Raw genomic sequence first — 113,377 nt, 5'->3', positions numbered from 1 at the left:
TGGGCGCCGCGGGCTGCCCGCTGCTGCTGATGGTCGTCTCCCCGGCGATCTGCGGCACGGTCATCGCCCGCTTCGGCACCGAGGAGCAGAAGCGGCACTGGCTGCCCGGCCTCGCCGACGGCTCCCTGACCATGGCGTTCGGCATCACCGAGCCGGACGCCGGATCCAACAGCCACCGGATCACCACCACCGCCCGCCGCGACCCCGACTCCGGCGACTGGATCCTCAACGGGCGCAAGGTGTTCGTCTCCGGCGTCGACATCACGGACGCGACCCTCATCGTCGGCCGCACCGAGGACGCCCGCACCGGCAAGCTCAAGCCGTGCCTGTTCATCGTCCCGCGCGACACCGAGGGCTATGGGCGCCGCCAGATCGACATGGAACTCAGCGCGGTGGAGAAGCAGTTCGAGCTGACCCTGGACGACGTCCGGCTGCCGGCCGACGCGCTTGTCGGCGACGAGGACGCGGGTCTGCTCCAGCTGTTCGCCGGGCTCAACCCCGAACGCATCATGACGGCCGCCTTCGGTATCGGCATGGGCCGTTTCGCGCTGGCCCGCGCCATCGAGTACGCCCGCGACCGTACGGTGTGGAAGACGCCCATCGGAGCCCACCAGGCCATCGCCCACCCCCTCGCGCAGGCGCACATCGACCTCGAGATGGCCCGCCTGATGATGCAGAAGGCGGCGTACCTGTACGACGCCGGGGACGACGTCGGCGCCGGTGAAGCGGCCAACATGGCCAAGTACGCGGCGGGGGAGGCCTGCGTGAAGGCCGTCGACCAGTCCGTGCACACCCTCGGCGGCAACGGCCTCACACGGGAATTCGGCCTCGCCTCGTTGATAACCGCGGCGCGCGTGTCTCGTATTGCCCCGGTGAGCCGGGAGATGATTCTCAACTACGTCTCCCACCAGACCCTGGGTCTGCCCAAGTCGTACTGACCGGCAGCCGACCGGCACCGTGTCGCGAGGAGGAACCGTGTTCCGCAGCGAGTACGCAGACGTCCCGGCCGTAGAACTCCCCATCCACGAGGCGGTGCTGGGCCGGGCCGCCGAGTTCGGGGACGCCCCCGCGCTGATCGACGGCACCGACGGCACCACCCTCAGCTACGAACAGCTCGACCGCTTCCACCGGCGGGTCGCCGCCGGACTGGCCGAGGCGGGCGTGCGCAAGGGCGACGTGCTCGCCCTGCACAGCCCGAACACGGTCGCCTTCCCCACGGCGTTCTACGCGGCCACCCGCGCGGGTGCCTCCGTCACCACGGTGCACCCGCTCGCCACCCCCGAGGAGTTCGCCAAGCAGCTCGAGGACAGCGCGGCCCGGTGGATCGTCACCGTGTCCCCGCTGCTGGAGTCGGCGCGCCGGGCCGCCGAACTCGCGGGCGGGGTGCAGGAGATCTTCGTGTGCGACAGCGCGCCCGGACACCGGTCGCTGATCGACATGCTGGGTTCCACCGCCCCCGAGCCGCAGGTCGCCGTCGACCCGGCGGAGGACGTCGCGGCCCTGCCGTACTCCTCCGGCACCACCGGCATCCCCAAGGGCGTGATGCTCACCCACCGGCAGATCGCCACCAACCTCGCCCAGCTGGAACCGGCGATCCCGGCCGGGCCCGGCGACCGCATCCTCGCCGTGCTGCCCTTCTTCCACATCTACGGCCTCACCGCGCTGATGAACGCGCCCCTGCGGGTCGGCGCCACGGTCGTCGTGCTGCCCCGCTTCGACCTGGAGACGTTCCTCGCCGCCATCCAGAACCACCGCATCACCGGCCTCTACGTGGCCCCGCCCATCGTGCTGGCCCTCGCCAAGCACCCCCTGGTCGCCGAGTACGACCTGTCGTCGCTGGAGCACATCGTCAGCGCCGCCGCGCCCCTGGACGCGGGGCTCGCCGCGGCCTGCTCCCAGCGGCTCGGCCTGCCGCCGGTCGGCCAGGCGTACGGCATGACCGAGCTGTCGCCCGGCACCCATGTCGTCCCGCTGGGCGCCATGGCCGACGCGCCGCCCGGGACCGTCGGCAAGCTCATCGCCGGCACCGAGATGCGCATCGTCTCCCTCGACGACCCGGACAAGGACCTCGGCGTCGGCGAGTCCGGCGAGATCCTGATCCGCGGGCCCCAGGTCATGAAGGGCTATCTGGGCCGGCCCGACGCCACCGCCGCGATGATCGACGCCGACGGCTGGCTGCACACCGGCGACGTCGGCCATGTCGATTCCGACGGCTGGCTGTTCGTGGTCGACCGGGTCAAGGAGCTCATCAAGTACAAGGGCTTCCAGGTGGCACCCGCCGAACTGGAGGCGCTGCTGCTCACCCACCCCGGAATCGCCGACGCGGCCGTGATCGGCCACTACAACGACGAGGGCAACGAGGTCCCGCACGCCTTCGTGGTCCGCCAGCCGTCCGCGCCGGAGCTGACCGAGGGCGACGTCATGATGTACGTCGCCGAACGCGTCGCCCCCTACAAGCGGGTCCGCCGGGTCACCTTCATCGACGGCGTCCCGCGGGCCGCCGCCGGCAAGATCCTGCGCCGCGAGCTGCGGACGCCGAAGGAGAGCGCATGACGATGGTCGGCCGCGCCCACGCGCGCGGTGTGCACACCCTGAGCCTCGACTCCCCGGACACCCGCAACGCGCTGTCGGCGGCCCTCGTGGGCGGGCTGGCGGACGCGCTGGAGGAGTGCGGCAAGGACCCCGACGTGCGCGCGGTCGTGCTCACCCACACCGGGAACACCTTCTGCGCGGGCGCCGACCTGCGGGACCCGCCGGACCCGGACGCGCTGGTGGCGCTGCTGCGGGCGATCGTCGCCCTGCCGAAACCCGTCGTCGCCCGCGTCACCGGCCATGTCCGCGCGGGCGGCCTCGGGCTCCTCGCGGCCTGCGACATCGCGGCCGCCGCCCGCACCGCCACCTTCGCGTTCACGGAGGTTCGCATCGGGGTGGCCCCGGCGGTGATCTCGCTGCCGGTGCTGCCCCGCGCGGACCCCCGCGCCGTGGCCCGCTACTACCTCACCGGGGAGCGGTTCACCGCCCCCGAGGCGGCCCGGATCGGCCTGCTCACGGACGAGGGCGACGACGTGGACGCCGTACTGGAACCCGTCCTGGACGGCCTGCGCAGGGCCGCCCCCCAGGCCCTCGCCGAGACGAAAGCGCTGCTCGCGGCTAAGGTGCTGGAAACCTTCGACCGGGAAGCGGCCGGACTGACCGCGCTCTCGGCCCGGCTGTTCGCCTCCTCCGACGCCCGTGAGGGGATGACGGCCTTCCTCGAAAGACGGGATCCGGAATGGGTGGTGTGAGCACGGCCGGCGACCGGGTGGACCGCGTGCCCAAGCAGGACCGCAGCCGCGTCACCCGGCAGCGGCTGCTGGAGGCCGCCGTGGCCTGCCTCGCCGAACACGGCTGGGCGGGCTCCACGGTCTCCGTCGTGGCCGAACGGGCCGGCGTCTCCCGGGGCGCCGCCCAGCACCACTTCCCGACCCGCGAGGACCTGTTCACGGCGGCCGTCGAGTACGTCGCCGAGGAGCGCTCCCTCGCCCTGCGCGCCCTCTTCCCCGAGGGCGGCGCCGACCGTCACGCGGTGGTGGCCGCCCTGGTCGACCTCTACACCGGTCCGCTGTTCCGCGCCGCTCTGCATCTGTGGGTGGCCGCGTCCGACGAGGACCAGCTGCGGCCCCGGGTGACCGAGCTGGAGGCCCGCGTCGGCCGGGAGACCCATCGCATCGCGGTGGACCTGCTGGACGCCGACGAGTCGCGGCCCGGCGTCCGGGAGACCGTGCAGGGCCTGCTCGACATGGCCCGCGGCCTGGGCCTGGCCAATCTGCTCACCGACGACACCGGACGGCGGGCCCGGGTGGTGGCGCAGTGGGCCCGGCTGCTGGACGAGGCCCTGGGCTGAGCGGCGCCGCGCCTCAGTCGTCCCCGTCCTCGTCGTCGTCCTGGGCGGCGGCCGGGCTGGGGACGCCCGCCGGGTCCGAGGCGCCCGTGGTCGGCGGCGCCTCCGACGTCGTCCCGGAGCCGCCGGTGTCGTCCGGCGCGAACCACATCATGCCGAGCAGCATCGCGGCCACGAACAGCAGCGCGCCCGCGGCCGTCGCGGCGATCCGCCGGGGGCCGAACGCGGACGGGGGCGCGGAACGGCCCCGGGACCCCGACCCGGAGCGCGAGCGCGGGCGGGCGGCGGCCCGGTTGGTCCGGGGACGCGGCTCGGGGGCCGCCTGAGCCGAGGGCAGCATGTACGTCGTCGGGCCGCTCGTGCCCCCGTGCCGGGCCGCCGGGGCGGGCGCCGCGGGCGCGGGGCGGCGGGCGGACGGCGCGGCCGGTTCCGGCAGCGGTTCGGGGCGGCCCTGCCAGGCGCCCGCGGCGAACCAGTCGGCGGCCTGCTGGGCGCCCGGCCGGTGCTCGGGGTCCTTGGCGAGCAGGCCCAGCAGATAGTTCTCGAAGGCGGGCGGGAGCCCGGAGACGCCCAGCTCGCGCGGCGGGACCGGCGCGGCGTCCAGGTGCTGGTGCAGGATGGCGACGGCCGTGTCGGCGTTGAACGGCGGGCGCCCGGTGAGCATCTGGTAGAGCACACAGCCCAGCGCGTAGACGTCCGAGGCGGGCCCCGCTGGCTTGCCCAGCGCCCGCTCCGGGGCGAGGTAGAGGCTGGTGCCGACGATCTGACCGGTGGCGGTGAGCGCCGCGCCCGGGTCGTCGAGGAAGCGGGCGATGCCGAAGTCGCCGATCTTGAGGGTGCCGTCGGCGTCCAGCAGCAGATTCCCGGGCTTGATGTCCCGGTGGACGACGCCCTGCCGGTGCGCCGCGGCGAGCCCGGCGGCGGCCTGCGCGGCCATCCGGGCCACGCGGTCGGCGGGCTGGGCGCCGGACTGGGTGAGCACCCGGGCCAGGCTGTCGCCCTCGACCAGCTCCATCACCAGGTAGAGCTGGTTGTCGTGCTCGCCGAAGTCGCGGACGCCCACGACGTTCGGATGGTCGATCCGCGACGCGGTCCGGGCCTCCAGGCGGAACCGGGAGGCGGCGGTCGGGTCGGAGTCCTGGGGCAGCAGCAGCTTGACGGCCACCTGCCGGTCCAGCGTCTGGTCGTAGGCCCGCCAGACCTCCCCCATGCCACCGCGCCCGATCGACTCGATCAGCCGGTAGCGGCCCGCTATCAGCACCTGTTCCCATCCTCATGCCGGGGGACGTGTGGGTCGCCGCGGCCACAACTCACCCCGAAGGCAAGGGGGATGACTGGGGGTGCCGCAGCCGCCCCAGCATACTGGCGCAGTGGATCACCGGCGCCGCGCGCGCCGTCCGCGCGACGGGGCCGGCGGGGGCGGTGCCGTCCCCCCGCCGGCTCCCGGGGCGGTCAGTGCGCGATGTCGGCATAGCCCTCGACCTGGCGCGGGTCGCGCGGGCCCGGGCCCACATAGCGCGCGGAGGGGCGGACGAGACGGCCGGTGCGCTTCTGCTCCAGGATGTGCGCGGACCAGCCCGCCGTACGGGCGCAGGAGAACATGGACGTGAACATGTGCGCCGGGACCTCGGCGAAGTCCAGCACGATGGCCGCCCAGAACTCGACGTTGGTCGCCAGCACCCGGTCCGGACGGCGGCTGTGCAGCTCCGCCAGGGCCGCCTTCTCCAAAGCCTCGGCGACCTCGAAGCGGGGCGCGCCCAGGTCCCGTGCGGTACGGCGCAGCACCCGCGCGCGGGGGTCCTCGGCACGGTAGACACGGTGCCCGAAGCCCATCAGGCGCTCACCCCGGTCCAGGGTCTGCCGCACATAGGCGTCGGCGTCACCGGTGCGCTCGATCTCCTCGATCATGTGCAGCACCCGGGAGGGCGCCCCGCCGTGCAGCGGACCGGACATGGCGCCCACGGCACCGGAGAGCGCCGCGGCCACGTCGGCGCCGGTGGAGGCGATGACACGGGCGGTGAAGGTCGAGGCGTTCATGCCGTGCTCGGCGGCGGACGTCCAGTAGGCGTCGACGGCGGCCACGTGCTTGGGGTCGGGTTCGCCGCGCCAGCGGATCATGAACCGCTCCACGACGGACTGCGCCTTGTCGATCTCGCGCTGCGGCACCATGGGCAGGCCCTGGCCGCGCGCGGACTGGGCGACGTAGGACAGCGCCATGACGGCGGCCCGGGCGAGGTCGTCGCGGGCCTGCTGCTCGTCGATGTCCAGGAGCGGTTTCAGGCCCCACACGGGCGCCAGCATGGCGAGCGCGGACTGGACGTCGACACGGATGTCCCCGGAGTGCACGGGGATCGGGAACGGCTCGGCGGGCGGCAGCCCGGGACGGAAGGCGCCGTCGACGAGCAGCCCCCAGACGTTGCCGAACGAGACGTGACCGACCAGGTCCTCGATGTCGACGCCGCGATATCTGAGCGCGCCGCCCTCCTTGTCGGGTTCGGCGATCTCCGTCTCGAACGCGACGACTCCTTCGAGCCCGGGTACGAAGTCGGACATCAGGCGGCTCCTCGTGATGGATGCGACGGATGGTGTTGTGGGTGGGACGACACTCGTGCGGCCGGTGAAGAAGGGGATCGCGCCCCCGGCGGATCCACGGTCACGGACCCGTCGCCCGGATCGTCCGGGTGCGGCGGGCCTCGTCGGACTCGCGGTCCGGGGCGTATCCCTGTGATGCCCCGTGCGCCGGGCGGTCATCCGGCCCGGACCACATCCGAACGATATCCCCGAGTGTCACTCTTGGGGAGGTCTCGCGGCACTCAGTGCCAGGGAGCGGGTGCCGCGAGAGCGGGTCCGGGCGCCGTCGGTGCCGGGAAGCCGGTCCGGGGCACCGTCCCCGGGGGCGCGTCCCTCATACGGCAAGATGACCGCGTGACCGACCCAGACGCCTCCCTCGATCCCGCGGCGCCCGAACTCGACCCGGCCGCGATGCGCAAGCACTACCGGGCCGAGGGCCTCGCCGAGCACGATCTGGCCGCGAGTCCGGTGGAACAGTTCGCGCGCTGGTTCCGGCAGGCCGCCGCACAGGCCCACCTCTTCGAACCGAACGCCATGATCGTGTCCACGGCCGACGGCGAGGGCCGCCCCAGCTCGCGCACCGTGCTGCTGAAGCAGTTCGACGAGCGGGGCTTCGTCTTCTACACCAACTACGACTCGCGCAAGGCCCGCGACCTCGCCGAGAACCCGTACGTCTCGCTGCTGTTCCCCTGGCATCCGATGGCCCGCCAGGTCATCGTGCAGGGCATCGCGCGGCGCACCGGCCGCGACGAGACGGCCGCCTACTTCCGGACCCGGCCGCACGGCTCCCAGCTCGGTGCCTGGGCCAGTGCCCAGTCGTCCGTGATCGCCTCCCGCGCGGAGTTCGACGCGTCGTACGCGGAGCTGGCCGCCCGCTATCCCGAGGGCGGGGAACAGGTGCCGGTGCCGCCGCACTGGGGCGGCTTCCGGATCGCGCCGAGCTCGGTCGAGTTCTGGCAGGGCCGGGAGAACCGGCTGCACGACCGGCTGCGGTACGTGGCGGAGCCGGACGGCGGCTGGCGGGTGGAGCGGCTCAGTCCGTGAGCGCCGGCGGGCGGCCCCGGACACGCAGCGACCCGCGAGCTCTGGTCCCTCCGCCGTGGCGGGGGAGCCGGCCGGACGTACCGGCGAGCTCGCGGGTCGGGTGACTGCGTGGAATTGGCCGGCTGCGTGTCTCACTCACACGCTGGTCCGGCACCGCACGTGGTGGGTGACGGGCCGCTAGCCCGCAGCCACCTCTTCCGTCCGGTATGCATACATCTGCCGAACCACCTCCTTTCCGAAGTACAGCCCACCCTAGGAACCGCTTCGGCGTCGCTCAACCCCTTTTTTCCCGCACGTTTTCCTTGGACGCCGCGACCGCCCCTCACCTAGCGTTCCGCCCATGACGGAGCGAGGCGGGGCAGGGAGGGCGATCCTCGGCGGGGAGCCGCGGATCGTGCCGGTGGACGGCGAGACGGCGCTGGAGGAGTGGAGGCACGTCCACAACGTGATCGTGCCGCCCGCCGCCCTGAGTCTCGACGAGGTGCGCGAGCGCGCCGGGCGCAACCGCCTGTGCAACGCGTACGTCGGCGACGTCCTCGTCGGCTGCTCGACCGTGCGTCCGCCGCGGAGCGAGGACGGCGTCGCGACGGTCATCGCGCGCGTGCTCCCCGGACACCGGGGCCACGGATACGGCACGGCGCTCTACGCGGACGGGCTCGCCCACGCGCGGGCGCTCGGCGCCCGGGCCGTCGAGACCTGTGTGCTGGCGGTCAACGAGGACGGGCTGCGGTTCGCGTACGCGCGCGGGTTCGCCGAGACCGACCGCTACGTCCTGGACGGAGCCGCCGACGTATGGGTCGACCTGCGGCTGGAGCGACCCGACGGGGCAGGATGAGACCGGTACAACGATTCCTTCAATCTTGCGGGAACCTGGTGTGTGCTGAGTCACGTTCCAGTTAGATGAGGGTGAGTGAGCGAACCGGCGCGCCGTACCGACGTGCGCGGCTTGGCAGGGGGTCCAGGTGAGTGCTTCCCGGCGTAGTGGGACCACCGACGAGCTGGGACCGGACGAACCCGAGCGGGACGGTCCGGACGAGTCGTCGGCCGGTGCCGAGGGTTCGGCGGGCGGGTCCGATCTGCTGGCCGCCCTGCTGGACGGGATGGACGCCGCCCTGTGCGCCTTCGACGCGGACGGCGTCCTCACGCACTGGAACCGCGAGGCGGAGCGCATCCTCGGCTGGACCGCCGCCGAGGCCGTCGGCCGGCACGGCTTCGCGGGGTGGGCGGTGCGGCCGGCGGACGCCGAGGAGGTCGAGGCGCGGCTGATGTCCGCCATGCGGGCCCCCGGCCGCCAGGTGCACGAGTTCGCGCTGCTGACCAAGGACGGCGGCCGGGTCCTGGTGCGCACCCAGTCGGCCGCCGTGCGCGGCCCGGACGGCGAGCCCGCCGGGGTGTACTGCGCCTTCAGCGAGGTGCACACACAGATCGACCTGGAGCGCTCCATCGCGCTGAGCGAGGCGCTCTTCGAGGACGCGTCGTGGGGTGTGGTGCTCGTCGACGCCGACCTGCGGCCCGCCGTGGTGAACGCGCACGCGGCCCGGGCGCTCGGCATCGGCCGGACCTCCGTGCTCGGCCGGCCGCTCGGCGATGTGCTCGCCCAGGGCGTGGAGGAGCTGGAGAGCGCCCTCACCCATGTGCTGGCGGAGGGCGCGCCGCCCGCCCCGGCCGAGATCTGGGTGAGCGTACGGACCCCGGAGGGCGACCGGCGCCGCTGCTGGCGGTGCGGGTTCGTCCGGCTCGCCTCGCCGCTCGCGGAGGAGCCGGTGCCGCTCGGCGTCGGCTGGTTCTTCCAGGACGTCACCCCGGCCAAGCAGACCGAGCAGGAGGCGGCGCTGCTGCGGTTCCGCACCAACCAGCTGCACCGCGCGGCGCGGGCCGCGGCCGAGTGCGAGGACCCGGCCGAGGCGGCCACCGTCCATCTGGACTTCGCGCTCGCCGGCTTCGCCGACCACGCCCTGATCGACCGGGTCGCGGGAGGCGCCGTACGGGACGCGGAGGCCGCGGACCCGGTTCGCCTCGTCCGGGTCGCGGTCACGCCGTCGGGCGCCCCGGGCCCCTCCCGGCTGGGCGGCGAGGCCGGCCTGCCCGTGCGCTACGGCGAGGGCCACCCGGCGCTCCAGTGCGTGGCACGCGCCGGTTCGGTCCGGGCGGCGGCCGGTGACGTGCCGCCCGAGCGGGCGCGCGCCTGGGCCGTGAGCCGGCAGTGGCCCGCGGACGCGGTGTACGCCCTGTGCGCGGTGCTGCGCAGCCGGGGCCGCACCCTCGGCGTCGTGACGTTCCTGCGCGGCGCCGGCCGGACCGCGTTCGAGCGCGGCGACGCCCTGTACGCGGAGGACGTGGCGGTGCGCATCGCCTCCGCGCTGGACCTGGCGGAGGCGACGGACACCCCGTGACCCGTCAGTGCCGGTAGAAGATCCGGTCGCCGTACTCCTCGAAGATCCGGCGGTTCCACTCGTGGCCGCCGTCCACGTTGCCCGAGCGCAGCAGCGGGACCTCGACGCCCCGGGCCGCCAGCGAGGCCGCCGCGGTCGCCATGACGGCCTGCATCAGCGCCGAGGTGACGACCGTGGACGCCGGGGCGAAGGGCGCCGGGATGGTGTCGAGGGTGAGCTCCGCGTCACCGATCGCGATCTTCGAGTCGATGACGACGTCGCAGTGGTCCTTCAGGAAGGTGCCGGAGCTGTGCCGGGACGTCGTCTGTTCGGCGTACGCCACCGACGTGAGGCCGATGACCTTGACCCCGAGGGAGCGGGCGTGCCGGGCCATCTCCACCGGGAGCGCGTTGCGGCCGGACAGCGAGACGACGACGAGGGCGTCGCCCGCGCGCAGCGGCGAGCTGTCCAGGACGGCGGTCGCGAGCCCGTCGACGCGCTCCAGGGCGGAGCCCAGCGTGGCGGGCACGACGTCCACGCCCACGGCGCCCGGCACCGCGAGCAGGTTCATCAGCGCCAGGCCGCCCGCGCGGTAGACGACGTCCTGGGCGGCCAGGGAGGAGTGCCCGGCGCCGAACGCGAAGAGCCGCCCCCCGCCGGCGACCGTGTCCGCGAGCAGGGTGCCGGCCGCCTCTACGGCGTCCGCCTCCTCGGCGCGGGCCCGCTGGAGCAGGCCGATCGCGGCGTCGAAGAACTGCTCGGCCGGCGTGCTGTCGCTCATGCGGGGCCCTCCGGGGTGCCGGGTGAGGTGTCGGGGTGTGTCGCGGATCACCGTGCGGTCTGGACCACTGCGGTGTCAATACGGGGTGCCGGGCGGGCGGCCCGGTCCGCGGCGGGCCCGGCGCGTACCGGGTTCGGGCGGCGCGGCACGGTTGTCGGTGCCATCCGGCAGAATTGAGTCAGGGCCAGCGCACGCGCCGCGGAGCTGTCTCGCTTCCGGCTGATCTCATCGCAGAGCTAATCGAGGGGCACGTATGTCCGGACTGATCGACACCACGGAGATGTATCTCCGCACCATCCTCGAGCTGGAGGAGGAAGGTGTGGTCCCCATGCGCGCCCGGATCGCCGAGCGGCTGGACCAGAGCGGGCCGACCGTGAGCCAGACCGTGGCGCGGATGGAGCGGGACGGCCTGGTGTCCGTCGCGACCGACCGCCACCTGGAGCTCACCGACGAGGGGCGTCGGCTGGCCACCCGCGTCATGCGCAAGCACCGCCTGGCCGAGTGTCTGCTCGTCGACGTGATCGGTCTGGAGTGGGAGCAGGTGCACGCCGAGGCCTGCCGCTGGGAGCACGTGATGAGCGAGGCGGTGGAGCGGCGCGTCCTCGAGCTGCTGCGCCACCCGACCGAGTCGCCGTACGGCAACCCCATCCCGGGCCTGGAGGAGCTGGGCGAGAAGGACGGCGCGGACCCCTTCCTCGACGAGGGCATGGTCTCGCTGGCCGACCTGGACCCCGGGGCCGACGGCAAGACGGTGGTCGTGCGCCGGATCGGCGAGCCGATCCAGACCGACGCGCAGCTGATGTACACGCTGCGCCGGGCCGGCGTGCAGCCCGGCTCGGTGGTCAGCGTGACCGAGTCGGCGGGCGGTGTCCTGGTCGGCAGCAGCGGCGAGGCGGCCGAGCTGGACTCCGACGTCGCCTCCCACGTCTTCGTGGCCAAGCGCTAGACCCACGCTCCCGGTTCTCGCCGTTCGGCAAGATCCAGTGCTCCGAATCGCAGCGCGGGGCCCGCGCGCGTGCGAGGCTGTCGCCTGAGGCATCCGACCTGAGAGCTCTCGGCCGTGACCCGGCGCCGCCGCGCGTCCGGCCGGGGAAGGGGCGGGAGGAGATGTGCCGTCGCCGTGGAGAGGGCCCCGGCGCCGTGTGGCGCCGGGGCCTGTCCTCCCCTGCTGACCCGGAGCCCCGAGCTCCCAGGGTCATCCCCTCGGACCGTTTTCCCCGAGCGGTCCGCCTCCCGATGAAGGTCTCCCCCCGGCGAACGCGATCAATCGTGACAAGGGGTCACCCGAAGGTGGGGTGTTGTCCGTGAGAACCGCATTTTCGAATACAGGTTCGATAGTCTGCGGTGACAGGTCGGGCGGACCGTGCGCTGCAGAGATGTGCGCATAAGATCACGTCGGACACACACGACAGACACATCGCCTCCGAGCAGCCGTCGCCGCGGGGGACGCGGGGCGCCGGCGCGGTGCTCGGACGAGTGATGGCGGATACGGCAGGCACAGCAGACGGAGCAGGCGGACGCGGAGCACAGGACCGGCCGGGGCGAGCGGTCCGCGTGGAGCTAGGGGGGTGCCAGGACCAATGGCGCGGCGCATCGACGTGACCGGGACGGACGGCGTCCGTCTCGCGGCCTGGGAGTTCGGCGACCCACCCAAGTCCGACCCCCGACCCGGCCACGAGGACACCCCCGGCGTCCTGTTACTGCACGGCCTGATGGGCCGCGCCTCCCACTGGGCCTCCACCGCCCGCTGGCTCTCCGAGCGGCACCGCGCGATCGCCCTCGACCAGCGGGGCCACGGCCGCAGCGACAAACCCACCGGGGCCGCCTTCACGCGCGAGGCGTACGTCGACGACGCCGAGGCCGCCCTCGAACAGCTCGGCCTCACCCGGGCCGTCCTCATCGGCCACGCCATGGGCGCGCTGACCGCCTGGCAGCTCGCCGCCCGCCGCCCCGACCTGGTGAGCGGCGTCGTCATCTGCGACATGCGGGCCTCCGCGCTCGGCGCGGCCTCGCAGCGCGAGTGGGCGCAGTGGTTCAGCGCCTGGCCCGTCCCCTTCGCCACGCTCGCCGACGTCCGCAAGTGGTTCGGCGAGGACGACCCGTGGGTCGAGCGCCCCAACCCGGCCCGCGGCGAGTTCTACGCCGAGGTCATGCACGAGTGCGAGGACGGCTGGCGCCCGGTCTTCGACCCCGAGCAGATGCTGCGCACCCGCGAGACCTGGGTACACGACGCGCACTGGGAGGAGTTGGCGCAGGTCAGGTGCCCGGCGCTGGTCGTACGCGGACTCGACGGCGAGCTGGGGCGGGCCGAAGCCCAGGAGATGGTGCGCGTCCTGCCCCGCGGGCAGTACGCGGAGGTCGCCGACGCCGGGCATCTGGTCCACTACGACCAGCCGGAGGGCTGGCGCACGGCCGTCGAGCCGTTCCTGGACGCGGTGTGGGCCTGAGCGCGGCTCAGCCCTTGCTCACCGCGGCCAGGATCTCCGGAAGCCGCGCCGCCGTCCGGGGCGCCGCGAGCCGCAGGCCCAGCAGGGTGATCGCCGCCCCGTAGGCGGCCCCGGCGGGCAGCAGCAGCCAGGTCCAGTCCGCGCCGCCCTCGCTCAGCCGCAGCCAGATCACCGCGGCGATCACCGGGGCGCACAGCAGGGCCGCCGCGACCATGCCGCCGAAGATGGAGATCCATGCCAGGCCCGCCTGACCGGGGGCGACATTCTTGTGGCCCTCCTGCGGGATCGAGTACGGGAAGCGGGCCGACGACCAGGCGCCCGTCGCCAGCATCGCGCCGAGCAGCGCGAAGGACAGCCCCAGCACCTCCGGCAGCCGGTGCCAGTCCCCGATCAGGGCCGTCGTCACCACCGTGACCAGCGTGGCGTACGGCAGGGTGATCAGCAGCAGGGCCAGCGCCCGGCCGCGCAGTTCCACATAGGCGTCCCGCGGCGAGGAGATCGTCATCGCGACCATCCAGAACGCGGACGTGTCCTGCCCGAACTGGTTGTACATCTGGATGCCGAGCATCCCGGCCGCGAAGCAGGCGAAGTAGATCGACCCGCTGCCCTGCACGGCGTTGAACACCGGCACGATCAGGCCGATCGCCAGCGACGTCACCCAGGCCGCCTTGGTCTTCGGGTCCCGCCAGACATAGCGCAGGCTGCGCTCCATGACGGTGCCGGTGCGGCCCGCGGGCAGCAGACGCGCCGGGCCGCGCCCGCCCTTGTCCCGGACGGCGCTGTCACCGGCCGCCTGGAGCGTCGACCCGTCCGGCGCCGTCATCAGCCGGGTCAGATGACGCGCCCACACCACGATCAGTGCGGCCAACGCGAGCGCGGCCAGCCCCAGTTGCAGCGCGGCCGCCCCGTACGAACCCTCGCTCACGGACCGCACGGCACCGATCGCGGATCCCGGCGGCACCCAGCGCAGCACGTCCGCCAGTGGGTCGAGCCGCCCGAGCCCCGCCGAACCGAGGCGCTGCGCCGCGAAGTTGACGAACTGCGCCCCGATCGCGACGACCAGCCCGCTCAGCACGGCCAGATCGCGGCCCTTGCGGCTGGTCAGCAGCCGGATGTTGGCGGCGGCGACCGCGCGCGCCAGCGCCACGCACACCAGCAGGGCCAGCACCACCGCGACGACACCGACGGCATACGCCGCCGCGCCCCGCGCCACCGCGATCATCGACCCGGTGAGCAGGCACAGCGTGAACAGCGGCCCGATGCCCACCAGGGAGGCCACCAGCAGGGCCCGCACCAGGGGCCGGGGCCGCAGTGGCAGCATCACCAGCCGTGTCGGGTCGAGGGTCTCGTCGCCGCCGGGGAAGAACAGCGGCATCACCGCCCAGCCCAGCGCGAGCACGGCGACCAGCAGCACGACCAGGGCGTCCGCGTGCGCGGTGCCCCGCAGCAGGATCAGGCCGAGGAGCTGGAGCGCGGCGAAGAGCAGGGCCACGACCGCCGAGGCGATCCAGGCGGCCCGCCGGCCCCCGGACTGGCGCAGCCCGTTGCGCAGCAGCGACAGCTTCAGCCGGACGAAGACCCCGGTCACATCGGTGCTCATCGGGCCCCGCCGCCCAGCCAGTCGAGGTCGGACCCGGCGTCCCGGCCGTGTGCGCCGACCAGTTCGAGGAACGCCTGCTGCAGCGAGGGCGCCTCGCCGCGCACCTCGGCGAGCGGACCGTGGGCGCGGATCCGCCCGGCCGCCATGACGGCGACCCAGTCGCACAGCGACTCGACGAGCTCCATCACATGGGAGGAGAAGACGACCGTCGCGCCGGAGGCGGTGAACCGTTCCAGCACCCCGCGGATCGTCTGGGCGGACACCGGGTCGACACCCTCGAACGGCTCGTCCAGGAACAGCACTTCGGGGTTGTGCAGCAGGGCCGCGGCGAGCCCGATCTTCTTGCGCATACCCGTCGAGTAGTCGACGACCAGCTTGTGCTGGGCCCCCGCGAGGTCGAGGACGTCGAGCAGCTGCGTGGCCCGCTTGTCGACCTCGGCGCCGGGGAGCCCGCGCAGCCGTCCCGTGTAGCCGAGCAACTCCCGTCCGGACAGCCGCTCGAACAGCCGCAGCCCCTCGGGCAGGACACCGATGCGCGCCTTGACCTCCGCCGGGTCCCGCCACACGTCCTGCCCGACGACCTCCACCGACCCCTGGTCGGGCCGCAGCAGCCCGGTCACCATGGACAGCGTGGTGGTCTTGCCGGCGCCGTTGGGGCCGACGAGCCCGATGAACTTCCCTGCGGGCAGTTCCAGATCGATCCCGGCCACGGCCACCTGCTGACCGAACCGCTTCCAGAGCCCCTGTACGCGTACGGCTGCTGACGTCATGCCCGAAACCCTACGGGCCGGGTGGTGCCCCTGGGGCCAGGGTCTTTCGTCTGGATCAGGCCGGATCAGGGAGCGGGGTGCGGTGCCGTGCATCGCAAGGCGGAGGAGGGCGCCATGGCAACCGACGACAACGCGGCGAGGTGCGGTCCCAGACCCCGCGAGCCCGGCGTGATCCAGACGAGAGGCCCTAGCGGTCGCGGCCGCACGCGTACGCGAGCGGCGAGATCAGCTCCTCGGCGTCGGGCAGCCAGCGGTTCGCCGGGGTGGGCCGGCACGCCCACTGCACGGCGCCCCGGGACCCGAACCGGGTGGGCGGCGCCGCGACCCAGGCGCCCTCGCCGAGCGCGACCAGATCCAGCGAGCCCACCGACCAGCCGAGCCGGCGCACCAGGTCCGGCAGCTTCACGGCGGCACCCGGCAGCACGAAGAAGTGCATCCGGCGGTCCGGCGTCAGCGTCACCGGGCCCAGCGTCAGCTCCATGCGCTCCATCCGGGCCAGCGCCAGGAACCCGGCGGTCTCCGGGACGGACAGCGCGTCGAAGGTCCGCCCCGTCGGCAGCAGGATCGACGCGGTCGGCTGCTTCTGCCACATCCGGCGGGCGACCGTGGCGCTGCCCGTCGCCTGCGTCGCCCAGTCCGGGCGCGCGGGGTGCGCGCCGGGCGCCGGGCACGCCGCGTCACCGCAGGAGCAGTACGGCACGCCGTCGACGGCCTCCAGCCAGGTCCCCGGAAACACGTCCCAGTGACGCTCCTCGGCGTAACGGACGGCGGTCTCCAGCAGCGAGTCCCCGCGCTGCTTCGGAATCTGTGCGGCTTCGGTGGCCGGGATCGTCTCTTCCACGCTCAGCACAACTCCCGCACCCACCGGGGGTTACGGCCCTCGCGCGCGCCGGGGAGGAGCACCCCGCCCGCTGCCGGGGCGCATGGGTGCACAGGTGGGGGCGCGCGCGAGGATCCCCGTCCGGCGCGGGGTAGCCCCCTGGGGGGCCGGCTCAGGCCGTAACCCCGGCAATCCTCACAAGCCTCGCATTTTCGGTACGCGGACGGGGCATTGATCTTCACGGCCGGGAACCACCGGGGGCGCAGCCAGTGCCCCGGGGCGGGACCCCGGCGGTGACAGGGACGTCAACTCGGTGCGCGGGCAGGCACCGCAGTCACAGGGGGTACGCCAATGGCCGCAAGGCCTCTCGTCGCGCGGCAGCCGAACGAACGGCTCCAGGCGCTCATCCAGGAAGCGGGGTGCTCGAACGCCGGGCTGGCCCGCCGGGTCAACATGTGCGGCGCCGAGCACGGTCTCGACCTGCGCTACGACAAGACGTCCGTGGCCCGCTGGCTGCGCGGGCAGCAGCCGCGGGGCCGGGCGCCCGCCATCATCGCCGAGGCGCTCGGCCGCAAGCTGGGCCGCACCGTCACCATCGACGAGATCGGCATGGCCAACGGCAAGAACCTCGCCTCCGGCGTGGGGCTGCAGTTCTCGCCGACCGTGCTCGGGGCCATCGAGCAGGTGTGTGAGCTGTGGCGCAGCGACGTCGGCCGGCGGGACTTCCTGTCCGGCTCGTCCGTCGCCGCGTCCGCCCTGGTCGAGCCCAGCCGCGACTGGCTGATCTCGGCGCCCGACGCGCAGGTCGCGCGCTCGGCCGGGCCGCGGGTGGGCCCGTCCGACGTGGCGGCCGTACGCGCGATGACCCAGGCCCTGGTGGACCTCGACCACCAGTACGGCAGCGGGCATGTGCGCCCGGTCGTCGTGCACTACCTCAACAGCGTCGTCTCCGGGCTGCTCGCCGGGTCGTACCGGGAGGCCGTCGGACGTGAACTGTTCGCCGCCGTCGCGCGGTTGACCGAGCTCGCCGGCTACATGGCCGTGGACACCGGTCAGCCGGGCCTCGCCCAGCGCTACTACATCCAGGCGCTGCGCCTCGCGCAGGCGGCCGGGGACCGCGGATACGGCGGGTATGTGCTGGCCGCCTCGATGAGCCATCTCGCCGCCCAGCTCGGGAACCCCCGGGAGATCGCCCAGTTGGCGCGGGCGGCGCAGGAGGGCGCACGGGGGCGCGTGACCCCGCGGGCCGAGGCGATGTTCCACGCGGCCGAGGCGCGCGGGCACGCGCTGATGGGCGACGCGCGCTCGGCCCAGCTGTCGTCCGGGCGGGCCGTGGCCGCGCTGGAGGCGGCGGATCCGGCGTCCGGCGACGATCCGGCGTGGATCGGGCACTTCGACGAGGCGTATCTCGCCGACGAGTTGGCGCACTGCCACCGCGACCTCGGGCAGGCGGAGGCGGCGGCGCGGCGGGCGCAGGAGTCGCTGGCGGGGCTGCCGGAGACGAAGGCACGCCGCCGGGCGATCGGCTATGTGCTTCTCGCCACAGCTCAGGTCCAGCAGCGGGAGATCGAACAGGCCTGCCACACGGGCCTGAAGGCTGTGGAGCTTCTGGAGACCCTGCGCTCCAACCGGGGCGCCGAGTATCTGGAGGACTTCCAGCAGCGGCTGGAGCCGTACCGGGACGAGCCCGTGGTCAGGGACTTCGGGGAGCGGATCGATCTTCAGGCGGCCGCCTGACGGGACGGGCGGCCGGTCGTGAAGGCGAGGTGAAAGGAAGGGGGACGCGAAGCGCGGGTGGCGAAAGGGGACTTGCCGGACGGATGAGGGGCCGGGACTGTAACGGCGGTCACAGGGGCGCCGGTCACGCACCGGGCTGCGTGGCACCGGCGTCGGCGGAGCCGGTAGCGTGAGCCGACGATTCACAAGGTCCCCCATTAGTAGGAGTCCCGGTGACGCAGAGTGGACAGGGCGAGGAGCCCTCGGCGCGGCCCGCGCGCGAAGGCATCGTGCTGCCCTCCGACGGTGGTGAGCCGCTGCTGCCGGGGATGACGGGCGACCCCGTCGGCCGGCCGGCGACCCCGCCGACCGCGCCCCCGCCCTCGGCGCCGCCCGGCGGCCAGTCCTGGGGCACCCCGTGGGGACCGGAGCAGCAGCATCATCAGGCCCCGCCCGCCGCGCAGGGCCAGCCGTGGGGCGCGCCGCAGGACCAGTCCTGGGGCGGCCAGGACCAGCAGCAGTACCAGGCCCCGCAGCAGCAGTCGTACGGACAGCAGCAGTACGTGCAGGACCCGAGCCAGGGCCAGGGGGCCTACGGCGGTCCCGGCGGGAGCGCGCCCATGCCGCCCGCGGGCGGCGGCTACGGCGCCCCGATGCCCCCGGCCGACGAGGGCGCCACCCAGTACATACCCCCGGTCGCGGCGAACCCGGACGAGCAGGCCACCCGCTTCATACCGCCCGTCCCGGCCGACGAGGGCGCGACCCAGGTCATCCCGCCGGTCGGCCCGGGCGCCCTGCCGCCCGAGACGCACGGGGAGAGCACCCAGGTGCTGGGCCGGGCCCGGCAGGGCGCCGGTCCGATGCCCGCGGCCTCCGGCGCCGACCCCACCCAGTTCCTGCCGCCCGTGCCGGGCGGCCCCGGCGAGCGTCAGCCCCACTCGGACTTCGACAACCTCTTCCGCAGCGAAAGCGCCGGGCACGCCCCGGCCACGCAGCATCTGCCCCCGTATCAGCAGCAGCCGCAGGGTTCGCATGAGGGCGGTTACCCGCCGCCCGGCCGGCCCGGACCGCACGACGACGACGGTGGCCGGGGCGGCCGCGGGCGCTCGCGCGTCCCGCTGATCGCCGCCGTGGGCGTCGGGATCGTCGCCCTCGGCATCGGCGCGGGCGCGCTGCTCGCCGGCGGGGGCGACGACGACAAGACCGAGGCGAACCAGCCCGTCTCGGCGACGGCCCCCGCGAACGAGGAGTCCGCCTCGCCGTCCGCCGACCCGGCGGAGGAGCAGGCGATCGCCCTGGACAAGCTGCTCGCCGACAGCGGCAACAGCCGCACCGCGGTGATCAAGGCCGTGGCCTCCGTGAAGTCCTGCGGGAACCTCCAGCAGGCCGCGCAGGACCTGAGGGACGCCGCCGGGCAGCGCAACCGCCTGGTCGCCGACCTCGCCAAGCTGAAGGTGGACCGGCTCCCGGAGCACGCCCGGCTGACGGCCGCCCTGAACAGGGCGTGGCAGGCGTCGGCGTCCGCCGACAACCACTACGCGGCCTGGGCGGACCAGGTGGCCGGAAACAAGAAGAAGCTGTGCAAGAAGGGCCAGGCCCGGGTCACCGACGAGACCCAGGCCGGCAACCGCGACAGCGGGACGGCGAGCCAGCAGAAGAAGACGGCCGCCGACCTGTGGAACGCGATCGCCCGCGAGTACGGCCTGACCCAGCGCCAGCCGGTGCAGCTCTGAGGAACGTGACGCTCGGTCACGGATAGGTCACGGTGGGGTGAAGAACGGGGGCCGGTGAGGCCGCCGGGATGGGGAACGTACGATCGATGACCGTGCAAGGTTCGGATAGCTCTTCCCGTCGCGGCCGTCGCTCCTCCACCATGGGCGGCATGCCACTCAACGACATGCCGTGGTGGCGCTGGCGCAGCAATGTGCGCTCCGCGCTGCACATGCTCTCCGATCCGGTGTTCCAGCGGGACGTCTGGCTGGCCGGCGTGGACGGCTACGGCGACGTCACCGACGCCGTGTACCGCCTCGTCGAGGACACCTGGCTGGACAACTGGTCCGCCGAGAAGTACGTCGGCACGATCTTCCGGGACTCCCAGGAGGCGGCCCTCGTCGACACCGCCGTGCTGCGCGTGCTGCGGATCATGCATCAGGTCGGCCCGGACGCCCCGGTCTCCGCGTACGTCGACCACCCGGGCTGGCCGGAGGCGGTGCGGGCGGCGCGGGACGCGCACGTACGGCTGGCGACGGCCGACGGCGAGGACCCGGACGCGCCGCCGCGCACCCTCGAGGTGCTGCGCATCATGACCCGGTCCGCGTAGCGGGACGACCGCCCGCGCGGCACCCGTCGTATGGGACCCTGTGCTGCATGAACGAGCAGTCCACCGGAGTCGCGGTCCCCGCCGACCAGTACGTCCTCACTCTGTCGTGCCCCGACAAAAAGGGCATCGTGCACGCCGTGTCGAGCTATCTCTTCATGACCGGCTGCAACATCGAGGACAGCCAGCAGTTCGGTGACCACGACACGGGACTGTTCTTCATGCGCGTCCACTTCTCGGCGGACGCCCCCGTCACGGTGGAGAAGCTGCGCGCGAGCTTCGCGGCGATCGGCGACTCCTTCCACATGGACTGGCAGATCCACCGGGCCGGGGACAAGATGCGGGTCCTGCTCATGGTCAGCCGGTTCGGGCACTGCCTGAACGACCTGCTCTTCCGCGCCTCGATCGGCGCGCTGCCGGTGGAGATCACCGCCGTGGTGTCCAACCACACCGACTTCGCCGAACTGGTGGGGTCGTACAACGTCCCCTTCCACCACATCCCGGTGACCAAGGACACCAAGGCCGAGGCCGAGGCGCGGTTGCTGGAGGTCGTGCGCGAGGAGGACGTGGAGCTGGTCGTGCTGGCCCGCTACATGCAGGTCCTCTCGGACGACCTGTGCAAGGAGCTGAGCGGGCGGATCATCAACATCCACCACTCCTTCCTGCCGAGCTTCAAGGGCGCCAAGCCCTACCACCAGGCGCACGCCCGCGGCGTGAAGCTCATCGGGGCCACCGCGCACTACGTCACCGCCGACCTCGACGAGGGCCCGATCATCGAGCAGGAGGTCGAGCGGGTCGGGCACGACGTCACGCCGGACCAGCTCGTCGCGATCGGGCGCGACGTGGAGTGCCAGGCGCTGGCGCGGGCCGTGAAGTGGCACGCCGAGCGCCGGATCCTCCTCAACGGCCGCCGTACGGTCGTCTTCGCCTGACGGCCCGGGGGAGCCCGCGCCCTACATCCGGCTCAGGCTCGCCGCCGCGAACAGCACGTCCCTGATCGCCTCACGGTCGCCGACCTGCCCGGCCGCCGCCTCCGCTGGCGGCACATGGCCGGCCGCGAGCCGGCAGAACTCGGCGCCGTCCAGGGCGACATGGGCCACCTCGTGCTCTGCGGAGCCCACCGCGGCCGGGGAGTCGAGCGGGATCAGCCACTCGCCGCCGCCCGACCCCTCGATCTCCAGGCGCAGGCTCCGGCCGGGCTCGCCCGCAGTCACCAGCCGCCGACGGCCCGGAGGCGGCGGGGCGGCCAGACCGGCCTGGCGCCGGGCCGACAGCACGCTCGGCAGCATCCGCGCCGCCAGGTCGACCATATGGTGCAGATCGCTGCCGGACGGCGGCTCGTACGGGTAGTCCACCGCCTCGGCGATGTCCTCGGCGTGCACCCAGCACTCGAACGCCCGGTCCAGCATGGCGTCCCGCAGCGGCAGCTCGAAGTCGCCGTACGGGACGGACAGCGCGCCGGTGCCGCCGCCCGTGAAGGAGACCGTGCGGACGAGGTCGTGGGTCTGCTCCCGCCAGGGTGCCCGCACGGCGCGGGTCGGCGGGAAGTGCGAGGCCCGCCAGTACGCCTCGGTCCGCGCGGACGGCGTGGGGCGGTGGGCGGACACCTCGCCCAGCGGATCGGGCAGGCCGAGCGCGACCGCCACCATCCCGTCGACGGTCAGCAGATGCGCGATCACCCCGGCGACGGTCGTCCGGCGGCTCGTCGGCTCGTCCTTGCGGAACCACCGCAGCCGTACGGGCGCGTGCCACTCGGCGTCCCCGAAGTCCTGCAGCAGCGCGTCCAGCCGGGCGGTCTCGGCGTCGTAGGGCGCGGCCCACTCGGGCACCGGGATGCGCGGCGGGCGCCGCTCCAGGCAGCCCTGCAGGACCCGGGCGCGCAGCGACGGGTCGAGGTCGAGGCTCTCGGCGGGGTGCAGCAGGCCGACGGCCTCCCGCAGCCGCAGCGCCTCGTCGGCGCAGCCGCCGCAGTCCCCGAGGTGCTCCTCCACGGCGGCCGTCTCCTCCGGCGAGCAGGCGGCCAGCGCCCAGGCGCCGAGCAGCGACTTCAGCACCCGGTGCTCCAGGACCGGCACGGGCGCGTCCGGCAGGTCGGGCAGCGGGCGCCCGGTGTCCTCGACGGAGGTCCGGGGGACCGGTATGCGGGGCGGCCGTCCGGGGCCGGGCTCGGGGGTGGGGTGCTGGTCGTCGCCGTCGCCGCTGTTCATGCCGTCGGCTCCGCGGGTGCTGTCCGCGGGGCCGTTCTCCTCCTTGTGCCGATCGTGCCGGTCGTGGTCGTGCAGGCCGTGCCGGTCGTGGTCGCCGGGCTCGTACGGTTCGGCCCCGGTCATGCGGCACCCCCGTACTCCGGTGGTGCCCCGGGCCCGGCCCCGGCGTCGTGGGCCGTGGACAGCAGCTGCAGGCCAAGACGCAGCCGGCGGCGGGCCTCCTCCTCGGTGACCCCGAGGTCGGCGGCGGTCTGCCGGTAGTCGCGCCGCTGGAAGTAGGCCAGCTCCAGCGCGGCCCGCAGCGGGGCGGGCATGGACTGGACGATGTAGTCGGCGCGGGCGGCGACCGAGGCGTGGCGCACCTTGCGCTCCAGCTCCTCGGTGGAGCCCTGCCCGGCGCGCACCAGCGCGGCGGTCTCGGTGGCGCGCAGCCTCTGCACGGCCAGCCGGTGGGCCAGGGCCGCGACCCAGGAGCGCAGCGGACCCTGCCGGGGGTCGTAGGCGTCGGGGTGCTCCCAGACGTGGACGAAGACCTCGCGGGTGACGCGGTCGGCGGCGCGTTCGTCGCCCAGCACGGTGTGCGCGAGTCCGTGCACGAGCGAGGCGAACCTGTCGTAGAGCTCGCCGAGGGCGGCCGCCTCGCCGCGTGCGAGCCGCTGCTGCATCTTGCGGTCCCAGCGGGGCGGTGCGTCCTTCTTCGCCATACGGCCCCCCTCCGGAGCCTGTGAACAGGCTCTCACCGGTCCGTCCCTGTCCAGCGTGCGTCCGCCGTCTCCACGAATGTAGTCGGCACGTCCGGCGGCACACGCCCCTTTGTGGCAATGTGCGCCCCTTGCAGCGTCATGGCTGGTGACACACCTCGCATCCGTGGTAGTGGGCTCCGCTCGCGGTCGGTTACCCGCTTCGTGCGACCAGACACGATCGAACAGGATCGAATGCGATGGAAACAAGCCTTATCTGATCGGTGACCGTTTTCTGCAGGGAGTTTCAGGGAACAGCCGCTGGGGCAGCCGCGCTGCAAGGAAGCGTAGGAATGGCTTCCGTTTCGACGGCCGAGGGGCGTGGTGGTGACCTTGAAAGTGACCGGTGACGAGCGGGGCGACTGGTCCGTCCTCGAGGTGTCGGGCGAACTGGACCTGGTGACCTCGCCGGTGCTGCGCCAGCACGTCCACGACGTGGTGGCCGAGGGGCGCCACAGCCTCGTGCTGGACCTGTCCGACGTGCTGTTCTGCGACTCCTCCGGGGTCGGTGTGCTGATCGCGGCCCGCCGCCTCATCCGGTCCTGCCAGGGCAGTCTGCGGCTGATACTCCCCGCCCAGGGCGCGGTGGACGGCTCGCACGTCAACCGGGTGCTCGGGGCGCTGGGCGTGCGTCGGCTGTTCGAGGTCTATCCCGACGTGGCGGCGGCGGTCGCGGACGACGCCCGTCCCCTGTCGGCCTGAACGCGCCCCGCCCTCCCGGCGGGTCGGCCACATCCTCGTACCGGAAATTCCCCGGTTCCGATACAACCGCCGCTTCGAGGCGCCCCGGCGGCCCGCGGCGTCGTACGCTCCGTGCGACAAGCACCCCACGTGACGTTAGGCGGCCCGAAACGACATGGTCAGCAGCGAGTACGAGCGCAGGATCGCGGCCCGGTTCGCCACCTTCGACCAGGACGGCAACGGGTACATCGACCGGGAGGACTTCAGCGCGGCGGCCAAGGCGCTGCTCGCCGAGTTCGGCACCCCGGCGCGGTCCGACAAGGGCCAGGCCCTCTACATCGGCGCCGAGGCCTTCTGGCAGGGCATGGCCGGGATCGCCGACCGCGACGGCGACCAGCGCATCACCCGTGAGGAGTTCGTCACCGGCGCGGTCAAGCGGCTGCGCGACAACCCCGACCGGTTCGCCGACATCGCCCGGCCCTTCCTGCACGCGGCCCTCGCCGTGGCCGACACCGACGACGACGGCACGGTCACCGTCGACGACACCGCGCGCGTGCTCGGCCGCCTCGGCGTCCCCGCGGACACGGCCCGCACGGCGGCCGCCGCCCTCGACGCCGACGGGGACGGCACGGTCACCGAGGACGACGTCGTCACCGCCTTCGCCCGCTACTTCACCGTCCCGGAGTGAGCGTCCGGCCCTGACCCGGATGTGTCCGAGAACCGCTCCCGCAGCCGGTACTTGAGGACCTTGCGCAGGGTCTCGTTGCGGGGCAGGGCGTCCACCACCTCCAGCCGCTCCGGCAGCTTGTGGGGGGACAGTCCTTCCCCGCGCAGATACGACGTCAGTGCCTCGAGGGTCAGCTCCCGGGCGCCGGGCGGCTGTTCGACGACCGCGCAGACCCGTTCCCCGCGCTCGGCGTCCGGCAGCCCGATCACGACCACGTCCCCGACATGCGGGTGCCGGTGCAGCAGATCCTCGATCTCCTTCGCCGAGATGTTCTCGCCCTTGCGGATGATCACGTCCTTCAGACGGCCGGTGAGCACCAGGTGCCCGCTGCCGGTGAGGTGCCCGAGGTCGCCGGTGCGCAGGAAGCCCTCGGCGTCGAAGGCCGCCGCGGTCTGCTCCGGGTCGAGATAGCCCCGGCACACGGCCTCCCCGCGCAGCCGTATCTCGCCGTCGACGATCCGCACCTCCATCTCCCGGGGCGGCCGCCCCTCGGTCGTCGCCAGGTTCTCCGGGGTGTCGTCCGGCGTGCCCATCGTGATCATCGGCACCTCGGTCATGCCGTACCCGTGGGTGAGCCGCACCCCCATCTCCCGGACCACCGCGTGGTACAGCTCGGGCGGCTTCGGCGCCCCGCCGCCCGCGAGCAGCCGCAGGCTGGGGACGACCCGGGTACCGGGCGGCTGCCGGCGCTGCTCGGCCAGGAACATCGAGTAGAACGCGGTGGAGCCGCCGGCGATCGTCACCCCGTGCCGGCGGTAGCCGTCCAGCGCCTCCGGCAGCGCGAACTGCTCGAACAGCACGGCCGGGAACCCGTACAGCAGCACCATCACCAGATAGTCGGGGCCGCCGATGTGCGCGTAGGGGAAGGCGATCGAGCCGACGTCGGACGCCGTGGGCCGCAGCGCGTGCCCGAGGCAGGAGCCGCCCGCGATCAGCGAACGGTCGGTGTGCAGCACGCCCTTGGGGTCCGACGTCGTCCCCGAGGTCCAGTAGATCCAGCGCACCGAGGTGCCCTCGGCGGGCGGCGGCGGCAGGACGGCCGGATCGCCCTCGGGCAGGACGTCGTACGCCGTGAGGACGCCCTTCGCGCCGAGGCGGCGGGCCATCGCGGTGTGGTCGAAGCCCCGCCGGACGCCCGGCACCGCGAAGAACTCCGCCCGGGACTCGCGCAGCGCGAAGCCGACCTCGCGGTCCCGGTAGAAGGGGATGACCGGCGACTGCACGGCGCCGAGCCGGGCCAGCGCGAAGGACAGCACGACCGTCTCGATCCGGGTGGGCAGCTGCCAGGCGACGACCGTGCCGGGCCGCACCCCCAGGCCGTACAGCCCCGCCGCCACCCGCTCGGCGCGGTCGCGCAGCGCGCCGAAGTCCAGCGCGCGGTCGTCCTGGAGCAGGGCCGGGCGGTGCGGTGTGAGGCGGGCGCGGGCGGCGAGCAGGTCCCACAGGGTCCGGGCGGAAGCCAGGGTGTGCGCGGTGTCGTCCATGACGGCCCCCTGTCGTCGAGCGGACCATCTGTTGACTGACGGTCCGTCAGATCGTGCGGAGAGCGTAGGGCCGGACGCCTTGCCGGTCCAGGGGTGCGGGCCTAGCCTTCCCGTGCGCAGTATCTGACGGCTCATCAGATGGAGGCCGTATGGACCTCACCCACACGCCGGAGGAGGAGGACTTCCGCGCCCGGCTGCGCGCGTGGCTGGCCGAGGTGCTCCCCACCCTGCCGCCTCCGCCGTCCCCGGACGACTGGCCCGGCCGGCGCGCCTACGACCTCGGCTGGCAGCGCCGGCTCCACGACGCCGGGTACGGCGACGTCCACTGGGGCGCCTCCCCGACCGTACGGCTGATCTTCCTGGAGGAGACCGAGCGGGCCGGAGCGCCCTATGTGGGCGCCTCCTTCGTCGGGCTGCTGCACGCCGGGCCGACCATCGCCGCCGAGGGCACCGACGAGCAGCGGGAGCGCTGGCTGCCCCCGATCCTGCGCGGCGACGAGGTCTGGTGCCAGGGCTTCAGCGAACCCGGCGCCGGCAGCGACCTCGCGGCCCTGCGCACCCGCGCGCACCGGGACGGCGACCACTACGTGGTGAACGGCTCCAAGATCTGGACGTCCCACGCCGAAGTGGCCGACTGGTGCGAGCTGCTGGTGCGCACCGACCCCGGCGCCCCGCGCCACCGCGGGATCAGCTGGCTGGCGATGCGCATGGACGCGCCCGGCGTCACCATACGGCCGCTGCGGACCCTGGCCGGCTCGACCGAGTTCGCCGAGGTGTTCCTGGACGACGTGCGCGTCCCCGTCGCCCACCGGGTCGGCGCGGAGAACGACGGCTGGCGGGTGACCATGGTGACCCTGTCCTTCGAACGCGGCACGGCCTTCGTGGGCGAGGTCGTGGCCTGCCACCGGGTGCTGCGCGAGCTGGCCGCCGAGGCACGGCGCAACGGCCGCTGGGACGACCCCGCGCTGCGCCGCGCCCTGGGCGGGCTGCACGCGGAGTTCCGCGCGCTGTGGCGGCTGACGCAGTGGAACGTGGGCGAGGCCGAACACGGCGGCGGGGTGCCCGGCGTCACCGGCTCGGTCCTCAAGCTGGCCTACTCGCACGCCCGTCAGCGGCTCTACGACACCGCCGCCGACGTACTGGGTGCGCAGGCGCTGGACCTGGACCGGCCGTGGGTGCTCGACCGGCTCTCCTCGCTGTCGTACACCATCGCCGCCGGCACCTCGCAGATCCAGCGGAACATCGTGGCCGAGCGGATCCTCGGACTGCCGAAGGGGCGGTGAACGGTGCGACTCCAACTCGACAAGGGTCAGCAGGCGTTGCGGGACGGTGTGCGGGAGCTGCTGGCGCGCCGGTTCGGGCCCGAGGCGCTGCGGGACGCCGTGGAGCGGCCCGGCCGGCTGGACCGGGAGCTGTGGCGGGAGCTGGGTGCCGCAGGCTTCTTCGCGTTGCGCCTGCCCGAGAGCGAGGGCGGTGTGGGGCTCGGACTGCCCGAGGCGGTACCGGTCTTCGAGGAGGCGGGCCGGGCGCTGCTGCCGGGCCCGCTCGTGGCGACGCATCTGGCGGCCGGGCGGGTGCCGGGCGCCGCCGAGGGGGACACCGTCGTGGCCGCGGCCCTGGGCGGGCTGCTGGAGTGGGCGGAGGCGGCGGACGTGGTGCAGGGTGACACCGCAGGGGCCGTACCGCTGCGCTCGGTCGATCCGCTCACCCCGCTGCACCGGCTGCCCGGAGCCGCCCCCGTGGACCCCGTCGCCGTCCTGCTCACCGCGGCCGAACAACTGGGCGGTGCGGAGCGTACGTGCGAGCTGGCCGTGCAACACGCCCGGACCCGTGAGCAGTTCGGACGGCCCGTCGGAGCCTTCCAGGCGGTGCAGCACCTCTGCGCCGACATGCTCGTACGGACCCGGACGGCGCGGGCCGCCGTGCACGCGGCGGCCGTCACCGGCGATCCGGTGGACGTCCACGCGGCCCGGCTGCTCGCCGACGAGGCCGCCGCCCGGAACGCCCGCGACTGCCTCCAGGTGCACGGCGGCATGGGATTCACCTGGGAGTTCGAGGTCCATCTGCATCTGAAGCGGGCCTGGGTCCGCACCCGTCGTGCGGGGCCCACTACGGAAAGTGAGGAATTGTTGGCGGCCGCATTACTGAAAGGGGAGACCTGAAACGCCGTGGTCTGCGCGGTCGTGGAAAGCGCTCACAAAGATGTCGCGGATTGTGGCATGCCGGAATCACGGAGCGTTGATATCGCCTTGTGTCCGGAGTGTGACTCGTCACGGGGCGGAGTCGGGCGTTCGCTCCGGTACCTTGTGTGGGATGCGAGTGGTTCCGAGTACGAGCCATGCCGGAGCCGCCTTCGAGGCGGCTTCGTATCCGGCGGTGCTCGCCGCTGCTCGCCCGGCGTACGGGCCGTTCGCCCCCGCCTGTTCGACTCTCCACGGCAAGCGTCGCACAGTATGCAGCAGGGGTAATCCTTCGCGCTGGAATATGCCCGAAGCGCTTGTTGGGGTGACTGTACGTCAACCATGCTGTCAGTCAAGGGATTCACGTTCCGTGACCCTGGCTTTGGCCATTGTTCTGGCCATGAAAAAAATGGCTAGGATCGTGGCCCTCGTGAGGCGCGGGTTCAAGTGTCCGCCGGTTCGGATGGTGTGAGCGGTGCAGGTGCTTCAAGTGCAGTTGGAGATCCGGCCCGATCCCGCTGAGGTGGGGCGAGCCAGGCGCTGGGCGCGCTCACGGCTCGCCGGTTCGGGGATAGGGGTCGACGAGCCGCTCGCGGAGACGCTGATCCTGCTCGTCTCCGAACTCGTCACCAACGCCGTGGTGCACACCGGCTGTCCGGCCGTGCTGCGGCTCTCCCTGCCCGAGGCGCCCCAGGAGTCCGCCACCGTACGGCTCGAGGTGGCCGACCGCAGCGGCAGGGCCCCCGTGCCCCGCTGTGCCGACGGCGACGCGACGGGCGGGCGCGGACTCGCCCTCGTCGACGGCCTCGCGGACCGCTGGGGCTGGGCCTCCGAGGGTGCCGGCAAGCGGATCTGGTGCGAACTCGACCGGGACGGTGAGCCCGGCGCCGCCGTCACCGCCTGCGGCGGCGTCTCCGCCTACGAGGGGTTCGCGTACGAGGCGGTGTGACGGGCGCGCGCCGCGGTCCCGGCCCTGGCATACGGGGCACGGATGCAGAAGGCGAGTCCCTGTCCCGATCCATGGCCCCCGATGCGCCCGGTCATGCTCCTATGCGCGGTGCCAACAAATGGGACGTAAGTAACAAATCACCAACAGGGTGTTGACGAGTCGTGTCCGTTTGATCACGCTTGTGGTCAGCGATTCGCCGCGAGGGGACGGCGAGGGCTTCGGTGACGGAGGCCCTTGCCGAGTGTGGGTCGTGTTTCGGCGTCGGTTCTCCAGGGCCAGGAGGGGCAGGTACGCCGGAGCCGGATGGCGGCGCGCGCCGTGCTCGGGGCGGTCGGGGCCTCCCCGCCCGGGTGGAGCCGGGGGATGGGGAGGCCGCGCCGCCAGCCTGGCTCACGCGCGCGTCGGGCGTCGTCGCTCAGGCAACGTCACCGCGCACGTCACAGGACCGCCACCGGGGCCACCGGGCTTCCGGTGCCGCCCACGAAGGGCTCGGGTGTCGCGGCCAGCAGAAACGTGTAGCGGCTCTCTTCTCCACAGGCTGTGGACAACTTTTCGAGGTTCCAGTTCTGGCCCTGCGGCATCCCCATCTCCACCAGGTCGAGCGCGTGCACGGGCAGCCACAGGTCCGCGTGCTCCGGCGGAAAGATCTCGAAGGTGAGGGTGTCGTTGGCGACCGCCGCCACATCGCGCGCGTGGAACCACTCCGGGGTGCGGATCGACAGGCCGGGCGAGGGATGCCCGTAGCCGTGCCGGTCGCCCGCCAGGCACAGCTGCATGTGTCCCGTCCGGACCAGCACGATGTCACCGGCGCGCACCCGGGTGCCCGCCAGTTCCTCGGCCGCCTCCAGGTCCTCCGGGGTGACCGCGCGCCCGCCGTCGAGCCGCGCCACCCCGAGGGCCCGGGCCACGTCGAGGAGCACCCCGCGCGAGACGATGTGCCGCGCCTTGTCGATGCCGCCATGGTGGGCGCCGCCATGTGCCGTGACGCTGTCGGCGGGACGGCCGTTGTAGAGCCGGCCGGAGTGCGACACATGGGCGAGCGCGTCCCAGTGGGTGGCGGCCTGCAGGCCCATGACCACCGCGTCGTCACTGCACGCGACGGTCCCCGGGCCGAAGATCTCCTGGTTGATCTGCACCATGGTGTGCAGCGGATTGACCCGGCCCGGGATCATCCCGGTCTGCACACCGTCCTGTTCGAGCGGCAGCGCGAGCGGGACGCGGCGGCCGGAGCGGACGCACGCCGCCGCCGCGCGGACCACGTCGTCGGTGATCAGGTTCAGCGTGCCGAGCTCGTCCTCCGCCCCCCAGCGGCCCCAGTTGTTGACGCGCTGGGCGATCTCGTGGAACGCGTCCGGCAGCGACATGGGTCCTCCCCGGGTCTTGTCCCCGCACAACTGACGGGCCGTAGAATCAGAAATCTAACGGACCGTCAGAAACGGCGGGAAGGGGTCACGGCATGGGGAACTTCTTGGCAGGCAAGGTGGTCGCCGTGACGGGGGCCGGGCGCGGCATCGGACGCGCGGTGGCGCTGGCCGCCGCCGCCGAGGGCGCCCGCGTCGTCGTCAACGACCACGGGGTGTCCGTGGACGGCGCCTCGCCGGCCGGCGAGGTCGCCGAGGCCGTCGTCAAGGAGATCGAGGCGGCCGGCGGCGAGGCCGTCGCCGTCGCTGACGACATCTCCACGATGGCGGGCGGCCGGCGGGTCGTGGACACGGCCCTGTCCGCCTTCGGACGGCTCGACGGGGCGGTGTGCGTCGCCGGGATCCTGCGGGAGCGGATGCTGTTCAACATGACCGAGGACGAGTGGGACCCGGTCCTCGCCACCCATCTCAAGGGGACGTTCACCGTGTTCCGCGCCGCGTCGGCCGTGATGCGCGCCCAGCGGTCGGGCACCCTGATCGGCTTCACCAGCGCCAACCACCAGGGGTCGGTGTCACAGGCCAACTACAGCGCGGCCAAGGGCGGTGTCATCTCGCTCGTGCGCAGCGCCGCGCTCGGTCTGCACAAGTACGGCGTGACCGCGAACGCCGTGGCGCCCGTCGCCCGGACCCGGATGTCCGCGGGCGTGCCCGTGGAGCTGGCCGACCTCGGTGAACCGGAGGACGTGGCGGCGTTCGTCGTCTACCTGCTGTCCGACGCGGCCCGCGAGCAAGGCGTCACCGGGCAGGTGTACACCGTCGCCGGTCCACGGATCGCGGTGTGGGCGCAGCCCGCCGAACTGCGCTCCGTGCACGCCGAGGGGCCATGGACGCCCGAGCGGATCGCCCGGGTGCTGCCGGGGACCGTGGGGGTCGACCCCATGCCGATGCTCGCGCGGGTGGCGGCCGCCGAGGAGGCCGCACGGCGCGGCGACCGCCCCAACGCCCGCTGACCACCTGGTTCGAGACGAGGAGGCACCGTGGACTTCGCGTTCGGCGAGGAGGACGAGGCGTTCCGGACGGAGGCGCGGTCGTGGCTGGCCGGGCACGCCGGGGGCGGACGGGAACGGCGGGCCTGGGAGCGGGTCCTCGGCAAGGCCGGGTGGATCGGGCTCGGCTGGGGCGAGGGCGGGTACGGCAACCGCACGGCCACCCTGACCCAGCAGGTCGTATGGGCCGAGGAGTACGCGCGCTCCGGCGCCCCGCCCCGCTCCGGGCACATCGGTGAGAAGCTGCTCGCCCCGACGCTGCTCGCGCACGGCAGCGCGGAGCAGAAGGCCCGGTTCCTGACGCCGATCGCCTCCGGCGAGGAGCTGTGGTGCCAGGGGTACAGCGAGCCCGAGGCGGGCTCCGACCTCGCCGGGGTCCGCACCCGCGCCGAACGCGCCCCGGACGGGTCGTACCGCATCACCGGGCAGAAGATCTGGACGTCCCTCGCGCACGAGGCCGACTGGTGCTTCGTGCTGGCCCGCACCGACCCCGACTCCCGCCGCCACCACGGCCTCGGGTTTCTGCTCGTGCCCATGGACCAGCCGGGGCGGGTCGAGGTCCGGCCGATCCGGCAGCTCACCGGGACCAGCGACTTCAACGAGGTCTTCTTCGACGGCGCCCACGCGCGCGCCGAGCATCTCGTCGGCGGTGAGGGCGCGGGCTGGACGGTCGCCATGAGCCTGCTCGGCTTCGAGCGGGGCGTGTCCACGCTCGCCCAGCAGATCGGGTTCGCCGCCGAGCTGGCGCGGGTCGTGCGGGAGGCCGTGGACCGCGGTGCGGTGGCCGACCCCGTCGTACGCGACCGGCTCGTACGGCAATGGGCGGAGCTGCGGGTCATGCGCTGGCACGCCCTGCGGACTCTGGGCGGCACCGGGGACGCGGGGGCGCCCAGCGTGGCCAAGCTGCTGTGGGGCGGCTGGCATCAGCGGCTCGGTGAACTGGCCGTGCGGATACGGGGCGCGGCGGGCGGTGCCGGACCGGAGGACTGGACGCCCTCGGCGCCGTACGCGCTCGACGAGACGCAGCGGATGTTCCTGTTCTCACGGGCCGACACCATCTACGGGGGGTCGGACCAGGTGCAGCGCACCATCATCGCCGAGCGGGTGCTCGGTCTGCCCAGGGAGCCCAAGGGGGGCGTCTGATGCGCGGAGTGCTGTTCGACGGAGAGCGGGCCGAGGTCGTCCACGACCTGGAGGTCCGGGACCCGGGGCCCGGTGAGGTGCTGGTCGCCGTCGCGGCGGCCGGACTGTGCCACAGCGATCTGTCCGTGGTGGACGGGACCATACCGTTCCCCGTTCCGGTGGTGCTCGGCCACGAAGGCGCGGGCGTGGTCGAGGCCGTCGGTGTGGGGGTCACCCATGTCGTGCCAGGGGACCATGTGGCGCTGTCCACGCTCGCGAACTGCGGGACGTGCGCCGAGTGCGACCGGGGACGGCCCACCATGTGCCGGCGGGCCATGGGGCGGCCGTCGCGGCCGTTCCGGCGGGGCGGCCGGCCCGTGTTCCAGTTCGCCGCCAACTCGGCCTTCGCCGAACGGACCGTGGTGAAGGCCGTCCAGGCGGTGCCCGTCCCGAAGGACATCCCGCTGCCGAGCGCCGCGCTGATCGGCTGCGGGGTCCTGACCGGGGTCGGGGCGGTGCTGAACCGGGCCCGGGTCGACCGCGGCGACCGGGTCGTCGTGATCGGTACCGGAGGCGTCGGGCTCAACGTCGTGCAGGGAGCCCGGATCGCGGGCGCGCTGTGGATCGTGGCCGTCGACGCGAACCCGGGGAAGGAGGAGACGGCCCGGCGGTTCGGTGCCACGGACTTCGTGACCTCGGTGGACGAGGTGCGGGAGCTGCTGCCGGACGGGGCCGACCACGTCTTCGAGTGCGTGGGCCGCGTCGAGCTGATCCGGGCCGCCGTCGACCTGCTCGGCCGCCATGGGCAGGCCGTCCTCCTCGGGGTGCCGCCGGCCACCGCCGAGGCGTCCTTCCTCGTCTCCTCGATGTACCTGGACAAGTCCATCCTCGGCTGCCGGTACGGCTCGTCGCGGCCCCAGCGGGACATCGCGCTGTACGCCGAGCTGTACCGCGAGGGCCGGCTGCTGCTGGACGAGCTGGTGACGGCGGCCCATCCGGTGGAGGAGTTCGCGCGGGCGGCGGCCGACGCGGAGGCGGGCAAGGTCGCGCGGGCCGTGCTGACGTTCTGAAGTGCCGTAGGGAGACGGGTGGTTCGCGCCGGTCCTGATGCGCCCGGCGGAGTTTTCCACAGGCCTGGAAAACGGCTGCCGGGATGTCGGTGCCGGGACATACCGTCGACTGCATGACCTATCGAGACGTCGCCTCCAGGCAGGTCCTGGTCTGGGCCGGGACCGCCGTGGCCGCCCGGATGCCGGTCGCCATGACCCCGCTGGCGCTGGTGTTCCTGGTCCGCGAGCGGCCCGGCGGCTACAGCCTGGGCGCGACGCTCGCGGCGGCCTATGTGCTCGGCGAGATCGTCGCCGCCCCGATCCTGGGGACACGCCTCGATCCGGCGCGCGGCCGGCGCCAGCTGACCGCCGGACTCGCGGGCGGCACCCTCGGGTTCACGGGCCTCGGCGTCCTCGCCGGGTCGCACGCCCTGGTGCTCGGCGCGTTCGCGTTCCTGGCCGGGGCCGCCCCGTCCGCGGCCGCCGGAGGGCAGCGCGCCCTGCTGACCTTCCTGGTGCCGGAACGGGCCGTGGCGCAGGCGCTGTCCACGGAGTCGATGCTGATGTCGGGCGTGTGGGCCGTCTCGCCGGTCGCGGTCGCCGGGCTGGCGCTCGCGGTGGACCCCCGGGTGCCGCTGCTCCTCGCGGCCGTCCTCATGGCGCTGTCCATGGCCGGGCACCGGCTGCTGCCCGCGGGCTGGGCGAAGGACGGCCAGGGCGGCCGGGCCAACCGGGTGGGGACCCGCGTCCTGCTGGGCGCCTGGCCGGTGTACGTCACGGGCGCCGCCAGCATCACCCTGCTCGGCCTGGTCGAACTCACCCTGCCCGCCCTGCTGGAGCAGCGCGGGATAGGCGTCGGCTGGTCGGGTCCGCTGCTGGCGGGCATGGCGGTGGCGGCGGGCGCCGGGGCGTTCGTGTACGGACTGCGGTCCTGGCCGGGCCGGTTGCGCTCACGCAGCGTCGTGCTGATGTGCGGCATGTCGGTGTTCGTGGCGCTGCTCGCGCTGGTACCGGACGGGCCCGGCATGGCGGTCGCCCTCGTCCTCGCGGGCGTCCTCCAGTCCGGCGCGCTCATCACCCGCAATCTGTCGCTGCGGGACGCGTTGCCGCCCGGCGCGCTGGCCGCCGGATACTCCGTGCTGTACGCGGCGGCGGGCGCCGGGTACGCGGCGACGGGGTCCCTGGCGGGCGCCCTGCTCCAGGTGGTGGCGCCCTCCACGGCCATGCTGGCCGGGGTCGGGCTGACGCTGCTGCTGACCGCGCTGGGCTGGTGGGGGGAGGCCCGGCGGGAGCGGTCACCGGCTCCCGGCGGTCTCCAGGCAGGCCCCGCCGCCCGCGCGGAAGGTGCGCCGATAGCTGGTGGGGGTGACCCCGAGCGCAGCCTGTAGGTGCTGCCGCATGGACTGGGCGGTGCCGAAGCCGGAGCGCGCGGCCACCTGGTCGACCGACAGATCGGTGGACTCCAGCAGATGCCGGGCGCGTTCGACCCGCTGCCGGGTCAGCCACTGGCCGGGGCTGACGCCGGCCTCCTCCCGGAAGCGCCGGGTGAAGGTGCGCACCGACATGGACTCCTGGTCGGCCATGTCGCGCAGCTGGATCGGCTCGTGGAGGTGCGCGAGGGCCCAGGCGCGGGCCGCCGTCGTGGACGACTGCTGCGGGTCGGGGACCGGACGCTCGATGTACTGGGCCTGCCCGCCGTCGCGGTGCGGCGGTACGACCATGTGGCGGGCCACGTCGTTGGCGACGGCCGTGCCGTGGTCGCGGCGGACCATGTGCAGACACAGGTCGATCCCGGCGGCGACCCCGGCCGACGTCAGCACGTCGCCGTCGTCGACGAAGAGCACGTCGGCGTCGACGTCGATCGTCGGGAACAGCTCCTGGAAGCGCCGGGCGTCGGCCCAGTGCGTGGTCGCCGGGCGGCTGTCCAGGAGTCCTGCGGCGGCCAGGACGTAGACACCGGTGCAGATGGAGGCGAACCGGGTGCCGGGGCGCACGAGGGCGAACGCGGCGGCCAGTTCGGCCGTCAGGACGCCCCGCTCGAAGACCGGCCCGAGCTCGTACGACGCCGGGACGATCACCGTGTCGGCGGTGGCCAGGGCCTCCGGGCCGTGCTCGACCTGGATGGCGAAGTCGGCGTCGGTCAGCACGGGGCCGGGCGGCCGGACGGAACAGGTGACGACCTCGTACAGCGGCCGGCCGCGCTCGTCCCGGGGGCGGCCGAAGACGCGGTGCGCGATGCCCAGCTCGAAGGGGATCGCCCCGTCGAGGGCGAGCACGGCCACCCGGTGGGGCTTCGGGGGGTCCGTCGGGGGCTGGAGGCTCGGCTCGGAGGGCATGGCCCGATCCTAACGAACGCTGTCCTCCGGGCCAATGGAATCGAGGGCGCGCAGGCCCGAAGCTCATGAGCGTGACGCAGACGACCCCCGCCCTCGACGACTCCGCCGCCGACGGCGCCGCACCGACACCGCGCCGGCCGCGGATCCACCGCGCCTGGTTCGTCGCCGCCGTGGCCTTCGTGACGATCCTCGGCGCGGCCGCCTTCCGCTCCCTGCCGGGCCTCCTCATCGACCCGCTCAACGACGACTTCGGCTGGTCGCGGGGCACGATCGGGGCGGCCGTCTCCATCAACCTCGCGCTCTACGGCCTGACCGCCCCGTTCGCCGCCGCGCTGATGGACCGGTTCGGCATCCGGCGGGTCGTCGCGGTGGCCCTGGTGCTGATCGCGGCGGGCTCGGGGCTGACGTACTGGATGACGGCGGCCTGGCAACTGCTGCTGTGCTGGGGGCTGCTGGTCGGCCTCGGCACCGGTTCGATGGCGCTGGCGTTCGCGGCCACGGTCACCAACCGCTGGTTCACCGAGCGCCGGGGCCTGGTCACCGGCATCCTCACCGCCGCCTCCGCCTCCGGCCAGCTGATCTTCCTGCCGCTGCTGTCCTGGATGGTCGAGGAGCACACCTGGAGGCCGGCCGTCGTCACCGTCGCCCTCACGGCGCTCGCGGTCGTCCCCTTCGTCTGGCTGCTGCTGCGCGACCACCCGGCGGACGTGGGCCTCGCGCCCTACGGCGCCACGGAGTTCGTGCCCAAGCCGCCGCCCGCGCAGGGCGCCGCCCGCCGGGCCGTGACCGTCCTCCTCTCGGCGGCCCGCACGGGTCCCTTCTGGCTGCTGGCCGGCACGTTCGCGATCTGCGGCGCCTCCACCAACGGCCTCATCCAGACCCACTTCGTGCCCGCCGCCCACGACCACGGCATGCCGATCACGGCCGCCGCCTCGCTGCTCGCGGTCATCGGCGTCTTCGACGTCGTCGGCACGATCTTCTCCGGCTGGCTCACCGACCGCTTCGAACCGCGCCGCCTGCTCGCGGTCTACTACGCCCTGCGCGGTGTCTCGCTGCTGTTCCTGCCGATGCTGCTCGCGCCGAGCGTCCACCCGCCGATGCTGTTCTTCATCGTCTTCTACGGCCTCGACTGGGTCGCCACCGTCCCGCCCACCGTCGCCCTGTGCCGGGAGCAGTACGGCGAGGACAGCGCGATCGTCTTCGGCTGGGTGCTCGCCTCGCACCAGGTCGGCGCGGCGCTGGTGGCGTTCCTCGGCGGGGTGGCGCGGGACGTGTTCGGCTCCTACGACATGGTCTGGTACGCGTCCGGCGCCCTGTGCGCGGTGGCGGCGCTGATGGCTCTGGTGATCCGGCGGCGCCCGCAGACCGCCGTCCCGGCCCTCTGACGCGCGGTCACCGCAGCCGGCCCCGGTGGAAGAGCAGCGGCGGCTCGTCCCCCTCGCTCGTGCCCAGGTCGTCCACCCGGCCGACGACGATGAGGTGGTCGCCGCCCGGGTGCACCGCGTGGACCGTGCAGTCGATCCAGGCCAGCGTGCCCGCGAGGCGCGGGGAGCCGGAGACGGGGGCCGGGTCGTAGCGCACCCCGGCGAACTTGTCGGCGCCGCTCACCGCGAAGGCCCGGCACAGCTCGCCCTGCCCGGCGCTGAGCACGTTCACGCAGAAGACGCCCGCGCGGGCGATGCGCGGCCAGGTCGTGGACGTACGGCCGACCATGAAGGCGACCAGTGGGGGGTCGAGGGAGAGGGACGCGAAGGACTGGCAGGCGAACCCGGCGGGGCGGTGCGGGGCCTCGGCGTCCGCCGGGGCCGTCACGATCACCACGCCGGTCGCGAAGCTGCCGAGCACCCGCCGGAACACGTCCTGCGGGATCGGGGCCCGCTCGTCCGCGCCGACACAGCGCAGCGCGGGGCGGGGCGGAGCCGGGGCGGGCGGCGCCCCGGCCGGGCGGAGGTGACGGACGGCGGCGGCCGCCATCCCAGCGTGTCCCATCACATCCGCCATTAGAACTGACGGTCCGTCAGATAGGAAGACCCGCGAGGTGGGGAGATGTCAGCGCCCCCGGAACTCCGGGTTCCTGCGCTCCACGAAGGCCGCCAGGCCCTCCGCCGCGTCCTCGGTCGTGAGATTGATCTCCTGCGCGGCCGACTCCGCCGCGAAGGCGCCGGCGCGGTCGCTGTCCCAGGAGGCGTTGACGAGCTGCTTGGTGAGGGCCAGCGCGCGGGTCGGGCCCGCCGCCACACGCACCGCCCAGCCGACGGCCGCCTCCTGCAGCTCCGCGTCCGGGACGACCCGGTTGACCAGGCCCAGCCGCTCGGCGTCCGCCGCGCCCAGGGCGTCGCCGAGGAACATCAGCTCCTTGGCGCGGTGCGGGCCGACGAGCCGGGGCAGCAGATAGGCGCCGCCGCCGTCCGGGACGAGTCCGCGCCGCACGAAGACCTCGATGAACCGCGCCGACTCGGCGGCCAGGACGAGATCGCAGGCGAGCGCCAGATGGGCGCCGAGCCCGGCCGCGGTGCCGTTCACCGCCGCGATCACCGGCTTCTCGCAGTCCAGGACGGCCGCGATGAGCCGCTGGGCGCCGAGCCGGAGCGTGCGGGCGACGTCGCCGGTCCGCCGCTCCCCGCCCGCCGCCCCGCCCCGCAGGTCCGCCCCGGCGCAGAACGCGCGCCCGGTGCCGGTGAGGACGACGGCCCGTGTCTCCGGGTCCGCGGAGGCGGCGTCGAGCAGGGCGACGAGCCGGTCGCGCATGGCGGGCGTGAGCGCGTTCAGCGCCTCGGGGCGGTCCAGGGTGATCCGGCAGACCCCGTCCTCGCGGGAGTGCCGTACGCACAGGTCGGACGTCCCCATGTCAGCGGCACACCACGAGCGCGTCCAACGCGACCGCGCCCTGCCCGCGAGGCAGCACCATCAGCGGGTTGACGTCCAGCTCCGCGAGCTCGTCGCCGAGCTCCAGCGCCATCCGCTGCACCCGCAGCACGACCTCCACCAGCGCGTCGAGGTCGGCCGGGGGCCGCCCCCGGACCCCGTCGAGCAGCGCCCGCCCGCGCAGTTCGGCGCACATCTCACGGACCTGCTCCTCCCCGAAGGGCGGCACCCGGACGGCCGTGTCGCGGAGCACCTCCACCAGCACCCCGCCCAGCCCGACCGTCACCGTCGGCCCGAACAGCGGATCGTGCGAGGCGCCCACCACCATCTCCAGGCCCCGCTCCACCATCTGGCAGACCAGGACGCCGTCCAGCGCGATGTCCTCGTAGCGGGCGATGTCGGTCAGCTCGCGGTAGGCGTCCCGGACCTGGCTGGCCGAGGTCAGCCCGATTTTGACGAGGCCCAGCTCGGTCTTGTGGGCGATCCGGGCGCCGGACGCCTTCATCACCACCGGGTAGCCCACCAGTCCCGCCGCGCGCACGGCCGCCGCCGCGCTCGTCACCAGCTGTTCGCGCGGGACCCGGATGCCGTACGCCCGCAGCAGCTGCTTCGCCGCGTGCTCGCTCAGCTGCTGCCCCGGGCGCAGCAGGGCCCGCGCCTTGCGGCTGGACGGCGAGGGGGTGCGGGGCGCCTCGTCGAAGGGGGAGCGGTAGCCGTCGACGAACCGGTGGTGGTCGAGGTAGGCGCGGACGGCGGAGACGCAGTTGGCGACCGTGCGGAAGGTGACCACGCGCGAGGAGCCCAGCAGGACCTCGCGGTAGGCGTGTTCGGTGCCGACCGGTGACCCCCACACCACGCAGACCAGTTTGTCCGTGCGCTCGGCGGCGTCCACCAGGTCCTGGGCGAGCTTGTCGCTCAGCGGCGGGAACGGCCCGGTGACCGGGCAGATGAGCACGCCCACCGAGGGGTCGTCGAGGATCGCCCGGAGGATCCGGGGCCCGCGCTCGTCGCCGACCGGGTGCCCGCCGTTGTCGACGGGGTTGGCGACGCTCAGGTACTCCGGTATCCACTGGTGCAGTTCGGCCTGCTTGGCCTCCGACAGGACCGGCAGTCGCAGCCCCGCCCCGGCCGCGAGGTCGGCCACATGGGCGCCCGTGCCACCGGAGATCGAGTAGACGACGACGCCGTCGGCGCGGGGCGGGCGGGCCCGGGCCAAAAGGGTGGCGGTGTCCTGGAGTTCGTCCAGACCGTCGACCCGGATCACCCCGTACTGCCGCAGGGCCGCGTCCACGACGGCGTCCGCGCCGGTCAGCTTGCCGGTGTGGGAGGCGGCCGTACGGGCACCGGCCTCGGTGCGGCCGACCTTGACCGCGACCACGGGCACCTTGCGGCGGGCGCAGCGGTCGGCGGCGAGCAGGAAGGCGCGGCCGTCCTTGATGCCCTCGACATAGGCGGCGATGACCCCGACCTCGGGCCGTTCGGCGAAGTAGGAGAGGAAGTCGGCCGTCTCCAGGTCGGCCTCGTTGCCGGTGGGCGCCCAGTGCGACAGGCGTACGCCCAGCTCCTGGAGGGCGAACACGGGGCGGCCCTGGTGCCCGGACTGGGTGATGAGCGCGATCGCGGGCCCCTCCAGGTCGTCCCGGAACCGCTCGAAGGCGTTCAGGTTGGTGTTGGGGCCGAGCAGCCGCAGCCCGGAGCGCTCGACGGCGGCGGTGAGCCGGGCCTGCGCGGCCGCGCCCTCCGCGCCGGTCTCCGCGAACCCGGAGGCGAAGACGACGGCGAACTTCACCTTGGCCTGCGCCAGTTCCTCGATCACCGGCAGCGGGTCGGCGACCAGCAGGACGGCGAGGTCGACCTGTTCGGGCAGGTCGGCGACGGTCGGGGAGCAGGGCAGGCCGAACACGGACGGGCGGGCCGGGTGCACGGGATGGAGCCGGGCGCCGACCCGCTCGGCCCAGTCGACCAGCCGCCGGGTGATCCCGGTGTTCGGCCGCCCCTCGGCGTCGGAGGCGCCGATCACGGCGAGGGACTCCGGCCGGAAGAGGCGGTCCAGGTCGGGGACCTCGCAGTACAGGGGGCGGCCGCTGACGTCGAGGTCGTCGGGTTCGGCGGGCCGGCCGTGGACGGCGGGCGCGGGCTGTTCGCCGCAGGCGACGACCCGGGCCCGGCGGGAGTCGGTGGTGAGGGTGCCGTGGGTTGATCCAAGCATCGGTCCGCCCGTCCCTGGATGACAGCGATTAACTGACGCTGTGTCAGATTAAAGGAACTGACACGGCGTCAGGAACCGTCGTGCAGGGCAAAAGTCGGGCCCTTGCGCGATCCGACCCGCTCAGACCGGCAGCCGGGACACATCGCGGCGCCGGTCGCCCGCGACGGCCCGGGCGATCTTCTGCGCGTCGATCGCCATCTCCCGCAGATTGCCGCTGATGGGGTTGGTGTAGCCGGTGAAGTACAGCCCGGGCGCCTCCGCAGGGGTCCGGGCGCCCCGCACACACGGTCTGCCCCGCCCGTCGAGCACGCCGAGATGCCCGACGAGTTCCTCCAGGCCGCGCGCGTACCCGGTGGCCGCGACGACGACGTCCGGCGATATCCGGCTGCCGTCAGCGAGCACCACCTTGTCCGTGTCGAACCCCTCGACGGCGGCGACGATCTCGACCCGGCCCTCGCGCACCGCGTCCACGAGCCCGACGTCCAGGACGGGGATCGCGCCCTCGCGGACCCGGCTGTAGAGGCCGGTGTCGGGGCGCGGCAGCCCGTGCGCCGACAGGTCCGGGACGCTGATCCTGGCCACCGGCCGGGCGAGCCGGTCCACGAGCCGCACCGGCAGCCGCCGGACCGCGATGCTCGTGAACTGCGCGGGCCATCCGGCGGTCGAGCGACGCACGATGTGCGGGACCGTCCGCACCGCGAGGCGCACGCGCTCCGCCCCGCCCTCCACGAGGTCCACGGCGATCTCCGAGCCGGTGTTGCCGGCGCCCACGACCAGGACGTCCCGGCCGGCGTACGGGGCGGGGGAGCGGTACTCGCCCGCGTGCAGCAGCTCCCCGCCGTAGCCCTCGCGTCCGGGCCAGTCGGGGATGCGCGGCGTGTGGTTGTACCCGGTGGCGACGACGACGGCGGCGCCCGCCAGTTCCCGGCCGCCGGTGGCGTGCAGCAGCCAGCCGGAGCCGTCCGGCGCGGGGTCGACGCGGGAGACCTCGACGCCGGTGACGATCTCCAGGTCGTGGTGCTCGGCGTACTTCTCGAGATAGCGCACCATGTCGTCGCGGGACACCCAGCGCCCGAACCGGCGGGGCATCGGCAGGCCGGGCAGCGCCGACAGTCGCCGGGTGGTGTGCAGATGGAGCCGGTCGTAGTGCGCGCGCCACGAGGCGCCGACCGCGTCCGACCGCTCCAGGACGACGGCCCGTATGCCGCGGGCGCGCAGGGCGTACGCGACGGAGAGCCCGCCGGGGCCGCCCCCGACGACGTAGACGGGGCGTTCCGGGAGATGAGGGGTGTCGGCCATGATTCGGAGCGTAATCACGCGATTGGTTGATGGGTCTCGGTCAAGCCCGGAATTGGTTGCGGATCGATCACGACTGCAGGAGACCTGGGTGGGGCCTGTGACGTAGCTCTCCTGGTTGTGGGTCCGGGCCCCGGGATGCGGGGGCGCGGTGCGTCCGAGGCTGCGCCGGGCGGCCCGTCTCCACCTGCCCGTGCGGGCCACGGGAGTTAGGATCCGAACCCATGGTCCTCACGGTGAACGACGTGGAACGGTTCGAGGCGGCCCGCCCCCGTCTGGAGGCCATCGCCTACCGGATGCTCGGCTCGGCGAGCGAGGCGGAGGACGCCGTCCAGGAGACGTTCCTGCGCTGGCAGGCCGCCGACGTGGAGCGCGTCGAGGTCCCCGAGGCATGGCTGACCAAGGTGCTCACCAACCTGTGCCTGAACCAGCTCACCTCCGCCCGCGCCCGCCGCGAGACCTATGTGGGCCAGTGGCTGCCCGAGCCGCTGCTCGCCGGGGACCCCATGCTGGGCCCGGCCGACACCGTCGAGCAGCGCGAGTCGGTCTCGTACGCGGTGCTCGTCGTGCTGGAGCGGCTCTCGCCGAGCGAGCGGGCGGTGTACGTGCTGCGCGAGGCGTTCGACTACACGCACCGCGAGATCGCCGAGATCCTCGACATCACCGAGGCCTCCAGCCAGCAGATCCTGCACCGCGCCCGCAAGCACGTCGCCCAGGGCCGGGCCCGCGCCGAGGTCGACGAGGCGGCGGCCCGGCGGATCATCGACGAGTTCCTGGCGGCGGCCACCAGCGGCCGCACCGAGCCCCTGGTCCGGCTGCTCACCGAGGACGCCGTCGTGGTCGGCGACGGCGGCGGCAAGATCCCGGCGCGGGCCAAGGCGGTCGAGGGCGCCCTGGCGGTCGCGAAGTTCCTGCGCGGCCTGTTCAAGCCCAGCGAGGCCAAGCGGGCCCTGGTGGGCGGGTCGCCCGAGTACTACGCGGCCACCGCCAACGGCGGACCCGCCCTCGTGGTCGTCGTCGACGGCCGGGTCGTCGGCGTCATGTGCGTGGAGGTCGCCGAGGACGGCCTCGCCGCGTTCCGCAGCCAGGTCAACCCCGACAAGCTGGAGCGCGCGACCCGGCTCTGGCAGGCCGCCGACCACGGGGAACCCCTGGTCCGCGAGGCCTTCTGACCCGCGTACGACGCTCTTCACGCGATGTGACGTGGTTCACATCGCGTTCCTGTCAGGAATCGGCGGGCCGCCCGGTTCAGGTGGCGAACCCGCTGAAGACAGGAGCAAGGACATGCAGCACCGCATCATCGTGCTCGGGGGCGGCTACACCGGAGCGTTCGCGGCCGGGCGGCTCGCCAGGCGACTGCACGGCGACGACGTCACCGTCACCCTGGTCAACGCGGAGCCCGACTTCGTCGAACGCGTCCGGATGCACCAGCTCGCCGTGGGACAGGAGCTCAAGCCCCGGCCGTTCGCCGACCTGTTCCGGGGCACCGGCGTCGACCTGAGGATCGCCCGGGTCACCGCCGTCGACGCCGACCGGAAGACCGTGGCCGTCGAGGACGCGGACGGCGCCGAGGAGCTCGCGTACGACACCCTCGTCTACGCCCTCGGCAGCGGCTGGGACGACCAGGGTGTCCCCGGAGTCGCCGAGCACGCCTACGAACTCGCGAGCCGGCCCGGCGCGCTGCGGCTGCGTGAGCGCCTGGCCGCGCTGGAGGCCGGAGCCCCCGTGGTCGTGGTCGGTGGCGGCCTCACCGGCGTGGAGGCCGTCACCGAGATCGCCGAGGCCCGCCCGGACCTCGACGTCTCCCTGATCGTGCGCGGCGGACTCGGCGACTGGCTCTCCCCCAAGGGCCGCCGCCACCTGCGCAAGGTCGTCGGCCGGCTCGGCGTCACCGTCCACGAGGACACCACCGCCACCGAGGTCGGGCCCGACCGGGTCACCACCGCCGGCGGGGCCGTGCTCCCGGCCGCCGTCACCGTGTGGACCACCGGCTTCGCCGTCCACCCGATCGCGCTGGCCACCACCCTGGAGGTCGGCGACCGGGGGCAGATCGTGGTCGACGGCACCATGCGCTCGGTCTCCCACCCGGACGTCTACGCCATCGGCGACGCGGCCCTCGCCCGGGGTGTCGGCGGCAAGCCGCTCCGCATGTCGTGCGCCTCAGGCGGCTTCACCGCCTGGCAGGCCGCCGACGCCGCCGTGGCCCGCCTGACCGGCGGCAAGCTGCCCAAGGTCCCGCTGCGCTACTTCAACCAGTGCGTCTCGCTGGGCCGCAGGCAGGGCCTGATCCAGTACGTCACCGGCGACGACCGCCCCGTCCGCGCCGTGCTGACCGGCCGGATCGCCGCCTTCTACAAGGAGCTGATCTGCAAGGGCGCCGCCTGGAACGTCGGCAACCCGGGGATGGGCATGCCGCTGCGCCGCCGCCGGACGGTGGCCCCGCAGGACCCCGCCGTCGCCGCGGCCGAGGCGGCCGCCTGAACCGGCTGGGGCCGTGCCCCGGCCGCGGGACGGCCGGGACGCCCGGACGATTGTCACGCCCCATGGATCTGACGTACCGTCAGATCCATGGACGCGATCTGGCTCACAGGCGCTCAATGGCTGGCCGTGCTCCGGATAGGCCTCGGGCTGTGGTGGCTGGAGAGCTGGCGGCACAAGGACCGCCGGAGCTGGCTGGCCGGGTCCGGGATCGCCTGGGCCGCGGACATCGCGGCCGAGCACCGCTGGCCCGCCGTCCGCACCGGCTTCCGGCGCGTGGTGGCACCCCGGCCGCGGGTCATGGCGTATGTCGTCCTCTACGCCGAACTGGCCCTGGGACTCGGCCTGGTGCTCGGGTTCCTCACCCCGGTCGCCCTCGCCGGCGGACTGCTGCTCAATCTGCTGTACCTCACCCTGATGATCCACGACTGGGCCGAGCAGGGGCAGAACGGCATGATGGCGCTGATCTCGGTCGTCGCGCTGTTCGGGATGTCCTGGCAGTCCTGGTCGGTGGACGCCGCGCTCGGACTGTTCGGATGAGCGCGCCCCGCTACGACGTCCCCGAACCGGACGCCTTCACCCGCCCCTACTGGGACGCGGCCGCCGCCGGCCGGCTGCTGCTGCGCCGGTGCCGGGCCTGTGGACGGGCCCACCACTACCCGCGCGAGGCCTGCCCGCACTGCTGGAGCGAGGACGTCGTCTGGGAGCCCGCGAGCGGCCGGGCCACCCTGTACACCTGGTCCGTCGTACACCGCAACGACCTGCCGCCGTTCAACGCGTTGACCCCGTACGTCGCCGCCGTCGTCGACCTCGCCGAGGGCCCCCGGATGACGACCGGCCTCGTGGACTGCCCGGACCCCGCCCGCCTGCGGGCCGGCCTGGCGCTGACGGCCGCCTTCCCGGACGGGGTGCCGATGTTCCGCCCGGCCCCCTGATCCTCCGGGTTTCAATGGACCTCATGACCGACGCCGCGATACGCCCCGCACCCCGCCCCTTGCCGGACCTGCACGGCCATGGACTGCGGCTGCGCCCCTGGGACCCGTACTCCGAGGCCGACCTGGACGCCTGGTGCCGGGGCCGCGCCGACCCGGAGTTCCGGCGCTGGAACACCCCGCTGTCGCTCGCCACGGACCGCGAGGGCGCCCTCGCCTCCCTGCGGACCGCGGTCGGCGCGACGGACGGCTCGGCGGCGTACTGCGTGACCGACGCCGGGACCGGCGCCCTCCTCGGCCATGTCGGGGTGACGGTCGTCAGCCGGCGTATGGACTACGGCCTGGTCGGCTACTGGGTGCTGCCCGAGGCCCGCGGCCGGCGCGTGGCGGTCCGCGCGCTCGACCTCGCCGCCCGCTGGGCGCTGACCGCGCCGGACGGCCCCCGGCTGCACCGCCTCGAACTCGGGCACGCCGTGGGCCACGACGCCTCCTGCCGGGTCGCCGAGCGCTGCGGTTTCCCCGCCGAGGGCACCCTGCGGGGCGCCATGTGGGAGGCGGGGCGGCAGGACGCCTACCGGGACGTGCATCTGCACGCACGGCTGGCGACCGACCCCGGGCCCGACGTCCTCCTTACCCCAACACCCGTCCCCGTGTGACGACTTGTGTCGTCTTGGTGTCCACAGCGGAAAAAAGTGCACAACGCCGGGACGGGCGCGGGATCATGAGGCATGCGCCCGGACGACTGGTACTGCACCCAGGACCTCAACGGCTTCCTGTCCCACGCCGGAGGCTTCCTGCGCTCACGCCCCGACCTGCACACCGTCGCCCTGACGGTCACCGAGACGCTGCGCGTCAACGGGCCGCGCGCGTACGGCGACGAGCCCCCCGTGTTCGGGGTGCTGGAACGCGACGGGCAGGTGCGGGCCGCCTACTTCCGCACCCCGCCCCACATGCTGAACGTCACCCCGCTCACCCCCGACGAGGCCGACGCCCTCGCCGCCCATCTGCTCGCGCTCGGGCAGACCGTCCCCGGCGTCGTCGCCGCCCGGGAGACCGCCGAGGCGTTCGTCGCCGCCTGGCAGCGGCACACCGGCGCCCGCGGCACCGTCGCCCAGCGCCAGCGGCTGTACCGGCTGGGCAATCTGACCGTGCCGCGGCCCGTCCCGCCCGGCCGCGCGCGTCTCGCCGGGCGGCCGGACCGGGAGCTGCTGGCCCGCTGGTACGGCGAGTTCACGAAGGCCGCCGGGCACACCGCCGCACGCGACCCGGGCGCCTGGGCCGACGCGCGGATCGCCTACGGCGGGATCACCCTGTGGGAGGCCGAGGACGGCACTCCCCGCGCCATGGCCGGGGTGACCCCGCTGATCGCCGGGCAGGTCCGCGTCGCCCCCGTCTACACCCCGGCACCGCTGCGCGGGCGCGGCTACGGCGGCGCGGCCACCGCCGCGGTCACCCGGGCCGCGCTCTCCTCCGGGGTGCGCGAGGTGCTGCTCTTCACCGACCTGTCCAACGCCACGAGCAACGGCCTCTACCAGCGCATCGGCTACCGCCCGGTGGCCGACTTCACGGCGTACGACCTCCACCGCGCCCGCTGACGTCAGGGCCAGAGCAGCTCCTTGACCCACCCCGGTTCCGCGCGCCGGTAGACGAGCCGGACGTGCCGCCGCTCGGCGTCGCCCTGGAAGAACTCCACCTCGTCGGGGCGCACCCGGTACAGCGTCCACGTCGGCACCGGCGCGTCCGGCTCCCGCCGGGCCCGCTCCCACGCGGCCCGCGACGCCCGTTCCAGCTCCTCGGGGGAGCCGAGCACCTCGCTCTGCCGTCCGGTCAGGGCCGCCGCGAGCGCCCCCGTCGAGCGGGCGTGCAGATCGGCCTGGGACTCGGCGGACGGGGCCGCCGTCACGGGGCCCCGCACCCGCACCTGACGGCCCCGCGCCGGCCAGTAGAAGCCGAGGGCCGCGTACGGGCGGGCGGCGAGCTGGCGGCCCTTGCTGCTGTCCCGGTGCGTGGCGAAGGCCCAGCCCGACACGTCGGCGCCGTGCAGCATCACCGTCCGCACGTCCGGCAGGCCCTCCTCGTCCGCGGTGGCGAGGGACATCGTGTGCGGCTCCGTCTGCCCGGCCGCGACCGCGTCGGCGAACCACTCGGTGAACAGGCCGAGCGGCTCGCCGGGCGCGTCCGACGGGTCGAAGGCGGGCAGCTCGACGTCCCACACCCGCAGCGACCTCAGCAGGTCGTGAAGATCCGTTCCCATGCCGCGATTGTCGCGTGCGGGGGACGGCCCGGCCTCAGAGCCGGCCGATGTCCGACGACAGCCAGTGCTCGGGCCGCATGTGGACGACGACCTGCTCGCCGTGGTTCTTCCAGGCGAAGTCGACATAGCCGTCGACCTTCTCGGGCGGCAGATAGCGCGCCGAGATCTCCCGCAGGTCCTCCAGGGTGGCCGGCACGGTCCGCAGGACCGGGCCCTCCACCGACACGTACCGGATCGTCGGCTCCAGCCGGTCCACCAGCAGGGAGAACCGGCGCGCCTCCTGGATCAGCCGGTTCTTGCGGGAGTCGAGGCCGGTCAGGATCCACACGTCGCCGCCGGGGGCGTACTGGTACCAGATGGGCACGGTCAGCGGGCCCCGCCCGCCTCCCGCGTCGACCGCCAGCGCCGCGACATGCGGCTCGGCGAGGAACTGCTCACGCTCTTCACGGGTCAGCGCCATACCGTCTCCTCGGGTCGGTTCACTCCCTTCCCAGTACCAACGTCCCCGACGAGCAGAACCATCCCCCCGTCGCCGACACCACGCCCAGCCGAGGCGGCTCCCCCGTCCGGCCCCGCCGGGCCACCTGACGCTCCCCGGCCTCGCCCCGCAGCTGACGCACCGCCTCCACCAGCAGGAACAGCCCGCGCATCCCGGGATGCTGGGCCGACAGACCGCCCCCGTCCGTGTTCACCGGGAGCTCCCCGCCGCGCACCAGCAGCCGCCCCTTTCCGACGAACTCCCCGCCCTCGCCCTTGGCGCAGAAGCCCAGATCCTCCAGGGTCACCAGCGTCATATAGGTGAAGGCGTCGTACAGCTCGGCGAAGTCCATCTCCTCGGGCCGCAGTCCGGCCCGGGCGAAGGCGAGCCGCCCGCTCACCGCCGCCGGGCCGGTCGTGAAGTCCGGCCACTCGGACATCGACGCGTGCGAGACGTGCTCCCCGCTGCCGAGCACCCACACCGGTGCCGTCCGGCAGTCGGGGACGTACTCCTCGGCGGCCAGCAGCACCGCCGCGCCGCCGTCGGAGCGCAGACAGCAGTGCAGCCGGGTGAACGGGTCCGCGATCATCGGGCCGGACAGCACGTCGTCCACGGTGACGGGGTCGCGGTGCAGCGCCTCCGGGTTGAGGGCCGCGTTGGCCCGCGCCTGGACGGCCACCTCCGCCAACTGCTCGACGGTCGTGCCGTGTTCGAGCATGTGGCGGCGGGCGGCCATGGCGTACTTGGCGATCAGCGTGTGCCCGTAGGGGACCTCGAACTGCGCGGGCCCCCGGCCGCCGAAGGACAGGTCGCCCGTCCTGCGGCCCGCCCTGATGTCCGCGCGGGCCGTCGAGCCGTACACCAGCAGCACGGCGTTCGCGTGGCCGCGGGCGATCGCGTCGACCGCGTGGGCGGCCATCACCTCCCAGGTGGCACCGCCGACCGACGTGGAGTCCACCCAGGTCGGGCGCAGCCCCAGATACTCGGCCACCTCGATGGGCGCGAGCACGCCGAGGCCCGCGGAGGCGAACCCGTCCACCACCTCCCGGCCGAGCCCCGCGTCGGCCAGTGCCCGGCGCGCGGCCTGGGCGTGCAGGGCGTACGCGGTCGCGTCGTCCACCCGCCCGCAGTCGGACAGGGCCACACCCACCACGGCGACGCTCCGGCTCCCGGCAGTCATGCGCGGCCTCCCGCCTCTGGGCATCTCATGTCGGCGCTTCTAATATGACGGACCGTCAGATCCAAGGGGAAGAGCCGGAGGGAACCGCCCATGGACACCAGCCTCACCCCCGAGCAGGATGGCGTCCGCCGCGCCCTGCGCGACCTGCTCGAGAGCCGCTGCGGTCCGGCCGAGCTGCGCGCGGCCCTCGACACCCCCTCCGGTCACGACCCCGCGCTGTGGACCGCCCTCGCCGAACGGCTCGGCCTGCCCGGCCTCGCCCTCCCCGAGACATACGGCGGTGTCGGCTGCTCGGTGACCGAACTCGCCCTCGCCTGCGAGGAGACCGGCCGGGTCCTGGCGCCCTCCCCGCTGCTGGCCACCACCGTCCTCGCCGCCGCCCTGATCGCCGCGCTCGGCACCGCGGCCCAGCGGGAGGAACTGCTGCCCCGCCTCGCCTCCGGCGCCGTCACCGCCGCGCTCGCCGTCGACGGCACCGTCCTCGCCACCGCCCTGGCCCTGACCGGCGGCAACGGCGGCGACTGGGCCGGCGGCGGCCGGGCGGGCGGCGTACAGGCCCGGCGGACCGCGGACGGCTGGCGGCTGTACGGGCAGGCGGACCAGGTGCTGGACGGGCACAGCGCCGGCCTGCTCGTGGTCGCCGCGCACACCGGGGGCTACACCCGCCCGCGGACCCTGCTGTTCCTGGTGCCCGGCGACGCCGCCGGAGTGGCCCGCGCCCGGCGGACCACCGTGGACGCCACCCGCCCACAGGGCCGGGTGCACCTCAGGGACGTCGAGGCGCGACTGCTCGGGGAGGAGGGGTCCGACGTGACCGGCGCCCTCGCGGAGATTGGCGACCGGGCCGCGGCGGTCCTCGCCTGCGAGGCCGTGGGCGCCGCCGGACGGGCCCTGGAGCGGACCGTGGAGCACGTCGGGCGGCGCGAGCAGTTCGGGCGGCCGATCGGGTCCTTCCAGGCGGTCAAGCACCGGCTCGCGGACGTGTACGTCGAGGTGCAGGCGGCCCGGTCCGCGGCGTACTACGCGGCCTGGGCGGCGGCCCACGGCGAACGGGCCGGCGGCCTCGCCCTCGCCCAGGCCCTGCGGGCGCAGCGGACCGCCTCCGCCGAGGCCGTCCAGTTCCACGGCGGACTCGGTTTCACCTGGGAGCACGAGGCGCACCTGTACTTCAAGCGGGCCGCCGGCGACGAACTGCTCCTCGGGCCGGTCCACCGGCTGCGCGCGCACGCCGCCGGGGCGGCCCGGCTCTTCGAGGCGGAGGCGCCCGGGACAGGGGAGGTGCGGGTGTGAGCATGCCGCGAGCCGTCGTACGCGCCGTGCAGAAGGTCTCCGCGACCCGGGCCTTCGCCCGCGCCGCCCCCCATGCCGTCCCCGCCCTCGACCGGGCCGTGCACCGGCTCACCCGGGGAAAGGTGCTGCTCAGCGGCCTGATGCTGCCCGGTGTCGTGCTGACCTCCACCGGCGCCCGCAGCGGACGGACCCGCCGGACGCCGCTCGCCTGTGTGCCCGAGGGGGAGGGCCGCTCCTGGCTCCTCGTCGGCTCCGACTTCGGCCGGCCCGGACACCCCGCGTGGACCCACAATCTCCTCGCCCACCCCGATGCCGCGATCGACGTCAAGGGCCGCACGATCGCCGTCACGGCCGCGCTCCTGACGGGGGAGGAGCGGGAGGCGGCCTGGCGGGCCGCGGTGGCCCTCTGGCCCCCGTACACGACCTATCAGGCTCGCGTGGACCGGGAGATCCGCGTCTTCCGGCTCACCGCGCGGGCGCAGGCCCGCTGACCCGAAAACGACGGCGGCATTTGCCCGGCACCCCGCCCTCCGGGGGAGGATCCGCCCATGGACGACGTGGACAGACGCATCCTCGCCGAGCTGCAGCAGGACGGCCGGCTCACCGTGACGGAGCTGGCCGCCCGGGTGGGGCTCAGTGTCTCGCCGTGCCATCGGCGGCTGCGCGAGCTGGAGCGGTCCGGCGCCATCGGCGGATACCGGGCCGTGGTGGACCCGGCCGCCGTCGGGCTGGCCTTCGAGGCGCTGGTCTTCGTCTCCATGCGGCAGGAGGACCGGGACACCGTCGCCGGGTTCGAGCGGGCGCTCGGCGAGGTGGAGGAGGTGCTGGAGGCGCAGCGGCTGTTCGGGGAGCCCGACTATCTGCTGCGGGTCGTCGCCGCCGATCTCGCCGCCTACCAGCGGCTGTACGACGAGCGGCTGGCCACGCTGCCGGGGGTGCAGCGGCTGACGTCGACGCTGGTGATGAAGCACGTGGTGAAGGACCGGCCGCTGCCGGGCCGGACCGGGCCGTGACGCACGGCAGGCGGTGGCCCACCCGGTGGACCACCGCCTGCCAGACAGGACTTGGGGGGCTATCCGGCGGGAGGCCGCCCCGCCGGACGCTCGGGCGTCACTTCGTCGGCTTCCTGCCGGTCACGCCCAGGTGCACCAACAGGGCCAGATTGGGCTTGAGTTCGGCCTGCTTGACGCCCCAGGTCTGGAAGCCCTTCTGGTGCGAGGCAACGGCGGCGAGCATCGCGACGAGCGATCCGGCGATGGCGGCGGGGTTGACGTCCTTGTCGACCTTGCCCTTCGCCTGGAGCTGGGTCACCGCGTCCGCGAGGGAGTTGTTGACCGAGTTCAGGATCTTCATGCGGATCTTGTAGAAGCGCTTGTCGCCCTCGGACGCGCCGAGGTCGACGACCCGCAGGATCGCGTCGTTGCGGCGCCAGAAGTCCAGGAAGCCGTCGACGAGTTCCTGCGCGGTCTGCCAGCCGGCCTTCCCCGTCCAGCTGCGGCCCTCGACCAGCTCGGTCAACTCCGCGCCCTCGGTGGCCATTTGCTCGGCGATCTCCAGGACGGCGCCCTCGACGTCCGGGAAGTACTGGTAGAAGGTGGCGGGAGAAGTGCCCGCCTTCCGGGCGACATCGATGACTTTGACGTCCCGGTACGGGGAAGAGCTGAGCATCTCGCTGAGGCAGTCGAGCAGCTTCTGCCGGGTCGCCTGCCCACGCCGGCCGGCCACGCGGCCGTCGACGGTACGCACTTGTCCTGTCATGTCGTCAGCTTACCGAGGCGGCATCGGGGCGCGATTCGGCCGACTGCAAATGGGGTGCACCGGGGTGCGAGGGGTGGTGTGCCTGGTCTGCGCGGTGCGCGCGGGGCCGTTACGTTGGCGGTATGGCCGAAAACAGGGCATCCACAGACGGAACGGATCAGGTGGAGGGCGTCCCGTGCTGGGTGGACGCGCAGATCCCCGACGTGGAAGCGGGCAGGCGGTTCTACGGCGAGCTCTTCGGCTGGGCCTTCGAGGAGGCGTACGACTCCGCCGTATGGGCCCTGCTGGACGGCGACCGGGTGGCCGCGCTGACGCCGAAGACGGACGGGCGGATGCCCAGCGTGTGGACGGTGTACTTCGCGACCCCGGACGCCCGGGCGCTGGCCGGGCGGATCCGGCAGGCGGGCGGCCAGGTGGTCACCTCGCCCGTGGAAGTGGGGGAGGGGCTCGGCACGGCCGCGCTGGTCACCGACCCCGAGGGCGCCGTGTTCGGGCTGTGGGAGGCGGGCTCGCACCCCGGGTTCGGGCGCCGGCACGAGCCGGGGACGTTCGCGTGGGCCGAGCTGTACGCCCGGGACACCGAGGCCGCCAACACCTTCTACGGCGGGCTCTTCCACGACGCCCTGTTCGGCCCCGGCGCCGAGCCGGACTTCGGGCGGGCGGCGGTCGGGGAGGTCTTCGCGGAGATGATGCCGCCCCACTTCGTCGTGCACTTCCGCGTCGAGGACGGCGCGCGCGCCCTCTCCCGGGTGGGCGGCCTCGGCGGGCGGGTGCAGGTCCCGCCCTTCGAGACGTCGTACGGCACGGTCGCCGTCGTCACCGACAATCAGGGGGCGTCGTTCGCCCTTCTGGAGCGCTGAGCGGGGCGTCCCGGCAGGTGAGGGGGGTCGGCCATCCCTCTCGATGTACCGGTTTGTACCGAGACACCCCTTTTTGAACCCGGGTTCGCCACCGGGCGCTCGGACAGGAAGAATCGGGGTGCGTGCCGCCGCGGCGGTGCGGTGGTGAGACGCTGCACGGGGTCACGTACATATGTGGGTGCACGGGGCCCGTACGGGGAGGTGGCAGGCAGAGTGGTGGATCAGCTGACGCAGCACGATCCGCGCAGGATCGGGCCGTTCGAGGTGCTCGGGCGGCTGGGCGCCGGCGGCATGGGGCTGGTCTATCTCGCGCGGTCGGCCTCGGGCCGGCGGGTGGCGATCAAGACCGTCCGCACGGAGCTCGCCGAGGACCAGCTCTTCCGCGTCCGCTTCACGCGCGAGGTGGAGGCGGCCCGGGCGGTCTCCGGCTTCTACACGGCCGCGGTGGTCGACGCCGACCCGCGTGCCGCCGTGCCGTGGCTGGCCACCGCGTACGTCCCCGCGCCCTCCCTCGAGGAGATAGTGAACGAGTGCGGGCCGCTCCCGGCCCAGGCGGTGCGCTGGCTGGCGGCGGGTGTGGCGGAGGCCCTCCAGTCGATCCACGGCGCCGGACTCGTCCACCGCGACCTCAAGCCGTCCAACGTGCTCGTCGTCGAGGACGGGCCCCGCGTCATCGACTTCGGTATCGCGTCCGGCGTGTCGAACACACGTCTGACCATGACCAACGTCGCCGTCGGCACCCCCGCCTACATGTCCCCGGAACAGGCGAAGGACTCCCGCAGCGTCACCGGCGCCAGCGACGTCTTCTCGCTCGGCTCGATGCTGGTGTTCGCCGCCACCGGGCACCCGCCCTTCCACGGCGCCAACCCGGTCGAGACCGTCTTCATGCTGCTCCGCGAGGGCCCGGACCTGGAGGGTCTGCCCGACGAGCTGCGCCCCCTCATCGAGTCCTGTATGCAGATGGACCCGACGGCCCGCCCCAACCCGGCCGACCTGCAGGCCCAGCTCGCCCCGCACCTCTTCGGCTCCGGCACCGACGACAGCGGCACCGCGTCCGCCTGGCTGCCCGAGCGGGCCGTCAGCCTGATCGAGACGCGCCGCGGCGGCCGCCCCGCCCCCAAGCCCGCGCCCGCCTCCGGGCGCAGCGCCGGACGCAACGTCCCCGCGCCCGTGCCGCCCCCGCCGCCGCACGACCCGGTCGTCCCGGCGCCCCAGCCGGTCCCGGTCGGCGCCCCGGACACCGGCCCCGTCCATCTGGCCGGCGCCGCCGTCCCGATCGGCCCCGGCCCCCGGGTCGCCGACGCCCGCGCCGCCGCGATGAAGGCGCCGCCCGCCGAGGCCGCCCTGGTCGCCTCCTGGTCCAAGCCCCGCCCCGGCGTCAACGGCGCCGACCCCGCCCTCCCGGCCGCGCCCGCGGCCCCGGAGGGCCCGGGCGGCTGGCGGCCCTGGCGCTTCCGCATGTCCAACGACGTCTGGGGCACCCCCGCCGTCGCCGGCGACCTCGTCTACGTCACCTCCTTCGAGGTGCACGCGCTCGACGTGGCCACCGGCCGGCGCCGCTTCAAGACCCGGGACGTCGCCTGGTCCATGGCGGTCGCCGACGGGCGCATCCACGCCTCGGACGGCCCCACCCTGTTCGCCCTGGACTGCAGGGAGGGCGCCGACCTGTGGCGGCTCCAGACGGACGCCTGGGTGTACTCCCTGAAGGCCGAGCGCGGCACGGTCCTCACCGGCACCCGCGGCGGCGGCGTCCAGGCCTGGGAGGCGTCGAACGGCCAGAAGCTCTGGGAGATCACCGGCGCGCAGACCGACTTCGAGACCCCGGAGGCGGGCCCCGCGCTGTTCGACGGCATCGCGTACGTCTGGCAGGACGCCCGGCTGCGCGCCCTGGACGCCCGCACCGGCGACGAGCGCTGGTCGTACCCGATCGGCGACGCCGCCTCCTGCGGCGGGGTGCCGGTACGGGTGGCCCGCGCCCACGACGGCTTCGTGTACGTCTCGGCCGGGACCCGGGTGCTCGCCCTCGACGCGATCGGCGGGCACGTCCGCTGGCACTTCGAGGCCCCGGCGGTCTTCCTGTGCCCTCCTGCCTTCGTGCCGGGCCCCGCGGTGACCGGCGGCGGTGTGTACCTGGCCGACTACCTCGGCACGGTGTACGCGCTGGACGCCACCGACGGCCGCGACCGCTGGCGCATCGCCACCGAGGCCCGCTCCTCGACCGAGCCGGTGCTGGTGGCCGCGGGCCATGTCCACGTCGGCAGCGGCAAGGGCCTGTACACCCTGGACGCCGTCACCGGGACGCCCAAGTGGCGCTTCCAGGCGGGCGGCGACATCGTGGGCGCGCCCGCGGTGGCGGAGGGCCGTATCCACTTCGGCTCCACCGACCATCTGCTCTACACGCTCAAGGCCGACGACGGCCGGCTGCGCTGGAAGCTCGCCACCGGCGGCGAGATCACCGGCTCCCCGGTGGTCCGCGACGGCGTGGTGTACGCGTGCAGCAAGGACCGCTGCGTCTACGCGCTGGACGCGGAGAAAGGCACCGGAACCGCCCGTACCGCATAGGCGCCTTCACGGGTCCTGCACGAGGGGTCACGCCAAGTGAGCGCTTTCCGGCGCTCACCGGCTGCTACCGTGACGTGCTCACGCTCAAATTCAACGGGGGTTGACACCAGTGAAGCTTCGCCATGTCCGCGCGGTGGCCGTGTTCGTCGGAGTCGTCGTCGCACTGACCGGGGCCCGGCACTCCAGCGGCGGTGGCTGCAGCGGCTCGGACTCGTCCAGCAGCTCCTCGTCGAGCTCCGGTGGCAGCGGGGGCGGCAGCACCCACTACGACGACGATGACGACTACGACACCGGGTCCACCTCGGGCGGCGGTGCGCAGACCAGCGAGGGCCCGGGCTCCGCGGAGACCCGTGACGTCAAGATCGTCCGCTGTGAGAACGACCCGGAGCGCGGGCTCGTCGCCCGGGTGGGCGCCACCAACAGTGACGCGCTGCGGACGTACTCGTACACCTTCACGGTCACGTTCAAGGACGCCGGGGGCGGTGAGCTGGACGAGCAGACCTCCGGCATCCTGACCGTCGAGCCGGGCGCCACCGAGTCGGTCGACGTCACGGCCCGCACTCAGGCCACCGGCAGCGGCACCTGCGTGCTGGGCGAGGCCCTGCGCATGGCCGACTCGTACTGAGGGCTGTCACCGGGTCCGGAACGCGCGGCCGCGGGTGCGGAACAGCTCCTCCTGCCGCTCGCCCGGCAGATTGCCGAGCGCGATCAGATGCGGGGCCTGCGCGAAGGCGCGGTCGAGGGCGGCCTCCCGGGCCGCCCACAGCGCCCGCACGGTGCCCTGCACACCCTCCGGCGGATACCCGGCGATCACCGTCGCACGCTCGACGGCCACGGGCAACGCCTCACCCGTGGCCGTGAGTTCGGAGATCAGCCCGATCTCGTGGGCCCGTCGCGCGCCCAGCCGTTCCGCGGAGCCCATCAGCGCCATCCGGGCCGCCTCCCCGTGCGGCATGCGCAGCGCCATCAGCATGGACTCGTAGGCGCTGACCATGCCGTACGTGGTGTGCGGGTCGAAGAAGGTGGCGGTCGGGTCGGCGACGAGGAAGTCGCTCTCACCGAGCAGATAGAAGGCACCGCCGCAGGCCATGCCCCGCACGGCGGCGATCACCGGCTTCCACAGGTCGTTGGACTTGGGTCCGGCCCGCAGCAGCGGATCGTCCGTCATGTACGGGGAGTCGGGCTGCGGCACCACGGTGTCCCGGTCCAGGCCGGTGCAGAACGCCCGCTCGCCGGCACCGGTCAGGACGACGGCCCGGACGGTGTCGTCGAACCGCATCCGCCGCCAGGTGTCGACCAGTTCGTCCCGGGTGGCCAGGTCGAGCGCGTTGAGCCGTCCGGGCCGGTCCAGGGTGACCACGGCGACCCCGGTGTCCTTGTCGACGCGCACGTCCAGGCTCATGGCCGCTCCAGCGTCCAGCGCGGCAGCCCCGTGCCGTCGAACACCGCCCGGACCCGGGCGCCGATACGGATCAGTTCCGGCGGCACGGAGTTCAGGGCCGCGCCGGGACCGGCGACGACGTTGCCGACGAGCCGGATCCGGGGCGCGTCGGCGAGCGCGACGACCACCACGTTGTACGGGGCCAGCTCCGCGTAGTCCGGCAGCAGGGGCGGGTGGGGGACGACGTACGACCAGATCCGCCCGTGTCCGCTCATGAGCCGCCACTCGCTCGCGAAGGACTGGCAGTGCGGGCAGCAGGGCCGGGGCGGGAAGCGGGGCTCGGCGCAGGCGCCGCAGGTCTGCACCCGCAGCTCGCCCCGGGCGGCGTACTCCCAGAAGGGGGCGCCGTCGGCGTCGGTGACGGGGGACAGCATCGGCGGTCAACTCCTCAGAAGCAGCGCGGAGGTGGGGACGCCCTCGCCCGCGGTGACGAGGCAGGTGGCGGCGCCGGGGACCTGTGCGGTGCTGGTGCCGCGCAGCTGCTTGACGCCCTCGTTGATCAGGTTGAAGCCGTGGACGTACGCCTCGCTGAGGCCGCCGCCGCCCGTGTTGAGCGGGAGCCGTCCGCCGGTCTCCAGGGCGCCGCCCTCGGTGAACGCCCCGCCCTCGCCCCGCGCGCAGAACCCGTAGCCCTCCAGGGAGAGCGGGACGAGCGCGGTGAACGCGTCGTAGATCTGGGCGACGTCCACGTCCTGGGGGGTGAGGTCGGCGTGCTTCCACAGATGCCGGGCGGCCGTCCAGGCGGGGCCGGTGAGCGGGTCGTCGTTCCAGTAGTTGACCATGCCGTGGTGCTGGGCGGGCAGGCCCTGAGCGGCCGCGTGCACGTACACGGGGGTCCGCCGGCAGTCGCGGGCGCGCTCGCGGCCGACGATCACACAGGCGAGGGCGCCGTCGGTCTCCAGGCAGTTGTCGTACAGGCACAGGGGCTCGCTGATCCAGCGCGAGGTCATGTACATCTCGCGGGTCAGCGGGCGGTCGTACATGATCGCGGCCGGGTTCTGGTTGGCGCGGTTGCGGCAGGCGAGGGCGACGTTGAAGAGGTGGTCACGGGTGGCGCCGTACTCGTGCATGTAGCGGCGGGCGAGCATGGCGATCTCGTCGACCGGCCGCAGCAGGCCGTACGGCCGTGTCCACTGGGCCGGGGTGGGCAGCTGCGCGGTCGTGTTCCGCCACGGCCGGGGGCCGCTGCCGCGTTTGCGGGACCGCCAGGCGACGCCGACCGACGCCTGCCCGGTGGCGATGGCGGCGGCCAGATGCGCGACGGTCGCGCAGGAACCGCCGCCGCCGTAGCCGACCCTGCCGAAGTAGGTGAGGTCGCCGAGGCCGACGGCCTTCGCCAGCTCGACCTCGTCGGTGTCCTCCATCGTGTACGAGGCCAGCGCGTCGACCTCGCCGGGCGCGATCCCGGCGTCGTCGAGGGCGGCGAGCACGGCACGGCAGGCGAGGGTCCGCTCGTCGTCCGCGAGGTGCCGGGCGAAGGGGGTCTGCCCGATGCCGACGATCGCCGTGGCGTCCTTGAGGCCGGTGCCTGACGTCATGCCGTGCCCACCTCCGGGTGCCGGAACGGTTGCTGACAGTTCGTCAGATTACAGCTAATCTGACGGTCAGTCAGCTAGTGGTGCGGGAGGCCGTGGTGGACGGTGACGTGGAGTGGGGCAGCGTTCCGGAACTCGTACGGGCCGCGGCCGCCCGGTACGCGGACACCGAGGCCGTCGTCGAGGGCCGCACCCGGATCACCTACGCCGAGCTCGGCGCCCGGGTCGAGCGCGCTGCCGCCGCCTGCATCACCGCGGGCGTCCGGCCCGGCGACCGGGTCGCCCTGTGGGCCCCCAACTCGCCCGCCTGGATCGTGTCCGCGCTCGGCGCCGTCTCGGCGGGCGCGGTGCTGGTGCCGCTGAACACCCGATTCAAGGGCGCCGAGGCGGCCGACGTGCTGCGCCGAAGCGGCGCCCGGCTGCTGTTCGTCACGGGCACCTTCCTCGGCACCTCGTACGTGGCCTCGCTGCGCCGCGCGCTCGCCGGGGGGCCCGGGCTGCCCGCGCTGGAGCAGGTCGTCGTGCTCGCGGAGGACGCCCCCGCGGACTACCGCACCTGGAAGGACTTCCTCGCGGGCGGCGACACCGTGAGCGCGGCACGGGTGCGGGCGCGCGCGGCGGCCGTCGAGGGCTCCCGGCCCTCGGACATCGTGTTCACGTCCGGGACGACCGGCCGCCCCAAGGGCGTGGTGATCACCCACGCGCAGACGCTGCGGGCCTACGCGGTCTGGAGCGACCTGGCGGGCCTGCGGCACGGCGACCGCTACCTGATCGTCAACCCCTTCTTCCACACCTTCGGCTACAAGGCCGGGGTGATCGCCTGCCTGATGCGGGGAGCGACGATGATCCCGCAGCCGGTGTTCGACGTGGAGACGGCCCTCGCCAACATCGCGGCCGAACGCGTCTCGGTGCTGCCGGGGCCGCCCACCCTGCACCAGTCGCTGCTCGACCACCCGGCCCGCGACAGCCACGACCTGTCCGCGCTGCGCCTGGTGGTGACCGGCGCGGCGGTCGTCCCGCTGCGGCTGGTGGAACGGCTGCGCGGCGAACTGGGGGTGGAGACGGTCCTCACCGCCTACGGACTCTCCGAGGCCGGGGGTCTGGTCACGATGTGCCGGCGCGGCGACGACCCGGCGGTGATCGCGACGACGTCCGGCCGGGCGATCCCCGGCACCGAGGTCCGGGTGGAGGCCCCGCCCGGCGAGCCCGGCGAGGTCCTGGTGCGCGGCTTCAACGTGATGCGCGGCTACTACGAGGACGCGGCGGCGACGGCCGAGGTGCTGACCGCCGACGGCTGGCTGCGGACCGGGGACGTCGGCGTGCTCGACACGGCGGGCAATCTGCGGATCACCGACCGGCTGAAGGACATGTTCATCGTCGGCGGCTTCAACGCCTACCCGGCGGAGATCGAGCGGACCCTCGGGCTGCACCCGCAGGTGGCGGACGTCGCCGTGATCGGCGTCCCGGACGCGCGGCTCGGCGAGGTCGGCAAGGCGTTCGTGGTCCGCCGGCCGGGAGCCGTGCTCACCGGCGACGACCTCATCGCCTGGGCGCGGCGGGAGATGGCGAACTACAAGGTTCCGCGGCGGGTGGAGTTCGTGACGGGGCTGCCGCGGAACGCGAGCGGGAAGGTGGTCAAGGCGGCGCTGCGGGACGCGGACCCCGCGCCCGGCTGACGCCGACGACCGCGACGGCTCCCCCTCCGCACCGCCGCGGTCGTCTCCCCGTGCCGGATGGTCTGCGGGTCAGACCGGCTCGCCGGTGGCGTGGACGTTGTCCGTCGACGTGTCCGCCGTGTCGCCCTTCGGCTTGAGGGGCTCGCTCGTGGCGTGCACGTTCTTCGTGGTGATGGGCTCGGTGGTGGCGTGGACGTTGTCCGTCGTGTCGGCCGGCTCGCCGGTCGCGTGGACGTTGTCGGTGGTGTTCTCGTCGGACATCTCGGTATCTCCCCTGAAAAGAGACGGACTTCGTGCTGAAGGAGCAGGATCCGCCCGGCAGCTCCCCCGAGGGCTGCCGGGCGGGCCCTGCTGGGCCGGTTCACCCTAAGGTCCCGGCCCTCCGCCGTTCCGTCTGCCCCCCGACGCGACGGCCCGGCACACATCAGAGTGCCGGGCAGCGATAAACGAACGATGAACGCCCGGACGTCCGGGCGGAGCCGCCCGGGTCGGGCGGCCGCCGAGGGCGTCAGCAGGCTCCGCACCTCCAGGGCCTCGGGTGCGCCGAGCGCCTCGAACAGGGCGAGCGCCTCCCGCCAGCAGACCTGGGCGCGGCCGGGCTGCCCGATGCCCTCCAGGGCCCGCCCGAGCACGGTCAGGACGTTGCCGTGCCGCCACTCGCCGCCGATGCCCCGCAGCAGGGTCAGCGCGGTCTCCGCGTCGGCGGCGGCCTGCGCGTAGCGCCGCGCGGCGATGTCGGCCTCGGCGAGGCGGAACAGCGTCATGCCCTCCCACAGCCGCTGCCGGCTGTCCCGGAACACCCGCAGCGCCTGCCGCAGGCACTCGGTGGCCTCCGCGAGCTGCCCGCTCTGGGTGAGCGCCAGCCCCAGGGCGTAGCGGCCGTTGGCGCCCTTCAGGGCGTGCCCCATCGCGTCGTACATCTCCGTGCCCTGGCGGGCCAGTGCCACCGCGCTCGCGGTGCGGCCCGTCGCCAGGTGGATGCGCGACAGATTGCACAGGGCGCTCGCCTCGCCCGGACGGTCCCCGAGCGCGCGGAAGTTCTCGATGGTGGCGGTGAAGTGCGCCTCGCCCTCGTCGTGCCGGCTCTGGTAGAGCTCGACCACCCCGCTGATGTTCGACGCCCAGCAGCCGGTGAGCGGGTCGTCGGCCTGGCCGGCCAGCTCCGTCGCCCGCCGCGCCTCCTGCAGCGCCACGTCGAAGCGGCTGCCGGAGATGTGGTGCACGAAGGCCAGCGCGGTGAGCGCCCGGCCCTCCGAGCGCGGGTCGCCGGCGCGCTCGGCTACATCCCGCAGCAGCGTCGCGACCGTCTCGTACTCCTTGGAGTTGGCGCCGGACTCCGCCAGGTCCACCGCCGCCCACAGGATGTCCACGGCCCGGCGCAGCGTCCCCGGCCGCGCCGCCTGCCTGACCGCGGCCAGCAGGCACACGGCCTCGGAGTACAGCCAGTCCTGGGCGGCCCGCCGGCTGTCGAACGTCAGCCCCGGGTACGCGGTCCGCTCCAGGTGGTCCACCAGCCGGTCGCCGGGCCGCTCGATCAGATAGACCCCGGAGACCGTGGCCAGATAGAAGTCCAGCAGCCGCGACAGTGCCGCCTCCCGTTCCCCCGGCGGGTGCTCGTCGCGTTCCGCGCAGGAGCGGGCGTAGAGGCGGACCAGGTCGTGGAAGCGGTAGCGGCCCGGCGCCGCCGACTCCAGCAGGGACATGTCGACCAGCGGCTCCAGCAGGTCCTCGGCGTCCTCCACCGGAAGGTCCAGCACCGCCGCGGCCGCCGCCAGCGAGATGTCGGGGCCGTCCGCGAGGCCCAGCAGCCGGAACGCGCGCGCCTGCGCGGGCTCCAGCGCGCCGTACCCCAGCTCGAACGTCGCCTTCACCGCGAGGTCCCCGGCCTGCAGCTCGTCCAGCCGGCGCCGCTCGTCGGCGAGCTTCGCGGCGAGCGAGGACACCGTCCAGGTGCGCCGCGCCGCCAGCCGGGACGCCGCGATCCGGATGGCCAGCGGCAGGAAGCCGCACGCCGCGACCACGTCCAGCGCGGCCTCCCGCTCGGCCGCCACCCGCTCCTGGCCGACGATCTTCGTGAAGAGGGCCAGCGCCTCCTCCGGCGCCATCACGTCCAGGTCGACGAGGTGGGCGCCCGCGAGGTCCACCATGCGCACCCGGGACGTCACCAGCGCCGCGCACCCGTCCGTGCCCGGCAGCAGCGGCCGTACCTGGGCGGCGTCCCGCGCGTTGTCGAGCAGCACCAGGACCCGGCGGCCGTCCAGCACCGACCGGTACAGCGCCGCCCGCTCCTCCAGCGAGTCGGGGATCGCGGTGTCCGCGGTGCCGAGCGCCCGCAGGAAGGAGCCCAGCACGGTCTCCGGCTCGGCGGCGCGCGGACCGGCGCCCTGGAGATCGACGTAGAGCTGACCGTCGGGGAAGGCGGCCCGCGACTGATGGGCGACGTGCACCGCCAGCGTCGTCTTGCCCACCCCGCCGATACCGGCCAGCGCCGACACCGCCATCACCCGGCCCTCGGCCGAGGACAGCACCTCGCTCAGCTCGGACACGAACGCCGACCGGCCGGTGAAGTCCGGCACGGTGGCCGGGAGCTGGGCCGGGCGCACCGGCGCCGCCGCCGGTTCGGCCGCCGGGGACGACGGCTCGGCGAGCGCCGGGTCCGCCCGCAGGATGCGCTGCTGGAGCTCCTTCAGACCGGGCCGCGGGTCCACGCCCAGCTCGTCGGCGAGCAGCCGCCGGGTGTCGGCGTACACCGCGAGGGCCTCCGCCTGCCGGCCGCTGCGGTACAGCGCCAGCATCAGCAGCTCCCGCAGCCGCTCGCGCAGCGGATGCGCCGCGGTCAGCGCGGTCAGTTCGGAGACGGCCTCCGCGTGGCAGCCCTGCTCCAGGTCCATGTCGAGCCGCGCCTCGAGGAGCTGCAGCCGCCACTCCTCGAGCCGGACCCGCTGGGCCTCCGCGTACGGGCCGGGCACCCCGGCCAGCGCCTCGCCGTCCCACAGTGCCAGCGCCCGCCCCAGCAGCTCCCGCGCCCGGCACAGATCCCCGGCGGCCCGCGCCTTCTCGCCGTCGGCGGCGAGCTCCTGCGCCTGCGCCAGGTCCAGCGCGCCCTCGCCGAGCCCGCGGATCGCGTAGCCGCCGGACTCGCTGACCAGGACCTCGGCGCCCAGCGCCTTGCGCAGCCGCGACGCGTAGGTGCGGACCGCGGCGAGCGCCTGCGAGGGCGGTTCCTCGCCCCACAGGGCGTCGAGCAGCTCCGCCGCGGTCGCCGTGCGGCCCTCGCGCAGCAACAGGGCCGCCAGCAGGGCGCGCTGCTGTGGCGAGCCGGTGGGGAGGGGTTCCTCGCCGCGCCAGGCGCGCACCGGGCCGAGCACGCCGAAGCGCAGGGCCGTCACCGGCGCCGCCGCATCCGCCGAGGAGCCGGGACGCCTCTGCTCCGGCACTCGCGGTTCCCCGTCCATCGCCGTCTCCCTCAGACCGTTTACAACTCCGTCAGTTTGCCTTGTTCCGGCCGATGCGTCAGCCGTGGAGCGGGTGTTGGCGGCCGGGCGCGCGGGATGTCACACGGTCCACACGCACCCTTCGCACGGCCGACCCCGACCGGCGTAGCTGACGGGTCGTCAGATCGGCGCTACGGTGGCCGACATGGACACCGAGACGACGTTCCCGCCGATCATCTCCGTGGACGACCACACGGTCGAACCCCCCACCGTCTGGCAGGACCGGCTCCCGAAGAAGCACCGGGACACCGGCCCGCGCATCGTGCGCGCCCCGCTGAAGGACATGACCTTCCTGGGCGGCCGGTTCAAACCCGTCATGGGCCGCCCCGGCGACGACGGCCCCCTCGGCGACTGGTGGGTGTACGAGGACCTGCACCGCCCCCTCACCCGCCTCGACACGGCCGTCGGCTACGACCGCGACGAGATCAAGCTGGAGGTCATCACCTACGAGCAGATGCGCCCGGGCTCCTACGACGTCCCGGCCCGCCTGGCCGACATGGACGTCAACCACGTCCGGTCCGCGCTCTGTTTCCCGACCTTCCCGCGCTTCTGCGGCCAGACCTTCACCGAGGCCGCCGACCGCGCACTGGCCCTGCTGTGCGTACGGGCCTACAACGACTGGATGGTGGAGGAGTGGTGCGGCCCCGAGGCCCACGGGCGGCTCATCCCCCTGACCCTCATCCCGCTGTGGGACGCCGAACTGGCCGCCGCCGAGGTCCGCCGCAACGCCGCCCGGGGCGTCCGCGCCGTCGCCTTCTCCGAGATACCCCCGCACCTCGGCCTGCCCTCCGTGCACACCGACGACTGGGACCCCTTCCTCGCCGCCTGCGACGAGACCGGCACGGTCGTCGCCATGCACATCGGCTCCAGCAGCCGGATGCCCTCCACCTCCGCCGACGCCCCGCCCGCCGTCGGCTCCACCATCACCTTCGCCAACTGCTGCTTCTCGATGGTCGACTGGCTGATGAGCGGCAAGTTCGAGCGCTTCCCGAACCTCAGGGTGATGTACGCCGAGGGCCAGATCGGCTGGATCCCCTACATCCTGGAGCGCGCCGACGTGGTCTGGGAGGAGAACCGCGCCTGGGGCGGTGTCGCCGACAAGGTGCACCGCCCGCCGTCGGAACTCTTCGCCGAGCACGTGTACGGCTGCTTCTTCGACGACGCCTTCGGCCTGCGCAACCTCGACGCCATCGGCGTCGGCAACGTCCTCTACGAGACGGACTACCCGCACTCCGACTCCACCTGGCCGAAGTCCCGTGAGGTCGGCGAGGCGCAGATGGGGCACCTGGACGCCGAGGTCGTCGAGCGGATCGTCCGGGGCAACGCCATCGAGCTGCTCGGCCTGACCGGCGACGGGCTGTGGCCGGGGCCGGGCGGCGGTGCCCGGTGAGCGGCCTGCGCCACGGCATCCAGCTCCCCGTCCAGTCGCAGAGCGCGCTCTACGCGGAGCCCTGGGAGGCCGCCGCCGGACCGGACGACCTGGTCGCCGTCGCCCGCGCGGCCGACCGCGCCGGATTCGCGTACATCGCGAGCTGCGACCACGTCGGCGTCCCGCGCCGCCTCGCCGCCGCCATGAGCACCATCTGGTACGACCCGGTCGCCACCCTCGCCTTCCTCGCCGCCGTGACGGAGCGGACCCTGCTGCTCAGCCATGTCGCCGTCGTCGGACTGCGGCACCCCCTGCTGTCCGCCAAGCAGTACGCCACGCTCGACCACCTCAGCGGCGGCCGGCTGATCCTCGGCGTCGGAGCCGGGCATGTGCGCGAGGAGTTCGACGCGCTGGGCGTGGACTTCGCGCGCCGGGGCGCCGTCCTCGACGAGTCGATCGACGCCCTGCGCGCTGCGCTCGGGCCGGACGAGTTCCCCGAACACCACGGCAAGCAGTACGACTTCGCCGGACTCGGGCAGCGTCCGCGGCCCGCGCAGGAGCACGTCCCGGTGTGGGTGGGCGGGTCCTCGCCCGCCGCCGTGCGCAGGGCCGCGCTCAAGGGCGACGGCTGGCTGCCGCAGGGCGACCCGCGCGACCGGCTCCCCGCACAGATCGCCCGGATCCACCGGCTGAGGGAGGAGGCGGGCGTCGAGGGCCCCTTCACGGTGGGCGCCATCGCCGAGCCGCTGTACGTGGGCACGCCCGCCTGGGACGTCGGCCGCCGCACGCTGAGCGGGCCGCCACAGGCGCTCGCCGAGTCGCTGCGGGCCTACCGGGCGATGGGCGTGCACCAGGTCCAGGTGCGGCTGCGCAGCCGCGGCCGGGCCGAGCTGGAGGACCAGATCGCCGCCTTCGGGGCCGAGGTCGCCCCGTGTCTCGACTGAGGGGGAGCGCCATGGGCAGGCTGGACGGCCGGGTCGTGATCGTCACCGGCGCGGCGCGCGGCCAGGGCGAGCAGGAGGCACGGCTCTTCCGGGCCGAGGGCGCCGAGGTGCTCCTCGCCGATGTGCTGGACGACCGGGGGGAGGCGCTGGCGAAGGAGCTGGGCGCCCGCTACACGCACCTGGACGTCGGCGAGGAGGAGGACTGGCAGGCGGCGGTGGCGACCGCGAAGGCGGCGTACGGGCATGTCGACGGTCTGGTCAACAACGCCGGCATCCTGCGCTTCAACGCCCTCGTGGACACCCCGCTGGAGGAGTTCATGGAGGTCGTGCGGGTCAACCAGACCGGCTGCTTCCTGGGCGTGCGGACCGTGGCGCCCGAGCTGGCGGACGGCGGCACGATCGTGAACACCGCCTCCTACACGGGCCTGACCGGCATGGCGGGCGTGGGCGCCTACGCGGCCAGCAAGCACGCCGTCCTCGGCCTCACCCGGGTCGCCGCGCTGGAGCTGGCGCCCCGGGGCATCCGGGTGAACGCGATCTGCCCGGGTGCCGTCGACACCGCGATGGCGAACCCCGCCCGGCTGGACCCGGACGCCGACCCGGAGGCATCCGCCCGCGCGCTCGACGGCTTCTACCGGAAGCTGGTGCCGCTGGGCCGGATCGGGCGGCCCGAGGAGGTCGCGCGACTCGCGCTGTTCCTGACGTCGGAGGACTCCTCGTACATCACCGGGCAGCCCTTCGTGATCGACGGCGGCTGGCTGGCCGGGGTGAGCGTGATCTGACGGGTCATCATCTCTTGACGGTCCACGCGGGCGGTGCCACAGTCGGCCGCACAGCAATCTGACGGATCGTCAGATAGAAGCCAGGTCGTCAGATGAAACCAGGGGACGGTGAACCGCCTTGGAATTCGGGCTCTTCGTACAGGGATACGTCGGCAGGCGCGCCGAGACCGACCCGCTCGCCGAGCACAAGGCGCTCATGGAGGAGACCGAGTACGTCATCCAGGCGGACCGGTCCGGGTTCAAGTACGCCTGGGCCTCGGAGCACCACTTCCTGGAGGAGTACTCGCATCTGTCCGCCAACGACGTGTTCCTGGGCTACCTGGCGCACGCCACCGAGCGCATCCACCTCGGGTCGGGCATCTTCAACCCCCTGGCCCAGGTCAACCACCCGGTGAAGGTCGCCGAGAAGGTCGCCATGCTCGACCATCTCACCGGTAACCGCTTCGAGTTCGGCAGCGGACGCGGCGCCGGCTCGCACGAGATCCTGGGCTTCATACCGGGTGTGACCGACATGAACCACACCAAGGAGATCTGGGAGGAGACCATCGCGGAGTTCCCGAAGATGTGGCTCCAGGACGAGTACGCCGGCTTCCAGGGCAAGCACTGGTCCCTCCCGCCGCGCAAGATCCTGCCCAAGCCGTACGGGAGGTCGCACCCCGCGATGTGGTACGCCGCCGGGTCGCCGCCTTCGTACGCCATGGCCGCCCGCAAGGGGCTCGGGGTGCTCGGCTTCAGCGTGCAGAAGGTCTCCGACATGGAGTGGGTGCTCGAGCAGTACAAGAGCGCGATCGTGGACGCCGAGCCGATCGGGGACTTCGTCAACGACAACGTGATGGTGACGACCACCGCCATCTGCGCGCCCACGCACGAGGAGGCGGTGCGCGTCGCGGTCGACGGCGGGCTGCACTATCTGCCCTCCCTGGTCTTCCGGTACCACGACACCTTCCCGCGGCCCGAGGGTTTCCCCGAGTGGCCCGAGACGCTGCCGCCGTACACCGCCGAGTTCGTGGAGCTGCTCATCGAGGAGGAGCTGCTGATCTGCGGCGACCCGGACGAGGTGCTCACCCAGTGCAAGCGGTGGGAGCAGGCCGGGGCGGACCAGCTGAGCTTCGGGCTGCCGGTGGGGGTGCCCAAGGAGGAGACGTTGCGGACGATCCGGCTGATCGGGGAGCACGTGATTCCGAAGATCGATACGGATCCTGTGCACCGGACCACGCGGTTCCGGAGGGGTGCCTGATCGCCGTGGGCGGCCGCGGGTGCGTGGGGGGCGCTCGCGCAGTTCTCCGCGCCCCTTGACGGCACTGTCCGCACCCCCGACCCGAGGAGGAACCGGCATGCTCGATCACGTCATCAAAGGCGCCACCGTCGTCGACGGCACCGGCGCCCCCGCCCGCACGGCCGATGTCGGGGTGCGGGACGGCCGTATCGCCGTCGTCGCCCCCGGCATCACCGAACCGTCCCTGACCAGCGAGGACGCGACCGGACTCGTGCTCGCGCCCGGCTTCGTCGACCCGCACACCCACTACGACGCCCAGCTGTTCTGGGACCCGTACGCCACCCCGTCCCTGAACCACGGGGTGACCACGGTCGTCGGCGGGAACTGCGGCTTCACGCTCGCCCCGCTTCACCCGGACCGGCCCGGCGACGCCGACTACACACGCCGCATGATGTCCAAGGTCGAGGGCATGTCCCTGGTCGCCCTGGAGGAGGGCGCCCCCTGGAACTGGCACGGCTTCGGGGAGTACCTGGACGCGCTCGAAGGGCGTATCGCGGTCAACGCGGGCTTCATGGTGGGGCACTGCGCGCTGCGGCGGTACGTCATGGGGGAGGACGCCGTCGGTGGCCGGCCGAGCGGCGAGCAGCTCGACGCCATGCTGCGGCTGCTGCACGACGCCATGGACGCCGGCGCCTGGGGCCTGTCCACCACCCAGTCCTCCACCCACTCCGACGGCGACGGCCGCCCCGTCGCGTCCCGGCACGCGGAGCCCGCCGAACTGCTGGCGCTGTCCAAGGCCGTCGGCGAGCACGAGGGCACCCAGATCGAGGCGATCGTCGCCGGCTGCCTGGACCAGTTCAGCGACGCCGAGATCGACCTCCTCGTGGAGATGAGCGCGGCCGCCGGGCGCCCCCTGAACTGGAACGTGCTGACCGTCGACGCCGCCGTGCCCGAGCGGGTCCCCCGGCAGCTGCTGGCGAGCGAACGGGCCCGCAAGGCGGGTGGCCGGATCGTCGCCCTCACCATGCCGATCCTCACGCCCATGAACATGTCCCTGGGCACGTTCTGCGCGCTGAACCTGATCCCGGGCTGGGGCCCGATCCTGGGCCTGCCGGTCCCGGAGCGGATCGCGAAGCTCCGCGACCCGGACGTCCGCGCGGAGATGCTGCGCCGGGCCGCCTCCAAGGAGGCCGGTGTCTTCCGACGGCTCGCGGACTTCGGGCGGTACGTCATCGGCGACACCTACAGCGAGGCGAACCGCGGGCTGACGGGCCGCGTGGTGCGGGACATCGCGGCCGAGCGAGGCCAGGACCCGTTCGCCTGCCTGGTCGAGATCTGCGCCGACGACGGACTGCGCACGGTGCTCTGGCCGATGCCGCCCGACAACGACCCCGCCTCCTGGGCACTGCGGGCCCAGACCTGGCAGCACGAGGACGTCATGCTCGGCGGCTCGGACGCGGGCGCGCACCTGGACCGCATGTGCGGGGCGCCGTACACGACACGCTTCCTCGGTGACTGCCTGAGGGGCCGGAAACTGGTGCCGCTGGAGCAGGCGGTGCGGATGCTGACCGACGACCCGGCGCGGCTGTTCGGGCTGCGCGAAAGGGGACGCGTGCAGGAGGGGTTCCATGCCGACCTGGTCCTCCTCGACCCGGAACGCATCGCCGCCGGCACGGCCACCCTGGTGCACGACCTGCCGGGCGACAGCCCGCGCCTGGACTCCAAGGCGCTCGGCGTGCACGCCGTCTGGGTCAACGGCGTCGAGGCGATCCGGGATGACGTGGTGACCGGGGCGGTGCCGGGGCGGGTGCTGCGCTCCGGCCGCGACACCCGGACGGTGAGCACCCGGTGAACCAGCGCCTCTTCATCGGCGGCACCTGGACCGAGCCCGAGGGCGGCCACTACGAGGTCGTAGACCCGGCGACCGAGACGTCCGTCGGCGCGGCCCCCGAGGCCACGCGGGCCCAGGTGGCGGACGCCTGCTCGGCGGCCCGGGAGGCCTTCGGACCGTGGTCGCGCACGGCACCGGAGAAGCGGGCGGCCATCCTGGCCCGGGCCGCCGACCTGATCCGGGAACGTCTGGTCCCCTACGCCGAACTCGCCCGGGCGGAGACCGGCGCCACGACCGGCACCGCGCGGGCGATGCAGGTCGGCGTGGCGGCGGCCCGCTTCCGCCGGTACGCGCGCGTGGAACCGGCCGAGTGGCCGATCGCCCCCCAGATCAACGAGGCCGGCCCGATGGGGAAAGCCGGGGTGGTGGGCGCGCTGGCGATACGCCAGCCCGTCGGCGTGATCGCCTGCATCTCCTCCTACAACAACCCCTGGGCCAACGCAGCCGGAAAGATCGCGCCGGCCCTCGCGATGGGCAACACGGTGGTCGTGAAGCCGGCCCCGCAGGACCCCTTGTCCGTGTACCGCATGGCGGAGGTACTGGTGGAGGCCGGTCTGCCACCCGGCGTGCTGAACGTGGTGTCCGGCTCCTCGGTGGAGGTGGGGGAGGCCCTGGTCGCCTCCCCGGACGTCGACATGGTGAGCTTCACCGGCTCCACGGCGGTCGGGCAGCGTATCGCCGAGGTGTGCGGCCGGGACATGCGCCGCCAGTTGATGGAACTGGGCGGCAAGGGCGCGGCACTGGTCTTCGCCGACGCCGATCTGGACTCCACGGTGTCCGGCATCGGCACGACGTTCTCCTTCTACAGCGGCCAGATCTGCACGGCCCCGACCCGGGTACTGGCCCAACGCCCCGTCCACGACCGCCTGGTGGAACGGCTGGCGGCCTACGCGCGCCGCCTGAAGGTCGGCGACCCGCGCGAGCCGGACACGGTCGTCGGCCCGGTGATCTCCCGGGCACACCGGGACCGCGTGGAGTCGTACATCGAACTCGGCCGCAAGGAGGGCGCGGTGGTGGTGGCGGGCGGCGAACGCCCGCCCCTGGACCGGGGTTTCCACGTAGCCCCGACCCTTCTGGCCGACTGCACGAACGACATGCGGGTGGCCCGAGAGGAGATCTTCGGCCCGGTGGTCGTGGTCGTGCCCTTCGACGACGAGGAGGAGGGCATCGCCCTGGCCAACGACAGCGACTACGGCCTCATCGACTACGTCTGGTCGGCCGACGTGGCCCGCGCCTTCCGTGTGGCACGGCGGCTGCGGGCCGGCGGGGTCGGTGTGAACACCGTCGCCCGCAACATGGAGGCGCCGTTCGGAGGCTTCAAGAAGAGCGGCGTCGGCCGGGACGTCGGCTCGTACGCCTTGCACGCCTACAGCGAGGTCCAGGCGATCGTCTGGCCGGGGTGAGGCCCTGAGGCCCTGAGGTCAGCCGTCCAGGTCGACGCGGATCGACAGCAGGTCCGTGCCGAGGGCCCGTACGGCCGTGCTGTTGAAGCGGGGGAGCCGGCGCAGCCGGGCCACCGGGTCGTCGTCCGGCAGGAGATGAGCCGTGCCGGTGTGCCAGCGGCCCTTCAGGCGCACGCGCACCCGGGGGTCGGCCTTGATGTTGCGGATGTACTGGGACCGGTCGCCGAACTCCGACACCAGCCAGAACTCGTTCCCGACGCGGCGTCCGCCCACCGGTGTCCGCCGGGGCAGGCCGGAGACCCGGCCCGTGGTTTCCAGCAGCGTCTGGAAGGGCAAGCGGCGCAGTACCGGATTCCCCACATGGCGCTGGAAAGCGGTGGCCGCACGGAACCTGGCGTCGTCGAGGCGTGACATGAAGGGCTAGTCTCCTGGGTCCCTCGGGGAAGCCTGGGCACGTCCGGCGAAGTGTTGCCGGACCGTTGCCTCCATGTGCGCCAGGACGAGAGCGGGTGGCTGCCGATGCGGGTCGTGACGTGGAACCTGTGGTGGCGGTTCGGCCCCTGGCAGGACCGGCGCAAGGCCATCCTCGCCGCGCTGCGCGACCTGCGCCCGGACGTCGTCGGCCTTCAGGAGGTCTGGGCCGCCGACGGCGAGAACCAGGCCGAGTGGCTGGCCGGTGAGCTGGGCCTGCACTGGGCGTGGGCGCCCTCCCCGGCCCCGGAGCGCTGGCGGGCGCGGATCGGGGACCCCACGGCCGACATCGGCACCGCCGTCCTCAGCCGCTGGCCGGTCGTGGACCGGCACGTCCTGCGCCTGCCCGTGCCCGCCGACCTCGACGACGGACGCCTCGCCCTGCACGCCCGGCTGGCCACGCCCGAGTACGACATCCCGTTCTTCACCACCCATCTGACCTCCGCCCCGCACGCCTCGGCCGTCCGCGTCGAACAGGTCACCGCCCTGGCCCGGTTCGTCGCCGAGCACCGCGGCCGGACGCCCTTCCCGGCCGTCGTCACCGGCGACTTCAACGCCTTCCCCGACTCCGACGAGGTCCGCCTCTTCGGCGGTCTGCGCACCGCGCCGCCCGTCCCGGGTCAGGTCTTCCTCGACGCCTGGGAGTACGCCGACCCGGCCGCCCCCGCCCTCACCTGGGACCCCCGGAACCCCTACGCCGCGGCCACCCTGGAGCCGGGCGCCCGTATCGACTACATCCACGTCGGCCCCCCGGGCGAACGCGGACTCGGCCACGTCCGCTCGGTCCACCGCGCCTGCGACACCCCGATCGCCGGCATCTGGCCCTCCGACCACGCGGCGGTCACGGCGGACCTGGCCGACTGACGTCGCTCAGTCGCGGCGGATGAGTTCCGGGTCGACGCGCCGCCCCACCAGCGACAGGGTCTGGAGTTGCCCCTTCCACTCGAAGGCGCCATGGTTCTGACCGGCGGGCCACCACTTGTACTGCCCGTGGTGGAACCTGGCACCGTCGGTCGACAGCGTCGGCATGGTGTGCCACGAAGCGGCGAACGCCGTGCCGGCACCCATGGCGAACAGGCCGGCCCCGGATGTCCCTGGCTTGGCTTGATCTTGATGCCGGGGAATTCGTCAACGTCCCAGAAAAATCGGGTTCGTGAACGCCGCCAGAGCCCCCGGCAGCGGCCCCGCCGCGGTCTCATGGCGGAGTTCCGCCCGGACGTAGGCCGCGTTGGCCGGGGTGGTGCGCCATTCGGCCGTGCCGGTGCCCGAGACCGGGAGGGGGTCGGTGGTGAAGAGGACGCCCTGGTCGGTGACGAAGCGGATCGTGCAGCGGGGGGCGCCCTTCGCCTGCAGGCGGACCGTCACGGGGGTGTCGGGGTCCACCTCCAGGCGTTCGCCGATGCCCGCGTGCCGGGCACGGCCGCCGGAGGCGCCGAAGGTCAGGGAGACGTTCTTCGACTCGGCGACATAGGAGCGGCCCGCGCGCAGGCCCTCCTGGATGGCGGTGCGGGTCAGGTCGTCGGCGAGGACGACCGTCTGCGGGCCGCCGACCGGGTCGGGGTCGCGGTGCGCGTCGCTGTTGCCCATCGCCGGGATCCAGGAGCGCGACCCGGAACGCGCCGACGCCACCAGCGTGCTGTCCCAGTCCGCCAGGGCCACCTCGTCGTCCGGGGTGTACGGGCCGTTCCACACCTCGATCACGTCGGCCTCGCCGAAGCCGAACTTCCAGTTGCAGCCGACGCAGGTGGCGTGCGGGTGGGCGGGCACGACGAGGCCGCCCGCCTCCCGGATCCGCCGGGCGAAGCGGCCGAAGCGGTTGTCCCGAGCGCGGTAGCGCCAGTCGACGAAAGTGCCGGGGTCGGTGCCGAGCGCCACCACGTGCCCGTTGCGGGTCGTCACCTCCTCGCCCAGCATGATCAGCAGGTCGTCCCCCGCCGCCTCGGCCCAGTGCGGATGCGAGGTGTGCGTGTTGTGGTCGGAGGAGTTGATGAAGTCCAGGCCCGCCGCCCGCGCCAGCGCCGCGATCTCGGCGGGGGTGCGGCGGCCGTCGGAGTGCCAGGAGTGCAGATGGCAGTCGCCCCGGTACCAGGCGCGGCCCCGCCCCTCGGCCCGCTCCGACGGGTACACCGGCCGGACGGCTTCGCCGGGCTCGCCGTACGTGAGCGTGATCGTCAGTTCGTACGGCAGGCCCTGCGGGGCCACCGTGTACGGCCCGAGGGCGATGTGCCAGGTGCCCGCGCGGACCGGCCCGGGGACATAGCCCGGCGTGGCCTCGTCCGTCCGGATGAAGAACTCCGTGCGCGCCCCGCCCGACCAGCCGCGGAAGCCGCGCCCGCCGAGGTCGGTGCCCCGTTCGTCGAAGATGCCGATGTCGAGGGCGTTGCCCGGGGTCCCGGCCGGGACGGACGGCTTCTCGTAGGTGTAGGAGACCTTGATCTCCCGTACTCCGGGCGGGACTTCGACGGGTACGTACACATAGTCGGGGGAACCGGGTGGCAGGGTGCCCCGCACGGTGCGGGTCTGCGTGCCCCGGTGGTCGTCGGCTCCTGACGCGAAGGTCACGCTTCCCAACGTAAGCGCGGCGGCGGCGCCCGTCACGAAGAGCGCGCGGCGGCCCAGGCCCGCGTGGTCGTCCTCGCACATGCTGATGCTCCCGGATCGTCGTGAGTGCCATGGCGTGCGTGGTGCGGGGGTGGTGCGTGCAGCCCTTGTATTCAGCCGTGAACTCCGGTGCGGGGGAAGGGGATCGGCGGACAATCACGCGGTGCGCGCAGCGTCCGAAATGTGCCGACCAGTCGGTATGGACATCGTGGCCCGCCGGGGGTACAGATGCAGGCATGCGCATCTCCGCCACGATCTTCCTCACCGACGAGACGATCACCCCGACCCGGCTGGCCCGTGAGCTGGAGCAGCGGGGATTCGCCGGGCTGTATCTGCCCGAGCACACCCACATCCCCGTCGAGCGGACCACGCCGTACCCGGCCGGCGGCGATCTGCCGCCCGAGTACGGCCGCACCCTCGACCCCTTCGTCGCCCTCGGCCAGGCCGCCGCCGTCACCGAGCGGCTCGGCCTCGGCACCGGCATCACCCTGGTCGCCCAGCACGACCCCATCGACCTGGCCAAGCAGATCGCCACCCTGGACCATCTCTCCGGCGGCCGTTTCACCCTCGGCCTCGGCTTCGGCTGGAACGTGGAGGAGGCCGCCGACCACGGCGTCGACTGGTCCACGCGCCGCGCCCTCGTCCGCGACCGGATGGCCCTGATGCGGGCCCTGTGGGCCGACGAACCCACCGCCTACGAAGGTGACTTCGGGTCCGTCCGGGCCAGCTTCGCCCACCCCAAGCCCGTGCAGAAACCGCGCGGCCCGCGCCTCAACGGCCCGCGCACTCTCATCGGCGGCGCCGCGGGGCCGAAACTGTTCGACCACATCAGCGAATACGCCGACGGATGGCTGCCGATCGGCGGGCGCGGGCTGTCCGAGAGCCTGCCCCGACTGCGGTCCGTCTGGGCCGACGCCGGACGCGACCCGGACGCCCTCCAGGTCGTGCCGTACGCCGTCTTCCCCACCCCCGGCAAGCTCGCCCACTACGCCGAGCTCGGCATCGAGGAGGTCGTCGTGCAACTGCCGCCGGGCGGCGAGGACGAGGTGCTGCGCGCTCTGGACGGCTACGCGGACTTCGTCGCCTGACCGCCACCGGCGGACGAGGTACTGCGCCCTGACGGTTACGCGGCGTTCGTCGCCTGACGGCCACCGCTGATCAGCCCGCTCGTATGCTCGAAGGATGACGACTCCCGCGACCCCCGGAACCGGCCCGACCGAGAACTCCATGCGTCGCGCCCTCAAACGCGCCCGGGACGGCGTCGCCCTCGACGTGTCCGAGGCGGCCGTGCTGCTCCAGGCCCGCGGCGAGGCCCTCGACGACCTCGCCGCGTCCGCCGCCCGGGTCCGGGACGCGGGCCTCGCGGCCGCCGGCCGGCCCGGGGTCATCACCTACTCCAAGAGCGTCTTCATCCCCCTCACCCGCCTGTGCCGGGACCGCTGCCACTACTGCACCTTCGTCACCGTCCCCGGCAAGCTGCGCCGGGACGGCCACGGGATGTTCATGTCCCCGGACGAGGTGCTGGACATCGCCCGCAAGGGCGCGGCCCTCGGCTGCAAGGAAGCCCTCATCACCCTCGGCGACAAGCCCGAGGACCGCTGGCCCGAGGCCCGCGAGTGGCTCGACGCGCACGGCTACGACGACACGATCGCCTACGTCCGCGCCATCTCCATCCGCATCCTGGAGGAGACGGGCCTGCTGCCCCACCTCAACCCGGGCGTCCTGACCTGGACCGACTTCCAGCGCCTCAAGCCCGTCGCGCCCTCCATGGGCATGATGCTGGAGACGACCGCGACCCGACTGTGGTCCGAGCCCGGCGGCCCGCACCACGGCTCCCCGGACAAGGAGCCCGCCGTCCGGCTGCGGGTCCTGGAGGACGCCGGCCGGTCCTCCGTGCCGTTCACCTCCGGCATCCTCCTCGGTATCGGCGAGACCTACGAGGAGCGCGCCGAGTCCCTGTTCGCGCTGCGCAAGATCGCCCGCGCCCACCACGGCGTCCAGGAGCTGATCATCCAGAACTTCCGCGCCAAGCCGGACACCGCGATGCGCGCCATGCCCGACGCGGAACTGGACGACCTCGTCGCGGCGGTCGCCGTGGCCCGCCTCATCATGGGCCCGGCCGGCAACATCCAGGCCCCGCCCAACCTCGTCGACCACGAGTACGCCCGGCTGATCGCGGCCGGCATCGACGACTGGGGCGGTGTCTCCCCGCTCACCATCGACCACGTCAACCCCGAGCGCCCCTGGCCGCGTATCGAGGAACTGGCCCGACGCTCCGCCGACGCCGGATTCGAGCTGCGCGAACGGCTCTGCGTGTACCCGGAGTTCGTGACACGTGGCGAGCCCTGGCTGGACCCCCGGCTGCTGCCGCACGTCCGCGCGCTCGCCGACCCGGAGACGGGCCTCGCCCGGCCGGACGCCGTGGTCGAGGGCCACCCGTGGCAGGAGCCCGACGAGGCGTTCGTCTCCTCCGGCCGCACCGACCTGCACGCCACCATCGACACCGAGGGCCGAACGTCCGACCGCCGCGACGACTTCGACGAGGTGTACGGCGACTGGGGCGCCCTGCGGGAGGCCGCAGCGCCCGGCATGGCCCCCGAGCGCATCGACACCGACGTCCGCCAGGCGCTCCGGGTCGCCGCCGACGACCCGACCCGGCTCACCGACGACGAGGCGCTCGCCCTGCTGCACGCCGACGGGCCCGCCCTGGACGCGCTCTGCCGCGTCGCCGACGACGTCCGGAAAACGGCGGTCGGCGACGACGTGACGTACATCGTCACCCGGAACATCAACTTCACGAACGTCTGCTACACCGGCTGCCGCTTCTGCGCGTTCGCCCAGCGCCGCACCGACGCCGACGCCTACACGCTCTCCCTGGACCAGGTCGCCGACCGTGCCCAGCAGGCGTGGGACGTCGGCGCGGTGGAGGTCTGCATGCAGGGCGGCATCCACCCCGACCTGCCCGGCACGGCGTACTTCGACATCGCGCGGGCGGTGAAGGAACGCGTCCCCGGCATGCACGTGCACGCCTTCTCCCCGATGGAGGTCGTCAACGGCGCCACCCGCACCGGCCTGTCCGTCCGCGAGTGGCTGACGGCGGCCAAGGAGGCCGGCCTGGACTCCATCCCGGGCACGGCGGCGGAGATCCTGGACGACGAGGTCCGCTGGGTCCTCACCAAGGGCAAGCTGCCGGCCGCGACCTGGATCGAGGTCGTCACCACCGCCCACGAACTGGGCCTCCGCTCCTCCTCGACGATGATGTACGGCCATGTCGACCAGCCCCGCCACTGGCTCGGGCATCTGCGCACCCTGGCCGGCATCCAGCAGCGCACGGGCGGCTTCACCGAGTTCGTGACCCTCCCGTTCATCCACACCAACGCCCCGGTCTATCTCGCGGGCATCGCCCGCCCCGGCCCGACGGTCCGCGACAACCGCGCCGTCACGGCCATGGCCCGGCTCCTCCTCCACCCCCACATCCCCAACATCCAGACGAGCTGGGTCAAACTGGGCACCGAGGGGGCGGCGGAGATGCTCCGCTCCGGCGCCAACGACCTGGGCGGCACGCTGATGGAGGAGACGATCTCGCGGATGGCGGGGTCGTCGTACGGCTCCTACAAGTCCGTACGGGATCTGGTGGCGGTCGCCGAGGCGGCCGGGCGGCCGGCGAAGCCGCGCACCACCCTGTACGGCGAGGTGCCCGAGGAGCGGCAGCGGGCGGCGGCCGCCTCCGACGGGCACCTGCCCGAGCTGCTGCCCGTCCTGGACTGACGGGGAGCCCCCGGCGAGGGTCGGTACGATGATCCGACCCTCGCTGGTGGACTCGCCGGCGTTCCGTAGCCGTCGGCGCGTTCCGTGGCCGCCGACGGCCGTCCATAGCTTTCCGTAGCCGAGGAGATGCGTGCCCGTGCCTGCTACCAGGGTCTGGGTGACCGGTCTGACGGTGGGCGCCATAGCCGCCGTCGCCGTCCTCGCCGTGCAGGCCGACCAGGGCCCGCACCCGACGGCGGGGAAGGCCCGGCCGCACGCGTCGGCGTCCCCGCAGGCGAGCCCCGCGCCGTCGAGGACGCCCCGGCCCGCCGAGGTGCCCGCCGACTCCGGCACCGGCCGCCGGATCGTCTACGACCTCGGTGACAAGCGGGTCTGGCTGGTCGACGCGAGCGACGCCGCCCGGCGGACCTTCACCGTCTGGCCCGGCACGGTCAGCCCGGACCCCGGCCGCTACACGGTGTCGTCCCGGACGATGGCCACCCAGGGCTCCGACGGTGTGCAGATCCAGAACATCGTGTACTTCGCCGCCAAGTCCGGCATCTCCATCGCGTTCTCCAACGCCGTGGACGGCTCCTCGCCCCCGCCCGCCGACGGCAAGCGGACCGGCGGGGTGCGGATGCGCGCGGCGGACGGGGCGGCGCTGTGGAAGTTCGGCGAGACCGGGACGCCGGTGGTCGTGGTCGACTGACCGGCGCCCCGTCCCCCAGGTGCGTCAGGCCTCCGTGCTCCCGCCCTGCCCGGCCGGCAGGTGGTTCACGATCAGCACCACGCCGCTCAGCAGGAAGACCCGGGTCGCTGCGTCGAGTCCGTTCCAGTCCGAGGACTGCCACATCGCGAACCACTCACCGCCGATCGCGATGAACCCGGCGCCGAACAGCAGCATCAGCATCAGCAGCCCGTACGTGGAGAAGCGACGGGCCCGGGCGTCGTCGCGCCGCGCCCACAGCCAGGTGCCGTATATGAGGACGAGCGCGGCGACGGTCTCCCAGACGATGATCGCGACATAGGCGGCGTCCTGAAGTCCCTTGCCGGTGACGGCCCGCCACATCAGGTCCTCGTCCTTGAACGTCGTGTCCATCGCGAGGACGTGCCGCACGAACTGCTGGTTCGTACCGAAGTCCGTGATGTTCCCGAAGACGACGAGCGCGATGTAGAGCGCCACGGTCCCGGTCAGGAGCGTGGCGGCGAGACGCAGAGCGGTACGTGGGGGTGTGGTCGACATGGAGGTCATCTTCCCCGCGTCGCGCGGTTGTTCGGGCGTCATTGCGCCACAATGAGCGGGACGGACTTCGGGGCGGTCGGACGAGGGGACGTACGGTGGCGCAGGCGCAGCCGTCGATGCAGGAGCTGATCGCCCGGCGCAAGCGCGCGGGATTCGTGGGCCGGCGTGCCGAGATCGACCGCTTCCGGGCCAACTTCGATCTGCCGCCGGACGACGAGCGGCACAGCTTCGTCTTCCACCTCCACGGTGTGGCGGGCGTCGGGAAGTCCTCCCTGCTGCGCGAGTTGGAGAGCGTCGCGGCCGAGCGCGGCGCGGTCACCGCGACGACCGACGAGACGGTGAGCGGCGTCCCCGGCACGATGGCCGCGATCAGCGCGCAGTTCGCCCGGCAGGGCATCGAACTCAAGGCGCTGGACAAGGCGTTGGCGGCCTACCGGCAGCGCCGGCACGAGGCGGAGACGGCGTCGGCCGTACCGGACCCGGGCCCCGGCACGGCGGCACCGGCCGCGTCGGCGACGAGCACGGCGGTGGCCCGGGCGGGACTGATCGGACTGGGCATGGTGCCGGCGGTCGGCGCGTTCGCCGGGGCGATCGACGCGGCCCAGGTGGCCCAGAGCACCGATCGCGCCCGGGCGGCGCTCGGCGCCCGGTTCCGCAACCACGACGACGTACGCCTCGTCCTGGAGCCGCTGGAGGTCCTGACCCCTGTCTTCCTGCGGGAGCTGAACGAGGTCGCCGGGCGGCATCCCTGGATCGCCCTGTTCTTCGACACCTACGAGCAGAGCTCGCCGTTCCTCGACCCGTGGCTGCTCGACCTGGTCACCACGGACCGCTACGGACGGCTCCCCGCGAACCTGGTCGTCACCCTGGCGGGTCAGTACGGACCCGACCCGGCCCGCTGGGGCGACTACGCGGGCTTCGTCACCGAGTTCGCCGTGGAGCCCTTCACCGAGTCGGAGGCCCGTCAGCTCCTCGCGGCCAAGGGGGTCGTCGACGAGGGTGCCGTGAACGAGGTGCTGCGGCTTTCCGACCGGCTGCCGGTGCTGGTGTCCACGCTCGCCGGGCACCCGGCCGGCGGCCCCGGCCCGGCGGGCGACCCGGCCGCCACGGCCGTCGACCGCTTCCTCCGCTGGGAAGAGGACCCCGGCCACCGGGCCACGGCCCTGGCCTGCTCGTTCCCCCGGCACCTCGACGAGGACGTGTTCGGTGTCGTCGCCGGCGGTGAGGCGACCGGCTCGTACGGCTGGCTGAGCGGGCTGCCCTTCGTGAGCGCCCGGGACGGCCGGGTGCGTTACCACGACGTGGTGCGCTCGGCGATGCTCAGGCAGCAGCGGACCCGCTCGCCCCGACGCTGGGCCGACCGCCACACCGCGCTCGCCGAGACCTACGGCGCCTGGCGGACGGAGGCCGGGGAAGGACTCCCCGCCGACGAGCTGTGGGCCGACCCCACCTGGCGCGAGCTGCGCCTGGAAGAGACGTACCACTCGCTGTGCGCCCGCCCCCGGACGGCCCTCGGGCCGGCGCTCGCCGACGCCGTCCACGCCTGCCGGGTGGACGAGCCGGCCGCGAGGGGCTGCGCCCAGGTGCTGTACGAGGCGGGGGAGCACGCCGACGCGGACCAGGTGCGCGGCTGGGGGCGCGAACTGCTGGACGCGCTCGCGGCGGAGCCGGGCGCGGTCCTGCCGGCGCTGGGCCTGCTCCTGGACCGTGCCGCCCTGGACGACCGGACGCGCGCCGAGGCGCACAGCGTCCGCGGGCGGGAGTACCGCAGGGCGGACGAGCTCGACCGGGCGCTCGCGGAGTGCGACCGGGCCGTGGCCCTGGACCCGGAGTCCGCGATGGCCCACTACGGCCGGGGTCTCACATACGCGCGGAAGGGCGACCACCTCGCGGCCCTCGCCGACCTGGACCGCGCCGACGCACTGCGTCCCGGCACCGCGTGGATTTTCGCGGAGCGCGCCGAGTGCCTGCAGGCCCTCGGCCGGCACGAGGAGGCGGTCGCCGCCTTCGACCGGGCCCTCGCCCTCGACCCGGCCGACGAGTTCGTCCACGCGAACCGCGGCTACAGCAGGCAGGCGCTCGGCGACCACGACGGCGCGCTGAGCGACTTCGACCGGGCGCTGGAGACCGACCCGGAGTATCTGTGGGCCCTCGTCCACCGGGCGGAGGCCCACCGGGCGCTCGGCAGCCTCGACGCCTCGTTCGCCGACCTGGACACCGCGGTGGCCCTCGCACCGGACAACGCCTGGCTCGCGTCGGAACGCGGCGACGCCTACCGCCTGGTGGGCCGCTACGAGGACGCGGTGGCGGAACTCGGCCGGGCCTGCGAGCTGGACCCCGACTACGCGTCCGTGCACGCCGGCCTCGGCTTCTCGCTCGCCCGTCTGGGCTGCGCCGCCGAGGCCCGGACCGCGTACGACCGGGCGATCGAGCTGTCGCCCGACTACACCTGGGCCCTGGTGCAGCGTGCGCACCTGCGTGCCGAGCTCGGCGACGAGGAGGGGAGGTTCGCCGACCTGGACCGTGCCGTGGCCGCCGACGGCTCGTCCTGGTGGGCGCGCACCATGCGGGGCGTCGCCCACAGCGACGCCGGCCGCCACGAGGCCGCGCTGGCCGACTTCGACGCCGCACTGGAGACGGACCCGGACCGCGCCGACGTGCTGTTCGTGAAGACGAGAGCCCTGTGGGAGCTGCGCAGGCACGAGGAGTCCCTGCCTCTCCTCGACCGGGTCGTGCGGAACGACCCCGGCAACGCCGAGGCGCTGTACTTCAGGGGCACCCTGCACCGCCTCCGCGGTCGCCGTGCCGAGGCCGTGCGGGACTTCGACCGTGCGCTCGCCGTCCGCCCGGACGACGCCTTCCTGTACGAGGTCCGGGCGGGGGCGCTGATCAGTGCCGGCCGGCTGTCCGAGGCGCTGGCCGACTGCGAGGAGTGCCTCGCCCGCGACCACGAGACCGCGTGGGCCCGCGCGCGGACGGTGGACATCCTGCTGTGGCAGGAGCGGTACGACGAGGCGCTCGGCGTACTCGACACGCTGCGTCCGGCGGCACCGGACGAGGACGACTTCGGCGTCATGGTCCAGTGCTGGTACGCCGACCTCATGACCGGCTGCCGGGAACGCGCCCTGGCCACCGCCGAGTGGCTGCGCGCCCACGACGACCACGGGATCGTGATGCTCGCGCTGACCGTCGGCGCCCACGACGGGCTGGCCGTGGCCGAGACCCTGTGGCAGGAGGCGCGGCACCGCATGGAGACGGAGCAGGACGACACACCGCATGTGGGGCTCCTGCTGACCGCGTGCGCCCTGGGGCAGTGGCAGCACGCCGACACGGTGCTCGCCGGTCTCCTCGCGGAGGACGACTGGGAGGAGCTCGCCGACGTGGTCACCTACCTCGCCCTCCTGGCGCGCACCCGGGGTGTCGACCGCGCGTGCCTGGGCCCCCGGCTGACCCGGGCCACCGAGAGCCGGAACGCCCTCCGGGACCGCCACGCGGCCCCGGTGTGACCCCCGCCCGGCACCGGGCGATACCGGGCCGGGCCCCTCTGACCCGGGACGACTCCGGCTGATCCGGGCACCTGCCGCATACCGTTCCACCCTCCCGACCCCCCGTCCCCGGTCGATTACAGTGACGAACTGTCGTACGAGCGGTCGGTCACGGGGAGGTCTTGGTGGGTGCGACTGTCGGACCCGTCTGGGGCCGTACCGAGCAGCAGGACTACCGCAGCCGGGTGCGCGGAACACTGCTCGGCGTGGCCGTCGGGGACGCTCTCGGGGCCCCCGTCGACGGGCTGGGGCTGGCCGAGATCCAGGAGCAGCACGGCGCCGAGGGCCTGCTCGACCTGGCGTTCGGCTACGGCCGCCGGGGTGCCGTGACCCATCTCACCCAGCTCACCCTCTTCTCCGTGGACGGGTTGATACGGGCCCAGGTCCGCCGGGACACCGGCGCCTGGCATCCACCGACCGATCTGCACCGGGCCTATCTGCGCTGGGCCGCCACCCAGCGCGACTGGGGCCCCGACGAGCGCCGCAAGGACGACGGCTGGCTCGCCCGCGAGGAGTGGCTGTACGCCCGCCGCGACGCGACCCGCTCCCTCCTGCTCGGCCTCGGCGACCCGGCCATGGGCACCCTGGAGGCGCCGAAGAACTCCGCAGAGCTCGGCCCCGAGGCGGCGGCGCGCTCCGCGCCGTTCGGGCTGCTCGTCGGCTGGGAGCCGCAGCTCGTCGTGCAGCTCGCCGTCGAGTGCGCGACGCAGACCCACGGCCACCCCGTCGCCTACCTGTCGGCGGGCGCGTACGCCGTGATCGTGCACGGCCTGGCCTGCGGGGAGAGCCTGGACGGTGCCGTGCAGCGGGCCCTCGCGCTGCTCGCCGTGCGCCCCGGGCACGAACCGGTGTCGGACGCGCTGCAGCACGCGCTGGGCGCGGTGCGCCAGGGCATGCCGACGCCCGCCCGCGTCGGGGAGCTGGCCGCCGACGGCTCGGCGGACGGCCTGCTCGCGGCCGCCGTGTACTGCGCCCTGGTCGGCGAGGACGTCCGGCAGGGACTGTGCCTGGCGGTGAACCAGGACGGCCCGTCCGCCGCCACGGCCGCCCTCACCGGCGGTCTGCTCGGTGCCCTGCACGGTGAGACGGCCCTGCCGCCGGCCTGGCTGGCCGAGCTGGAGGGCCGTCCCACGATCCTGGAACTCGCCGACGACTTCGCGATGGAGATGACGCAGGGCCCGGCCCTGCACGGGCCGGGCGCCTCCGCCCCGGGCTGGCTGGCGCGCTACCCGCGCGCCTGAGCCCGCCGCACGTCGCCCCACGCTTCCGCGCCGGCTCCCGCGCCCACTCCTTGGCCGCCCACTCCTTGGCCGCTCACTCCTTGGCCCGCACCACGTCCTCCACCGGACCGGCCGGCGCCGGTACCGCGGCGGCCGCCGTCCCGTCGCCGTCGGTGTTGACGCTCTCCACCACGGCGAGCCGCTCCGGGGTGTCCTCCGGCTTCAGATGGCCGATGAGGATGTAGAGGATCAGCGACACCGCCAGCGGGATGGAGACCTGGTACTGCAGCGGCACACCGCCGTCGACGTTCCAGCTGATCGGGTAGTTGACCAGCCAGAAGGCGAGCAGGCCCATCGACCAGCTGGTGAGCGCGGCGGTGGGCCCGGAGCGGCGGAACGGCCGCAGCAGACCCAGCATCATCGGGATCGCGATGGGGCCCATGAGCCCGGCGACCCACTTGATCACGACGGTGATGATGTCCTTGAACGTGGGGGAGTTGACCTGCGTCGCCACCGCCATCGACAGGGCGAGGAAGACGACGGTCGTCACCCGCGCCGCGACCAGCCCGGACCGCTCGTTCCAGGCCCGCGCCTGCTTCGACAGCACCGGCGCCACGTCCCGGGTGAAGACGGCGGCGATGGCGTTGGCGTCGGAGGAGCACATGGCCATGGTGTGCGAGAAGAAGCCGACGATGACCAGGCCCAGCAGACCGTGCGGCAGCAGCTGTTCGGTCATCAGGGCGTAGGAGTCGGAGCCGTCCGGCTTCTGGGACTCGACGAGCAGCGGCGACATCCACATCGGGAAGAACAGCACGAGCGGCCAGACCAGCCACAGCACCGCCGACAGCCGGGCGGAGCGCTGGGCCTCGCGCGGGGTGGCCGTGGCCATGTACCGCTGGGCCTGGTTGAGCATGCCGCCGTTGTACTCGAAGAGCTTGATGAAGAGGAACGCCAGCAGGAACACCGTGCCGTACGGACCGACCAGCGGCTCGCCGTGGCCCTGGAGTTCGGGCTCGTCCCAGGCGCCGAGAAAGCCGATGCCCTTGTCGTTCAGCTTCATCACCACGGCGAAGAACATCGCGAGCCCGGCGAGCAACTGGATGACGAACTGCCCGAGTTCGGTGAGGGCGTCCGCCCAGAGGCCGCCGATGGTGCAGTACACGGCGGTGATGCACCCGGTGATGAGGATGCCCTGGTTCAGCGAGACACCGGTGAACACCGACAACAGGGTCGCGATCGCCGCCCACTTGGCGCCCACGTCCACGATCTTCAGCAGCATGCCGGACCAGGCCAGCGCCTGCTGGGTCCGCAGGTCGTAACGGGTTTTCAGATACTCCAGCGGGGAGGCCACGTGCAGCCGTGACCGGAGCCGGTTGATGCGTGGCGCGAACAGCTTCGACCCGATGGCGATGCCGAGCGCGATGGGGAAGGACCAGGTGACGAAGGACGTGACGCCGTAGGTGTAGGCGATGCCCGCGTACCCGGTGAACATCACCGCGCTGTAGCCGGACATGTGGTGCGAGATGCCGGACAGCCACCACGGCATCTTGCCGCCCGCGGTGAAGAAGTCGCTCACGTTGTCCACACGCTTGTGGGACCAGACGCCGATGGCGACCATCACGCCGAAGTAGCCGATGAGCACGGCCCAGTCGAGACTGTTCATATGACCCCTTCCAGGGTTCCGTCCTGTGAACGGCCCGCCCATGGTCGATGCGTGGAAGAGGGCACGACAAGCGCGAGTAGGGTCAAGGGACAGTAAAATCGTTCTGCTTGGTGACTTCAGTTCATAAACGTGAACGACGAAATCCGTTGCAACCCGTACGTCAGCGCATCAACTCCCCGGCGTTGACGAGCAGCGACTGCCCCGTGATGGCCCGTGCCCGATCCGACGCGAGGAACACCGCCGCGTCCGCGACGTCCCCGTCCGTGGGCATGTCCGGCAGCGCCATCCGCCCCGTCAGGCGCGCCCGCACCTCGTCCTCCCCGACGCCCTCGGTCCGCGCCGTGAACCGTACGAAGGTCTCCACCGGCGGCCCCCACATCCAGCCCGGCAGTACGGAGTTGACCCGGATCCGGCGCGGCCCGAGCTCCCGGGCCAGCGAGTACATCGCGCTGGTCAGGGCGCCCTTGGAGGCGGCGTAGGCGGCCTGGCGCACCTCGGACGGCGCCGCCACGGCCGACTGCGTGCCGATGAACACCACCGACCCGCCGCGCTCCGACAGCGCCGGCAGACAGGCCCGGGTCATCCGCAGCGTGCCCAGCAGATTGACGTCGAGCACCGCCTGCCAGGTCGTGAAGTCGGCGTCCTCCAGCCCCCCGAACAACGAGTCCCAGGCCGCCACATGGACCACCGCGTCGATCCCGCCGAACCGTTCCCGGGCCAGCGCCGCCAGCGCCTCGCACTGCGCCTCGTCGGTGATGTCGGTCGCCCGGAACGCGGTGCGCTTCCCGGACGGGTCGATCTCGGCGGCGCTGCGGGCCAGCCGCTCCTCCGTCCGCGCCCCCAGCACCGCGTTCCCGCCGTCCCGTACGACCGCCGCCGCGACCTGGTGGCCGAGACCCGCGCCGACCCCCGACACGACCACGGTCCTGTCCATGAGCAGTGACATCCCGGTGCCTCCCGACCCTGGCACAATATCTGACGGGGCGTCAGAGTATGGGCGAGCCGAGGAAAGGGGAACAGCGTGAGCGAGGACACCCGCAGCGAGGTGTACGCCGAACTGGCCGCCGTCGGCCCGTACGGCGCCGCCCCCGGCCACGCCCTGATCACCATGGTCGAACCGCACCCCGGCCATGAACGCGCCTACAACCGCTGGTACGAGGACGACCACTACTACGCGGGCGCCATGGCCATGCCCTGGATGTTCGCCGGCCGCCGCTGGGTCGCCACCCGCGACCTCCAGCTGCTGCGCCACCCCGCGCGCTCCGCGGTCGCCCGGCCGGTCACCGCCGGCTGCTATCTCTCCACGTACTGGATCACCGCCGGCCGCTACGCCGACCACATGCGCTGGACCGTCGCCATCAACCGGCGCCTCAACCGCGACGCCCGCGTCCACCACGACCGCACCCACGTCTTCACGGCGTTCCAGGACCACGCGACGACGGTGTACCGCGACGGCCCGGCGGGCCCCCGCGACCTCCACGCCCTCGACCACCCCTACGCCGGACTGGTCCTCCAGGTCGTCGACGCCGACACGGCCGCGCACAGCGCCGACCTGCTCGCCTGGCTGCGCGACCGGCATCTGCCCGAACGGCTGGCGGGCTCCCCGGCCGCGATGGTGACCGTCTTCCGGCCCACCCCGCTGCCGCTGGACCGCATGACCTACGTCCGCCAGGTCGAGGGCGTCGGCACCCGGCTCACCCTGCTCTGGTTCCTGGAGGAGGACCCCCGGCGCTGCTGGGAGGAGCACTTCGCCGGTCCGGAGACGGCCGTGGAGAAGACCGGCCTGGGCCGCACCGAGCTCGTGGCACCGTTCATCCCCACGGTGCCGGGCACCGACCGGTACGTCGACGAACTGCGCTGACCGGCCCGGTCGGCGCAGTCCCGTCAGCGCGGTCCCTCAGCGCAGTTCCTCCGGGCAGGGCGTGCCGCGCGGCACGTCGTAGGGCGCAGCCAGCCGGTAGACGCCCGCCCGCGGGGCCACCAGCGTCGTCCACCGGTCGCCCTTCGCGTCCTCCTCGGTCTCCATCAGACAGCCGTTGACGTTCTCGTACGACTTCGGCTGGTCGTCCGGACGGGCGCGGGACTCCTCGGTCTCCCGCGGCGGGTCGAGCTTCCTGCCCTCCGCGTCCACGATGCTCAGCCACGGCGAGTACGGGATCCGGATCAGGATCCGGCCCGGCCTGCTCACCCGCATCGTCATCTCGCCCTGCTCGGCCCGCTCCACCACGGCGTTCGGCTCGGCCAGCGGCACCGGGTCGGTCACCTCGAACAGCTGCCAGTTCGCGTCGCCCCACACCTGCTTCAGATACGGCAGACCGCGCTGCACCAGCTCCCGCTCGCGCTGCGCCGCCGAGGGGTCCGGCTCGTCCTTGGGCAGCACCACGAAGTGCACCGCCCAGCGCCGCAGCCACTCCCGGTAGTTCGCCGAGTTGAGGGTGTCGTCGTAGAAGAGCGGGTTGCGTTCCATGTCGGCCTGCCGGTTCCAGCCGCGCGCCAGGTTCACGTACGGCGCGAGCGCGGACGCCTCCCGGTGCGAACGGGCCGGCACGACCTCCACCCGGCCCTTCTCCGCGCCGACCTCCTGCAGCTCGTTCACCAGCGGGGCCAGCTCACGCGCCCAGGACGCCTCCGGGGCCGCGTGGATGATGTCGTCGACCGTCTTGTAGCCGATCCACCCGACGAACGCGAGCAGCGCCGTCACCAGCGCGTACCACTTGCGGGTGCGCGCCACCGTGAACGGCAGCGCCGCCACCAGCGTCACCCCGGCGAACAGCATCGCCAGCCGGGTGATGTTGGAGCCGATCTGTGAGCTGACCACCCACACCAGGACGACCGAGACGCCGTACACCGCCGACACCAGCCGGACCGTCCGCCAGTCCGACGGCACCGTGAGACAGACGACGACCGACATCAGCAACGGCATGATCACCGAGCCGATCACCATCGGCTGGGTGCCGGAGAACGGGAACAGCCACGCCGACAGTCCCACCACGGCGGTCGGCGCGAGCCCCAGCGCCCAGGCGCCCGGACGCCGTTTCTGCAGGAACAGCGCGACGGCCACGAGCCCGACGAACAGCCCCGCGACCGGCGACGCCATGGTGGCCAGCGCGGCGAGCGGCGCCGCGCACAGCGCCTTCGCCCAGCGTTTGTAGCGCCAGCGGTGCGGCCAGCAGAAGACGACGGCGACCGCGCCCAGCGCGAACATCGTGCCCAGCGCGAACGTGACCCGCCCGGAGATGGCGTTGGCGATCAGCCCGAAGACCCCGGCGAGCGCGGCCCACAGCGGATTGCGCACGGACCGGCTGCGCAGCAGGACCAGCATCAGCAGCCCCGCCGAGATCGTCCCCGCGATCATCATCGTCGTCCGGACACCCAGCACCGACATCAGATACGGCGACACGATGCTGTACGACACCGGGTGCATCCCGCCGTACCAGGCGAGGTTGTACGCGGAGTCGGGGTGCCGGCCGACGAACTCCGCCCAGGCGTCCTGGGCCGCGAGGTCGCCGCCACTGTTCGCGAACGTGAAGAACCAGATGATGTGGAGCAGCCCGGCGACGGCGGTGACCGACAGCACCGGGTGCCGCAGAAGGCGCGCGCGCAGGGCCTCGAAGGCCGCCGCCGGACGCGACGGCGGACCGTTCCGGGTGTCACCCGGATCCAGGTCAGAGCGCGGCGCGGGTACGCGTATTCGCGGACCGGCTCCCCGTCCGGGATCGGCGTCGTCGGCGCGTGTCGGCTCCGCAGTGGCCACGTCTGAGGCACTCCCCGTGCTGTCTTCTCTTCTGGCCGCGTCCCGTGTCCCGCGTGTGTCGGCCCAGTCGGTCAAGGTGCTGCGGTCGTGCCCCGTGGGCGACGACCTGCCCGATTCGTGACGCTAGCACGCAGCCCGCCGACGAGCGTGGTCGGCGGGCTGCGGTGTGATGACGCCGTCGCGCCCCCGGCTCAGCCGATCCGGGTGAGTTTGTCCGTGAAGCCCGGCTCGGTGAGGTCGCTCCGCAACGCCACCGGGATCTTCACCGCGCCGCTGCTGCCGTCCCCGACGGTGAGCGTGCCCACCTCGGTGCCGGCCTTCGCGGTGTGCGGGACCTCGTCGGGCGCGAAGGTCAGCTTCACCTTCAGGCCCGCCCAGCCGATCGCCGTGACGTCCTTGGTGGCCACCACCGGCGTACGGCCGCCCAGACCGTCGTCCACATACCCGACGACGTCGCCCTTCTTCAGGATGGTCGCCGACTCCAGGGCGCCCTGCGCGGCCCGGATCAGCTGGTCGCCGCCGTACAGCGCGGCACTGAGGATGGTGTTCTCCGGGCCGCCGGCGGGCTGGCGGACGACGGCGCCGATGATGGTGCGCGTCTCGCCGCCGATCTCCTTCTTCGCCGCGAAGACGAGGTTGCCGAGGGCGGAGGTGGTGGTGCCGGTCTTGATGCCCACCACGCCGTTCTTGCCGACCAGCTGGTTCCAGTTGGAGTGGTTGACGCCCTTGTAGTCGTCGTACGACATCATCGCGGCGACCTCGCGGAAGGCGGGCTCCTTCATCGCGGCCTTCGCCAGCTTCACCTGGTCGACGGCCGTGCTCACCGTGGTGTCGTTCAGACCGGACGGGTCCGTGTACGTGGTGTTCGTCATGCCGAGCTTCTCGGCGGTGGCGTTCATCTTCGCCACGAAGTCCTTCTCCGAACCGGCGTCCCAGCGCGCCAGCAGCCGCGCCACGTTGTTCGCGGACGCGATCAGGATGGACTCCAGCGCCTCACGCTGGGTGATCGAGTCACCCTTCGTCACATCGACGGTCGACTCCTGGCCCGCGTTCGACTGGTCCTCGGCGGCCTGGTCGATCGGGATCTTCGGACCCGGGGCGCCGCTCTTCAGCGGGTGCTCGCGCAGGATCAGATACGCCGTCATCACCTTGGCGACACTCGCGATCGGCACGGGCTTCTGGTCGCCCGAGGAGCCGAAGCTGCCGATGCCGTCGACGTCCAGCGCGGCCTGGCCCTGGGCCGGCCACGGGATGTCGATCTTGTCTCCCTCGAAGGTGAAGCTGTCGTTCGCGGTGAGGTCGAGCGTCGGCGCCGGCAGCGGACGCACGGACTGCACGATCGCGAAGACGATCGCCAGCAGGATCACCAGCGGCGTCCAGATCTTGACCCGCCGCACCAGGGTGCGCACCGGGGTCTCCGGCGGCGGCGGGGTGTTCGTCAGCTCGGCCAGCAGGTCCAGCGGGGGCTTCGGCGGCAGCGGCTGCTGCGTGGTGCGCTCGGGCCCGATCTGCGGGACGGCCGCGGTGACGTCGGCCGGCGGCACGGGAGGCCGGGGCGCCGCGGGCGCCTTCGGGGCCTCCTGCGGGAGATCCGGCTTGAGCCCGACGAACTTGCTGGTGCGCTCGGCGGGGGGCTCGGGCCTGGACGCGTCCGGCTTGGGAGCCGCCGGCTTGGAGGGCTCGGGCTTGGACGCCGCGGGCTTCTCGGCGTCGGGCTTGGGTGCCTCCGGCTTCTCGGCCTCCGGCTTGGGGGCCTTGAGCATGGTGGTCGGCTGGTCGACGTGCGGCTTGGGGGGCCGGGTCCGGAAGACGGCGGTGGCCTGGTCGACGCCCTTGCGGTCGTCGGCGGCGGGGGTGTCGGCGGCGTCCTCGGGGGTCTTGTCGTCGGCCGGGGTCTTGTCGTCCTTGGGCGCCTCGTCGGCCGTCGTGTCTGCGGCCTCGGGGGCGGCCTTCGGCTCGGCGGGCCGGGTGCGGAAGATCGCGGTGGCCTGGTCGACGCCCTTGCCGTCGTCGGGGGTGTCCTCGGCGTCGGCGGACGCGGCGGTGTCGTCCTCGGGCTCGTCGTCCGTCGCGTCGTCAGTCTTCGCGGCGGTCTGCGAGTCGGAGTCCTCCGCCTCCTCGGCGTCGTCCTCCGCGCTCGGCTCGTCCTTGCCGTCGGAGGACGCCACCCAGGCCGCGACGGCGTCCCTCAGCCGGTCCTGGCCCTCGCCGGAGTCGCCGGAGTCGTCGGAGTCGGCAGAGTCGTCGGAGCTTCCGGAAGCATCCGCGTCGTCCGCGCTCTCGGCGTCATCGTTGTCGCCGGAGGCGTCGGCGTCCGAGTCGTCGGCCTCCGAGGCACCCTCAGCCGCGCCCTCGGCGTCCTCAGCCGCCTCGGCGTCGGCGGCACCCTCGGTCTCGGGCTTCTCCGGCTCCTCCGGCGTCTCGGCCGGCTCCTCGCGGGACAGCACCCGCGTGGCCGTGTCCACGCCGCCGCCCGAGGACGACTCGCGGGCCATCGCCAGACGCGGGTCGCCGCCCGGGCTCTGGGCCGGCCGGGTGGTGGCCTCGGGTTCGGGCCGGGACTCGGGAACCGGGACCGCGCTCCCCGACGTCGGTTCTGCCGACGACTCGCGCTGCTTCGACCTGTCGGGGGACTCGCCCGCCACCGATGCCTCCTCCATGTGCCGCCGCACGCCACCGTACGGCTGCCGAACCGTGGGTCGTCGCCCGGACACCGTGTCCGCACGACCCCCGTGCCGCTGTCCGAACCAGATACCAGTGTCCTGTGCGCGACCCCCACCTGACGCGGTAGACGAGAACGACATACCTACTGGTTCCGCTACGAACCGGTCACGTGCTCTCGACAGACCAATGTGAGAGGGGTCACCCTGTCTTTCATCCACGCGGGGAGGCATGGATGGGCAGGAGCCGCAGAACACTTCCGGAGGAGCTTCTGCTGCTGGCGTTGGACCCGGCCACGGGTACCACCGCGCAGCCGCAGTCGCTCGACCTCGGTCTGGCCGGAGCACAGCTAGTGGAGCTGGCGCTGGCCGGACGGATAGCCCCAGACGGGGATCGTATCGCCGTGGTGGCACCACGGCCGACAGGAGATCCGACACTGGACTGCGCGTTGGAGTTGCTGCGAAGGCGTGGCGCTCCGGTACGGGCCGTCCACTGGATCGGCGGGCCCCGCCTGGGGCTGCGCCAGACCTATCTCTCGCATCTGGAGAGGTGCGGCATGGTCCATGCCGTGGCCGGCCAGATGTGCGGGGTGTTGCCGACGACTCGCTATCAGGCGACGGACAACGAGATCAGCCGGGAGATCAGGGCCCGGCTGGACTCCGCGATCCGCACCGGCGTACCGCCGGACCCGCGGACCGCGGCGCTCGCCGCCCTGGCCCACGCGGTCGGTCTCGGCAAGCACCTGTATCCGGGCAACGAGGGGCGTTCCTCTCGCTCCCGGCTGCGGGATCTGATCCGGCACGACCCCATGGGCGGCCTCGTCGCGCACGCGGTGATGGACGTCCAGAACGGCGCGGCCGCACAGCCGCGTCGCGGGCAGACTCCGTCCGGCCGTCCCCCGGGCCCCGGCGGAAGGCCGTCGGCGGAACCCGCGCGCGGTGTCCCGGCGCAGCCGCGCCGAGGATCCATGGCGCGGGTCGTGGCCCACTGAGAAACCGCTCGACGAGAAACCGCTCGACCCGCACGACACGTCCGACCGGCACGACCCGTACGACACGTTCGACCAGCAGGACCCGCACGCCACGTGCAGCGCCGCACCGTCCCCCATGACCGGTTCGGGAGCCGCTGATCCGCGCGGGGCGACGGAACCGTACGTCCGTATCACCACGGACAGGGACACCGGTTCCGTCGTCCCGCGCGGCCGCGTGTGCCGGGCCGCGGATCGCCGATGGTGTGCGTCCTGCGCATATCCACCGGTTTCCCAGCGGTGGTGAGCGCCTTGGTGGCAATCTGCTGAACAGCAGATACGCAAAGTGCCGATCACAAGGCAGGCAGCCGGAGGTGCACGTCCCGTGGCGTCCAATGTCAATCCCACCGTCAGGCGACGCCGGCTGGGCCAGGAGTTGCGCAGGCTCCGCGAGCTCAAGGGCATGACCGCCGAGGAAGTGGCCGAACGGCTGCTGGTCTCCCAGTCGAAGATCAGCCGGCTGGAGAACGGACGGCGCAGCATCAGCCAGCGCGACGTCCGCGACCTGTGCGGGGTCTACGAGGTGGAGGACCACCGGATCGTCGACTCCCTGATGCAGATGGCCAAGGACTCGCGTCAGCAGGGCTGGTGGCACTCCTTCGGCGACATCCCCTACAGCGTCTACATCGGCCTGGAGACCGACGCGGCCAGTCTGCGCGTGTACGACCCGCAGGTCGTGCCGGGCCTGCTGCAGACGAAGCAGTACGCGGAGGCCCTGATCGCCGGGGCGCTGCCCGAGACGGCGCCGACGGAGATCGAGAAGCGCGTCCAGGTGCGGATGCGCCGACAGGAACGAATCTCCACCGAGGAGAACCCGCTGCGGCTGTGGACCGTGCTGGACGAGGCGGCCCTGCGCCGGGTCGTCGGCAACCGCTCCCTGATGCGGGATCAGCTCGAGCAGCTCGTCGAGCAGTCCCTGCTGCCGCACGTCACCGTGCAGGTGATCCCCTTCGACATGGGCGCCCACCCGGGCCTCAACGGCCAGTACGCGATCCTGGAGTTCCCGGACGCGGCCGACTCCAGCGTCGTCTACATCGAGGGCGTCACGAGCGACCTGTACCTGGAGAAGGCGAACGACGTGCAGAAGTACAGCGTGATGTACGAGCACCTGCGGGCGCAGGCCCTGAACGTCGAGCAGTCACGGCAGTTCATCGCGGACATCGCCAAGGAGTACGCGCGCTGAGGACGCGCGCTGACGGTCATCGACCGCGAAAAAGCGGCACGGTACACCGTCCCCCGTCAGGACGGAAGACTCCAATGGAATATGCCACCCGGCCGAGTGAATAGTCGCTTCGTCGGCCGGGGGTGGCGAGTAGCGTCGATCACGCCACCGAGCAAGAAGGTTGGCGTGAATCGCGCTGCCGGTCCGTTCCGGGCCGCGCCGCGCGATGACAGCACTCACCATCAGCATTGCGGAGCGAACATGGCAATTCGTCAGGGTGCCACGGACACGTGGACCAAGTCCTCGTACTCGACAGGGAACGGCGCGTGCGTCGAGGTCAAGTCGCCGGTCACGGCGGCCATGGCGGTACGGGACTCCAAGGTGCCCGAGGGCCCCGTCCTGGCGTTCCCCGCGAACGCGTGGAACACCTTCGTGGCGTCGGTCAAGGCGTGAGGGGCGGGGCCGTCTGACCTCCCCTCCCACAACAGAGCACCACACAGGCACCACAGGAAGAGCCCTCTCGACCAGTCCGCCGTCCTTGCCGAGAGGGCTCGGCCACACCCGTCGGGCACGGCGGCCCGGCGCGGTGCGCGCCGGTGTCACCTCACCGGGAAGGCCACATCGCACACCGGGTCCCCGGCTCCCGCCGCCTCCCAGTCCGCGAAGTACACCTCACGGCACGGACCCGCCTGCTCGAGCCCCTGCCGGGCGATCCACTCCTCCACCGCCTCGAACGCCGCCAGGATCTGCGGATGCGCCACCTGCGCCTTGGTGATCCGGGTGAAGGCCAGCCGCTGTGCGGGCTCCACCCGCACCGAGGTGGCGCGTGTACGGCCCTCCCGGGCGAGCCAGGCCCGGGCCGCCGCCTCGTCCGCGACCGGCACACACGCCTCGGCGGGCCCGTCGCTCTCCGGTGACACCTCGGCGTGGTACACGACGAACGGCGGCGCCGTGACCCCGCCGCACTCCCGCGCGGCTGCCTCGAGCCGGCCCAGCGCCGACCCGATCCACACCGGCAGCTCGTCCGCCAGCACATGACGGGTCTCGGCGATCACCACCCGCTCGGGCACGTCCACCGTCTCGATCACGAATTTCTCGCTCATCCCGGAGCTCCTCCCCGACAGTCGTCCACGGAGGTACTCGGCGAGCGCACGCTGCCCCGCCACCCGCGTCTCGACGTCCGCCCAGTAGGCGGCGAGCCGGCCGGCGGCCGTGGCCCCGTTCGGGGCCCCGACCACCTCGGCGACCCGCGCGAGCGGCATGTCCAGCTGGCGCAGCAGCGCGACCGTACGGGCCCGTTCGACCTGGTCGGCCCGGTAGTACCGGTAGCCGCTGGCCTCGTCGACCCGGGCCGGCACCAGCAGGCCCAGCCGGTCGTACAGCCGCAGCGCCTTGGCGGACAGCCGCGCCCGCGCCGCGAACGCGCCGATGGTGAGCAGTTCCTCGTCCACGGCCTCATCCTCCGTCACCGGGCGGTTCCTCCCGCCCGGCGACGACGACGCTCGGCTCTGCCCCAGGGGCAGAGTCAAGCGGTCAGGCCAGCTGCGCCTCGACGGCCGCCACGAGCGCGGCGTCCTCCGGCTCGGTCTGCGGCGAGAAGCGGGCGACGACCGTGCCGTCCCGGCCGATGAGGAACTTCTCGAAGTTCCAGCGGATGTCGCCGCTGTGCCCGTCGGCGTCGGCGAAGCCCACGAGCCGCTCGTACAGCGGGTGCCGGGCCTCTCCGTTCACCTCGACCTTCTCCGTCATCGGGAAGGTCACGCCGTACGTGGCCGAGCAGAACTCGGCGATCTCCTCGGCGGAGCCGGGCTCCTGGCCGAGGAACTGGTTGCAGGGCACCCCGAGCACGGTGAAGCCGCGCTCGGCGTAGCGCTCCTGGAGCTTCTCCAGGCCGTTGTACTGCGGGGTCAGCCCGCACTTGGAGGCGACGTTCACGACCAGCACGGCCTTGCCGGCGTACTGGGAGAGGTCGGCGGAGCCGCCGGTGAGGGCGTCGATGTCGACGTCGAGGGGGGAGGTGCTGTCTTGGGTCGTCATGCTCCGGATGCTAACTCCGCCCCTGATCGCGCCGCCGCCGGGCGTCGACGAGGCCGTCTCCAGCCGGCGTCCGCGCGTCCACGAGGTCGTCCCCGGCCGCCGCACGCGCGGCGACGAGGGTGTCGCCCGCCGGCGTCCGCGCGTACAGCACCGAGCGGCCCGCCCGCCGCCGCTCCACCAGTCCCGCGTCCCGCAGCACCCGCAGATGCCGTCCGACCGAGCCCAGGCCCTGCCCGGTCACGGCGACCAGATGGCTCGTGCTCATCGGGGAGCCGAGGAGGACCAGGACCGTGGCCCGGGCGGGACCCAGCAGCGCGGAGAGCCCCGCGGGGACGCTCCGGGCGTCCGGGTCGGTGAGCGGGCCGGAGCAGGCGTAGACGAGGGCGTAGCGGTCGGGCTCCTCCCAGGACACCCAGCCGGTCCGCGGGGTGACCGGCATGAAGACCAGCTCCGCGCCGGAGATCTCGCGGGGCGGGTACTCCTGCAGATTGACCTGGAGCCGGTTCCCGCCGAGCCAGCGGGTCTGGCCCGGCCGCAGGGAGTCCAGCACCGCGGCCCAGCCGCCCTGGCTGACCCGCGCGGTCCGGGCGGCCACGTCCGCCTCCAGGATCCGCCGGCGCCGGTCCCAGTACGGCCGTACGGTCCGGGTCCAGACGTACTCGAGGAGCCGCGCGGCCCGCTCCGGCAGGTCGTCGCGGTCCAGGTCGGCGGGGAGCGGCCCGCCGAGGGAGACGGTGAGATGGGCGCGGGCGGCGGCCGGGTCGGCGGACCGCACCCGGGCGACGACGCCCTCGAAGCGCTCCCCGTCCCGCGGGGTGGGCGCGACGAAGTCGGCGATCCAGGACCGCCCGAGCGCGGCGCCCACCAGCCGCGCGGTCGTCGGGTCCGCGGCCAGCCGGGACCGGTAGCCGGGCAGATGGGCGCGCAGCCACGCCCGCTCACCGGGGTGCGCCGGGATGCCCGCGTGCAGCAGCTTCAGACTCGCGAACGTCTCCGCGAACGGCGAGAGCACGAACCGGCTGCGCGCCAGCGTGTCCGCGTTGAGCTGCCACCACCCCACGAGCACCCTCCCCACGTTGCGCGTGCGCGCGAACGACGTTTCGCGTGCGCGCGAAAGAGTACGGCCGCCGCGCGCCCCGCCGCAGACTCCCCGCATGCGCAGCTACCGCGAGCTCTTCCGGACCCCCGAGTTCACGCCGTTCTTCCTCGGCTCCGCCGCCCAGGGCGCGGCCCTGACGATCGGCGGGCTCGCGCTCGCCACCCTCGTCTACCGGGCCACCGACTCGCCGCTGCTGTCGGCGGTCAGCATGTTCGGGCCGCAGCTCGCGCAGATGCTCGGGGCGACCTTCCTGCTGTCGGCCGCCGACCGGCTCCCGCCGCGCGCGGCGCTCAGCGGCATCGCCCTGGCCTTCGCGCTCTGCACGGCCGTCCAGGCGCTGCCCGGCCTGCCGCTCGGGGCGGCCTTCGCCGTGGTCTTCGTCCAGGGCCTGGTCTCCTCGCTGGGCGGCGGGGTGACCGGCGGCCTGCTCAACGAGATCCTCCCCAAGGGCGGCTTCGTCCTCGGGCGTTCGGTGTTCAACATGGTCTTCGGGCTGGTGCAGATCGTCGGCTTCGCGACCGGCGGCGCCCTCCTGGCCGTACTGTCCCCCCGCGCCTGTCTGCTCCTGTCGGCGGCGCTGTACGCCACCGCGTCCCTCGTCCTGCGGCTCGGCCTGACGGCCCGCCCGGCCCGTGCCACGGGTCGCCCGTCGGTGGCGGCGACCTGGCGCACCAACGCCCTGCTGTGGTCCTCGCGCCCCCGCCGCCTCGCCTACCTCGGCATGTGGCTGCCCAACGGCCTCATCGTCGGCTGCGAGTCCCTTTACGTCTCCTACGACCCCGGAGCCGCCGGCGCCCTGTTCGCCTGCGCGGCGCTGGGCATGTTCGCCGGCGACCTGACCGTCGGCCGCCTGGTGCCGCCCGCCCTGCGCCCCCGCCTGCCGATCCCGCTCCTGACGCTGCTGGCCGCGCCGTACCTGCTGTTCGCTCTGCACCCGTCCCTGCCCTGGTCCGCCCTGGTGGTGTGCGTCGCCTCGGTCGGCTTCGGCGCGACCCTGGCCCAGCAGGAACGCCTCATGTCCGTGACGCCGGACGAACTCGCGGGCCACGCCCAGGGGTTGCGGGGAGCCGGGATGCTCACCATGCAGGGCCTCGCCGCCGCCCTGGCAGGCACCCTCGCCCAACTGACCACGCCGGCCACGGCGATGACCTGCCTGGCCCTCACATCCCTCACGGTCACCCTGGCCCTGGCGACGGCCCACCGCCGGGCGGGGGAGGAGGCGACGGCGACCGCTACTCCCTGACTCGGTACGGCACCTGGGTGACCAAGAGGGGAGTTTTCTCCACCGCGCCGACGCCCCACCCGTGGCCAGAATGAGGACACGGGCGCTTCGCCCCACGTACCGCACAGGCAACAGAGAGGAGCGAGCCGTATGGACCGCACGACGCAGCTCGGGGTGAATCACGCGCCCGACGAGATCAGGGGATTCTCGGTCGCGGCCGGACTGGTCGGGCTGCGCAGGGTGATGTCCCTGTGCTGGATGGCGTCGGCGGCCTTCGGCCGGTCCCTGGCGGTGTCCGGGGCGATCTGGCTGGTCGGCCCCGGCCTCGGCGTGGTGCCGCGCGCCATGGAGGGCGTGCGCAACCTCGCCGCCCGCCGGCGGGAGCTGGCCCTGCGCTGGTCCGGGGTCGAGATCCCCGGCCCGCCCGGCCCGCCGCCCCCCGCACCCGAGGGAGCCTCCTGGCCCGCCGCCCGCTACCGGTGGATCATGAGCGACCCGCAGACCCGCCGGGAATGGGTCTGGGTGCTCGTCGACCCACTGGCCGGCGCCTTACTGGCCTTCTTCCCGCTCGCCCTGATCCTCAGCGGCGTCTGGGGTGTCTTCCTCGCCTTCTTCGGGGTCCCGCTGTCCGTCGAATGGGACGGCCTGTGGTACCAGTTCATCCCGGTCGAGGGCCAGGCCACCGCCGTCCTCGCCGGCGTCCTGGGCGTCCTCCAGTTGCCGCTCGCCCTGTGGGTGGCGCCGCGCGCCGTCCGCCGGCACGCCCTGTACACCCGCTCCATGCTCGCCCCCAGCGAGAGCGAGCTGATGGCCGGCCGCATCCAGCACCTGGCCACCACCCGCTCCGAGGCCGTCGACACACAGATGGCCGAGATCCGCCGTATCGAACGCGACCTCCACGACGGCGCCCAGGCCCGCCTGGTCGCGATGGGCATGACCCTCGACGCCGCCGAACACCGTCTGGAGAGCGACCCGGAGGCCGTGCGCGCCCTGCTCGCCGAGGCCCGCGAGTCCTCCTCCAAGGCGCTGGAGGAACTGCGCGACCTCGTGCGCGGCATCCACCCGCCGGTCCTCGCCGACCGCGGACTCGCGGACGCCGTACGGGCGTTGGCGATGGTCTGCCCGGTCCGCACCGAGGTCCACGTCGACCTGCCGGGCCGCCCCGAGATGCCGGTCGAGTCCGCGGCGTACTTCGCGATCTCCGAGATCCTGACCAACGTCGCCAAGCACTCCGGCGCCGACCGGGCCTGGATCGACCTTCGTTACGATCGCGGGATGCTGCGCATCACCGTCACGGACGACGGCCAGGGCGGTGCGGACGTCTCGCGCGGCACCGGTCTGCGGGGCATCGAGCGCCGGCTCGCCACCTTCGACGGCGTCCTCGCCGTCAACAGCCCCGTGAACGGCCCGACCATGGTGACGATGGAGCTTCCTTGCGTATTGCCCTCGCCGAAGACCACTTCCTCCTGAGGGACGGGCTGATCCGTCTCCTCGGCGCCCACGGCCACGAGGTCGTCGCCGCCGTGGACAACGGGACGGAACTGCTCGACGCGCTCGTCGAGCGGCGGCCGGACGTCGCGGTCGTCGACGTCCGGCTGCCGCCGACGTTCACGGACGAGGGCCTGCGCGCGGTGCTCGCCGCCCGCGAACGTGTCCCGGACCTGCCGGTCCTGCTCCTCTCCCAGTACGTCGAGCCGCTGTACGCCCGCGAGTTGCTGGCCGGTGGCGGCCGGGGCGTCGGCTACCTGCTCAAGGACCGCGTCACCAACGGCGGCCACTTCCTCGACGCCATCCGCCGGGTGGCGGAGGGCGGCACCGCGATGGACCCCGAGGTGATCTCCAAGCTCCTGCTCCGCAAGGAGCGCGACGTAGCCGTCGGCAGCCTCTCGGAGCGCGAGCGCGAGGTCCTGGAGTGGGTGGCGCAGGGCCGCTCGAACGCGGGGATCGCCCAGGGCCTGTTCATCTCCGAGAAGGCCGTCGCCAAGCACATCGGCAACATCTTCACCAAGCTCGGTCTCCTGCCGACGGACGGGGACAACCGCAGGGTGCTGGCCGTGCTGGCGTATCTCGACCAGTAGCGGGCGCGGGGGTAGCACGGGCGGACGGTGAAAAATGACGATCACCGGCGAGTCGTACCGACATGTCGTATTTCGTCACATTAGCCTCTCGTAACTGTACGAAGTCGATCTCTCATGGATCGCACCCCCTCACCTCTCCGGAGATGACATGCACAAGCTTCGCAAGGCTGCCGTCGTGGTCGTCGCCCTCGGCAGCGCCGGAATCCTGGCCAGCGGCACCGCCACCGCCCAGGGTCTCGACGGGCACGGCGGCAAGAAGGGCGGGGACAAGGTCAGCGTCCTGCAGAGCTCCAACTGCCGCTCGCACGACCTGAACCTCGACGTCCTCGGCGAGGTCGGCATCCTGAACGGCGCCCTGGCCAACGCGCTCAACGGCGAGGGTGACGCGGGCGCGCAGAACACCCACCTCGGCTCGACCATGGGCTGCAACAACAGCGCGTTCTGAGGTCCGTCCGCGGAGGAACGGCGTTCCGTGCCGCGGGGTGCGATCGGCTCCCACGATCGCCCGAACAACCGAGCAGGGGCCCGACCCGCGAGAGCGGACCGGGCCCCTGCTCGGTCTGCGGTCGGCTTGCGGGTGGCGCACCTCTTGCGCGGGCTATGGCGACCGCCATAAGTTACTAAGCGGTCGCTCATAAATCGCCCAGCGTTTCGCCGTCCCGCACCGCTCGCCTCGAAGGAGAGCCGTCATGCCGTCGCTCGACCGCCAGGAGAACGTCTTCGTCCTCGACCTCGGGGACGGCGAGAACCGCTTCCACCCCGACTGGATCGCCGCGTTCGGTGCCGCGCTGGACGAGGTGGAGAAGGCGGACGGCCCGCGCGCCCTGGTCACCGCCGCCACGGGCAAGTTCTGGTCCAACGGGCTCGACCTGGAGTGGCTGACCGCCCACGCCGACGACTACCACGACTACGTCGTCTCCGTGCACCAGCTCTTCGCGCGCGTGCTGTCCCTGCCGCTCGTGACGGTCGCCGCGCTCCAGGGCCACACCTTCGCCGCCGGCGCGATGCTCTCCCTCGCGCACGACTTCCGGGTGATGCGCGCCGACCGCGGCTACTGGTGCCTGCCCGAGGCGGACATCAACATCCCGTTCACGCCCGGCATGTCCGCCCTCATCCAGTCCCGGCTCACCCCGCGGACGGCGCACGAGGCGATGATCACCGCCCGCCGCTGCGGGGGGGCCGACGCCGAGTCGGCCGGCATCGTCGACCGGACGGTCCCCGAGGACGCCGTACGCTCCACGGCGATCGAACTGGCCCAGGCCCAGGTCAACAAGGCGGGCGACACCGTCGGCACCATCAAGTCCCGTATGTACGGCCCGGTCCTGTCGACCCTGCGCGCCACCACGAACCCGCTGGGTTGACACGGCCCTCAGTTCCCGGAGTCATCGGACCCTTCCTGCGCGGCGCGCCGGTACTCGGCGTTGATGCGCTGGGCTTCCTCGAGCTGGTCCTCGAGGATGATGATCCGGCACGCGGCCTCGATCGGCGTGCCCTTGTCGACGAGCTCGCGGGCGCGGGCGGCGATGCGCAACTGGTAGCGGGAGTACCGCCGGTGCCCGCCCTCGGAGCGCAGCGGAGTGATCAGCCGCGCCTCGCCGAGCGCGCGGAGGAAGCCCGGTGTGGTGCCGAGCATCTCGGCGGCCCGGCCCATCGTGTAGGCGGGGTAGTCGTCGTCGTCCAGCCGGTCGCTGAGTGGGGAATCTGCCATGTCACCTCGATGTGCAACGCGTCGAGGGGCCCCGCGCCGACCGGCACCGGGCCCCGCACCACATGTAACACCATCGGCCCGCCCCGACGCTCCGCCGCCCTTGCACAGGGCTCGGGTACCCACGACAGCCGGAGACGACGGTGAGGGCCTGCCGACGCGCGTCGGCAGGCCCTCACCGGGCTCATGGGGGTGTCGTACGGATCAGGAGGAGAAGGCGGCCACGCCCAGCTCCCGATGACACCTTCCGGTGACCGGCGTGACCGGCGTGTCCAGCACGTGGACGTCGCGCAGCCGGATCCGGTCCGTATAGGCGGGGCTGCGGCGCAGGACGGCGAGCCGTTCCCGGGTGACCGTGCCGGTGCTCTGGTCGTCCCCGTCGCACAGGACGAGGTGGTCGACCCGGGCGCCGGCCATGAGGGACAGCGCCACCTCGACCGTCATGTCGTCCCGGACCCGGGGCCCGGCGGTGTCCCGCCCGTCGACCCTGGTCTCGGAGATGCGGTGTGCTGCCCGGTACTGCGGCTGAGCCGTCGTCATAGCTGCTCCTGCGAAACGGTGGAAGGCGGGCGGTCGGTCACGGCGCCGGGCGGTGCCCGGTGGGAAAGTCCTATGCGGCCGAACCCAGGCCGGACCTGCGCGGACCTTCCCGGCGCACGGACTGGCTCCGGACCTGTCCGCTCTGGCCACCCTGTCCGCCGCGGCCGCCGTATCCGCCGCGCCCGGAACGGCCACGGCGGCCCCGGGAGGAGGACGTGCCGCGAGGGCTCGCCGCCTCGGGTGCGGCGATGACGACCGGGACGCCCGACGGAGCCTGCGCGCCGGTGATCCGGCTCAGCTCCGCCTCGCCCGAACGCACCTGCGCGATACGGGGGCGGATGCCCGCCGCGTCCATCAGCCGGGTCATGCCCCGGCGCTGGCCGGGGGTCACCAGGGTGACGACGCTGCCGGACTCGCCGGCACGGGCCGTACGTCCGCCGCGGTGCAGGTAGTCCTTGTGGTCGCTCGGCGGATCGACGTTGACGACCAGGTCGAGGTTGTCCACGTGGATGCCGCGCGCCGCGACGTTGGTCGCGACCAGCACGGTGACCTGGCCGTTCTTGAACTGGGCGAGGGTGCGGGTGCGCTGGGGCTGCGACTTGCCGCCGTGCAGGGCCGCGGCGCGGACACCGCTGCTCAGCAGGTGCTTGGTCAGCTTGTCGACGGCGTGCTTGGTGTCGAGGAACATGATCACGCTGCCGTCGCGGGCCGCGATCTCGGTCGTCGTCTGGTACTTGTCCGCGTCGTGCACATGCAGGACGTGGTGCTCCATCGTGGTGACCGCGCCGGCGGACGGGTCGACGGAGTGGACGACCGGGTCCGAGAGGTAGCGGCGGACCAGCAGGTCGACGTTGCGGTCCAGGGTGGCCGAGAACAGCATCCGCTGCCCGTCGGGGCGCACCTGGTCGAGCAGCGCCGTGACCTGGGGCATGAAGCCCATGTCGGCCATCTGGTCGGCCTCGTCGAGCACCGTGATGCCGACGTCGTCGAGACGGCAGGCGTTCCGGTCGATGAGGTCCTTGAGGCGTCCCGGCGTCGCGACGATCACCTCGGCACCGGCGCGCAGCGCACCGGCCTGGCGGCCGATGGACATCCCGCCGACGACGGTGGCCGTCCGCAGGCCCACGGAGCGGGCGTACGGAGCGAGCGCGTCGGTGACCTGCTGCGCGAGCTCACGGGTGGGGACGAGGACGAGGCCCAGCGGCCGCTTCGGCTCGGCGCGCCGTCCGGCCGTACGGGCCAGGAGGGCGAGTCCGAAGGCGAGCGTCTTGCCCGAGCCGGTGCGGCCCCGGCCGAGGACGTCACGTCCGGCGAGGGAGTTCGGCAGCGTGGCCGCCTGGATCGGGAACGGCACGGTCACGCCCTCGTGGACGAGCGTGGCCATCAGCTGGCCGGGCATGTCGAGGTCGGTGAACGACTCGACGGCCGGCAGACCGGGCGTCTTCGTCACCGGCACAGCGAACTCGTCGCGGCGCGGGTTGCTGGCGCGACGAGTGGGCCGGGAGCCTCCGCCGAAACGGTCAGGAGTGCGAGAGGTGCGGGGTGTACGGGACATGCGGGAACGCTGCATGCGGAACCTTCCGTTCTGGGCACGCAGCAAGGAATTCCCGCAGCAGAAGAGCGGCGCAGAGAATCTCGAAACGAGCCGGAGAAAAAAATCGGTGGGGCGAGCCGGACGGGCGACATGACAGCCGCTCGACGGCGGGTGGTACGACTTCCGCGCAGCGCCCCTGAGAGCAACGAGAAGTGAAAACTGCCGGGAAAAGCAGCGAGCTGGGGCCCGCACCCCAGAGGTGCGGGCCCCAGCTGCGAAGTCTGCGTCGGTGACCGACGTCAGGCGGTGACGATGTTCTCAGCCGTCGGGCCCTTCTGGCCCTGGGCGATGTCGAACGACACCTTCTGGCCCTCCAGCAGCTCACGGAAGCCCTGGCTGGCGATGTTGGAGTAGTGGGCGAAGACGTCGGGGCCGCCGCCGTCCTGCTCGATGAAGCCGAAGCCCTTTTCCGCGTTGAACCACTTCACGGTACCAGTAGCCATTTTGTTTCTCCTTCGGAGGCGGTGATCGGAGAACGCCCTGTGCGTAATCCGTGTCGCCGTGTCGATCATCCGTCGGAAAAACAATCCCTCTGGCAACCACACCTGCAACTGATAACGACAGTAGCACGGAGGGATGGTCCGTGCGGGGCCGAAATGCCGGGTCAGGCCGGGGCCGAAGAAACCCTGCGGTGAGCCGGACTCGAAATTCTCATCCCGCGAACACAGATATTGCCCGGCGTGGCGGAGGAGGTTTTCCCCACCCGGCATGACGCCCCCCATGCCCCGCCCGGGCCGCAGCCCGTCGCCCCGCCGAGGCCCCCGCTCGCGGTTCCAGGGCCGTCGACGCGGCTGTGAAGTGGCTCACTCCGAGGGCGGAGATCCGCGATGGTGACCGACCTGCCGACCGCTCCGCGTGAACGATAAGGTCCGCCGGAGGGGATGAGGGGGAAGCGAAGCATGGTGGCACACGGTGGGCCGGAGGTCGGCGACGACAGTCACGAGCGCGACACCGCCGAGCGTGACGACAAAAAGGCGCGGCGGTGGGTGTGGGCCACGCTCGGCTGCACCACAGGAGCACTCGGCTGCGTGGTGGCCGTCGCCGTCGTCGTATGGGTGGCCGTGGTCGCCGTAGGCCTCTTCGTGGCGGTGGCGAGCAACTGAGGCCACTGCGCACTCGCCCGCCTCACTCTCCCGATGCCGCTGGTGACCGTGCTCTCGGGTACGTCGGGCTCTTGGTGTACGTCGGCCACAGGCGCGAGAAGTCGAAGCGGTCCCGCTTGGGTCTTTCGTTCGGATCAGGCCAGACCCCGCGAGCCCGGCGTGACCCAAACGAGAGCGCCTAGGCCCGGGCTCAGGCGTCTCCGCAGGCCACGGGGTGGGAGCGTTATAGAGCGGACAATCTGGGCACTGCAGTACGCCGGGGCCGTCGACGAGAACATCGAGAATTCTCCGTCGAAATGGTCAGTGAACCCTTCACCGCAGGGACGGAGGACCTGTCCACGTCGACGCGCCGCATCGTGGACCGCGCGGGCGGGGAGAACTGGGACGTCGTCGTGGCGCTCACCGACCTGCCGTTGCACGCAGGAAGGCGGAAGCTCGCCGTGGATCTGAGCCACGAACACGGCCTGGCCCTGCTGTCACTTCCCTCGCTGGGAGGCCTGCGCTTTCACCGCAGGGCGCGACGGGCGGTCGAGCGGGCGGTGCTCAGCCTGCTGGACGGGCGTCCCGCCAGCGCCCCGGAACCTCGCCACCCCGACCGCTGCGACGTCTCACCGGCCGTTTCGCCGGTGTTCACTCGGGTCCGGTCGACGACGAGGAGACCGCGGATAGCCGGTACGTCGTCAGCGGGCCGGGCGGCTACCTGAGGGTGCTCGGCGGCATGGTCCGGGCCAACAGGCCGTGGCGCCTGGTCCCGGACTCTCGAAGGCCCTGGCCGCGGCACTTGCTTCGGGAGCGATCTTCACCGTGAACGCCACGGTCTGGAATCTGGCCATCGCCCTGGACACCGCACGACTCGTGATCGCCACGATCGGGTCCATCGTCCTCATGATCGGCTGGCTGATCGTGGACGCGCATCTCTGGCACCGGGCGACGGGGGACTCGCCGCAGGCGAGAACGCGGGCAGCGCTCTACAACGCGTCGACGGTCGTGACCCTCGGCATCGGGGTGCTGGTCTGCTACGTGGGCTTGCTGATCGTCAACTTGCTGTGGGCGCTCTTCATCATCAACGGCGAGGTCTTCGCCTCGATGACCAAATCACCGCTGCGGGCGGCGGAGCACTGGACCCTGGCCTGGTTCGTCGCGTCGGTCGCCACGGTGGGCGGCGCGCTGGGCTCGGGCCTGGAGAGCGACGAGGCGGTCCGCGCGGCCGCCTATTCGAAACGCGAACAGGAACGCCGGCGCATGCTCGAGGAAGAGGGCGATCAGGACCGCCGCGCCTGCCAGCTGTACGGCGTATGCGGGCGCCCCTGAGGCATGCATGCCGGCGCAGCCTCGCGGACCAGCACCGCCATAGACGGGTGCACGCATGCAGCGACGTCCCGTCGTCAGAAGTGGATGTCAAAGGCCCCGGACCATGATCGGTCCGGGGCCTTTGCGCTGGTGCCCCCGGCAGGATTCGAACCTGCGACACCCGCTTTAGGAGAGCGGTGCTCTATCCCCTGAGCTACGAAGGCGCGGATCGTGGAAGATCCGGCGACTAGCCTAGCGGATCGTCGATCGGTCTTGGGGGCGTTCCGGTTTGGGCTGGTCAGGGGCGATGTGTGGGGGCATCGGGGCGTCGCGGACTGTCGCGCTTGACCTCAAGTTTGGTTGAGTTTCTACGTTTCTCTCGTCGGTCCCGGCGCGTTCACCGCATCCCCGGGGCGGCTTCCTCCTACGAGAGACGAGGACCTCATGTCCCATGCGCCCCTCAAGATCGGTGTGCTCATCGGGAGTGTTCGGCCCGGGCGGTTCGCCGACAAGGTGTGCCAGTGGTTCCTGTCCGAGATCGGGCGGCGGGACGACATGGAGACGCATGTCATCGATCTGTCCGAGCCCGTGCTCGCCGACGAGCTGAAGCTCACCCTCGAGCAGTCCGACGCGCCCACGCTGGCGCGGCGGATCGGTGGGCTCGACGGGTTCGTCGTCGTCACGCCCGAGTACAACCACGGCTACCCCGCCGCGCTCAAGCTCGCCATCGACTACGTCCACCGGGAGTGGCGGGCCAAGCCGGTCGGGTTCGTCTCGTACGGCGGGATGGCCGGCGGGCAGCGTGCCGTGGAGCAGTTGCGGCAGGTCTTCGCCGAGCTGCATGCCGTCACCCTGCGCGACACCGTCAGCTTCCACATGGCCTGGGAGCGGTTCGACGACGACGGGCGGCCGCACGACGAGGACGGCACCGCCAAGGCCGCCGCCGTCCTGCTGGACCAGCTCGCCTGGTGGGGGCTCACCCTGCGGGAGGGGCGTGCCGCTCGGCCCTACGACGGGTGAGAGGCCTGCGACGGATGAGGCTCTATGACAGCTGAGGCTCTATGACGGATGAGAGCTCATGACGGGATGAGCGGGGCGGTGGTCTTCACCGGGGGGCGGAAGTGATGTGTGTCGTCAGGCGTAGGTCGGCCTCCATGGCGCGTGCGGTCGCCAGTAGGTGTGGGAGTACCTCTTTCATGCATGCCTCCCTCGTCCTGCGAGCCCTGTGGATCGTCGCCTCGATCGCCGCCACCACCCGGCCCGTTCCGTCGCGTACCGGTACCGCCAGGGTGCGCAGGCCCGGTTCCGGGGCGTCGTACGTCACGGCGTGACCCTCGCGGGCGACGGTGTCCAGGTCGGTCGTCAAGGCGTCCGGGGCGGGGGCCTCGGGGTGGCACAGGGCCCGTTTGCGCAGGTCCGGAGGCAGATCCGACAGGAGGACCCGGCCCGCCGGGGTCGCGTGGGCCGGCTGTCGCGTGCCCACCTCCACCTCGAGGCTCAGCGCATGCGTGGGGGCGGTCGCGGCCGTGCACCGGGTTTCCTCGCCCGTCGAGGTCAGGGTGGCTAGGGAGACCGACTCGGTGAGGTGGGCGGACAGCTCCGTCAGGTGCGGGGTCGCCAGGTGGGACAAGGGCAGGCGGGACAGGGGTGGGAAGCCCAGTGACAGGACACGGGGGGTCAGGCGGAAGCCCCGGGTTCCCGAGCGGCGGACCAGGCCCAGGTGGGCGTAGGTGAGCAGGGCCCGGCGGGCCGTGGCGCGGGGCAGGCCGGTCGCGCGGGCCACGTCGGTCAACGTCAGCTCGCCGCGGCCCTCGCCGAACGCGGTCAGGACCGTCAGTCCGCGCGCCAGGGACTCGACGAACTCCCGGCCCAGTTCCTGCTTGGACGCGCTCGTCCAGGAGGCCAGTCCCGAGGGACCGGCGCCGGGCCGGGCGGCCGGTGCGTCGCGCAGGGCGCGTTCCATCGCCGTCGCCGTGCCACGGAGGCGGGGGAGGACCGTTTCGCGCAGTCCGGCGGCGGTGTGGCGGCCGGTGTGGCTGACCACGCTCGCCGCGCAGACGATCCGGCCGCCCTCGGCCGCGTCGCGGACCGGTACGGAAAGGGTGAGCAGGCCGGGTTCGGTGAGTTCGTCGTCCTCCGCCCAGCCGTTCCGCGCGGCCGTCTTCGCTCGGTCCTCGAAGTCGGCCCATGGTTCGGAACACGGACGGCGGGCGCGCCATGACTGCCAGTCCGTGTCCGTCCACTCCGTCGCGAACAGCGCGCCCGGCGCCGTACGGTCGGCGGGGTGCAGGGTGCCCAACGGGAAGCCGAGGGGCAGCCTCCGGCGATGGCCGGACCGGTGGACGAGGCGGACGCCGTCCCGGTCGGGGACCGTCAGTGTCACCGACTCGTCCAGCTCCTCGGCGAGCGCGCCGGCGTGCGGTGCGAGCTGGGCGGGCCAGCCGAGGGCGGCGAGGTAGGCGTTGCCGAGTTCCAGCACGCGGGGTGCCAGCGCCACGTCGCGGCCGTCCATACGGACGTATCCCATGCGGGCGAAGGTGGAGGCGATGCGGTCGACGGTGGAGCGGGCGAGGCCCGTGGCGCGTTCCAGGGCGCTCGGGCTCAGGGTGCCGCCCGCCTCCGTCAGGCGGCGCAGTACGGTCACGCCGCGGATCAGCGGGGCGACCGCCTCGGCGGGTACGGCCGGGCCACCCCGTGCGGCGCCGGCATCGGCATCCGCCGCAGCATCGCGGCCACGTGCGCCGGCGACCCCACCGTCATCGGCGCCGGCGCCGGCGCCGGCACGGGCACCCACACCGTCGTACAGCATCCTCTTCGCGGGCATCTGCTCTCCGGTGCGGCGGTCGCGGCAGCCCCCACCGTAGACCGGCCGGCCGATCACCGCAGGTCATCGCTCCCGTGTCACCCGTACCCGGTACGCCCCGGCCTCGTCCACGCCCACCACCGCGACCCGCACGCCCCGCTTGCCGTCGTCGAAGGCCTCGCCCGGCGTGAAGGTCGCGTCCGACAATTCGGCGTGCACGTTGGGGCTGCGGGTGCAGCCGCCGCTGTCCTCCTGGGAGTCGTGGACCTTCACCGGGCCCATCCCGGTGTCGACGTCCGCGTCGACCCGGTAGACGAGGACGCCGGGGCGGCAGACGGCCTCGTCGTTGCCCTCGCGGGTGCGCACTTCCAGGGCGTAGCCGGAGCGCGGGCCCAGCGGGACGAAGACCAGCTTGGGGCCGCCCTTGCGGGCCAGCGGGGTGAGGGAGTAGTCGTCGGTGCCGGGGGCGGACGCGCAGCGGACCTGGGAGTCGTCCAGCCAGCCCAGCTTCCACTTGTGCCAGCCGAGCAGGTCGTTGTTGGCCCCCCAGTCCTCGCTCATGATGTCCCAGTGGCCGACCGCGCCGCCTCCCTCCGCGGTGTAGAGGTCGGGCAGGCCGAAGACATGGCCGTTCTCGTGGGGGAGGACCCGGTAGCCGGTGCGGTGGTAGGTGCCGGAGCCGTCGTCCTGGCGGGAGTACACGAAGGAGGCGTTGGTGACGGAGACACCGTCCGCCACCGGCGCCTCCACATTGCCGGCGAACGTCACCGACAGGACGGTGTCGAGGGCGGAGGGCCCGGCGTTCGGGGTGACGAGGACGTTCAGGAAGTCGTACGACTGGAAGTCGACGCGTGCGTCGGCGGCGACCACGATGTCCTGGACCAGCCGGCGGTACCCGGGGTCGAAGGGGGCGCCGCGCTCTATGCCGTACTCGCGGAACGACTTGGGCATCCGCAGCCAGTCCGGGATCGGGGTCTCGGCGCGGTAGTCGAGGCGGCCGTAGGAGCTGGTGCGGAACCAGTCCCGGGTCTGCGGGAAGAACTCGCGGTAGCGGTCGAGGGCGTCGCCCGGGCCGGGGGCGTCGGGGAAGTCGACCATCAGGGTGAGGGCGCGGACGGTGCCGGTGGAGCGGGCGTAGCCGCGCGGGGTGGGCACGCCCTCGGACATCTGGACCGTCGGCGGGCCGCTGATCATGCAGGGTCCGAGTGCCGTGGAGTGCTCCGGGGATATCGGTCCGGCCCCGGCCACCGTGGAGGTGCCCGCCGTGAGGTGCCCGGTGCCCGCCGACGTGCCGACCGCGAGGATCAGCGAGGTCACGGAGGCGAGGGCGGCCACACGGCGGGGACGTATCCGGCGGTTCGGCTGCATGCATGGGCCCTTTCAGTCCATGGCAGCCCGCCGGACCGCGCGCTGCACCCTCTCGATCACCCTGTGTCGAGGGATGCGGGCGCGCGCGTTGAAGGAGACCGAACGTGGGTTCCGGGCCTGGTCAGCGACGTCCGGGAATGTGACTCAGGTCACAGGAATATGGGCAGCGGGCGGGAAATAACCGGGGACCCCCTCCCCGTTTAGACCTGTGTCCGCGCGAAATGGGGAGCCCTTCCCCGGATCGTCGAAACCGGGTCACAGGACCAGGGGAACCGGGTCACAGAATCTCGGGGAACCGGGTCGCAGAACCCCGGGGGAACCGGACACCGAGCATCACAGGAGACGAGGAGTACACCGTGCAGACCGCCACCCCCGCAGCGCGCAAGGCGCCCCGGCCGCGCGCCGACGCCCTGCGCAACCGGGAGCGGATCGTCACCGCCGCCCGCGAGATGTTCGTCGAGCACGGCCCCGACGTGCCGCTCGACGACATCGCCCGCCGGGCCGGCGTCGGCAACGCCACGGTGTACCGCAACTTCCCCGACCGTGACGCGCTGGTGCGCGAGGTCGTCTGCTCCGTCATGGACCGTACGGTGGCGGCGGCCGAGCTGGCGCTCGCACAGACCGGGGACGCCTTCGAGGCCCTGGAGCGCTTCGTGCACGCCGCCGCCGACGAGCGGATCAGTGCGCTGTGCCCGATGGTCCAGAGCACGTTCGACCAGCACCATCCGGATCTGGAGGCGTCGCGCGAGCGGTGCGAGAGCCTCATCGCCGCGATCATGGACCGCGCGAAGGCGGCGGGGCAGCTCCGGTCCGACGTGGACGTCGGCGACGTCATGATCGCCGCGGCCCAGCTCAGCCGGCCCCCGGCCGGCACGGGGTGCGACCTCGCGGACCGCTACGTCCACCGCCATCTGCAGCTGTTCCTGGACGGACTGCGGGCACCGGCCCGCTCCACCCTTCCCGGTACGGCTCTGACCATGGAGGACCTGCGCAAGGCCTGACGCGACCCGTCCAGAAGCCCATAAGTCCAGGAGCCCAGGAGCCCAGGAGTCCAGCAGCCCCTAAGCCCAGGAGTCCGGAAGCACATGTCCTGAACAACCTGAACGACCTGAACCACCTGACCGAACCGATCAGTTCGTAGCGAACCGCGACCCACCCGCCTCTTCCGCGCGGGGGTCGTGATCACACAGCCGTCGTCAGCGGCCGTCACAGCCGACGAGCCGTCCCCTTTCCTTTCACTTTTTCCGTCACGAAGTCCCGAAGTGGGTACCCCCATGTCTGAAACAGCCGCGAAGGCTCCCGGCAGTGCCCTCGGCGCCGCCGATCCCAAC

At 73.2% G+C, this 113,377-nt stretch carries 100 protein-coding genes, 1 tRNA gene and 2 pseudogenes (2 of these 103 running past the window's edge); 62 read left to right on the top strand and 41 right to left on the bottom strand.

Annotation, left to right across the window (positions count from 1 at the left end; translation table 11 throughout):
* The 4 genes in view from DC008_RS15150 to DC008_RS15135 are tightly spaced (at most 37 nt apart) and all read left to right on the top strand, a layout consistent with a single transcriptional unit that may run on beyond the window.
* Positions 1 to 938 carry the 3' portion of an acyl-CoA dehydrogenase family protein gene (locus tag DC008_RS15150; RefSeq protein ID WP_108707447.1) on the top strand. Its footprint begins 199 nt before the window's first position, so the window shows 938 of its 1,137 coding nt (coding positions 200-1,137); its start codon lies off the left edge, out of view; its stop codon occupies positions 936 to 938.
* A gap of 37 nt (positions 939 to 975) precedes the next feature.
* Positions 976 to 2,553, top strand: coding sequence for a 4-coumarate--CoA ligase family protein (locus tag DC008_RS15145; RefSeq protein ID WP_108707446.1), 1,578 nt, complete (start codon positions 976 to 978; stop codon positions 2,551 to 2,553).
* Positions 2,550 to 3,284 carry an enoyl-CoA hydratase family protein gene (locus DC008_RS15140; protein WP_108707445.1) on the top strand — a complete coding sequence of 245 codons (735 nt, stop codon included), beginning with the start codon at positions 2,550 to 2,552 and terminating at the stop codon, positions 3,282 to 3,284. Before DC008_RS15145 ends, DC008_RS15140 begins: the two co-directional genes overlap by 4 nt.
* Positions 3,272 to 3,883, top strand: coding sequence for a TetR/AcrR family transcriptional regulator (locus tag DC008_RS15135; RefSeq protein WP_108707444.1), 612 nt, complete (start codon positions 3,272 to 3,274; stop codon positions 3,881 to 3,883). The genes DC008_RS15140 and DC008_RS15135 overlap by 13 nt, the downstream gene beginning before the upstream one ends.
* A 13-nt stretch (positions 3,884 to 3,896) precedes the next feature.
* On the opposite strand, the gene DC008_RS15130 is transcribed toward DC008_RS15135, so the two are convergent.
* Together DC008_RS15130 and DC008_RS15125 are read right to left on the bottom strand one after the other, a co-directional pair.
* A complete protein-coding gene (locus DC008_RS15130) occupies positions 3,897 to 5,141 on the bottom strand; it encodes a serine/threonine-protein kinase (RefSeq protein WP_108707443.1) in 1,245 nt (414 codons plus the stop codon).
* A 191-nt stretch (positions 5,142 to 5,332) separates the two neighbouring features.
* Positions 5,333 to 6,433 (bottom strand): citrate synthase 2, encoded by a 1,101-nt coding sequence (locus DC008_RS15125; protein WP_108707442.1) that lies wholly within the window; start codon positions 6,431 to 6,433, stop codon positions 5,333 to 5,335.
* Between the two features lie 429 nt (positions 6,434 to 6,862).
* On the opposite strand from DC008_RS15125, the gene pdxH reads away from it, so the two are divergent.
* The 3 genes from pdxH to DC008_RS15110 all read left to right on the top strand — a co-directional run bounded on the left by pdxH (position 6,863) and on the right by DC008_RS15110 (position 9,888).
* Positions 6,863 to 7,495 carry a pyridoxamine 5'-phosphate oxidase gene (gene pdxH, locus DC008_RS15120; RefSeq protein ID WP_108710707.1) on the top strand — a complete coding sequence of 211 codons (633 nt, stop codon included), beginning with the start codon at positions 6,863 to 6,865 and terminating at the stop codon, positions 7,493 to 7,495.
* Positions 7,496 to 7,835: 340 nt separating this feature from the next.
* A complete protein-coding gene (locus DC008_RS15115) occupies positions 7,836 to 8,330 on the top strand; it encodes a GNAT family N-acetyltransferase (protein ID WP_108707441.1) in 495 nt (164 codons plus the stop codon).
* A 127-nt stretch (positions 8,331 to 8,457) separates the two neighbouring features.
* Positions 8,458 to 9,888, top strand: a complete 1,431-nt coding sequence (locus DC008_RS15110; RefSeq protein ID WP_108707440.1) for a PAS domain-containing protein — start codon at positions 8,458 to 8,460, stop codon at positions 9,886 to 9,888.
* Positions 9,889 to 9,892: 4 nt separating this feature from the next.
* On the opposite strand, the gene DC008_RS15105 is transcribed toward DC008_RS15110, so the two are convergent.
* On the bottom strand, positions 9,893 to 10,648 hold the full coding sequence (locus DC008_RS15105; RefSeq protein WP_108707439.1) for an SIS domain-containing protein: 756 nt from the start codon (positions 10,646 to 10,648) through the stop codon (positions 9,893 to 9,895).
* 253 nt (positions 10,649 to 10,901) lie between these two features.
* Between DC008_RS15105 and DC008_RS15100 the strand changes: the two genes are divergently transcribed.
* Together DC008_RS15100 and DC008_RS15090 are read left to right on the top strand one after the other, a co-directional pair.
* Positions 10,902 to 11,594, top strand: coding sequence for an iron-dependent transcriptional repressor DtxR (locus tag DC008_RS15100; protein ID WP_055623631.1), 693 nt, complete (start codon positions 10,902 to 10,904; stop codon positions 11,592 to 11,594).
* A gap of 634 nt (positions 11,595 to 12,228) precedes the next feature.
* Positions 12,229 to 13,095, top strand: coding sequence for an alpha/beta fold hydrolase (locus DC008_RS15090; RefSeq protein WP_108707437.1), 867 nt, complete (start codon positions 12,229 to 12,231; stop codon positions 13,093 to 13,095).
* A 7-nt stretch (positions 13,096 to 13,102) separates the two neighbouring features.
* Here the strand turns inward: DC008_RS15090 and DC008_RS15085 are convergent, their stop codons facing one another.
* The 3 genes from DC008_RS15085 to DC008_RS15075 all read right to left on the bottom strand — a co-directional run bounded on the left by DC008_RS15085 (position 13,103) and on the right by DC008_RS15075 (position 16,315).
* A complete protein-coding gene (locus DC008_RS15085) occupies positions 13,103 to 14,695 on the bottom strand; it encodes a transporter (RefSeq protein WP_108707436.1) in 1,593 nt (530 codons plus the stop codon).
* Positions 14,692 to 15,465 carry an ABC transporter ATP-binding protein gene (locus DC008_RS15080; RefSeq protein WP_108707435.1) on the bottom strand — a complete coding sequence of 258 codons (774 nt, stop codon included), beginning with the start codon at positions 15,463 to 15,465 and terminating at the stop codon, positions 14,692 to 14,694. The genes DC008_RS15085 and DC008_RS15080 overlap by 4 nt, the downstream gene beginning before the upstream one ends.
* A 187-nt stretch (positions 15,466 to 15,652) precedes the next feature.
* A complete protein-coding gene (locus tag DC008_RS15075; RefSeq protein ID WP_107096819.1) occupies positions 15,653 to 16,315 on the bottom strand; it encodes a bifunctional DNA primase/polymerase in 663 nt (220 codons plus the stop codon).
* Between the two features lie 321 nt (positions 16,316 to 16,636).
* On the opposite strand from DC008_RS15075, the gene DC008_RS15070 reads away from it, so the two are divergent.
* The 4 genes from DC008_RS15070 to purU all read left to right on the top strand — a co-directional run bounded on the left by DC008_RS15070 (position 16,637) and on the right by purU (position 21,250).
* A complete protein-coding gene (locus tag DC008_RS15070) occupies positions 16,637 to 18,022 on the top strand; it encodes an NsdA family TPR-like regulatory protein (RefSeq protein ID WP_055623628.1) in 1,386 nt (461 codons plus the stop codon).
* 212 nt (positions 18,023 to 18,234) lie between these two features.
* Positions 18,235 to 19,734, top strand: coding sequence for a hypothetical protein (locus DC008_RS15065; RefSeq protein WP_108707434.1), 1,500 nt, complete (start codon positions 18,235 to 18,237; stop codon positions 19,732 to 19,734).
* Positions 19,735 to 19,820: 86 nt separating this feature from the next.
* A complete protein-coding gene (locus DC008_RS15060; protein WP_108707433.1) occupies positions 19,821 to 20,321 on the top strand; it encodes an SCO4402 family protein in 501 nt (166 codons plus the stop codon).
* Positions 20,322 to 20,368: 47 nt separating this feature from the next.
* Positions 20,369 to 21,250 (top strand): formyltetrahydrofolate deformylase, encoded by an 882-nt coding sequence (purU, locus tag DC008_RS15055; RefSeq protein WP_108707432.1) that lies wholly within the window; start codon positions 20,369 to 20,371, stop codon positions 21,248 to 21,250.
* 21 nt (positions 21,251 to 21,271) lie between these two features.
* Here the strand turns inward: purU and DC008_RS15050 are convergent, their stop codons facing one another.
* The gene (locus tag DC008_RS15050) at positions 21,272 to 22,525 is read right to left on the bottom strand and encodes a maleylpyruvate isomerase N-terminal domain-containing protein (protein WP_244221493.1); all 1,254 of its coding nucleotides are present in this window, start codon (positions 22,523 to 22,525) and stop codon (positions 21,272 to 21,274) included.
* A gap of 119 nt (positions 22,526 to 22,644) precedes the next feature.
* The gene (locus DC008_RS15045) at positions 22,645 to 23,229 is read right to left on the bottom strand and encodes a sigma-70 family RNA polymerase sigma factor (protein WP_108707430.1); all 585 of its coding nucleotides are present in this window, start codon (positions 23,227 to 23,229) and stop codon (positions 22,645 to 22,647) included.
* A 357-nt stretch (positions 23,230 to 23,586) separates the two neighbouring features.
* Between DC008_RS15045 and DC008_RS15040 the strand changes: the two genes are divergently transcribed.
* Positions 23,587 to 23,967 carry an STAS domain-containing protein gene (locus DC008_RS15040; protein ID WP_108707429.1) on the top strand — a complete coding sequence of 127 codons (381 nt, stop codon included), beginning with the start codon at positions 23,587 to 23,589 and terminating at the stop codon, positions 23,965 to 23,967.
* A gap of 154 nt (positions 23,968 to 24,121) precedes the next feature.
* Positions 24,122 to 24,634, top strand: coding sequence for an EF-hand domain-containing protein (locus tag DC008_RS15035; protein ID WP_108707428.1), 513 nt, complete (start codon positions 24,122 to 24,124; stop codon positions 24,632 to 24,634).
* Here the strand turns inward: DC008_RS15035 and DC008_RS15030 are convergent.
* Positions 24,613 to 26,157, bottom strand: a complete 1,545-nt coding sequence (locus DC008_RS15030) for a class I adenylate-forming enzyme family protein (RefSeq protein WP_108707427.1) — start codon at positions 26,155 to 26,157, stop codon at positions 24,613 to 24,615. The genes DC008_RS15035 and DC008_RS15030 overlap by 22 nt on opposite strands.
* A gap of 149 nt (positions 26,158 to 26,306) precedes the next feature.
* On the opposite strand from DC008_RS15030, the gene DC008_RS15025 reads away from it, so the two are divergent.
* The 3 genes from DC008_RS15025 (at position 26,307) to DC008_RS15010 (ending at position 29,286) form a co-directional block, all read left to right on the top strand.
* Positions 26,307 to 27,440 carry an acyl-CoA dehydrogenase family protein gene (locus DC008_RS15025; RefSeq protein ID WP_108707426.1) on the top strand — a complete coding sequence of 378 codons (1,134 nt, stop codon included), beginning with the start codon at positions 26,307 to 26,309 and terminating at the stop codon, positions 27,438 to 27,440.
* A 3-nt stretch (positions 27,441 to 27,443) separates the two neighbouring features.
* Positions 27,444 to 28,319 carry an acyl-CoA dehydrogenase family protein gene (locus DC008_RS15020; protein WP_108707425.1) on the top strand — a complete coding sequence of 292 codons (876 nt, stop codon included), beginning with the start codon at positions 27,444 to 27,446 and terminating at the stop codon, positions 28,317 to 28,319.
* Positions 28,320 to 28,827: 508 nt separating this feature from the next.
* Complete coding sequence (locus DC008_RS15010) at positions 28,828 to 29,286, top strand: ATP-binding protein (protein ID WP_108707423.1); 459 nt, start codon at positions 28,828 to 28,830, stop codon at positions 29,284 to 29,286.
* Between the two features lie 437 nt (positions 29,287 to 29,723).
* Here the strand turns inward: DC008_RS15010 and DC008_RS15005 are convergent, their stop codons facing one another.
* On the bottom strand, positions 29,724 to 30,650 hold the full coding sequence (locus DC008_RS15005; protein WP_108707422.1) for a cyclase family protein: 927 nt from the start codon (positions 30,648 to 30,650) through the stop codon (positions 29,724 to 29,726).
* A 92-nt stretch (positions 30,651 to 30,742) separates the two neighbouring features.
* On the opposite strand from DC008_RS15005, the gene DC008_RS15000 reads away from it, so the two are divergent.
* The 4 genes from DC008_RS15000 (at position 30,743) to DC008_RS14985 (ending at position 35,252) form a co-directional block, all read left to right on the top strand.
* Complete coding sequence (locus DC008_RS15000; RefSeq protein WP_108707421.1) at positions 30,743 to 31,657, top strand: SDR family oxidoreductase; 915 nt, start codon at positions 30,743 to 30,745, stop codon at positions 31,655 to 31,657.
* 27 nt (positions 31,658 to 31,684) lie between these two features.
* Positions 31,685 to 32,836, top strand: coding sequence for an acyl-CoA dehydrogenase family protein (locus DC008_RS14995; protein ID WP_108707420.1), 1,152 nt, complete (start codon positions 31,685 to 31,687; stop codon positions 32,834 to 32,836).
* Positions 32,836 to 33,885 (top strand): alcohol dehydrogenase catalytic domain-containing protein, encoded by a 1,050-nt coding sequence (locus DC008_RS14990; RefSeq protein ID WP_108707419.1) that lies wholly within the window; start codon positions 32,836 to 32,838, stop codon positions 33,883 to 33,885. The genes DC008_RS14995 and DC008_RS14990 overlap by 1 nt, the downstream gene beginning before the upstream one ends.
* 113 nt (positions 33,886 to 33,998) lie before the next feature.
* The gene (locus DC008_RS14985) at positions 33,999 to 35,252 is read left to right on the top strand and encodes an MFS transporter (protein WP_108710706.1); all 1,254 of its coding nucleotides are present in this window, start codon (positions 33,999 to 34,001) and stop codon (positions 35,250 to 35,252) included.
* On the opposite strand, the gene DC008_RS14980 is transcribed toward DC008_RS14985, so the two are convergent.
* A complete protein-coding gene (locus DC008_RS14980; RefSeq protein WP_108707418.1) occupies positions 35,160 to 36,200 on the bottom strand; it encodes a GlxA family transcriptional regulator in 1,041 nt (346 codons plus the stop codon). The genes DC008_RS14985 and DC008_RS14980 overlap by 93 nt on opposite strands.
* Before the next feature lie 65 nt (positions 36,201 to 36,265).
* On the opposite strand from DC008_RS14980, the gene DC008_RS14975 reads away from it, so the two are divergent.
* Positions 36,266 to 37,585, top strand: a complete 1,320-nt coding sequence (locus DC008_RS14975; protein WP_425276541.1) for an MFS transporter — start codon at positions 36,266 to 36,268, stop codon at positions 37,583 to 37,585.
* A gap of 7 nt (positions 37,586 to 37,592) precedes the next feature.
* On the opposite strand, the gene DC008_RS14970 is transcribed toward DC008_RS14975, so the two are convergent.
* From DC008_RS14970 to DC008_RS14955, 4 genes are all read right to left on the bottom strand, one after another.
* Positions 37,593 to 38,189, bottom strand: coding sequence for a flavin reductase family protein (locus DC008_RS14970; protein ID WP_164492310.1), 597 nt, complete (start codon positions 38,187 to 38,189; stop codon positions 37,593 to 37,595).
* Between the two features lie 60 nt (positions 38,190 to 38,249).
* Positions 38,250 to 39,047, bottom strand: coding sequence for an enoyl-CoA hydratase/isomerase family protein (locus DC008_RS14965; RefSeq protein WP_108707416.1), 798 nt, complete (start codon positions 39,045 to 39,047; stop codon positions 38,250 to 38,252).
* 1 nt (position 39,048) lies between these two features.
* Positions 39,049 to 41,274: an acetate--CoA ligase family protein gene (locus DC008_RS14960; RefSeq protein WP_108707415.1), complete on the bottom strand. Its 2,226-nt coding sequence runs from the start codon at positions 41,272 to 41,274 to the stop codon at positions 39,049 to 39,051.
* 120 nt (positions 41,275 to 41,394) lie between these two features.
* A complete protein-coding gene (locus tag DC008_RS14955; RefSeq protein ID WP_108707414.1) occupies positions 41,395 to 42,573 on the bottom strand; it encodes a flavin-containing monooxygenase in 1,179 nt (392 codons plus the stop codon).
* A gap of 221 nt (positions 42,574 to 42,794) precedes the next feature.
* Between DC008_RS14955 and DC008_RS14950 the strand changes: the two genes are divergently transcribed.
* The 6 genes from DC008_RS14950 to DC008_RS14925 all read left to right on the top strand — a co-directional run bounded on the left by DC008_RS14950 (position 42,795) and on the right by DC008_RS14925 (position 47,575).
* Complete coding sequence (locus DC008_RS14950) at positions 42,795 to 43,742, top strand: RNA polymerase sigma-70 factor (RefSeq protein WP_108707413.1); 948 nt, start codon at positions 42,795 to 42,797, stop codon at positions 43,740 to 43,742.
* 112 nt (positions 43,743 to 43,854) lie between these two features.
* On the top strand, positions 43,855 to 45,051 hold the full coding sequence (locus tag DC008_RS14945; RefSeq protein ID WP_108707412.1) for an NAD(P)/FAD-dependent oxidoreductase: 1,197 nt from the start codon (positions 43,855 to 43,857) through the stop codon (positions 45,049 to 45,051).
* Positions 45,052 to 45,138: 87 nt separating this feature from the next.
* A complete protein-coding gene (locus DC008_RS14940) occupies positions 45,139 to 45,588 on the top strand; it encodes a DoxX family membrane protein (protein WP_108707411.1) in 450 nt (149 codons plus the stop codon).
* Positions 45,585 to 45,983, top strand: a complete 399-nt coding sequence (locus DC008_RS14935; protein WP_108707410.1) for a Zn-ribbon domain-containing OB-fold protein — start codon at positions 45,585 to 45,587, stop codon at positions 45,981 to 45,983. The genes DC008_RS14940 and DC008_RS14935 overlap by 4 nt, the downstream gene beginning before the upstream one ends.
* 23 nt (positions 45,984 to 46,006) lie before the next feature.
* Positions 46,007 to 46,636 (top strand): GNAT family N-acetyltransferase, encoded by a 630-nt coding sequence (locus DC008_RS14930; RefSeq protein WP_108710704.1) that lies wholly within the window; start codon positions 46,007 to 46,009, stop codon positions 46,634 to 46,636.
* A 72-nt stretch (positions 46,637 to 46,708) separates the two neighbouring features.
* On the top strand, positions 46,709 to 47,575 hold the full coding sequence (locus DC008_RS14925) for a GNAT family N-acetyltransferase (protein ID WP_108707409.1): 867 nt from the start codon (positions 46,709 to 46,711) through the stop codon (positions 47,573 to 47,575).
* Positions 47,576 to 47,577: 2 nt separating this feature from the next.
* On the opposite strand, the gene DC008_RS14920 is transcribed toward DC008_RS14925, so the two are convergent.
* From DC008_RS14920 to DC008_RS14910, 3 genes are read right to left on the bottom strand one after another with little or no spacing between them, the layout of a single operon-like run.
* Positions 47,578 to 48,234, bottom strand: a complete 657-nt coding sequence (locus tag DC008_RS14920) for a pyridoxine/pyridoxamine 5'-phosphate oxidase (protein ID WP_108707408.1) — start codon at positions 48,232 to 48,234, stop codon at positions 47,578 to 47,580.
* A 34-nt stretch (positions 48,235 to 48,268) separates the two neighbouring features.
* Complete coding sequence (locus tag DC008_RS14915; protein WP_055623601.1) at positions 48,269 to 48,694, bottom strand: pyridoxamine 5'-phosphate oxidase family protein; 426 nt, start codon at positions 48,692 to 48,694, stop codon at positions 48,269 to 48,271.
* Positions 48,695 to 48,713: 19 nt separating this feature from the next.
* A complete protein-coding gene (locus DC008_RS14910; RefSeq protein ID WP_108707407.1) occupies positions 48,714 to 49,892 on the bottom strand; it encodes a thiolase C-terminal domain-containing protein in 1,179 nt (392 codons plus the stop codon).
* Positions 49,893 to 49,982: 90 nt separating this feature from the next.
* On the opposite strand from DC008_RS14910, the gene DC008_RS14905 reads away from it, so the two are divergent.
* From DC008_RS14905 to DC008_RS14895, 3 genes are read left to right on the top strand one after another with little or no spacing between them, the layout of a single operon-like run.
* Positions 49,983 to 51,182, top strand: coding sequence for an acyl-CoA dehydrogenase family protein (locus DC008_RS14905; RefSeq protein ID WP_108707406.1), 1,200 nt, complete (start codon positions 49,983 to 49,985; stop codon positions 51,180 to 51,182).
* 2 nt (positions 51,183 to 51,184) lie between these two features.
* Positions 51,185 to 51,673: a nitroreductase/quinone reductase family protein gene (locus tag DC008_RS14900; RefSeq protein ID WP_108707405.1), complete on the top strand. Its 489-nt coding sequence runs from the start codon at positions 51,185 to 51,187 to the stop codon at positions 51,671 to 51,673.
* 57 nt (positions 51,674 to 51,730) lie between these two features.
* Positions 51,731 to 52,195 (top strand): Lrp/AsnC family transcriptional regulator, encoded by a 465-nt coding sequence (locus DC008_RS14895; RefSeq protein WP_055623597.1) that lies wholly within the window; start codon positions 51,731 to 51,733, stop codon positions 52,193 to 52,195.
* Between the two features lie 97 nt (positions 52,196 to 52,292).
* Here the strand turns inward: DC008_RS14895 and DC008_RS14890 are convergent, their stop codons facing one another.
* Positions 52,293 to 52,928 carry a TetR family transcriptional regulator gene (locus DC008_RS14890; protein WP_055623596.1) on the bottom strand — a complete coding sequence of 212 codons (636 nt, stop codon included), beginning with the start codon at positions 52,926 to 52,928 and terminating at the stop codon, positions 52,293 to 52,295.
* Positions 52,929 to 53,062: 134 nt separating this feature from the next.
* Here DC008_RS14890 and kbpA point away from each other — a divergent pair, with 134 nt between their 5' ends.
* From kbpA to DC008_RS14870, 3 genes are all read left to right on the top strand, one after another.
* On the top strand, positions 53,063 to 53,800 hold the full coding sequence (kbpA, locus tag DC008_RS14885; RefSeq protein ID WP_108707404.1) for an AfsK-binding protein KbpA: 738 nt from the start codon (positions 53,063 to 53,065) through the stop codon (positions 53,798 to 53,800).
* A gap of 213 nt (positions 53,801 to 54,013) precedes the next feature.
* A complete protein-coding gene (gene afsK, locus DC008_RS14875; protein ID WP_108707403.1) occupies positions 54,014 to 56,362 on the top strand; it encodes a protein serine/threonine kinase AfsK in 2,349 nt (782 codons plus the stop codon).
* A 109-nt stretch (positions 56,363 to 56,471) separates the two neighbouring features.
* Positions 56,472 to 56,987: a hypothetical protein gene (locus DC008_RS14870; RefSeq protein ID WP_123954005.1), complete on the top strand. Its 516-nt coding sequence runs from the start codon at positions 56,472 to 56,474 to the stop codon at positions 56,985 to 56,987.
* A gap of 6 nt (positions 56,988 to 56,993) precedes the next feature.
* On the opposite strand, the gene DC008_RS14865 is transcribed toward DC008_RS14870, so the two are convergent.
* Genes DC008_RS14865 through DC008_RS14855 form a run of 3 tightly spaced genes read right to left on the bottom strand, consistent with a single transcriptional unit; the run spans position 56,994 to position 59,341 of the window.
* Positions 56,994 to 57,764: an enoyl-CoA hydratase/isomerase family protein gene (locus DC008_RS14865; RefSeq protein WP_108707401.1), complete on the bottom strand. Its 771-nt coding sequence runs from the start codon at positions 57,762 to 57,764 to the stop codon at positions 56,994 to 56,996.
* Positions 57,761 to 58,177, bottom strand: a complete 417-nt coding sequence (locus DC008_RS14860; RefSeq protein WP_055623591.1) for a Zn-ribbon domain-containing OB-fold protein — start codon at positions 58,175 to 58,177, stop codon at positions 57,761 to 57,763. Before DC008_RS14860 ends, DC008_RS14865 begins: the two co-directional genes overlap by 4 nt.
* A gap of 6 nt (positions 58,178 to 58,183) precedes the next feature.
* Positions 58,184 to 59,341: a lipid-transfer protein gene (locus DC008_RS14855; RefSeq protein ID WP_108707400.1), complete on the bottom strand. Its 1,158-nt coding sequence runs from the start codon at positions 59,339 to 59,341 to the stop codon at positions 58,184 to 58,186.
* 107 nt (positions 59,342 to 59,448) lie between these two features.
* On the opposite strand from DC008_RS14855, the gene DC008_RS14850 reads away from it, so the two are divergent.
* On the top strand, positions 59,449 to 61,014 hold the full coding sequence (locus DC008_RS14850; RefSeq protein WP_108710703.1) for a FadD3 family acyl-CoA ligase: 1,566 nt from the start codon (positions 59,449 to 59,451) through the stop codon (positions 61,012 to 61,014).
* A gap of 491 nt (positions 61,015 to 61,505) precedes the next feature.
* On the opposite strand, the pseudogene afsR reads toward DC008_RS14850, so the two are convergent.
* Positions 61,506 to 64,469: pseudogene (gene afsR, locus DC008_RS14840) on the bottom strand (SARP-family global regulator AfsR); the annotation flags it as partial.
* Positions 64,470 to 64,653: 184 nt separating this feature from the next.
* On the opposite strand from afsR, the gene DC008_RS14835 reads away from it, so the two are divergent.
* The 6 genes from DC008_RS14835 to DC008_RS14810 all read left to right on the top strand — a co-directional run bounded on the left by DC008_RS14835 (position 64,654) and on the right by DC008_RS14810 (position 72,113).
* Complete coding sequence (locus tag DC008_RS14835) at positions 64,654 to 65,898, top strand: amidohydrolase family protein (RefSeq protein ID WP_208645872.1); 1,245 nt, start codon at positions 64,654 to 64,656, stop codon at positions 65,896 to 65,898.
* A gap of 5 nt (positions 65,899 to 65,903) precedes the next feature.
* Complete coding sequence (locus tag DC008_RS14830; protein ID WP_108710701.1) at positions 65,904 to 66,821, top strand: TIGR03619 family F420-dependent LLM class oxidoreductase; 918 nt, start codon at positions 65,904 to 65,906, stop codon at positions 66,819 to 66,821.
* An 11-nt stretch (positions 66,822 to 66,832) separates the two neighbouring features.
* Complete coding sequence (locus tag DC008_RS14825) at positions 66,833 to 67,603, top strand: SDR family NAD(P)-dependent oxidoreductase (protein WP_108707398.1); 771 nt, start codon at positions 66,833 to 66,835, stop codon at positions 67,601 to 67,603.
* A 118-nt stretch (positions 67,604 to 67,721) separates the two neighbouring features.
* Positions 67,722 to 68,840: an LLM class flavin-dependent oxidoreductase gene (locus tag DC008_RS14820; protein WP_108707397.1), complete on the top strand. Its 1,119-nt coding sequence runs from the start codon at positions 67,722 to 67,724 to the stop codon at positions 68,838 to 68,840.
* A 97-nt stretch (positions 68,841 to 68,937) separates the two neighbouring features.
* The gene (locus DC008_RS14815) at positions 68,938 to 70,671 is read left to right on the top strand and encodes an N-acyl-D-amino-acid deacylase family protein (RefSeq protein ID WP_108707396.1); all 1,734 of its coding nucleotides are present in this window, start codon (positions 68,938 to 68,940) and stop codon (positions 70,669 to 70,671) included.
* The gene (locus tag DC008_RS14810) at positions 70,668 to 72,113 is read left to right on the top strand and encodes an aldehyde dehydrogenase family protein (protein ID WP_108707395.1); all 1,446 of its coding nucleotides are present in this window, start codon (positions 70,668 to 70,670) and stop codon (positions 72,111 to 72,113) included. The genes DC008_RS14815 and DC008_RS14810 overlap by 4 nt, the downstream gene beginning before the upstream one ends.
* Positions 72,114 to 72,131: 18 nt before the next feature.
* Here DC008_RS14810 and DC008_RS14805 read toward each other — a convergent pair whose 3' ends face one another.
* Entirely contained in the window at positions 72,132 to 72,527 is a 396-nt protein-coding gene (locus DC008_RS14805) for a nitroreductase/quinone reductase family protein (RefSeq protein ID WP_108707394.1), read from the bottom strand.
* A 105-nt stretch (positions 72,528 to 72,632) separates the two neighbouring features.
* Between DC008_RS14805 and DC008_RS14800 the strand changes: the two genes are divergently transcribed.
* A complete protein-coding gene (locus tag DC008_RS14800; RefSeq protein WP_108710700.1) occupies positions 72,633 to 73,448 on the top strand; it encodes an endonuclease/exonuclease/phosphatase family protein in 816 nt (271 codons plus the stop codon).
* 6 nt (positions 73,449 to 73,454) lie between these two features.
* Here the strand turns inward: DC008_RS14800 and DC008_RS35430 are convergent, their stop codons facing one another.
* Complete coding sequence (locus DC008_RS35430) at positions 73,455 to 73,613, bottom strand: hypothetical protein (RefSeq protein WP_164492309.1); 159 nt, start codon at positions 73,611 to 73,613, stop codon at positions 73,455 to 73,457.
* Positions 73,614 to 73,712: 99 nt separating this feature from the next.
* Positions 73,713 to 75,227, bottom strand: a complete 1,515-nt coding sequence (locus DC008_RS14790; protein WP_108707392.1) for a CehA/McbA family metallohydrolase — start codon at positions 75,225 to 75,227, stop codon at positions 73,713 to 73,715.
* 194 nt (positions 75,228 to 75,421) lie between these two features.
* Here DC008_RS14790 and DC008_RS14785 point away from each other — a divergent pair, with 194 nt between their 5' ends.
* The 3 genes from DC008_RS14785 (at position 75,422) to DC008_RS14775 (ending at position 79,641) form a co-directional block, all read left to right on the top strand.
* On the top strand, positions 75,422 to 76,273 hold the full coding sequence (locus tag DC008_RS14785) for an LLM class F420-dependent oxidoreductase (protein WP_108707391.1): 852 nt from the start codon (positions 75,422 to 75,424) through the stop codon (positions 76,271 to 76,273).
* A gap of 94 nt (positions 76,274 to 76,367) precedes the next feature.
* Positions 76,368 to 78,953: a bifunctional FO biosynthesis protein CofGH gene (locus DC008_RS14780; RefSeq protein ID WP_108707390.1), complete on the top strand. Its 2,586-nt coding sequence runs from the start codon at positions 76,368 to 76,370 to the stop codon at positions 78,951 to 78,953.
* Positions 78,954 to 79,089: 136 nt separating this feature from the next.
* Positions 79,090 to 79,641 carry a hypothetical protein gene (locus DC008_RS14775; RefSeq protein ID WP_108710699.1) on the top strand — a complete coding sequence of 184 codons (552 nt, stop codon included), beginning with the start codon at positions 79,090 to 79,092 and terminating at the stop codon, positions 79,639 to 79,641.
* A 24-nt stretch (positions 79,642 to 79,665) separates the two neighbouring features.
* On the opposite strand, the gene DC008_RS14770 is transcribed toward DC008_RS14775, so the two are convergent.
* Positions 79,666 to 80,175: a DUF2165 domain-containing protein gene (locus tag DC008_RS14770; protein WP_108710698.1), complete on the bottom strand. Its 510-nt coding sequence runs from the start codon at positions 80,173 to 80,175 to the stop codon at positions 79,666 to 79,668.
* Between the two features lie 95 nt (positions 80,176 to 80,270).
* On the opposite strand from DC008_RS14770, the gene DC008_RS14765 reads away from it, so the two are divergent.
* Positions 80,271 to 83,681 (top strand): ATP-binding protein, encoded by a 3,411-nt coding sequence (locus tag DC008_RS14765; protein WP_108707389.1) that lies wholly within the window; start codon positions 80,271 to 80,273, stop codon positions 83,679 to 83,681.
* Positions 83,682 to 83,845: 164 nt separating this feature from the next.
* Positions 83,846 to 84,961 carry an ADP-ribosylglycohydrolase family protein gene (locus DC008_RS14760; protein WP_108707388.1) on the top strand — a complete coding sequence of 372 codons (1,116 nt, stop codon included), beginning with the start codon at positions 83,846 to 83,848 and terminating at the stop codon, positions 84,959 to 84,961.
* Between the two features lie 73 nt (positions 84,962 to 85,034).
* Here the strand turns inward: DC008_RS14760 and DC008_RS14755 are convergent, their stop codons facing one another.
* Together DC008_RS14755 and DC008_RS14750 are read right to left on the bottom strand one after the other, a co-directional pair.
* On the bottom strand, positions 85,035 to 86,603 hold the full coding sequence (locus tag DC008_RS14755; RefSeq protein ID WP_108707387.1) for a sodium:solute symporter family protein: 1,569 nt from the start codon (positions 86,601 to 86,603) through the stop codon (positions 85,035 to 85,037).
* A 160-nt stretch (positions 86,604 to 86,763) separates the two neighbouring features.
* Complete coding sequence (locus tag DC008_RS14750) at positions 86,764 to 87,549, bottom strand: SDR family oxidoreductase (RefSeq protein WP_108707386.1); 786 nt, start codon at positions 87,547 to 87,549, stop codon at positions 86,764 to 86,766.
* Between the two features lie 75 nt (positions 87,550 to 87,624).
* Here DC008_RS14750 and DC008_RS14745 point away from each other — a divergent pair, with 75 nt between their 5' ends.
* Positions 87,625 to 88,464, top strand: a complete 840-nt coding sequence (locus DC008_RS14745) for a hypothetical protein (RefSeq protein WP_108707385.1) — start codon at positions 87,625 to 87,627, stop codon at positions 88,462 to 88,464.
* Between the two features lie 36 nt (positions 88,465 to 88,500).
* Here DC008_RS14745 and DC008_RS14740 read toward each other — a convergent pair whose 3' ends face one another.
* Both DC008_RS14740 and DC008_RS14735 read right to left on the bottom strand, forming a co-directional pair.
* On the bottom strand, positions 88,501 to 90,357 hold the full coding sequence (locus DC008_RS14740; protein WP_108707384.1) for a hypothetical protein: 1,857 nt from the start codon (positions 90,355 to 90,357) through the stop codon (positions 88,501 to 88,503).
* 191 nt (positions 90,358 to 90,548) lie between these two features.
* Positions 90,549 to 93,002 (bottom strand): serine hydrolase, encoded by a 2,454-nt coding sequence (locus DC008_RS14735; RefSeq protein ID WP_244221357.1) that lies wholly within the window; start codon positions 93,000 to 93,002, stop codon positions 90,549 to 90,551.
* A gap of 251 nt (positions 93,003 to 93,253) precedes the next feature.
* Here DC008_RS14735 and DC008_RS14730 point away from each other — a divergent pair, with 251 nt between their 5' ends.
* The 3 genes from DC008_RS14730 (at position 93,254) to DC008_RS14720 (ending at position 95,660) form a co-directional block, all read left to right on the top strand.
* Positions 93,254 to 94,009 carry a GOLPH3/VPS74 family protein gene (locus tag DC008_RS14730; RefSeq protein ID WP_055623571.1) on the top strand — a complete coding sequence of 252 codons (756 nt, stop codon included), beginning with the start codon at positions 93,254 to 93,256 and terminating at the stop codon, positions 94,007 to 94,009.
* A gap of 361 nt (positions 94,010 to 94,370) precedes the next feature.
* Positions 94,371 to 95,228, top strand: a complete 858-nt coding sequence (locus DC008_RS14725) for a helix-turn-helix domain-containing protein (RefSeq protein WP_055623570.1) — start codon at positions 94,371 to 94,373, stop codon at positions 95,226 to 95,228.
* A gap of 240 nt (positions 95,229 to 95,468) precedes the next feature.
* Positions 95,469 to 95,660 (top strand): DUF397 domain-containing protein, encoded by a 192-nt coding sequence (locus tag DC008_RS14720; protein ID WP_108707382.1) that lies wholly within the window; start codon positions 95,469 to 95,471, stop codon positions 95,658 to 95,660.
* A gap of 146 nt (positions 95,661 to 95,806) precedes the next feature.
* Here DC008_RS14720 and DC008_RS14715 read toward each other — a convergent pair whose 3' ends face one another.
* The 3 genes from DC008_RS14715 to DC008_RS14705 form a co-directional block, all read right to left on the bottom strand.
* A complete protein-coding gene (locus DC008_RS14715; RefSeq protein WP_108707381.1) occupies positions 95,807 to 96,676 on the bottom strand; it encodes a MerR family transcriptional regulator in 870 nt (289 codons plus the stop codon).
* A gap of 64 nt (positions 96,677 to 96,740) precedes the next feature.
* Entirely contained in the window at positions 96,741 to 97,244 is a 504-nt protein-coding gene (locus tag DC008_RS14710; RefSeq protein WP_108707380.1) for a glutathione peroxidase, read from the bottom strand.
* Between the two features lie 10 nt (positions 97,245 to 97,254).
* Entirely contained in the window at positions 97,255 to 98,304 is a 1,050-nt protein-coding gene (locus tag DC008_RS14705) for an ArsR/SmtB family transcription factor (protein ID WP_108707379.1), read from the bottom strand.
* A gap of 94 nt (positions 98,305 to 98,398) precedes the next feature.
* Between DC008_RS14705 and DC008_RS14700 the strand changes: the two genes are divergently transcribed.
* The 5 genes from DC008_RS14700 to DC008_RS14680 all read left to right on the top strand — a co-directional run bounded on the left by DC008_RS14700 (position 98,399) and on the right by DC008_RS14680 (position 103,004).
* Positions 98,399 to 99,586: an MFS transporter gene (locus DC008_RS14700; RefSeq protein ID WP_108707378.1), complete on the top strand. Its 1,188-nt coding sequence runs from the start codon at positions 98,399 to 98,401 to the stop codon at positions 99,584 to 99,586.
* A 129-nt stretch (positions 99,587 to 99,715) separates the two neighbouring features.
* Positions 99,716 to 101,035 carry a sensor histidine kinase gene (locus tag DC008_RS14695; protein ID WP_108707377.1) on the top strand — a complete coding sequence of 440 codons (1,320 nt, stop codon included), beginning with the start codon at positions 99,716 to 99,718 and terminating at the stop codon, positions 101,033 to 101,035.
* On the top strand, positions 100,999 to 101,643 hold the full coding sequence (locus DC008_RS14690; protein ID WP_108707376.1) for a response regulator transcription factor: 645 nt from the start codon (positions 100,999 to 101,001) through the stop codon (positions 101,641 to 101,643). Before DC008_RS14695 ends, DC008_RS14690 begins: the two co-directional genes overlap by 37 nt.
* Positions 101,644 to 101,791: 148 nt before the next feature.
* A complete protein-coding gene (locus tag DC008_RS14685) occupies positions 101,792 to 102,088 on the top strand; it encodes a hypothetical protein (protein ID WP_108707375.1) in 297 nt (98 codons plus the stop codon).
* Between the two features lie 244 nt (positions 102,089 to 102,332).
* Entirely contained in the window at positions 102,333 to 103,004 is a 672-nt protein-coding gene (locus tag DC008_RS14680; RefSeq protein WP_108707374.1) for an enoyl-CoA hydratase-related protein, read from the top strand.
* A gap of 8 nt (positions 103,005 to 103,012) precedes the next feature.
* On the opposite strand, the gene DC008_RS14675 is transcribed toward DC008_RS14680, so the two are convergent.
* The 4 genes from DC008_RS14675 to DC008_RS14660 form a co-directional block, all read right to left on the bottom strand.
* Complete coding sequence (locus tag DC008_RS14675) at positions 103,013 to 103,351, bottom strand: helix-turn-helix domain-containing protein (protein ID WP_055623560.1); 339 nt, start codon at positions 103,349 to 103,351, stop codon at positions 103,013 to 103,015.
* Between the two features lie 201 nt (positions 103,352 to 103,552).
* Positions 103,553 to 103,888, bottom strand: coding sequence for a CBS domain-containing protein (locus DC008_RS14670; RefSeq protein ID WP_208645870.1), 336 nt, complete (start codon positions 103,886 to 103,888; stop codon positions 103,553 to 103,555).
* 70 nt (positions 103,889 to 103,958) lie between these two features.
* Positions 103,959 to 105,458 carry a DEAD/DEAH box helicase gene (locus tag DC008_RS14665; RefSeq protein WP_167457954.1) on the bottom strand — a complete coding sequence of 500 codons (1,500 nt, stop codon included), beginning with the start codon at positions 105,456 to 105,458 and terminating at the stop codon, positions 103,959 to 103,961.
* A gap of 263 nt (positions 105,459 to 105,721) precedes the next feature.
* Positions 105,722 to 105,925 (bottom strand): cold-shock protein, encoded by a 204-nt coding sequence (locus DC008_RS14660; protein ID WP_055623558.1) that lies wholly within the window; start codon positions 105,923 to 105,925, stop codon positions 105,722 to 105,724.
* Positions 105,926 to 106,381: 456 nt separating this feature from the next.
* Between DC008_RS14660 and DC008_RS14655 the strand changes: the two genes are divergently transcribed.
* The gene (locus DC008_RS14655) at positions 106,382 to 106,585 is read left to right on the top strand and encodes a hypothetical protein (RefSeq protein ID WP_108707373.1); all 204 of its coding nucleotides are present in this window, start codon (positions 106,382 to 106,384) and stop codon (positions 106,583 to 106,585) included.
* Positions 106,586 to 106,824: 239 nt separating this feature from the next.
* Positions 106,825 to 107,896: pseudogene (locus DC008_RS14650) on the top strand (hypothetical protein).
* Positions 107,897 to 108,023: 127 nt separating this feature from the next.
* Here the strand turns inward: DC008_RS14650 and DC008_RS14645 are convergent.
* A tRNA-Arg gene (locus DC008_RS14645) sits at positions 108,024 to 108,099 on the bottom strand.
* A 220-nt stretch (positions 108,100 to 108,319) separates the two neighbouring features.
* Between DC008_RS14645 and DC008_RS14640 the strand changes: the two genes are divergently transcribed.
* Positions 108,320 to 108,895 (top strand): NADPH-dependent FMN reductase, encoded by a 576-nt coding sequence (locus DC008_RS14640; RefSeq protein WP_108707372.1) that lies wholly within the window; start codon positions 108,320 to 108,322, stop codon positions 108,893 to 108,895.
* Positions 108,896 to 108,980: 85 nt separating this feature from the next.
* Here DC008_RS14640 and DC008_RS14635 read toward each other — a convergent pair whose 3' ends face one another.
* Positions 108,981 to 110,699: an IclR family transcriptional regulator domain-containing protein gene (locus DC008_RS14635; protein ID WP_244221356.1), complete on the bottom strand. Its 1,719-nt coding sequence runs from the start codon at positions 110,697 to 110,699 to the stop codon at positions 108,981 to 108,983.
* Between the two features lie 63 nt (positions 110,700 to 110,762).
* On the bottom strand, positions 110,763 to 112,046 hold the full coding sequence (locus DC008_RS14630; RefSeq protein ID WP_108707371.1) for a M6 family metalloprotease domain-containing protein: 1,284 nt from the start codon (positions 112,044 to 112,046) through the stop codon (positions 110,763 to 110,765).
* Positions 112,047 to 112,402: 356 nt separating this feature from the next.
* On the opposite strand from DC008_RS14630, the gene DC008_RS14625 reads away from it, so the two are divergent.
* Complete coding sequence (locus DC008_RS14625) at positions 112,403 to 113,047, top strand: TetR/AcrR family transcriptional regulator (RefSeq protein ID WP_208645865.1); 645 nt, start codon at positions 112,403 to 112,405, stop codon at positions 113,045 to 113,047.
* A gap of 273 nt (positions 113,048 to 113,320) precedes the next feature.
* Positions 113,321 to 113,377 carry the 5' end (the start) of an MFS transporter gene (locus DC008_RS14620; protein WP_108707370.1) on the top strand. Its footprint extends 1,485 nt past the window's final position, so only the first 57 of its 1,542 coding nucleotides appear in the window; its start codon is at positions 113,321 to 113,323; the stop codon falls past the right edge of the window.

This window comes from Streptomyces nigra (genome assembly GCF_003074055.1).
GTDB classification, from domain to species: domain Bacteria; phylum Actinomycetota; class Actinomycetes; order Streptomycetales; family Streptomycetaceae; genus Streptomyces; species Streptomyces nigra.
This window is presented reverse-complemented; position numbering and strand designations above follow the sequence as displayed.

Coding starts and splice junctions, on each gene's coding strand:
- DC008_RS15105 (WP_108707439.1), bottom strand. CDS start 10,648: ATGAGCGACAGCACGCCGGCCGAGCAGTTCTTCGACGCCGCGATCGGC.
- DC008_RS15115 (WP_108707441.1), top strand. CDS start 7,836: ATGACGGAGCGAGGCGGGGCAGGGAGGGCGATCCTCGGCGGGGAGCCG.
- DC008_RS14670 (WP_208645870.1), bottom strand. CDS start 103,888: ATGACGACGGCTCAGCCGCAGTACCGGGCAGCACACCGCATCTCCGAG.
- DC008_RS15000 (WP_108707421.1), top strand. CDS start 30,743: ATGGGGAACTTCTTGGCAGGCAAGGTGGTCGCCGTGACGGGGGCCGGG.
- DC008_RS14655 (WP_108707373.1), top strand. CDS start 106,382: ATGGTGGCACACGGTGGGCCGGAGGTCGGCGACGACAGTCACGAGCGC.
- DC008_RS15080 (WP_108707435.1), bottom strand. CDS start 15,465: ATGACGTCAGCAGCCGTACGCGTACAGGGGCTCTGGAAGCGGTTCGGT.
- DC008_RS15005 (WP_108707422.1), bottom strand. CDS start 30,650: ATGTCGCTGCCGGACGCGTTCCACGAGATCGCCCAGCGCGTCAACAAC.
- DC008_RS14805 (WP_108707394.1), bottom strand. CDS start 72,527: ATGTCACGCCTCGACGACGCCAGGTTCCGTGCGGCCACCGCTTTCCAG.
- DC008_RS14790 (WP_108707392.1), bottom strand. CDS start 75,227: ATGTGCGAGGACGACCACGCGGGCCTGGGCCGCCGCGCGCTCTTCGTG.
- DC008_RS14980 (WP_108707418.1), bottom strand. CDS start 36,200: ATGCCCTCCGAGCCGAGCCTCCAGCCCCCGACGGACCCCCCGAAGCCC.
- DC008_RS15025 (WP_108707426.1), top strand. CDS start 26,307: ATGGACCTCACCCACACGCCGGAGGAGGAGGACTTCCGCGCCCGGCTG.
- DC008_RS15060 (WP_108707433.1), top strand. CDS start 19,821: ATGACCGTGCAAGGTTCGGATAGCTCTTCCCGTCGCGGCCGTCGCTCC.
- DC008_RS14865 (WP_108707401.1), bottom strand. CDS start 57,764: ATGAGCCTGGACGTGCGCGTCGACAAGGACACCGGGGTCGCCGTGGTC.
- DC008_RS14770 (WP_108710698.1), bottom strand. CDS start 80,175: ATGTCGACCACACCCCCACGTACCGCTCTGCGTCTCGCCGCCACGCTC.
- DC008_RS14855 (WP_108707400.1), bottom strand. CDS start 59,341: ATGACGTCAGGCACCGGCCTCAAGGACGCCACGGCGATCGTCGGCATC.
- DC008_RS14975 (WP_425276541.1), top strand. CDS start 36,266: ATGAGCGTGACGCAGACGACCCCCGCCCTCGACGACTCCGCCGCCGAC.
- DC008_RS14900 (WP_108707405.1), top strand. CDS start 51,185: ATGCCGCGAGCCGTCGTACGCGCCGTGCAGAAGGTCTCCGCGACCCGG.
- DC008_RS14730 (WP_055623571.1), top strand. CDS start 93,254: ATGGGCAGGAGCCGCAGAACACTTCCGGAGGAGCTTCTGCTGCTGGCG.
- DC008_RS14965 (WP_108707416.1), bottom strand. CDS start 39,047: ATGGGGACGTCCGACCTGTGCGTACGGCACTCCCGCGAGGACGGGGTC.
- DC008_RS15035 (WP_108707428.1), top strand. CDS start 24,122: ATGGTCAGCAGCGAGTACGAGCGCAGGATCGCGGCCCGGTTCGCCACC.
- DC008_RS15045 (WP_108707430.1), bottom strand. CDS start 23,229: ATGGCGAAGAAGGACGCACCGCCCCGCTGGGACCGCAAGATGCAGCAG.
- DC008_RS14800 (WP_108710700.1), top strand. CDS start 72,633: ATGCGGGTCGTGACGTGGAACCTGTGGTGGCGGTTCGGCCCCTGGCAG.
- DC008_RS14630 (WP_108707371.1), bottom strand. CDS start 112,046: ATGCAGCCGAACCGCCGGATACGTCCCCGCCGTGTGGCCGCCCTCGCC.
- DC008_RS15140 (WP_108707445.1), top strand. CDS start 2,550: ATGACGATGGTCGGCCGCGCCCACGCGCGCGGTGTGCACACCCTGAGC.
- DC008_RS15070 (WP_055623628.1), top strand. CDS start 16,637: ATGGCCGCAAGGCCTCTCGTCGCGCGGCAGCCGAACGAACGGCTCCAG.
- DC008_RS14985 (WP_108710706.1), top strand. CDS start 33,999: ATGACCTATCGAGACGTCGCCTCCAGGCAGGTCCTGGTCTGGGCCGGG.
- DC008_RS14700 (WP_108707378.1), top strand. CDS start 98,399: ATGCGCAGCTACCGCGAGCTCTTCCGGACCCCCGAGTTCACGCCGTTC.
- DC008_RS15085 (WP_108707436.1), bottom strand. CDS start 14,695: ATGAGCACCGATGTGACCGGGGTCTTCGTCCGGCTGAAGCTGTCGCTG.
- kbpA (WP_108707404.1), top strand. CDS start 53,063: ATGGCCGAAAACAGGGCATCCACAGACGGAACGGATCAGGTGGAGGGC.
- DC008_RS14920 (WP_108707408.1), bottom strand. CDS start 48,234: ATGGGAACGGATCTTCACGACCTGCTGAGGTCGCTGCGGGTGTGGGAC.
- DC008_RS14695 (WP_108707377.1), top strand. CDS start 99,716: ATGGACCGCACGACGCAGCTCGGGGTGAATCACGCGCCCGACGAGATC.
- DC008_RS14680 (WP_108707374.1), top strand. CDS start 102,333: ATGCCGTCGCTCGACCGCCAGGAGAACGTCTTCGTCCTCGACCTCGGG.
- DC008_RS14935 (WP_108707410.1), top strand. CDS start 45,585: ATGAGCGCGCCCCGCTACGACGTCCCCGAACCGGACGCCTTCACCCGC.
- DC008_RS14640 (WP_108707372.1), top strand. CDS start 108,320: ATGTCCCATGCGCCCCTCAAGATCGGTGTGCTCATCGGGAGTGTTCGG.
- DC008_RS14780 (WP_108707390.1), top strand. CDS start 76,368: ATGACGACTCCCGCGACCCCCGGAACCGGCCCGACCGAGAACTCCATG.
- DC008_RS14990 (WP_108707419.1), top strand. CDS start 32,836: ATGCGCGGAGTGCTGTTCGACGGAGAGCGGGCCGAGGTCGTCCACGAC.
- DC008_RS14905 (WP_108707406.1), top strand. CDS start 49,983: ATGGACACCAGCCTCACCCCCGAGCAGGATGGCGTCCGCCGCGCCCTG.
- DC008_RS14930 (WP_108710704.1), top strand. CDS start 46,007: ATGACCGACGCCGCGATACGCCCCGCACCCCGCCCCTTGCCGGACCTG.
- DC008_RS15050 (WP_244221493.1), bottom strand. CDS start 22,525: ATGAACAGCGGCGACGGCGACGACCAGCACCCCACCCCCGAGCCCGGC.
- DC008_RS14915 (WP_055623601.1), bottom strand. CDS start 48,694: ATGGCGCTGACCCGTGAAGAGCGTGAGCAGTTCCTCGCCGAGCCGCAT.
- DC008_RS15100 (WP_055623631.1), top strand. CDS start 10,902: ATGTCCGGACTGATCGACACCACGGAGATGTATCTCCGCACCATCCTC.
- pdxH (WP_108710707.1), top strand. CDS start 6,863: ATGCGCAAGCACTACCGGGCCGAGGGCCTCGCCGAGCACGATCTGGCC.
- DC008_RS15030 (WP_108707427.1), bottom strand. CDS start 26,157: ATGGACGACACCGCGCACACCCTGGCTTCCGCCCGGACCCTGTGGGAC.
- DC008_RS14685 (WP_108707375.1), top strand. CDS start 101,792: ATGCACAAGCTTCGCAAGGCTGCCGTCGTGGTCGTCGCCCTCGGCAGC.
- DC008_RS15135 (WP_108707444.1), top strand. CDS start 3,272: ATGGGTGGTGTGAGCACGGCCGGCGACCGGGTGGACCGCGTGCCCAAG.
- DC008_RS14970 (WP_164492310.1), bottom strand. CDS start 38,189: ATGGGACACGCTGGGATGGCGGCCGCCGCCGTCCGTCACCTCCGCCCG.
- DC008_RS14955 (WP_108707414.1), bottom strand. CDS start 42,573: ATGGCCGACACCCCTCATCTCCCGGAACGCCCCGTCTACGTCGTCGGG.
- DC008_RS14750 (WP_108707386.1), bottom strand. CDS start 87,549: ATGTCACTGCTCATGGACAGGACCGTGGTCGTGTCGGGGGTCGGCGCG.
- DC008_RS14755 (WP_108707387.1), bottom strand. CDS start 86,603: ATGAACAGTCTCGACTGGGCCGTGCTCATCGGCTACTTCGGCGTGATG.
- DC008_RS14835 (WP_208645872.1), top strand. CDS start 64,654: ATGGACACCGAGACGACGTTCCCGCCGATCATCTCCGTGGACGACCAC.
- DC008_RS14815 (WP_108707396.1), top strand. CDS start 68,938: ATGCTCGATCACGTCATCAAAGGCGCCACCGTCGTCGACGGCACCGGC.
- DC008_RS14950 (WP_108707413.1), top strand. CDS start 42,795: ATGGTCCTCACGGTGAACGACGTGGAACGGTTCGAGGCGGCCCGCCCC.
- DC008_RS14675 (WP_055623560.1), bottom strand. CDS start 103,351: ATGGCAGATTCCCCACTCAGCGACCGGCTGGACGACGACGACTACCCC.
- DC008_RS14960 (WP_108707415.1), bottom strand. CDS start 41,274: ATGCTTGGATCAACCCACGGCACCCTCACCACCGACTCCCGCCGGGCC.
- DC008_RS14710 (WP_108707380.1), bottom strand. CDS start 97,244: ATGACGACCCAAGACAGCACCTCCCCCCTCGACGTCGACATCGACGCC.
- DC008_RS14665 (WP_167457954.1), bottom strand. CDS start 105,458: ATGCAGCGTTCCCGCATGTCCCGTACACCCCGCACCTCTCGCACTCCT.
- DC008_RS14940 (WP_108707411.1), top strand. CDS start 45,139: ATGGACGCGATCTGGCTCACAGGCGCTCAATGGCTGGCCGTGCTCCGG.
- DC008_RS14895 (WP_055623597.1), top strand. CDS start 51,731: ATGGACGACGTGGACAGACGCATCCTCGCCGAGCTGCAGCAGGACGGC.
- DC008_RS14785 (WP_108707391.1), top strand. CDS start 75,422: ATGCGCATCTCCGCCACGATCTTCCTCACCGACGAGACGATCACCCCG.
- DC008_RS14860 (WP_055623591.1), bottom strand. CDS start 58,177: ATGCTGTCCCCCGTCACCGACGCCGACGGCGCCCCCTTCTGGGAGTAC.
- DC008_RS14910 (WP_108707407.1), bottom strand. CDS start 49,892: ATGACTGCCGGGAGCCGGAGCGTCGCCGTGGTGGGTGTGGCCCTGTCC.
- DC008_RS14945 (WP_108707412.1), top strand. CDS start 43,855: ATGCAGCACCGCATCATCGTGCTCGGGGGCGGCTACACCGGAGCGTTC.
- DC008_RS14635 (WP_244221356.1), bottom strand. CDS start 110,699: ATGCCCGCGAAGAGGATGCTGTACGACGGTGTGGGTGCCCGTGCCGGC.
- DC008_RS14720 (WP_108707382.1), top strand. CDS start 95,469: ATGGCAATTCGTCAGGGTGCCACGGACACGTGGACCAAGTCCTCGTAC.
- purU (WP_108707432.1), top strand. CDS start 20,369: ATGAACGAGCAGTCCACCGGAGTCGCGGTCCCCGCCGACCAGTACGTC.
- DC008_RS15125 (WP_108707442.1), bottom strand. CDS start 6,433: ATGTCCGACTTCGTACCCGGGCTCGAAGGAGTCGTCGCGTTCGAGACG.
- DC008_RS14660 (WP_055623558.1), bottom strand. CDS start 105,925: ATGGCTACTGGTACCGTGAAGTGGTTCAACGCGGAAAAGGGCTTCGGC.
- DC008_RS14825 (WP_108707398.1), top strand. CDS start 66,833: ATGGGCAGGCTGGACGGCCGGGTCGTGATCGTCACCGGCGCGGCGCGC.
- DC008_RS35430 (WP_164492309.1), bottom strand. CDS start 73,613: ATGCCGACGCTGTCGACCGACGGTGCCAGGTTCCACCACGGGCAGTAC.
- DC008_RS14925 (WP_108707409.1), top strand. CDS start 46,709: ATGCGCCCGGACGACTGGTACTGCACCCAGGACCTCAACGGCTTCCTG.
- DC008_RS15090 (WP_108707437.1), top strand. CDS start 12,229: ATGGCGCGGCGCATCGACGTGACCGGGACGGACGGCGTCCGTCTCGCG.